General features: G+C 67.7%; 97 protein-coding genes, 5 tRNA genes, 2 pseudogenes and 1 riboswitch (2 of these 105 running past the window's edge). Of the genes and pseudogenes, 72 read left to right on the forward strand and 32 right to left on the reverse strand.

What is annotated here, in order from left to right:
* The 5 genes from INQ43_RS02270 to INQ43_RS02290 all read left to right on the forward strand — a co-directional run.
* Window positions 1-385, forward strand: the 3' portion of a protein-coding gene (locus tag INQ43_RS02270) for a YceI family protein (protein WP_194036994.1). The gene continues 194 nt to the left of window position 1, outside the view; the window shows 385 of its 579 coding nt (coding positions 195-579); its start codon lies beyond the left edge, outside the window; the stop codon is at window positions 383-385.
* Window positions 386-554: 169 nt separating this feature from the next.
* The gene (locus INQ43_RS02275; protein ID WP_255518470.1) at window positions 555-1,154 is read left to right on the forward strand and encodes a pirin family protein; all 600 of its coding nucleotides are present in this window, start codon (window positions 555-557) and stop codon (window positions 1,152-1,154) included.
* 45 nt (window positions 1,155-1,199) lie between these two features.
* Window positions 1,200-1,397, forward strand: a complete 198-nt coding sequence (locus tag INQ43_RS02280; RefSeq protein WP_193985766.1) for a zinc-finger domain-containing protein — start codon at window positions 1,200-1,202, stop codon at window positions 1,395-1,397.
* A 9-nt stretch (window positions 1,398-1,406) separates the two neighbouring features.
* A complete protein-coding gene (locus INQ43_RS02285) occupies window positions 1,407-2,531 on the forward strand; it encodes a glycosyltransferase (protein WP_194036996.1) in 1,125 nt (374 codons plus the stop codon).
* Window positions 2,506-3,924: an O-antigen ligase gene (locus tag INQ43_RS02290; protein WP_228062593.1), complete on the forward strand. Its 1,419-nt coding sequence runs from the start codon at window positions 2,506-2,508 to the stop codon at window positions 3,922-3,924. Before INQ43_RS02285 ends, INQ43_RS02290 begins: the two co-directional genes overlap by 26 nt.
* Here the strand turns inward: INQ43_RS02290 and lpxL are convergent, their stop codons facing one another.
* Window positions 3,925-4,884, reverse strand: coding sequence for an LpxL/LpxP family Kdo(2)-lipid IV(A) lauroyl/palmitoleoyl acyltransferase (gene lpxL, locus INQ43_RS02295; RefSeq protein ID WP_194036997.1), 960 nt, complete (start codon window positions 4,882-4,884; stop codon window positions 3,925-3,927).
* A gap of 95 nt (window positions 4,885-4,979) precedes the next feature.
* Here lpxL and waaA point away from each other — a divergent pair, with 95 nt between their 5' ends.
* Window positions 4,980-6,287, forward strand: a complete 1,308-nt coding sequence (gene waaA, locus INQ43_RS02300) for a lipid IV(A) 3-deoxy-D-manno-octulosonic acid transferase (protein WP_194034939.1) — start codon at window positions 4,980-4,982, stop codon at window positions 6,285-6,287.
* Here the strand turns inward: waaA and INQ43_RS02305 are convergent.
* From INQ43_RS02305 to INQ43_RS02315, 3 genes are all read right to left on the reverse strand, one after another.
* Window positions 6,284-7,714 carry a TolC family outer membrane protein gene (locus INQ43_RS02305; protein WP_194034940.1) on the reverse strand — a complete coding sequence of 477 codons (1,431 nt, stop codon included), beginning with the start codon at window positions 7,712-7,714 and terminating at the stop codon, window positions 6,284-6,286. The two genes, waaA and INQ43_RS02305, sit on opposite strands and share 4 nt — an antisense overlap.
* Before the next feature lie 15 nt (window positions 7,715-7,729).
* Window positions 7,730-8,386, reverse strand: a complete 657-nt coding sequence (locus tag INQ43_RS02310; RefSeq protein WP_194036998.1) for a protein-L-isoaspartate O-methyltransferase — start codon at window positions 8,384-8,386, stop codon at window positions 7,730-7,732.
* 111 nt (window positions 8,387-8,497) lie between these two features.
* A complete protein-coding gene (locus INQ43_RS02315; RefSeq protein ID WP_194034942.1) occupies window positions 8,498-9,220 on the reverse strand; it encodes a TetR/AcrR family transcriptional regulator in 723 nt (240 codons plus the stop codon).
* Window positions 9,221-9,338: 118 nt separating this feature from the next.
* Here INQ43_RS02315 and INQ43_RS02320 point away from each other — a divergent pair, with 118 nt between their 5' ends.
* Genes INQ43_RS02320 through INQ43_RS02330 form a run of 3 tightly spaced genes read left to right on the forward strand, consistent with a single transcriptional unit; the run spans window position 9,339 to window position 15,275 of the window.
* Window positions 9,339-10,421, forward strand: coding sequence for an efflux RND transporter periplasmic adaptor subunit (locus INQ43_RS02320; protein ID WP_228062594.1), 1,083 nt, complete (start codon window positions 9,339-9,341; stop codon window positions 10,419-10,421).
* A 2-nt stretch (window positions 10,422-10,423) separates the two neighbouring features.
* Window positions 10,424-13,615: an efflux RND transporter permease subunit gene (locus INQ43_RS02325; protein ID WP_194037000.1), complete on the forward strand. Its 3,192-nt coding sequence runs from the start codon at window positions 10,424-10,426 to the stop codon at window positions 13,613-13,615.
* A 25-nt stretch (window positions 13,616-13,640) separates the two neighbouring features.
* Window positions 13,641-15,275, forward strand: coding sequence for an NAD+ synthase (locus INQ43_RS02330; protein ID WP_194037001.1), 1,635 nt, complete (start codon window positions 13,641-13,643; stop codon window positions 15,273-15,275).
* 81 nt (window positions 15,276-15,356) lie between these two features.
* On the opposite strand, the gene INQ43_RS02335 is transcribed toward INQ43_RS02330, so the two are convergent.
* Window positions 15,357-15,860, reverse strand: a complete 504-nt coding sequence (locus INQ43_RS02335; RefSeq protein WP_194034946.1) for a nuclear transport factor 2 family protein — start codon at window positions 15,858-15,860, stop codon at window positions 15,357-15,359.
* 56 nt (window positions 15,861-15,916) lie between these two features.
* Window positions 15,917-16,957, reverse strand: a complete 1,041-nt coding sequence (locus tag INQ43_RS02340) for a serine hydrolase domain-containing protein (protein WP_194037002.1) — start codon at window positions 16,955-16,957, stop codon at window positions 15,917-15,919.
* 590 nt (window positions 16,958-17,547) lie between these two features.
* Here INQ43_RS02340 and frmR point away from each other — a divergent pair.
* Genes frmR through fghA form a run of 3 tightly spaced genes read left to right on the forward strand, consistent with a single transcriptional unit; the run spans window position 17,548 to window position 19,825 of the window.
* Entirely contained in the window at window positions 17,548-17,823 is a 276-nt protein-coding gene (gene frmR, locus INQ43_RS02345) for a formaldehyde-responsive transcriptional repressor FrmR (protein WP_194037003.1), read from the forward strand.
* A gap of 13 nt (window positions 17,824-17,836) precedes the next feature.
* Complete coding sequence (locus INQ43_RS02350) at window positions 17,837-18,946, forward strand: S-(hydroxymethyl)glutathione dehydrogenase/class III alcohol dehydrogenase (RefSeq protein WP_194037004.1); 1,110 nt, start codon at window positions 17,837-17,839, stop codon at window positions 18,944-18,946.
* A gap of 48 nt (window positions 18,947-18,994) precedes the next feature.
* Complete coding sequence (fghA, locus tag INQ43_RS02355) at window positions 18,995-19,825, forward strand: S-formylglutathione hydrolase (protein ID WP_194037005.1); 831 nt, start codon at window positions 18,995-18,997, stop codon at window positions 19,823-19,825.
* Window positions 19,826-19,883: 58 nt separating this feature from the next.
* Here fghA and INQ43_RS02360 read toward each other — a convergent pair whose 3' ends face one another.
* Window positions 19,884-20,579 carry an ATP-binding protein gene (locus INQ43_RS02360; RefSeq protein ID WP_194037006.1) on the reverse strand — a complete coding sequence of 232 codons (696 nt, stop codon included), beginning with the start codon at window positions 20,577-20,579 and terminating at the stop codon, window positions 19,884-19,886.
* Between the two features lie 7 nt (window positions 20,580-20,586).
* On the reverse strand, window positions 20,587-20,931 hold the full coding sequence (locus INQ43_RS02365; RefSeq protein ID WP_194037007.1) for a hypothetical protein: 345 nt from the start codon (window positions 20,929-20,931) through the stop codon (window positions 20,587-20,589).
* A 185-nt stretch (window positions 20,932-21,116) separates the two neighbouring features.
* On the opposite strand from INQ43_RS02365, the gene INQ43_RS02370 reads away from it, so the two are divergent.
* Window positions 21,117-22,976 (forward strand): DUF885 domain-containing protein, encoded by a 1,860-nt coding sequence (locus INQ43_RS02370; protein ID WP_194037008.1) that lies wholly within the window; start codon window positions 21,117-21,119, stop codon window positions 22,974-22,976.
* Window positions 22,977-23,243: 267 nt separating this feature from the next.
* Here INQ43_RS02370 and INQ43_RS02375 read toward each other — a convergent pair whose 3' ends face one another.
* The gene (locus INQ43_RS02375) at window positions 23,244-24,530 is read right to left on the reverse strand and encodes an amidohydrolase family protein (RefSeq protein WP_194037534.1); all 1,287 of its coding nucleotides are present in this window, start codon (window positions 24,528-24,530) and stop codon (window positions 23,244-23,246) included.
* An 11-nt stretch (window positions 24,531-24,541) separates the two neighbouring features.
* Window positions 24,542-25,960 carry an amidohydrolase gene (locus tag INQ43_RS02380; protein WP_194037009.1) on the reverse strand — a complete coding sequence of 473 codons (1,419 nt, stop codon included), beginning with the start codon at window positions 25,958-25,960 and terminating at the stop codon, window positions 24,542-24,544.
* A 181-nt stretch (window positions 25,961-26,141) separates the two neighbouring features.
* Between INQ43_RS02380 and INQ43_RS02385 the strand changes: the two genes are divergently transcribed.
* Window positions 26,142-26,684, forward strand: a complete 543-nt coding sequence (locus tag INQ43_RS02385) for a DUF924 family protein (protein WP_194037010.1) — start codon at window positions 26,142-26,144, stop codon at window positions 26,682-26,684.
* A gap of 21 nt (window positions 26,685-26,705) precedes the next feature.
* Here the strand turns inward: INQ43_RS02385 and grxD are convergent, their stop codons facing one another.
* Window positions 26,706-27,635, reverse strand: coding sequence for a Grx4 family monothiol glutaredoxin (gene grxD / locus INQ43_RS02390; RefSeq protein WP_194037011.1), 930 nt, complete (start codon window positions 27,633-27,635; stop codon window positions 26,706-26,708).
* A gap of 90 nt (window positions 27,636-27,725) precedes the next feature.
* On the opposite strand from grxD, the pseudogene INQ43_RS02395 reads away from it, so the two are divergent.
* Window positions 27,726-28,475: pseudogene (locus INQ43_RS02395) on the forward strand (polysaccharide deacetylase family protein); the annotation flags it as partial.
* A 196-nt stretch (window positions 28,476-28,671) separates the two neighbouring features.
* Here INQ43_RS02395 and INQ43_RS02400 read toward each other — a convergent pair.
* Window positions 28,672-29,517 (reverse strand): outer membrane protein assembly factor BamD, encoded by an 846-nt coding sequence (locus tag INQ43_RS02400; RefSeq protein ID WP_194037013.1) that lies wholly within the window; start codon window positions 29,515-29,517, stop codon window positions 28,672-28,674.
* An 80-nt stretch (window positions 29,518-29,597) separates the two neighbouring features.
* Here INQ43_RS02400 and rluD point away from each other — a divergent pair, with 80 nt between their 5' ends.
* From rluD to clpB, 3 genes and pseudogenes are all read left to right on the forward strand, one after another.
* Window positions 29,598-30,572 carry a 23S rRNA pseudouridine(1911/1915/1917) synthase RluD gene (gene rluD / locus INQ43_RS02405; RefSeq protein ID WP_194037014.1) on the forward strand — a complete coding sequence of 325 codons (975 nt, stop codon included), beginning with the start codon at window positions 29,598-29,600 and terminating at the stop codon, window positions 30,570-30,572.
* Window positions 30,573-31,391, forward strand: a pseudogene (gene pgeF, locus INQ43_RS02410) (peptidoglycan editing factor PgeF); the annotation flags it as partial.
* A 486-nt stretch (window positions 31,392-31,877) separates the two neighbouring features.
* Window positions 31,878-34,463, forward strand: coding sequence for an ATP-dependent chaperone ClpB (gene clpB, locus INQ43_RS02420; protein ID WP_194037015.1), 2,586 nt, complete (start codon window positions 31,878-31,880; stop codon window positions 34,461-34,463).
* A 120-nt stretch (window positions 34,464-34,583) separates the two neighbouring features.
* Here clpB and INQ43_RS02425 read toward each other — a convergent pair whose 3' ends face one another.
* The gene (locus INQ43_RS02425; protein WP_194034962.1) at window positions 34,584-36,992 is read right to left on the reverse strand and encodes a TonB-dependent receptor; all 2,409 of its coding nucleotides are present in this window, start codon (window positions 36,990-36,992) and stop codon (window positions 34,584-34,586) included.
* 149 nt (window positions 36,993-37,141) lie between these two features.
* Window positions 37,142-38,845 (reverse strand): YbaL family putative K(+) efflux transporter, encoded by a 1,704-nt coding sequence (gene ybaL / locus INQ43_RS02430; RefSeq protein ID WP_194037016.1) that lies wholly within the window; start codon window positions 38,843-38,845, stop codon window positions 37,142-37,144.
* Between the two features lie 170 nt (window positions 38,846-39,015).
* Between ybaL and INQ43_RS02435 the strand changes: the two genes are divergently transcribed.
* Entirely contained in the window at window positions 39,016-40,893 is a 1,878-nt protein-coding gene (locus tag INQ43_RS02435) for an ATP-binding cassette domain-containing protein (protein WP_194034964.1), read from the forward strand.
* Window positions 40,894-41,007: 114 nt separating this feature from the next.
* Here the strand turns inward: INQ43_RS02435 and xerD are convergent, their stop codons facing one another.
* On the reverse strand, window positions 41,008-41,982 hold the full coding sequence (xerD, locus tag INQ43_RS02440; protein ID WP_194034965.1) for a site-specific tyrosine recombinase XerD: 975 nt from the start codon (window positions 41,980-41,982) through the stop codon (window positions 41,008-41,010).
* Window positions 41,983-42,116: 134 nt separating this feature from the next.
* On the opposite strand from xerD, the gene INQ43_RS02445 reads away from it, so the two are divergent.
* The gene (locus INQ43_RS02445) at window positions 42,117-42,542 is read left to right on the forward strand and encodes an RDD family protein (protein ID WP_194034966.1); all 426 of its coding nucleotides are present in this window, start codon (window positions 42,117-42,119) and stop codon (window positions 42,540-42,542) included.
* 7 nt (window positions 42,543-42,549) lie between these two features.
* Here INQ43_RS02445 and lptG read toward each other — a convergent pair whose 3' ends face one another.
* Window positions 42,550-43,662 (reverse strand): LPS export ABC transporter permease LptG, encoded by a 1,113-nt coding sequence (gene lptG, locus INQ43_RS02450; RefSeq protein WP_194034967.1) that lies wholly within the window; start codon window positions 43,660-43,662, stop codon window positions 42,550-42,552.
* A complete protein-coding gene (gene lptF, locus INQ43_RS02455; RefSeq protein ID WP_194034968.1) occupies window positions 43,659-44,759 on the reverse strand; it encodes an LPS export ABC transporter permease LptF in 1,101 nt (366 codons plus the stop codon). Before lptF ends, lptG begins: the two co-directional genes overlap by 4 nt.
* 182 nt (window positions 44,760-44,941) lie before the next feature.
* Here lptF and INQ43_RS02460 point away from each other — a divergent pair, with 182 nt between their 5' ends.
* Genes INQ43_RS02460 through INQ43_RS02470 form a run of 3 tightly spaced genes read left to right on the forward strand, consistent with a single transcriptional unit; the run spans window position 44,942 to window position 49,797 of the window.
* Window positions 44,942-46,444 (forward strand): leucyl aminopeptidase, encoded by a 1,503-nt coding sequence (locus tag INQ43_RS02460; protein ID WP_194034969.1) that lies wholly within the window; start codon window positions 44,942-44,944, stop codon window positions 46,442-46,444.
* A gap of 9 nt (window positions 46,445-46,453) precedes the next feature.
* A complete protein-coding gene (locus INQ43_RS02465; protein WP_194034970.1) occupies window positions 46,454-46,885 on the forward strand; it encodes a DNA polymerase III subunit chi in 432 nt (143 codons plus the stop codon).
* 53 nt (window positions 46,886-46,938) lie between these two features.
* Window positions 46,939-49,797, forward strand: a complete 2,859-nt coding sequence (locus INQ43_RS02470) for a valine--tRNA ligase (RefSeq protein WP_194034971.1) — start codon at window positions 46,939-46,941, stop codon at window positions 49,795-49,797.
* Between the two features lie 96 nt (window positions 49,798-49,893).
* Here INQ43_RS02470 and rimI read toward each other — a convergent pair whose 3' ends face one another.
* The 3 genes from rimI to pssA are packed head-to-tail and all read right to left on the reverse strand — an operon-like array spanning window position 49,894 to window position 51,735.
* Window positions 49,894-50,370, reverse strand: a complete 477-nt coding sequence (gene rimI / locus INQ43_RS02475) for a ribosomal protein S18-alanine N-acetyltransferase (RefSeq protein ID WP_194034972.1) — start codon at window positions 50,368-50,370, stop codon at window positions 49,894-49,896.
* 4 nt (window positions 50,371-50,374) lie between these two features.
* Window positions 50,375-50,953, reverse strand: a complete 579-nt coding sequence (locus INQ43_RS02480) for a hypothetical protein (RefSeq protein ID WP_194034973.1) — start codon at window positions 50,951-50,953, stop codon at window positions 50,375-50,377.
* Window positions 50,950-51,735 (reverse strand): CDP-diacylglycerol--serine O-phosphatidyltransferase, encoded by a 786-nt coding sequence (gene pssA, locus INQ43_RS02485; RefSeq protein ID WP_194034974.1) that lies wholly within the window; start codon window positions 51,733-51,735, stop codon window positions 50,950-50,952. Before pssA ends, INQ43_RS02480 begins: the two co-directional genes overlap by 4 nt.
* Before the next feature lie 85 nt (window positions 51,736-51,820).
* On the opposite strand from pssA, the gene INQ43_RS02490 reads away from it, so the two are divergent.
* The 4 genes from INQ43_RS02490 to INQ43_RS02505 all read left to right on the forward strand — a co-directional run bounded on the left by INQ43_RS02490 (window position 51,821) and on the right by INQ43_RS02505 (window position 57,926).
* Window positions 51,821-52,234 (forward strand): DUF4124 domain-containing protein, encoded by a 414-nt coding sequence (locus INQ43_RS02490; RefSeq protein ID WP_194037017.1) that lies wholly within the window; start codon window positions 51,821-51,823, stop codon window positions 52,232-52,234.
* 97 nt (window positions 52,235-52,331) lie between these two features.
* Complete coding sequence (purL, locus tag INQ43_RS02495; protein WP_194037018.1) at window positions 52,332-56,321, forward strand: phosphoribosylformylglycinamidine synthase; 3,990 nt, start codon at window positions 52,332-52,334, stop codon at window positions 56,319-56,321.
* A 234-nt stretch (window positions 56,322-56,555) separates the two neighbouring features.
* Window positions 56,556-57,149 (forward strand): hypothetical protein, encoded by a 594-nt coding sequence (locus INQ43_RS02500; RefSeq protein ID WP_194037019.1) that lies wholly within the window; start codon window positions 56,556-56,558, stop codon window positions 57,147-57,149.
* 210 nt (window positions 57,150-57,359) lie between these two features.
* Window positions 57,360-57,926 carry an ECF-type sigma factor gene (locus INQ43_RS02505; RefSeq protein WP_228062595.1) on the forward strand — a complete coding sequence of 189 codons (567 nt, stop codon included), beginning with the start codon at window positions 57,360-57,362 and terminating at the stop codon, window positions 57,924-57,926.
* A gap of 54 nt (window positions 57,927-57,980) precedes the next feature.
* Here the strand turns inward: INQ43_RS02505 and INQ43_RS02510 are convergent, their stop codons facing one another.
* The gene (locus INQ43_RS02510; RefSeq protein WP_228062596.1) at window positions 57,981-60,380 is read right to left on the reverse strand and encodes a serine/threonine-protein kinase; all 2,400 of its coding nucleotides are present in this window, start codon (window positions 60,378-60,380) and stop codon (window positions 57,981-57,983) included.
* A gap of 186 nt (window positions 60,381-60,566) precedes the next feature.
* On the opposite strand from INQ43_RS02510, the gene gspE reads away from it, so the two are divergent.
* The 12 genes from gspE (at window position 60,567) to INQ43_RS02570 (ending at window position 72,435) form a co-directional block, all read left to right on the forward strand.
* The gene (gene gspE, locus INQ43_RS02515) at window positions 60,567-62,279 is read left to right on the forward strand and encodes a type II secretion system ATPase GspE (RefSeq protein ID WP_194037535.1); all 1,713 of its coding nucleotides are present in this window, start codon (window positions 60,567-60,569) and stop codon (window positions 62,277-62,279) included.
* 4 nt (window positions 62,280-62,283) lie between these two features.
* Complete coding sequence (locus INQ43_RS02520; protein WP_194037021.1) at window positions 62,284-63,501, forward strand: type II secretion system F family protein; 1,218 nt, start codon at window positions 62,284-62,286, stop codon at window positions 63,499-63,501.
* Window positions 63,502-63,563: 62 nt separating this feature from the next.
* Entirely contained in the window at window positions 63,564-63,998 is a 435-nt protein-coding gene (gspG, locus tag INQ43_RS02525) for a type II secretion system major pseudopilin GspG (protein WP_194037022.1), read from the forward strand.
* Window positions 63,999-64,024: 26 nt separating this feature from the next.
* Window positions 64,025-64,510 (forward strand): GspH/FimT family pseudopilin, encoded by a 486-nt coding sequence (locus INQ43_RS02530; RefSeq protein WP_194037023.1) that lies wholly within the window; start codon window positions 64,025-64,027, stop codon window positions 64,508-64,510.
* Window positions 64,510-64,938 (forward strand): prepilin-type N-terminal cleavage/methylation domain-containing protein, encoded by a 429-nt coding sequence (locus tag INQ43_RS02535; RefSeq protein WP_194037024.1) that lies wholly within the window; start codon window positions 64,510-64,512, stop codon window positions 64,936-64,938. Before INQ43_RS02530 ends, INQ43_RS02535 begins: the two co-directional genes overlap by 1 nt.
* A gap of 38 nt (window positions 64,939-64,976) precedes the next feature.
* Window positions 64,977-65,672, forward strand: a complete 696-nt coding sequence (locus INQ43_RS02540; RefSeq protein ID WP_228062597.1) for a prepilin-type N-terminal cleavage/methylation domain-containing protein — start codon at window positions 64,977-64,979, stop codon at window positions 65,670-65,672.
* Between the two features lie 74 nt (window positions 65,673-65,746).
* Window positions 65,747-66,589 (forward strand): type II secretion system protein GspK, encoded by an 843-nt coding sequence (locus INQ43_RS02545; protein WP_194037537.1) that lies wholly within the window; start codon window positions 65,747-65,749, stop codon window positions 66,587-66,589.
* The gene (locus tag INQ43_RS02550) at window positions 66,586-67,764 is read left to right on the forward strand and encodes a PilN domain-containing protein (protein WP_194037025.1); all 1,179 of its coding nucleotides are present in this window, start codon (window positions 66,586-66,588) and stop codon (window positions 67,762-67,764) included. The genes INQ43_RS02545 and INQ43_RS02550 overlap by 4 nt, the downstream gene beginning before the upstream one ends.
* Window positions 67,739-68,383 (forward strand): type II secretion system protein GspM, encoded by a 645-nt coding sequence (gspM, locus tag INQ43_RS02555; RefSeq protein WP_194037026.1) that lies wholly within the window; start codon window positions 67,739-67,741, stop codon window positions 68,381-68,383. Before INQ43_RS02550 ends, gspM begins: the two co-directional genes overlap by 26 nt.
* The gene (locus INQ43_RS02560; RefSeq protein ID WP_194037027.1) at window positions 68,373-69,158 is read left to right on the forward strand and encodes a general secretion pathway protein GspN; all 786 of its coding nucleotides are present in this window, start codon (window positions 68,373-68,375) and stop codon (window positions 69,156-69,158) included. The genes gspM and INQ43_RS02560 overlap by 11 nt, the downstream gene beginning before the upstream one ends.
* Window positions 69,159-69,188: 30 nt before the next feature.
* A complete protein-coding gene (gene gspD / locus INQ43_RS02565) occupies window positions 69,189-71,444 on the forward strand; it encodes a type II secretion system secretin GspD (RefSeq protein ID WP_194037028.1) in 2,256 nt (751 codons plus the stop codon).
* A gap of 94 nt (window positions 71,445-71,538) precedes the next feature.
* Window positions 71,539-72,435 carry a glycosyltransferase family 2 protein gene (locus INQ43_RS02570; RefSeq protein WP_194037538.1) on the forward strand — a complete coding sequence of 299 codons (897 nt, stop codon included), beginning with the start codon at window positions 71,539-71,541 and terminating at the stop codon, window positions 72,433-72,435.
* Window positions 72,436-72,438: 3 nt separating this feature from the next.
* Here the strand turns inward: INQ43_RS02570 and pyrF are convergent, their stop codons facing one another.
* Window positions 72,439-73,266: an orotidine-5'-phosphate decarboxylase gene (gene pyrF / locus INQ43_RS02575; RefSeq protein WP_194037029.1), complete on the reverse strand. Its 828-nt coding sequence runs from the start codon at window positions 73,264-73,266 to the stop codon at window positions 72,439-72,441.
* Between the two features lie 85 nt (window positions 73,267-73,351).
* Window positions 73,352-75,019, reverse strand: a complete 1,668-nt coding sequence (gene ettA / locus INQ43_RS02580) for an energy-dependent translational throttle protein EttA (RefSeq protein ID WP_194034989.1) — start codon at window positions 75,017-75,019, stop codon at window positions 73,352-73,354.
* Between the two features lie 187 nt (window positions 75,020-75,206).
* Here ettA and glyA point away from each other — a divergent pair, with 187 nt between their 5' ends.
* The 3 genes from glyA to ribD are packed head-to-tail and all read left to right on the forward strand — an operon-like array spanning window position 75,207 to window position 78,141.
* Window positions 75,207-76,460 (forward strand): serine hydroxymethyltransferase, encoded by a 1,254-nt coding sequence (gene glyA, locus INQ43_RS02585; protein ID WP_194037030.1) that lies wholly within the window; start codon window positions 75,207-75,209, stop codon window positions 76,458-76,460.
* 3 nt (window positions 76,461-76,463) lie between these two features.
* Window positions 76,464-76,988 carry a transcriptional regulator NrdR gene (gene nrdR / locus INQ43_RS02590; RefSeq protein ID WP_194034991.1) on the forward strand — a complete coding sequence of 175 codons (525 nt, stop codon included), beginning with the start codon at window positions 76,464-76,466 and terminating at the stop codon, window positions 76,986-76,988.
* A 40-nt stretch (window positions 76,989-77,028) separates the two neighbouring features.
* Window positions 77,029-78,141 (forward strand): bifunctional diaminohydroxyphosphoribosylaminopyrimidine deaminase/5-amino-6-(5-phosphoribosylamino)uracil reductase RibD, encoded by a 1,113-nt coding sequence (gene ribD / locus INQ43_RS02595; protein ID WP_228062598.1) that lies wholly within the window; start codon window positions 77,029-77,031, stop codon window positions 78,139-78,141.
* On the opposite strand, the gene INQ43_RS02600 is transcribed toward ribD, so the two are convergent.
* Entirely contained in the window at window positions 78,138-79,556 is a 1,419-nt protein-coding gene (locus tag INQ43_RS02600; protein ID WP_194037032.1) for a dihydrolipoyl dehydrogenase, read from the reverse strand. The two genes, ribD and INQ43_RS02600, sit on opposite strands and share 4 nt — an antisense overlap.
* Window positions 79,557-79,734: 178 nt before the next feature.
* On the opposite strand from INQ43_RS02600, the gene INQ43_RS02605 reads away from it, so the two are divergent.
* The 6 genes from INQ43_RS02605 to thiL all read left to right on the forward strand — a co-directional run bounded on the left by INQ43_RS02605 (window position 79,735) and on the right by thiL (window position 84,357).
* The gene (locus INQ43_RS02605) at window positions 79,735-80,115 is read left to right on the forward strand and encodes a TraR/DksA C4-type zinc finger protein (RefSeq protein ID WP_194037033.1); all 381 of its coding nucleotides are present in this window, start codon (window positions 79,735-79,737) and stop codon (window positions 80,113-80,115) included.
* Between the two features lie 105 nt (window positions 80,116-80,220).
* Window positions 80,221-80,402: riboswitch (FMN riboswitch) on the forward strand.
* Window positions 80,403-80,541: 139 nt separating this feature from the next.
* Window positions 80,542-81,156, forward strand: coding sequence for a riboflavin synthase (locus tag INQ43_RS02610; protein ID WP_194037034.1), 615 nt, complete (start codon window positions 80,542-80,544; stop codon window positions 81,154-81,156).
* On the forward strand, window positions 81,153-82,268 hold the full coding sequence (ribB, locus tag INQ43_RS02615; protein ID WP_194037035.1) for a 3,4-dihydroxy-2-butanone-4-phosphate synthase: 1,116 nt from the start codon (window positions 81,153-81,155) through the stop codon (window positions 82,266-82,268). The genes INQ43_RS02610 and ribB overlap by 4 nt, the downstream gene beginning before the upstream one ends.
* Before the next feature lie 69 nt (window positions 82,269-82,337).
* Complete coding sequence (ribH, locus tag INQ43_RS02620; RefSeq protein WP_194034997.1) at window positions 82,338-82,805, forward strand: 6,7-dimethyl-8-ribityllumazine synthase; 468 nt, start codon at window positions 82,338-82,340, stop codon at window positions 82,803-82,805.
* The gene (gene nusB, locus INQ43_RS02625; RefSeq protein ID WP_193985894.1) at window positions 82,802-83,263 is read left to right on the forward strand and encodes a transcription antitermination factor NusB; all 462 of its coding nucleotides are present in this window, start codon (window positions 82,802-82,804) and stop codon (window positions 83,261-83,263) included. Before ribH ends, nusB begins: the two co-directional genes overlap by 4 nt.
* Window positions 83,264-83,331: 68 nt before the next feature.
* The gene (gene thiL, locus INQ43_RS02630; RefSeq protein WP_194037036.1) at window positions 83,332-84,357 is read left to right on the forward strand and encodes a thiamine-phosphate kinase; all 1,026 of its coding nucleotides are present in this window, start codon (window positions 83,332-83,334) and stop codon (window positions 84,355-84,357) included.
* A 33-nt stretch (window positions 84,358-84,390) separates the two neighbouring features.
* Here thiL and INQ43_RS02635 read toward each other — a convergent pair whose 3' ends face one another.
* The 3 genes from INQ43_RS02635 to yedA form a co-directional block, all read right to left on the reverse strand.
* The gene (locus tag INQ43_RS02635) at window positions 84,391-84,876 is read right to left on the reverse strand and encodes an asparaginase domain-containing protein (protein ID WP_193985896.1); all 486 of its coding nucleotides are present in this window, start codon (window positions 84,874-84,876) and stop codon (window positions 84,391-84,393) included.
* 128 nt (window positions 84,877-85,004) lie between these two features.
* Window positions 85,005-86,231, reverse strand: coding sequence for an MFS transporter (locus INQ43_RS02640; protein ID WP_194037539.1), 1,227 nt, complete (start codon window positions 86,229-86,231; stop codon window positions 85,005-85,007).
* A 99-nt stretch (window positions 86,232-86,330) separates the two neighbouring features.
* On the reverse strand, window positions 86,331-87,257 hold the full coding sequence (yedA, locus tag INQ43_RS02645) for a drug/metabolite exporter YedA (protein WP_194037037.1): 927 nt from the start codon (window positions 87,255-87,257) through the stop codon (window positions 86,331-86,333).
* 215 nt (window positions 87,258-87,472) lie between these two features.
* Here yedA and INQ43_RS02650 point away from each other — a divergent pair, with 215 nt between their 5' ends.
* Together INQ43_RS02650 and INQ43_RS02655 are read left to right on the forward strand one after the other, a co-directional pair.
* On the forward strand, window positions 87,473-88,516 hold the full coding sequence (locus tag INQ43_RS02650) for an NADP-dependent oxidoreductase (RefSeq protein WP_194037038.1): 1,044 nt from the start codon (window positions 87,473-87,475) through the stop codon (window positions 88,514-88,516).
* A 106-nt stretch (window positions 88,517-88,622) separates the two neighbouring features.
* The gene (locus INQ43_RS02655) at window positions 88,623-90,227 is read left to right on the forward strand and encodes a M20/M25/M40 family metallo-hydrolase (protein ID WP_194037039.1); all 1,605 of its coding nucleotides are present in this window, start codon (window positions 88,623-88,625) and stop codon (window positions 90,225-90,227) included.
* 46 nt (window positions 90,228-90,273) lie between these two features.
* Here INQ43_RS02655 and INQ43_RS02660 read toward each other — a convergent pair whose 3' ends face one another.
* Both INQ43_RS02660 and wrbA read right to left on the reverse strand, forming a co-directional pair.
* Window positions 90,274-90,642, reverse strand: a complete 369-nt coding sequence (locus INQ43_RS02660) for a DUF2069 domain-containing protein (protein WP_228062599.1) — start codon at window positions 90,640-90,642, stop codon at window positions 90,274-90,276.
* A complete protein-coding gene (gene wrbA / locus INQ43_RS02665) occupies window positions 90,639-91,229 on the reverse strand; it encodes an NAD(P)H:quinone oxidoreductase (RefSeq protein ID WP_194037040.1) in 591 nt (196 codons plus the stop codon). Before wrbA ends, INQ43_RS02660 begins: the two co-directional genes overlap by 4 nt.
* A gap of 102 nt (window positions 91,230-91,331) precedes the next feature.
* Between wrbA and INQ43_RS02670 the strand changes: the two genes are divergently transcribed.
* Window positions 91,332-92,600, forward strand: coding sequence for a YihY family inner membrane protein (locus tag INQ43_RS02670; protein ID WP_194035003.1), 1,269 nt, complete (start codon window positions 91,332-91,334; stop codon window positions 92,598-92,600).
* A complete protein-coding gene (locus tag INQ43_RS02675; protein ID WP_194037041.1) occupies window positions 92,600-93,235 on the forward strand; it encodes a TlpA disulfide reductase family protein in 636 nt (211 codons plus the stop codon). The genes INQ43_RS02670 and INQ43_RS02675 overlap by 1 nt, the downstream gene beginning before the upstream one ends.
* Before the next feature lie 9 nt (window positions 93,236-93,244).
* Here INQ43_RS02675 and INQ43_RS02680 read toward each other — a convergent pair whose 3' ends face one another.
* From INQ43_RS02680 to hemA, 3 genes are all read right to left on the reverse strand, one after another.
* The gene (locus tag INQ43_RS02680; RefSeq protein WP_194037042.1) at window positions 93,245-94,951 is read right to left on the reverse strand and encodes a tetratricopeptide repeat protein; all 1,707 of its coding nucleotides are present in this window, start codon (window positions 94,949-94,951) and stop codon (window positions 93,245-93,247) included.
* Window positions 94,952-94,956: 5 nt separating this feature from the next.
* Window positions 94,957-96,042 (reverse strand): peptide chain release factor 1, encoded by a 1,086-nt coding sequence (gene prfA, locus INQ43_RS02685; protein ID WP_194037043.1) that lies wholly within the window; start codon window positions 96,040-96,042, stop codon window positions 94,957-94,959.
* A gap of 136 nt (window positions 96,043-96,178) precedes the next feature.
* Complete coding sequence (hemA, locus tag INQ43_RS02690; protein ID WP_194037540.1) at window positions 96,179-97,489, reverse strand: glutamyl-tRNA reductase; 1,311 nt, start codon at window positions 97,487-97,489, stop codon at window positions 96,179-96,181.
* Window positions 97,490-97,614: 125 nt separating this feature from the next.
* Here hemA and INQ43_RS02695 point away from each other — a divergent pair, with 125 nt between their 5' ends.
* The 20 genes from INQ43_RS02695 to rpoB form a co-directional block, all read left to right on the forward strand.
* On the forward strand, window positions 97,615-99,297 hold the full coding sequence (locus INQ43_RS02695; RefSeq protein ID WP_194037044.1) for a tetratricopeptide repeat protein: 1,683 nt from the start codon (window positions 97,615-97,617) through the stop codon (window positions 99,295-99,297).
* Window positions 99,294-99,950: a lipoprotein insertase outer membrane protein LolB gene (gene lolB, locus INQ43_RS02700; RefSeq protein WP_194037045.1), complete on the forward strand. Its 657-nt coding sequence runs from the start codon at window positions 99,294-99,296 to the stop codon at window positions 99,948-99,950. Before INQ43_RS02695 ends, lolB begins: the two co-directional genes overlap by 4 nt.
* Entirely contained in the window at window positions 99,947-100,864 is a 918-nt protein-coding gene (gene ispE / locus INQ43_RS02705; protein ID WP_194037046.1) for a 4-(cytidine 5'-diphospho)-2-C-methyl-D-erythritol kinase, read from the forward strand. Before lolB ends, ispE begins: the two co-directional genes overlap by 4 nt.
* Window positions 100,842-100,918, forward strand: a tRNA-Gln gene (locus tag INQ43_RS02710). The genes ispE and INQ43_RS02710 overlap by 23 nt, the downstream gene beginning before the upstream one ends.
* A gap of 42 nt (window positions 100,919-100,960) precedes the next feature.
* A complete protein-coding gene (locus INQ43_RS02715; RefSeq protein ID WP_043959583.1) occupies window positions 100,961-101,926 on the forward strand; it encodes a ribose-phosphate diphosphokinase in 966 nt (321 codons plus the stop codon).
* 95 nt (window positions 101,927-102,021) lie between these two features.
* The gene (locus INQ43_RS02720) at window positions 102,022-102,696 is read left to right on the forward strand and encodes a 50S ribosomal protein L25/general stress protein Ctc (protein ID WP_194035010.1); all 675 of its coding nucleotides are present in this window, start codon (window positions 102,022-102,024) and stop codon (window positions 102,694-102,696) included.
* Window positions 102,697-102,759: 63 nt separating this feature from the next.
* The gene (gene pth / locus INQ43_RS02725; RefSeq protein WP_194037047.1) at window positions 102,760-103,341 is read left to right on the forward strand and encodes an aminoacyl-tRNA hydrolase; all 582 of its coding nucleotides are present in this window, start codon (window positions 102,760-102,762) and stop codon (window positions 103,339-103,341) included.
* Window positions 103,342-103,403: 62 nt separating this feature from the next.
* The gene (ychF, locus tag INQ43_RS02730; protein WP_194035012.1) at window positions 103,404-104,495 is read left to right on the forward strand and encodes a redox-regulated ATPase YchF; all 1,092 of its coding nucleotides are present in this window, start codon (window positions 103,404-103,406) and stop codon (window positions 104,493-104,495) included.
* Window positions 104,496-104,596: 101 nt separating this feature from the next.
* Window positions 104,597-104,682 (forward strand) — tRNA-Tyr (locus INQ43_RS02735).
* Window positions 104,683-104,773: 91 nt separating this feature from the next.
* Window positions 104,774-104,847, forward strand: a tRNA-Gly gene (locus INQ43_RS02740).
* Window positions 104,848-104,897: 50 nt separating this feature from the next.
* Window positions 104,898-104,973, forward strand: a tRNA-Thr gene (locus INQ43_RS02745).
* Window positions 104,964-106,208, forward strand: coding sequence for an elongation factor Tu (gene tuf, locus INQ43_RS02750; RefSeq protein ID WP_160291557.1), 1,245 nt, complete (start codon window positions 104,964-104,966; stop codon window positions 106,206-106,208). Before INQ43_RS02745 ends, tuf begins: the two co-directional genes overlap by 10 nt.
* Window positions 106,209-106,311: 103 nt before the next feature.
* Window positions 106,312-106,387: transfer RNA gene (locus tag INQ43_RS02755), tRNA-Trp, on the forward strand.
* A 15-nt stretch (window positions 106,388-106,402) separates the two neighbouring features.
* Entirely contained in the window at window positions 106,403-106,768 is a 366-nt protein-coding gene (gene secE, locus INQ43_RS02760) for a preprotein translocase subunit SecE (protein WP_043959584.1), read from the forward strand.
* Window positions 106,769-106,781: 13 nt separating this feature from the next.
* Complete coding sequence (gene nusG / locus INQ43_RS02765) at window positions 106,782-107,384, forward strand: transcription termination/antitermination protein NusG (RefSeq protein WP_228062600.1); 603 nt, start codon at window positions 106,782-106,784, stop codon at window positions 107,382-107,384.
* A 100-nt stretch (window positions 107,385-107,484) separates the two neighbouring features.
* Window positions 107,485-107,913, forward strand: a complete 429-nt coding sequence (gene rplK / locus INQ43_RS02770; protein WP_194035013.1) for a 50S ribosomal protein L11 — start codon at window positions 107,485-107,487, stop codon at window positions 107,911-107,913.
* A gap of 3 nt (window positions 107,914-107,916) precedes the next feature.
* A complete protein-coding gene (gene rplA, locus INQ43_RS02775; protein WP_043959531.1) occupies window positions 107,917-108,615 on the forward strand; it encodes a 50S ribosomal protein L1 in 699 nt (232 codons plus the stop codon).
* Between the two features lie 384 nt (window positions 108,616-108,999).
* The gene (gene rplJ, locus INQ43_RS02780) at window positions 109,000-109,524 is read left to right on the forward strand and encodes a 50S ribosomal protein L10 (protein WP_043959532.1); all 525 of its coding nucleotides are present in this window, start codon (window positions 109,000-109,002) and stop codon (window positions 109,522-109,524) included.
* An 85-nt stretch (window positions 109,525-109,609) separates the two neighbouring features.
* The gene (rplL, locus tag INQ43_RS02785) at window positions 109,610-109,984 is read left to right on the forward strand and encodes a 50S ribosomal protein L7/L12 (RefSeq protein ID WP_043959533.1); all 375 of its coding nucleotides are present in this window, start codon (window positions 109,610-109,612) and stop codon (window positions 109,982-109,984) included.
* A 297-nt stretch (window positions 109,985-110,281) separates the two neighbouring features.
* Window positions 110,282-114,232: the 5' portion of a DNA-directed RNA polymerase subunit beta gene (gene rpoB, locus INQ43_RS02790; protein ID WP_194037048.1), read on the forward strand. Its footprint extends 219 nt past the window's final position; only the first 3,951 of its 4,170 coding nucleotides appear in the window; it begins with the start codon at window positions 110,282-110,284; its stop codon lies off the right edge, out of view.

The following is a 114,232-nucleotide window of genomic DNA, read 5'->3' on the forward strand; positions in this document are numbered from 1 at the left end:
CGCCTCCAGCGTCGAAGTGGCCCTGCCGCTGTCCGGTCTCAACAGCTTTACCGCGAAGTTTGACGAGCATCTGCGAGGCCCGGATTTCTTCAACGTCGCCACCTATCCACTCGCAACCTTCAAAAGCACCGCCGTGGAGTCCGCCGGCGAAGGCAAGCTGAAGGTCACCGGTGAGCTGACGATCAAGGACAACTCGCACCCGGTGGTGCTGGACGTGACGCTCAACAAGGTGGGCGAGAACATGGGCAAGCGGCCGACGATCGGTTTTGATGCCCACACCACGATCAAGCGCAGCGACTTTGGTGTCGGCATGTACGCGCCAGGCGTCAGCGACGAGGTGGACATCCGCATCACCACCGAGGCGTCGTCCGAAAAAGCCGGGTAGGGATACCGGGTAGGAGCGCGGCGCTGGAATATGAGGCAGGAGCACAACGCGGGAGCATGCGGTGATCCTTGAGCGACCCTCCGCGTCCCGTGGCTCCGGCCCGTCTTCGACAGACGGGCGGGAGCGCCGGCACGCGTTTTCCGGCGGGGTTTTCTACGACCCGCGATGGATGGGATTCGGTGTGCTGCGGGTGCTCAACGAGGACCGTCTCGCGCCCGGTGCGGGGTTTGCGCCGTGCCGCCGCGCCAACATGGAAGTGTTTACCTACGTGCTCTCCGGCGCGCTGGCGCATCGCGACAGCAGCGGAGCGGAACGGGTGATCCGCGCAGGCGATCTGCTCTGGCTGGGTACCGGCCACGGAATGCAGTACCACCACTTCAACGCATCCGACGCGGAGCCGCTGCACATCCTGCAGGCGTGGCTTCAGCCCGACCGGGTCAATGCCGAGCCCGCTTCGGGCATCCGGAAGGCCGCGCCGGGGCACGGCTGGGAGCTGCTGGCATCGCCGGATGGGGAAGACGACAGCATCGCGATCCGTCAGGACGCGCGTCTTTGCCACCTGCGAGTCGCGCCCGGCGCTGCGGAGGTCCGCTCGCTGGAGCCGTCGCGACGCTACTGGCTGCACGTCGCCACTGGTGCGGCGATTGTCAATGGGCGTGATCTGTTTGCCGGCGACGCGCTGGGCTTCACTGGCGAGTCCGGACGCCTCGAGCTGGCCGGGGCGGGCGCCACCCCGGCCGGGCTGCTTTGGTTCGACCTGCCCGCTTGAGGCAGCTGGTAAACTGGCTGTCTTGTACCGTCCGTGATCGCCGCCATGACCGCAGTCCATGACCATCCCACCCAGGCCAACGCCGAGCGACGCTACACCGTGACGCGCGCCGACCTGCCGTTGAGCTGCCCGACACCGTCGATGGCGCTGTGGAACTCTCATCCACGCGTGTACCTGTCGATCGAGGAAGACCTGGAGAGCACCTGCTTCTACTGCGGCGCGCACTTCGTCCTGCAGGACTGAACCAAGGCGATGCGCCCGATCACGGTGGTCCAGCTGCTGCCGGCGCTGGAATCGGGTGGGGTGGAACGCTCAACGCTCGAGATCGCCGAGGCCCTCGTGTCGGCCGGCCATCGTGCCATCGTCGTATCCGCTGGCGGCCGCCTGCTGCCGCAACTGCTCGCCCTTGGCGGCGAGCACGTGACGCTGGATATCGGACGCAAGTCGCCACTGACGCTTTCGCGCGTACTGCCGCTGCGCCGGTTGCTGCAACGCGGTGATATCAACATCGTCCACGTGCGTTCGCGCCTGCCCGCCTGGATCGCGCGCTTCGCTCTGGCCGGGATCAACCCCGCGCGTCGCCCGCGCCTCGTCTCGACCGTGCATGGCCTCAACTCGCCGTCGCGCTACAGCGCGGTGATGGTCGGCGGGGAACGGGTGATCTGCGTGTCGCAAAGTGTCCGCGATTACGTCATGGCCCATTACCCGGAGAGCGACGCCAGGCGCCTGCGCGTTATTCCCCGCGGGATCGACCCGTCCGCCTTCCCGTCTGCGCCGCTGCCCGACCCCGCCGCGCGGGCGTGGGCCGAGGCGCAGCATCCGGCGCTGGCTGGCGATGGCCCGCTCCTGCTGCTGCCGGGAAGGGGGACTCGACTGAAGGGCCACGCCGACGCTGTCGAGCTTCTGGTGGGGCTGCGCGCCGACGGCCGCGACGCGAGGCTCTGGCTGCCCGGCGCGCGCGAGCCCGGGCGTGAGGCCTACATCGCGGAACTGGAAGCCATGGCAGCGAAGCGCGGGGTCGGCGATGCGATCGCGTTCACCGCACCGACCGATGCGATCGCCCGTGCCTACGCGGCCAGCGATCTCGTGCTCCAGCTCTCGCGCAAGCCTGAAGCGTTCGGTCGCACCGTGATCGAGGCCCTGTCGGTGGGTCGTCCCGTGCTTGGTTGGGCTCACGGCGGGGTCGGTGAGTTGCTGTCCCGGCTGCAACCGCAGGCAGCGGTACCCCCGTTCGACGTGTCGCTGCTGCACGAGCGGGCGCTCGCGCTGCTGGACCGCGGGTCGACAACAGCCGGTACGATGCCCGATCTGTCCGACTTCACCCTGCATGCGATGCAACAAGCGACGCTGGATGTCTATGCCGAACTCATCAACTGACCGGTCCGCCGGCATCGCCGCCGAGCGCGGCGCGCCGGCCGGATCCAAGCAGGGAGTACCCGCGCCCGCCGGACCCGCGCTGGCCGGGCGGGCGATCCAGGGCTGGCGCTGGGCGCCGGCGTGGATCCTGGCCTACGTCGCGCTGTGGCCCGCGCCGGGTTATGCCGAGGCGATCCTGGTGCTGGGTGCGTTGGTGGCGATCGCCAAACTGGTCAGCTCGCGGTTCCGCGGCGGGGTAAGCCTGCTCAGTGGCGAGGCCTGGGCGCTGACCAGCGTGCTGTTTTTTGCCTACTGGTTGCCGCAACTGGTGTCGGCGTTCGACTCCATCGATCCGGGGCGGGCGCTGCGCGAAGCCGCGGTCGACCTGCGCTATCTGCCCTTCCTCTGGCTGGCGGCCGCGGCGGTGGCCAACGAGCGCGGGCGTCGCACGACGTTTGGTGGCCTGGCGATCATCATCGCCGTCTGGACCGTGGATGCGCTGGTGCAGGCAGGCATTGGCACCAGCCCGCTGTTCTTCGGCATCGACTCGATCAAGCAGGCGATCAGCGGTCACGCGATGTGCAGCGTGAGCGAGGTGGCCGCGGTGGACCGCCTCAGCGGGGTGTTCGGTCCGTGCAACCTGAAGCTGGGCATCGTGCTCGCCAGCCTGTCCCCGTTCGCGCTGTACGCGGCGGCCAAGCGCGCGCATGCGGTCGGCTGGCTGCTTGCGGCGGCGGCCGTCGGCGTGGTGGTGATGCTGGCCGGTTCGCGGGCCTCGTGGATCACCTACCTGCTGGTGCTGGTGTTGTCGGGCTGGCGGCTGCTGGGATGGAAGAAGCTGCTCGCCGTGTTCGCCGCCGGGGCGATCCTGCTGGGCGTGCTGGGCGTTGTGTCCAGCGATGTGCGCCAGCGTCTGGAGCGCACCACGCATGTCTTCGCGGTCAGTGAGGAAGGGGTCGACCGCGCGCTCTCCGGTCGTACCCGGATCTGGGGCGCTGCGCTGTGCATGGTCCGCGAGCATCCCTTCAACGGTGTCGGCGCGCGCGGCTTCCGCGAGGCGTTCCCGGCCTGCGATCCGCAAAGCGACCAGCAGGCCGAGTGGGGCGAGGGGCCGGCCTTCCACGCCCACCAGATCGTCCTGGAAATCCTCAGTGAAACGGGCTTCTTCGGCCTGCTGATGTGGCTGGCCGGCGCAGCCCTGGCGTGGCGCGCGTGGCGTTTCGCCGATGCGCAGGCGCGCGAGCGGGCGCGTCCGGCGATGCTGGCGCTGGTGGTGACCGTGTTCCCGTTGAACACCCATCTGGCGTTCTATTCGACGTTCTGGGGTGGCCTGACGCTGTTGCTCGCGGCGCTCTACGCCGGCAGCCTGCTGGCCGTGCGCAGCCTCCCGGATACCACCACCGGCACGGAGTGACTAGCGCGGCGGGTAGGGCGAACTGGCGCCCGGCGGCCGGCGTTTGAAGCGCCGGTGGATCCACAGGTACTGGCTGGGCGCCTCGCGCACCATCGCCTCGATTGCCGCGTTGACACGGGTGCTGTCGGCGACCGCGTCGCTGGAGGGGAAGTCCGCCAGCTCGGCACCCAGTCGCAGCACATAGTCGGCGCCTTCGCGGCGGTGGAAGAAGGGCACCACCGCGCAGCCGGTCATTCGGGCGAACTGGTGGGTGGCGGTTATGGTGGCGGCCGGCACGCCGAAGAATGGCGCGAAGACCGTGTCCTTGCCACGCATGTCCTGGTCGGGCGCATACCAGAGCAGCCCGCCCTGCTTGAGGTGGCGCATGGCGGGCCGCAGCTCGGCATTGGCGAACATCGCGCTGGCGTGGCCCAGGCGACCGCGCTTGACCGCCCACTCCATCACCGCACCGCGGTGGCGCCGGTACATGCCGGCCAATGGCAGGTGGTCGCACATCAGCCGGCCGCAGATCTCCAGGGTCATGAAATGACCCGACACCAGCAGCACGCCGCGACCGCTGGCGCGGATCGCCTCGACCGCCTCCAGACCTTCGATGCGCGCTGTTCGCCGCATAGGCTCGACGGATCCCCACCAGGCGCGCGCGAACTCGAACAGGCCGATGCCCAGGTCACGGAAATGGTTCCGCAGCAGACTTTCTCGTTCCGCCTCCTCCATCGCGGGAAAGCACAGTTCCAGGTTGGTCTGCGCAGCGCGCCGGCGATCGCCCGCAAAACGCAACGCGAGCGCGCCGACTCCGGCGCCCAGCGCGCGCTGCAAGCCCCACGGCAAGCGCGCGGCGAGCAAGAGCACGCCCAGCCCGAGCCACGCCGGCCAATGCCGCGGGCTGAGCGGCGCCGGGCCGGGAGAGGTCGGGCTTGCGACGCTGCGATCACGGTCGCGCAGAGGAGGTTTTGCAGCCATGCGGTGGATTCTACCGGGGGCGGACGATGCGAGCCGCCCGCCACGGCAACGCCCGTGCGACCCGGTGCGCGCGGGCGTTACAGTATCCTCGGCCGATGCGAACAGACCTGATCGAGCGCCTCCTGCGCGGCCTGTATTCAACCGTGTTGTACCTGCTGGTGCCGCTGACGATTTACCACCTGATCTGGCGTGGCTTTCGCCAGCCCAGCTACTTCCAGCGCTGGAACGAACGCTACGCCCGATATGGCGATTCTCCCCACACCAGCACCCTGTGGCTGCACGCCGTGTCGGTGGGCGAGGTCAACGCCGCCGTGCCACTGGTGAATGCGCTCCGCCGGGGCCGCCCGGACCTGCACCTGCTGGTCACCACGATCACACCCACCGGCTCGGAACGCGTGCGCGCGCTGTGGGGGCATGACGTGGAGCATGTCTACCTGCCGTACGACCTGCCCGGCGCAGTGGCGCGGTTCCTGCGCCACTACCGGCCGCGCGCGGGGCTGATCATGGAAACCGAGCTGTGGCCGAACCTGCTGTTCGGGTGCCGCGACCATGGGGTGCCGGCTTTCATCCTCAACGCGCGCCTCTCGGAGCGCTCGCTACGGGGTTACCGTGTGCTGGCGCCGCTGGTGTCGCGGGCGCTGCGCACGGTGAACACGGTGGCGGCGCAATCGATGGCCGATGCGATGCGCTTCGTGCAGCTCGGCGCGCGCTCCGCGCAGGTGGTCGACGTGGGCAACCTGAAATACGACGTGATGGTGCCCGATGGGCTGGAGAAATTCGCCGCGGAGTGCCGGGCGCACTGCGGTCGCCGACCGGTGTGGATCGCCGCCAGCACGCATGAGGACGAGGAGGCCGCGGTGATCTCCATCCACCGCCGGCTGCGCGAACGCTATCCGGACCTGTTGCTGTTGTGGGCGCCGCGCCACCCCGAACGCTTCCGGGTCGTCGCCGATCATTCGCGCGCATCCGGGTGGCAGGTGTCGACGCGATCACGCGCCCAGTGGCCCTCCGCCGGGGATGCCGTGTTCGTCATCGATACCCTGGGCGAACTGCTGCATTTCTACGCCTGTGCGGACGTTGCCTTCGTCGGCGGCAGCCTGCAGGACGTCGGCGGGCACAACCTGCTGGAGCCGGCGGCGGCGGGCACCGCCATCGTCACCGGTCCGCACCTGCACAACTTTGCCGAGATCTCGCGCCAGCTCGACGAGGCCGGCGCGCTGCTGATCGGCGCCGACCCTATGGGCGTGGGCGGCGCGCTGGAGGAACTGCTGGGCGATCCAGCAAAACGCCGGAAGATGACCGCGGCCGGACAGATGCTGGTGGAGTCAGGTCGTGGCGCGCTGGCCCAGACCCTGGTGCTGCTGGCTCCGGCCTTGGCAGCAGAAAAGCAGGAAGCAGCCTAGCGCTGGATCGGCGAGGTCACATCGGCCTCGGCGTTCACCGTCAACAGACGGTTGATGTTCTGCACGTCTTCGATATCCAGGGTGCCGGCGGCTTCCTCCAGCACGAGGCGCTGCTGCAGGTGGTTGTAGCGGGCCAGGGCGAATTCCTGCTGGGCGGTGAACAGGTTGCGCTGGTTCACGAGCACGTCCAGCACCGTTCGGGTGCCGACTTCCAGGCCGACCTGGGAGGCGTCGTAGGCGGCCTGGGCGGAGACCAGCGCCAGTCGCCGCGCTTCCACTTCGCTGACACCGGCAACCAGGGTCTGGTAGGCGTTGCGTGTGTTGCGTTCCAGCGCGCGCCGCTGCTGCTCGAGCTGGTCGCTGGCGACGTCACGCTGGGCGATGGCCTGGCGCACGCGTGACTGGGTCGCGCCGCCGGAGAAGATCGGCACCGATAGGGTGACGCCGACCTGCGGACCGCGGCTTTCGTTGTCGATCGGTCGGGTCGCCGAGCCTGGCAAGCCGGTCGCGCTGAAGGTGTTTTCACCCCAGGTCTTGCCGTCCGAGTAGCCGCCGCCCAGGTAGAGCGTTGGCCAATGGCCGGAGCGCGCGGTACCGACGTCGGCCTCGGCGGACTGGACCTGGAGCTGTTTGGCCCGCAACGCGGGGTTGTTTTCCATCGCGGTCTGGACCCAGCTGTCAGCGCCTTCGGCGACCGGCAGCTCGGGCTGGAAGTCCTGCGGCAGACCCTGCAGGTTGCGCACCGGAACGCCGGTGATCTCGGTCAGCGCCTGATAGGCGTCGGCCACGGCGTTGCGGGCGACGATGGTGTTGGCACGCGCGCTGTCGAACTGGGCACGCGCCTCGTGCACATCGGTGATCGGAGCCAGGCCGACCTCGAGGCGCTTGGACGCGAAGTCGAACTGCTTCTGCAGCGCCTGCTCGGCGGCTTCGGCAGCGGCCAGGGTTTCCAGCTGCACCAGTACGTTGAAGTAGGTCGCCGAGGTGCGCGTGATCAGGCTCTTGCCCGCGGCGTCGACCTGGAAGTCGCTGGCCCGCGCCAGGGCCCTCTGGCTGTCGAGCATGGTGAAGCGGGCGCGGTCGAAGATCATCTGGTTGATGTTGACGCCGAGGCGCCGGGTCGAGGTTTCGGTCTCTATATCGCCGCTGAAGCTGATCGGCTGACCGGTCACCGGGTCGAACTGGTTCTGCGTCGCGGGGCCCTCGCTGCGGCTGCGCTGGTACGACGCGGTCCCGTCGATCTGCGGCAGCATCGCCGCCCGTGCCTGCACTGCGCCCTCGCGGGTTGCCAGCCGTCCCGATTCGGCCGCGGCGAACTGCGGATCGCCGGCACGCGCCAGCTCGTAGGTCTGGAGCAGGTCTTCGGCCGCAACGGTGGCCGGCGCAAGCGCGACGACGAGGGCGAGTACGAGGGGGCGGGTGATCATGCGGAGTCCTTGCGATCAGAATTCGAAAGCGGGTACGGGTGCCGCACCGGCCAGATAGGGAATATCGGTCTCAAACAACGACTCGATACGCGATCCGTTGACGTCAACATGCACCACGACAGCTTCCATCACCGGCGGGCGGCCGCGCACGACGAGCATGCGTCCGCCAGGCTTGAGCCATTCCAGGAACGACATCGGGATGGTGTCCACGGCGCCGGTCACGCAGACCGCGTCGAACTGGCGGGCGGGACGGTAGGAGAACGCATCCGCGTGGACCACTTCGACGTTGGCGATCGCGCGTGCCGTCAGGTTGGCCAGTCCCAGGCCAGCGAGCTCGGCATGCTTCTCGATGCTGACCACGTCGCGCGCCAGGCGCGACAGGCAGGCGGTGAGGTAGCCGCTGCCGGTGCCGATCTCCAGCACGTCCTCATCGGGCTGCAGCAGCAGCGACTGCAGGATGCGGCCCTGGATGACGGGCTTGAGCATCACCTGACCCTGCGGCAATGGCAGGTTGGTATCGGCATAGGCCAGGTTGCGGTGCGCGGCCGGGACGAACGGCTCGCGCGGCATGGTTGCCAGCACGTCCAGTACGCGTGCATCCAGCACGTTCCATGGACGGATCTGCTGCTCGACCATCAAGTCCCTGGCCGCTGCGTAGTCAATCATGCTCATTGGATCGAATCCCGGGCTATACGTGTCAACCGCTTATTGTACCGGCGCCGCAGCCACAGCATCACTTCCGCGCGCCGGTAGGCGGAGTGCCGGAAGTCACCGCGACCAAGGTCACGTAGTCACTGCGGGCGGGTCGGCGACCCCGTAGGCACGCAGGAACATGTCGACCGCCGAGCCCAGGTGGGCGGGGACATCGTCCTCGGCGAGGCCGTCCAGGCCGAGCAGCAGCCGGGCATGGGCGTCGCCCTTGAGCAGCGCCAGCAATTGGCTGGCAGCACGGGAAAGCCCTGCCTCGTCGATGGGGTCCAGTCGCAACTCGCCGTCTTCGGCCCGGCGCTGCAGCAGCGAGGTCAATTCCTGGTTGATGCGTCCGGGGCCCGCGTCCCAGAACGTGCCGACGACCGGAGAGCCGGCGAGCTGGGGCGTCGAAAGCATGCGCAGGGCGGCAATGGCTTCGGGACTGCTGGCCATCGCGTGGAATGCGCGGGCGATCTGCAGCAGCCGCTCGCGCAGCTCGACGCGGGAGGAACGCTCGAACAGAGCGTGTGGCACCTGCTGCTCGCAATAGGACGCCACCGCGGCGGAAAACAGCTTTTCCTTGTCGCCGAAGTGGCTGTAGACCGTGAGTTTGGAGACGGTCGCGACGGCTGCGATCTGATCCATGCTCACGCCCTCGAAACCGTGCTGCAGGAACAGTGTGCGTGCCGCCTCCAGGATGGCAGCGCGCTTGGCCGGGTCCTTCGGGCGTCCGGGACCGACAGGACTGGACGGTTTTGACGTGTGCGGCGAGGCAGGTCCGGAGCCACTGTCGCCGCGTGAGCGCAAGTCGTTCATGGCCTAATACTAGACTGGGGAGTTTTATATTTATACAGTGCGTGCCACTCCAGCCTTCCGTTCCAGGAATCGATCCGACATGTGCAGACGTATCCGAACCGGTCGTTTCGCGTCCGTCATGACCAATGCCGCCGTCGCACTGCTGGTGCTGCTTGTCGCCGCTTGCGGTCGGGGCGATGTGGAACCCCAGCAAAAGCCACCCGTGCTGGTGGTGCTGCCAGGTGCGGGAGCCGCGACGGAGATGTCGCTGACCGGGGAGATACGCGCGCATGAGGAAAGTCCGCTGTCCTTCCGGATCGGCGGCAACATGCTCGAGCGGCGGGTCGAGGTCGGTGACCACGTCAGCGAGGGCGACGTGCTGGCGACGCTGGATCCCGATGACCAGCAGGCCCAGGCGAGTGCTGCGCGGGCCAAACTGGCTGCGCTGGAGGCAGACCTCAAAAGGGCGCGCGCCGACCAGGCCCGCTACGCGCAACTGGTCAAGGACCAGTTGATCAGCCGCTCCAACATGGATGCGCAGAATGCCGCCGCCGAAGCGGCGCAGGGGCAGGTCAATGCGGCCCGCGCCGAGCTGCGCATGGCCAGCAACCAGGCCGGCTACAGCAAGCTGGTCGCGCCGGCCGACGGTGTGATCGCCAGCCGCCAGGCCGAGGCGGGGCAGGTCGTTGCCGCCGGACAGCCGGTCTTCACGCTGGCTGCGGACGGCGCGCGCGAGATCGTCTTTGCGGTGGCCGAGAACGCCAAGGATGAGGTACAGCCCGGCAAGGCGGTGCAGGTCGAGGTCTGGTCGCAGCCGGGCAAGCGCTGGCCGGGCACCGTGCGCGAAGTGTCGCCGTCGGCCGATCCCGCGTCGCGGACGTTCGCGGCCAGGGCCACCGTGGACGCACCCGAAGGCGCGCTGCAACTGGGCCAGAGCGCGCGGGTGGTGATCCCCACCAACGCCGCGGGCGGCGCGACGTTCAGCGTTCCGCTCACTGCGTTGCAGCGTCAGGGCGATGGCGTGGCGGTGTTCGTGGTCGATCGCGCCAGCTCCACCCTGAAGCTGCAGCCGGTGTCCATCGGTGCGTATGGCAACGACAGCGTGCCCGTGCTCGATGGCCTGGAAAAGGATGACTGGGTGGTCGCCGCCGGCGGTCACCTGCTGCGCGAGGGTCAGGAAGTGGCGCCGGTGGACCGCGACAACCGGCCACTGGGCAACTGACCGTGACGCGGTTCAATCTTTCCGCGTGGGCCCTGCGCCACCGCAGCCTGGTGGTCTACATGATGCTGGTGGTGGCGATCGCCGGCACCTTCTCCTACCTCAAGCTGGGCCGCAGCGAGGATCCGGCGTTCACCTTCAAGGTGATGGTGGTCCACACCGTGTGGCCGGGCGCGACCGCCGAACAGGTCGGCCGGCAGGTCACCGAGCGCATCGAGCGCAAGTTGATGGAGACCGGCGAGTACGAATTCATCCGCTCCTACTCACGCGCCGGCGAGTCGCAGGTGATCTTCGCTGCGCGCGACGCGATGCCGTCCTCGCAGGTGCCCGAACTGTTCTACCAGGTGCGCAAGAAGATCAGCGACCTGCGCCCGGAGCTGCCGGCCGACATCGTCGGTCCGTTCTTCAATGACGAGTTTGGCGACACGTTCGGCAACATCTATGCGCTGACCGGCGCCGGCTTTGATTACGCGGTGATGAAGGACTACGCCGACCGCATCCAGCTGGCCCTGCAGAAGGTGCCCGACGTCGGCAAGATCGAGTTGTTCGGGGTCCAGGACGAGAAGATCTGGATCGAGCTTTCCAACACCAAGCTGGCCACGCTGGGCGTGTCGGCGGCGGCGGTGCAGGACGCGCTGCAGCAGCAGAACGCCGTCGTTCCGGGTGGATTCTTCGAGACCGCCAGCAGCCGCGTGCCGGTCCGGGTCAGTGGCCAGTTCGAGTCGGTCGAGCAGATCCGCCAGTTCCCGATCCGTGTGGGCGATCGCAGCTTCCAGCTCGGCGACGTGGCCACGGTGGAGCGTGGCTTCTCCGATCCGGCGCAGCCGGGCATGCGCTTCATGGGTCAGGATGCGATCGGGATCGGCGTGGCGATGCGCGATGGCGGCGACATCCTCGCGCTCGGAAAGACGTTGGAAACCGAGTTCGAGCAACTGCAGAAAACCCTCCCGGTGGGCATGGCGCTGCACAAGGTGTCCGACCAGCCCGCGGCGGTCAAGGAATCGGTCGGCGAGTTCGTCCGCGTCCTGGCCGAGGCGGTCGGCATCGTGCTGCTGGTCAGCTTCCTTTCGCTGGGGTTCCGCACCGGGCTGGTCGTCGCGCTCTCGATCCCTCTCGTGTTGGCGATGACCTTCACGGTGATGGAGATCTTCGGCGTCGGCCTGCACAAGATCTCGCTGGGCGCGCTCGTGCTGGCGCTCGGGCTGATGGTCGATGACGCGATCATTGCCGTGGAAATGATGGCGATCAAGATGGAGCAGGGCTTCGATCGCCTGAAGGCGGCGGCGTTTGCGTGGGAGTCGACCGCGTTCCCGATGTTGACCGGCACCTTCATCACCGCGGCCGGCTTCCTGCCGATCGCGACCGCGGCGTCGAGCACCGGCGAATACACGCGCTCGCTGTTCGAGGTGGTGACCATCGCTCTGCTGGTGTCGTGGGTCGCGGCGGTGGTGTTCGTGCCGTTCCTGGGCGACAAGCTGCTTCCGCGCATCGAGCGCGGCGCGCACGGCCATCCGGCCCCGCCCAAGCCCGGCTCGCTGGCGGCGCGCTGGCAGGCCCGGCGCCAGGCCTGGGCGGACCGGCATCCGGCATTCGCCGACGTGCTCGCCCCGCTGCCGCAGGATGCCGAACAACCGCACGATCCCTACGCGACGCGCTTCTACCAGCGCTTCCGCAGCTGGGTGGTGTGGTGCGTGCGCCATCGCTGGCTGGTGATCGTGGTCACCATTGCCGCGTTCGCGCTGTCGCTGCTGATGTTCCGCTTCGTGCCGCAGCAGTTCTTCCCGGAGTCGGTGCGCCCCGAGCTGATGGTCGACATGGAGCTGGCCGAGGGCAGTTCGCTGCGCGCGACCCGCGCCCAGGCCGAGCGGCTGGAAGCGATGCTGGCCGAGCGCGACGACCTGACCAACTACACCGCCTACATCGGTACCGGTTCGCCGCGTTTCTACCTGCCGCTGGACCAGCAACTGCCGTCGGCCAACTTCGCCCAGTTCGTGCTGATGCCCGAGAGCCTGGAGGCCCGCGAGGCGCTGCGCAGCTGGATGATCGACGAGATCGTGCCGCTGTTCCCCGACCTGCAGCTGCGCGTGACCCGGCTGGAGAACGGCCCACCGGTCGGCTATCCGGTGCAGTTCCGCGTCTCCGGCGAGCACATCGACCAGGTGCGCCGGATCGCCTACGCCGTGCGCGACGAGATCCGCAACAACCCGCACGTGGCCAACGTCAACCTGGACTGGGACGAGCCGGGCAAGGTCGTGCGCCTGCAGATCGACCAGGCACGGGCGCGCGCGCTGGGCATCACCTCGGCGCAGCTGTCGCAGGTGCTCAGCGGCTCGCTGTCGGGCATCCAGGTCAGCACCTACCGCGAGGGCAACCAGCTGATCGGCATGGTCCTGCGCGGCGGCGAGGATGAGCCGATCGCGCTGGATCAACTCTCCACCCTGATGGTCCCCACCGCCAGCGGCCAGAGCGTGCCGCTGGCCCAGGTCGCCACCCTGGAGTACGGCTTCGAGGAAGGCATCATCTGGCACCGCGACCGCAAGCCGACCATGACCGTGCGCGCCGACATCTACGACGGCACCCAGCCGGCGTCGGTAATGGCGCAGATCTCGCCGACCCTGGACGGGATCCGCGGAGAACTGCCCTACGGCTACTCGGTGGACGTGGGTGGCAGCGTGGAGGACTCGGCCCGCGGCCAGGACTCGATCGCCGCGGGCGTGCCGCTGTTCCTGTTCGTCGTGTTCACCCTCCTGATGGTTCAGCTGCGCAGCTTCTCGCGCAGTTTCATGGTCCTGCTGACCGCGCCGCTGGGGATGATCGGCGTGACCCTGTTCCTGCTGGTGTTCCGGGTCCCATTCGGGTTCGTGGCGATGCTGGGCACCATCGCCCTGTCCGGCATGATCATGCGTAACGCGGTGATCCTGGTCGACCAGATCGAGCAGGACCGGCGCGACGGCCACGAGACCTGGGATGCGATCGTCGAGGCGACGGTGCGCCGTTTCAGGCCGATCGTGCTGACCGCGCTGGCCGCGATCCTGGCGATGATCCCGCTCTCGCGCAGTGCCTTCTTCGGGCCGATGGCGGTGGCGATCATGGGTGGACTCCTGGTGGCCACCGTGCTGACACTGCTGTTCCTGCCCGCGCTGTATGCGGCCTGGTTCCGGGTCAAGGTGCCCGAGTCTGGAACAATGCGACGGTGACCGACCCCTCTGACGGACGAATCCCATGACCCAGTCCCTACGCATCGCAATGGCCCAGTTCGACTTCGCCGTCGGCGCGGTGGATGACAATGCCGACCTGATCGTTGAGCTGATCGAGCAGGCGCGTGACGATCACGGCGCCGACCTGGTGCTGTTCCCGGAGCTCGCGGTATCGGGCTATCCGCCCCAGGACCTGCTCATGCGGCCGGGGTTCCTGCGCGCCTGCGAGAACGCAATGGAACAGATCGCCGCGGCTGCCACCGGGATCACCGTCGTTGTCGGCTGGCCGGAGTCGGCCGGATCGGTGGTCTACAACGCCGCCAGCGTGTTGCGCGAGGGCCGGATCGAGCAGACCTATCGCAAGCGCAAGCTGCCCAACCACGCCGGCTTTGACGAGCGGCGCTATTTCGTTGTCGATCCCGACGGCGGCGACTGCGTGTTCGAGGCCAACGGGGTCAAGCTGGGCCTGCTGGTCGGCGAGGACATGCTGTTTCACGAGCCGTTCGCCTCAACGGTCGGGGCCGGTGCGCAGCTGGTGTTGTCGATCAATGCCTCGCCGTTCGAGCACGACCAGCACGGCCGGCGTGACCAGTTGCTGGAAGATGCGGCGCGCGCCAGCGGCGTGCCGATCGCCTACGTCAACTGCGTGGGCGGCCAGGATTCGGTGGTGTTCGACGGTGCCTGCCTGGTCGCCGATGGCGATGGCTGCGTGCATCCGGCGGCGTCCGCCTTCACCGAGCAGTGGCTGGTGGTGGATTTCGAGCCAACCAGCAAGCGGTTCCACCCAGTGCTGTGGCAGCAGGACGGCGACGAAAGCCGCGACGCCCTGGCCTGGCGCGCCGTGGTCACCGCGACGCGCGACTATTACCGCAAGAACGGTTTCCAGAAGGCCTGGGTCGGCCTGTCCGGTGGCCTCGACTCGGCGGTTGTGCTGGCAATCGCGGTGGACGCGCTGGGCGCCGACAACGTCACTGCGGTGCGCATGCCCTCGCGCTACACCGTCAGCCTGTCCAACGACCTGGCCGCCGAGCAGTGTGAGGAGCAGGGCGTCGAGCTGCTGAGCGTGCCGATCGAGAAGCCGTTCCAGGGCTACCTGGACGCGCTGGAGGACGTGTTCGAAGGCCAGGCGGTGGATACCACCGAGGAGAACCTGCAGTCGCGGATCCGCGGCGCGATCCTGATGGCGCTGAGCAACAAGTTCGGCGGCCTGGTGCTGACCACGGGCAACAAGAGCGAGTACGCGGTCGGCTATTCGACCATCTACGGCGACATGGCCGGCGGCTTCGCCCCGATCAAGGATCTCTACAAGAGCGAGGTGTTCGAGCTCGCGCGCTGGCGCAACACGGTGGGCGATCCGGTGGTGCCGGTCGGCGTGATCGAACGCCCGCCCTCGGCCGAACTGCGTGCCGACCAGAAGGATGAGGATTCGCTACCACCCTACGACGTGCTCGACGCGATCCTGCGCCGCTACATCGACCAGGAGCAGTCACGCGACGAGGTCGTGCGCGCTGGTTTCGACGTGGCCACCGTCGACCGCGTGCTGCATCTGATCCGGATCAGCGAGTGGAAGCGCCACCAGGCCGCACCGGGTCCGAAACTGTCGCGCAGGGCGTTTGGCGGCGAGCGGCGGTATCCGATCAGTAACGGGTTTCGCGAGTAGGGGGGGCGCGGACAGAACGCTAACTTAGACGGTGCAGTGAGGTTTGCGGGACGGTGAAACCAACCGGCTTACGAGTGACGATCAGTTGTTTGGTCTGTGCCCAAAGCTCAGTGATCTAGTGATTTGCCACCGGCCATCTTTCTCTTGCCACACCAGAAGGAAGTCTGCCTTCCCTTCGCACTTGCCATTATCACTCTGGCAAAAACGGTGCGTGCCCTTCGCGATTGCGCCGAAGTCCTTCACGGGGAAAACCTCGAGCGTTCCCGGAATCAGTTCGCGTCTATAGTGGCTGCAGGCATATTTTTCCGTGTTCGCGATCATCTCGTCGCGCGTCCAGGTCACGCCGCCGGTGTCATGGTAGAACTCAACGTCAGGAGCAAAGTAGGAGGCGTGAAGCTTCAGCTGCTTGGGGTCACTGCAATGATTGAAAGCATCGAACATGGCTTTGTCCAGGCCGGTAACCTTGGTGAAGAGCGTGTCCTTGGAGCTGTTTGTTTCCTGCTGTCCGGATCCAGCGAACGCAGATGAAATCCCCAGGGTGAATGAGGCCAGATAGATCAGCAGAATCGATGACTGACGCTTCATGAATTTTCCCTTGACTGTGTTTTTGTGGATTAAGTACGTGCGTATCTGTCGCTGATCTAGTTTGCCGCCATCGCGCGAAGCAGGTCGACGTACTCGGGGTTGGCCCCAATCTGGGCGAGTATTGGCAAGACCACGCGATATCCCTCGTCGCTGTTGGTTAGGATCACCGTGCCCTTGCGGTTGTTCGCATCCCAGTAAGCCAGTGCAAAAGCACCGTCGTCGGCGCCTGTGTGCATGAAATAGCGTTGGCCATTGAGCACAAGCAGTTCCCAGCCCAGCGCGAAGCCTGCTTTTTCAGGACAAAGCTCTGACGGAATGTTCTTGCAGGTTTCTTCCCGGCGATCCGCTTGAATCATTCCACGTTCAGCGGCAATAGCCGAGCTCAATCCCTGATCATCCATCAGAGAGATCATGAATCTGGCGTAGTCCCGTGCAGTGGTATACAAGTCATCTGATGCAAGCGCGCGCTGCCTGATCGTTGGCAATTGCCACTTGCCGTCCGCGTCCCTGCCTTGCGCAATCGCTCGTGCGTCACTCGACTGTAGGGTGTAAGAGGTGGCTGACATGCCAATGGTCTTGAATACAAGCCGCTTTGCTTGCGCTTCCAAGCCAGCGCCAGTGCGCTTCCCAATGAATGCCGCGAGATATTCATACCCTTCCCCTGAATACCCGGGTGCCATGCCTGGGTCGCCCTCGAACTTCAGACCTTCGACGGGATCGCGCCAGTTCGGAAACCCTGTTTGATGGCTCAACGAGAGTCGAGGCGTCAGCAAGGTGGCTCTGGGATCATCGGCAATGTCCGGATCCACCCAGTACTGCGCCATCGACTCATCCAGGGTGAACCTTCCCTCTGAGATCAAGCGAAGCGTAACCTCGGCGGTAATTGGTTTGGTCAGCGAAGCGACGTTGTAGCGAGTATCAGGCGTGGCCGGCTGCCCCGGAGCCTGCAACCCGGCCGCCTGCAGAGCGACAATCCGATTTCCCTCAATCTGAGCTACGGAAACACTCGCGACGCCGGCATCTACAAGTATGGCCGGAAGTTCGGTCGCAAGCGCTTGATCGATGTTGGAGAGATAAGTTCTCTCTTGTGCTGTCACGGGAGGTTGATGCGCACTGCAAGCACTTATTCCAATCAACAGGAGACATAGCAATTGAAATCTTGAATTAGGCATTGGTCACCCTCGAGGAGCCTGATAGGTAACATCACCATCCGCGTTCTCAGAGCGAACCGCTGACAAGGCGAAAGTGAGCTCCAACACCGTGTTATCAGTAATAAGAGAATGGGTGGGTCGTGCCTGCAAGGTCGCAAGTTGCCGGACTCGTTGCAAGGCTTGTGCGACGAAACAGGAAATGGCGCGACGAAAGCAATGGAAAGACGCCTTTGTCGAATTTACGGTTGCCGATGATCGACCCATCTTCGCTACGGTTGACCCAGCACGGCTGATTTTGCGCTTCGCGAAAGATGACGCATAGGTGCTCGCATCAGCGCATAGACGCAAGAGATTGCCGACATGCGCTATGCACGTCGAAACGTATGGCTTGGTGGAGTATTCCGGTTCATCTGGGGTCATTCTCTCTGTCGATGCCACGCGGGGCAATCACACGGCGCTGGTGGCGGTGGCAAATCCCCGTACTGCCTCGGGCCGGGTGAGTGTATACTCTCCCCCAGTATCCGAGACGCCACGTCATGCCGCACTCCCCCGAAGAAAAGAAACGTGTCCTGGCCAGGGTCCGCCGCGCGCGGGGACAGTTGGAAGCCCTGGAGCGTGCGCTGGAGGCGGGGGCGGACTGTGGGCCGGTACTGCAGCAGATCGCCGCGATCCGCGGCGCGGTCAACGGCGTAATGTCGCAGGTGCTGGAAAGCCATCTGCGCGGGGAGCTGGGAAGCCCTGCTGAGGATCCTTCACGCCGCCAGGCGGGCATCGACGATGCCGTGGCGCTGGTGCGCGCTTACCTGAAATGATTTGGAGAACGCCATGAAATCACGTGCCGCCGTCGCTTTCGAAGCCGGAAAGCCCCTGCAGATCGTCGAGATCGATGTCGAGCCGCCGCGCAAGGGCGAGGTCCTGGTCAAGATCACCCACACCGCGCTGTGCCACACCGACGCGTTCACCCTGTCGGGCGATGACCCCGAGGGCGTGTTTCCGGCCGTGCTCGGGCATGAGGGCGCGGGCATCGTGGTCGAGGTCGGCGAGGGCGTGACCAGCGTGAAGCCCGGCGATCACGTGATTCCCCTCTACACCGCCGAGTGCGGCGAGTGCCTGTTCTGCAAGAGCGGCAAGACCAACCTGTGCGTCGCGGTGCGTGCGACCCAGGGCAAGGGCGTGATGCCCGACGGCACCACGCGCTTCTCCTACAACGGCGAGCCGATCTACCACTACATGGGCTGCTCGACCTTCAGCGAGTACACCGTCGTCGCCGAGGTCTCGCTGGCCAAGGTCAACCCCGACGCCAACCCCGAACACGTCTGCCTGCTCGGCTGCGGGGTCACCACCGGCATCGGCGCGGTCCACAACACCGCTAAGGTGGCCGAAGGCGACAGCGTGGCGGTCTTCGGCCTGGGCGCGATCGGGCTGGCGGTCATCCAGGGCGCGGTGCAGGCCAAGGCCGGGCGGATCATCGCCATCGACACCAATGCCGAGAAGTTCGAGCTGGCCCGGCAGATGGGCGCGACCGACTGCGTGAACCCCAGGGACCACGACAAGCCGATCCAGGAAGTCATCGTCGAGATGACGCGCTGGGGCGTGGACCACAGCTTCGAGTGCATCGGCAACGTCGACGTGATGCGCGCCGCACTGGAATGCGCGCATCGTGGCTGGGGCCAGTCGGTGATCATCGGCGTTGCCGGTGCGGGCAAGGAGATCAGCACGCGGCCGTTCCAGCTGGTGACCGGGCGCAAGTGGATGGGCACCGCGTTTGGCGGCGTCAAGGGCCGGACCCAGCTGCCGGGCATGGTCGAGGACGCGATGCGCGGGGATATCCAGCTGGCGCCGTTCGTGACCCACACCCTGCCGCTGGAGCGGATCAACGAGGCGTTCGAACTGATGCACGCCGGCGAGTCGATCCGCACCGTGATCCACTACTGATGGCGCGACGATCCAACACCCGCGCGCTCCGTTGATACGAGGTAACTCATGAAACAGGTTGAACAGCACGCCAGCTTTGGCGGCAGCCAGGAAGTCTGGCAGCACGCGTCCAGCACGCTGGGCGTGGACATGGACTTTGCGGTCTATCTGCCGCCTCAGGCGAAGCAGGGGCCGTGCCCGGTCCTGTACTGGTTGTCGGGCCTGACCTGCAACGAGCAGAACTTCATCACCAAGGCCGGCGCGCAGGGCTACGCGGCCAAGCACGGCGTGATCCTGGTGGCGCCCGACAGCAGCCCGCGCGGCGAAGGCGTCGCCGATGACGAGGCATACGACCTCGGCCAGGGCGCGGGTTTCTACCTCAACGCGACCCGCGAGCCGTGGGCGAAGCACTACCGGATGTACGACTACATCACCCAGGAGCTGCCGGCGCTGGTGGATGCGCATTTCCCGACCACCACCGCGCGCGGCATCAGCGGGCACTCGATGGGCGGCCACGGCGCGCTGGTGATCGCGCTGCGCAACCCGGGCATGTTCCGCAGCGTGTCGGCGTTCTCGCCGGTGGTTGCGCCCAGCCAGGTGCCTTGGGGCGAGAAGGCCTTCGGTGCCTACCTCGGTGACGATCGCGACGAGTGGAAGCAGTGGGATGCCACCGCGCTGGTCGCCAATGCCAGCGAGCGCCTGCCGCTGCTGGTCGACCAGGGCGATGCCGACAACTTCCTTGAGGAGCAGTTGCGCCCGCACCTTCTGCAGCAGGCCTGCGAGGCGGCCGGCCACCCGCTGACCCTGCGCATGCAGCCGGGCTATGACCACAGCTACTACTTCATCGCCAGCTTCATCGGCGAGCACATGGCCCACCACGCCAAGGCGATGAAGGGCTGATTACGGGGGATGTCCGCGCGGGGTGAGCTGACGGCACTCCGCGCGCGGCTCGGTTGGTTCAGGACGACGCGGTCGTCTGATCCGCGAGCCGAAACTCGGTAAACGCGAAACGCCCGTCGCGCAGCACGGTGTCCCCCCGCTGCAGCTGAAGCGGCCGCCGGAACATCGGGCCATCTTCGACCAGCGTGTGGAACTCGCCGTTCTCACCGCAGGGATCTGCGCCAGCGGGAAGGTCCGCCAGCAGCGCCGTATCGAACAGGCGGCCGGCGAAGCGCGCATCCAGTTGCTGCGTATCCACGCAGCACAGGTGGGTGCGCAGGCCACCGTCCAGCATCTCGCGCGCCAGCGCGGTGGTATCGCTGCCGAACAACGGCGTGAGAATGCGCCATACGTGGCGGGCGCACATCGCCTCGCGCCAATCGCGAACGTCTGCCAGCAGCAGGTCGCCGAACGCGACCGTGTCCATGCCCGGCCAGCGATCGCTCGCCTGACGCAGACTGGCGGCGAAGGTGGCCTCGTAGGTGTCGTTGTCCGAGCCGTGCGGGATCACCGACTCCAGCAGCGGCAGGCCGACGGCGTCCGCCTGCGCCCGCAGGACGGCGCGACGGATGCCGTGCATGGCGACCCGCTGGAAGTCGCCGTTGAGGGTGGTCAGCAGGCCGACCACTTCGACGTCGTCACGGCCGCGCAGGCGGTGCAGGGTCCAGGCGGCGTCCTTGCCGCCGCTCCACGCGAGCAGGATCCGGCGCGACATCGGTCGCTCAGGCGGACTTGACGTCGCGCAGTTCCCACGCGCTGCCGGCCAGCAGCCGCAGGCGCTGCTTCAGCACCGCGCCGGGGATGCTGGAGGTCACCACCAGGTCGATATGCAGGTCGTCCTGCGCACCTTCCACCGTCGCATCCGGGTCGGTCGCGGCGAGGGAACGGTCCACCTCGTCGGGTTCGTCCTGCTTGCGACGCCAGCGCTCGAACAGGCCGTCGCCGCGCAACGCGGCCTGCAGTTCGGCGGCGAAGCCCTCGCCAGTCTGGGCGGTGAAGGACAGATCCGGGTCGGCGCCACGCGCGCGCGCGCCGTCGGGGAGGGTGATGTAGTAGCGGGTAGCCATGCGTAAAAATCCTTTTTTTCTGAATGCCCCAGCTTAGGGTGCCGGCGATCGGATAGGGGTGAAGCCAATCCTTGTTGCGCGAGCTGACAAGCGCGCAGGTCTTTTGGCACTGCGCATACCCACCTTCCCATCCGGCATCATCGGGACACCGGGAGCGCCGCTCCCATTCCGTCCCTGGAGTGCCCATGCGTCGCATCCTCGCAGTATCCGCGTTGTCCCTTGCCCTGTGTGTCGCCTGCTCGCCCGGCGTCACCACCAAAGCCGCGGCGCCGACCGCCGCGTCCGTCCAGGCCCCCAGCGAGGACGCGCGCCTCAACGCGTGGTTCGAGCGCAAGTACGAGGAGCAGCTGCAGTTCAGTCCGATCCAGATGACCTTCCTGGGCCGCAAGGACCGCTATTCCGAGATCGACGACCTGTCGCGCGCGGCGGGCGACCGCCAACTGGCATGGCAGATCGCCGCACTGGAGGAGATGCAGTCGAACTTTGATTACGACGCCCTCGGCGACGATGCCCAGCTCTCGTGGGACCTGTTCAAGTACCAGGTCGAGCAGTCAAAGGCCGGCCACCGGTTTGTCGATCACCAGTATCCGTTCGAGCAGATGGGCGGCATGCAATCGCAGCTGCCGACCTTCCTGATCAACTTCCACAAGGTGGAGGACGAATCGGATTACCTTGCCTATATCGCCCGCCTTCGCGAGGTGCCGCGGGCGTTCGGGCAGCTGATGGAGCAGGTGAAAATTTCGGCGAAGAAGGGCATCCGGCCGCCACGTTTCGCCCACGAGGGCGTGCTCGAGCAGGGTGGCAAGGTGGTCACCGGCGCCCCGTTTACTGACGGCGCCGACAGCGCGCTGTGGGCCGACGCGCAGGCCAAGGCCGATGGGCTGGTGAAGGCCGGCAAGATCGACGCGGCACGTGCGGCCGAGTTGAAGGCGCAGGCCCGCGCCGCGCTGGTGGAAGCGGTGCAGCCGGCCTACGCCGAAATGCTCGCCTGGTTCAAGGCCGACCTCCCGAACGCCAAGGCCAATCCCTCCGGCGTCGGCACCACCCATCCCGATGGCAAGGCCTATTACGCCCAGCGCCTGCAGGCATCGACCACGACCGACCTCACCCCCGATGAAGTGCACCAGATCGGACTGGACGAAGTGGCGCGGATCCGCGGCGAGATGGAGGCACTGAAAGAGCGCGTCGGGTTCAAGGGCGACCTGCAGGCGTTCTTCCACTTCATGCGCACCGACCCGCAGTTCAAGTATCCCAACACCGATGCGGGGCGCCAGGCGTACATCGATGACGCCAGCAAGGCGATCGCCACCATCAAGCAGCAGTTGCCCAACTACTTCGGCCTGCTGCCCAAGGCGGACATCGTGGTCAAGCGGGTGGAAGCGTTCCGCGAGGTGGATGGCGCCGCGCAACACTACTACCCCAGCACCCCGGACGGCAGCCGCCCCGGCGTGTACTACGCGCACCTGTCGGACATGAACGCGATGCCGAAGACCGAGCTGGAGGTCATCGCCTACCACGAGGGACTGCCGGGCCACCACATGCAGATCGCCATCGCGCAGGAACTGGAAGGCGTACCGGAATTCCGCAAGCAGGCCGGGTTCACCGCCTACGCCGAGGGCTGGGGCCTGTACGCCGAGTGGCTCGCGCGCGAGATGCCGGGCACCTACACCGACCCGTACTCCGAGTACGGCCGCCTGACCTCGGAGATGTGGCGGGCGATCCGGCTGGTGGTCGACACCGGCATGCATGCCAAGGGCTGGACCCAGCAGCAGGCGGTGGCGTATTTCGCCGAGAACAGCTCGATCCCGACCGAGGCGATCGAGGCCGAAGTGCGCCGTTACATCACCTGGCCCGGCCAGGCGACGGCCTACAAGATCGGCATGATCAAGATTCAGCAGCTGCGCGCGAAGGCCGAAGCCGAACTGGGCGGTGATTTCGACATCCGCCGTTTCCACGACGCGATTCTTGGCGGCGGCGCGATGCCGCTGACCCTGCTGGAGCGGCGTATCGACCAGTGGATCGTGGACGAGAAAAAGGCGGGCTGAGGTCGGGGCGGACCCTGCCGACCTTCGTGGCGAATGTCCCCCGGCCTCCGCCTGCGGCGGAGGCCTCCTCCTTTATTTCGCCCCGAAGGCCGGCAAGTCCCGCCCCTACGCTGTGGGTTCGGAGCCGCCGGATTTACCTTCCGCAACAGCCGCCACTATTTAACGTCGGGGATGCATGCCCTTGGGTGTGAAGTAAAGGAGGAGGCACCGGTTTGACCGGTGCCGGGGGACATTCGCACCCAAGGGTATGCGTCCTCGGCGCTTCTACTAACGCACTGCCGCTGGATACGCCGGCGGCAAACCGCCGCGCTCAGCCGGAACATCCGGCTGCAGATACCGATCCCGCAGATCCGTCTGCCGGCTGCGCATCCGGATCGGCTTGCCGTCGAACCAGACCTGGGCGGCCACCGCGTTCACTTCCAGAGGGTCGCCGCTCCACAGCACCATGTCGGCACGCTTTCCAACGGCGATGCTGCCGAGAGTGTCAGCGACGCCGAAGACCTTCGCTGGCACCGACGTCAGACCGGCCACGCCAAGGTCCCAGGGCAGGCCGTGGGCCACGGCATTGCCGGCCGCCTGGCGGATCTTGCGCGCGTTGTGGGATCCGTCGTCGCTCTGACTGAAGCCCACCGTCACTCCGGCTGCTGCCAGCCGGGCGGCATTTTCCGGCGTCGCGCCGATCTGGTCGAAGCTCGACGGCAAGGTGTCCAGCGGATTGACGAACACCGCCACGTCCGCCGCTGCCAGCTGGGGTGCCAGCTTCCACGCCTCCGCACCGCCGAGGATGGCGATCCTGACCTTGTGTTTCGCCGCCCAGCGCAACAACTGGCGGATGTCGGCGGCGCGGTCAACTGCGACCACGACGCGGCCGCCGTCGTCGAGATACGTCGCCAGTGACTTGCGCCCTGCGGGCGTCAACAACGCTGCCTTGGCGTCCGCCGGAATCCGGCCGCGCACCTCGTCCACCAACTGGTCCAGGATCATCCACTGCGCCGCGCGCGACTGTCCGCTCAGCCCCGCAGAGTCTGCCCCGATATCGACAAACAACGCCTTCGGCCCGATCGGGTCCGCGCTGCCGTCAAGGCGGAACACACCGCCCTGGCCGCCGATGATCGAGCCTTCACTGTCGCTGCCCGCGCCCAGCAGGGTCCAGCCGATGCCCTCGATGCGGGCGACCGGGATCAGCAGCGAGTCGGGATTGTAGGCGAGGGTGACGTCAAACTCCGGTCGCACCGGCATCCCCGCCGCGCCCAGGCCGAGCCGGCTGTCCACGGTGGAGCGCTCGCCGGAGACCTCCTCGATGCCGATGCCAGTGATGCCGCCGAACAGGGCCGGCGTCAGGCGGCGCTCGTTCGCGTCCACGACCCGCACGCCGGCCGGCGCGGTCAGCGCCGCACCGATCTGGCGGATAACGCCGCCGCTGACGAGTACGTCGGTGTTGGTCAGGGACGCCGGGCTCGTCCCGGTGTGCACGGTGGCGTTGCGAATCAGCAACTCCTGCGCGGTGGCAGGAATCGCGCACAGTGCCAGCACGGCCGCGGCCAGCGACGTCATTGCGAGGCGCTTCACAGGGCGCCTCCGGTGGTGGCGGGCTGGCCGAGCATGAAGTCCGAGGTCGCCCGCCGCGAAGGATCGTTGAGGTCATGCACGCGTGCGCCGTCGACGTAGACCTGCTCGGCCTTGGCGTACACGCTGAAGGGATTGCCGCTCCAGAGCACCACGTCGGCCATTTTCCCCGTTTCCAGCGTGCCGGTCTGATCGGCGATGCCCATCGACTTGGCCGGATTGGCGGTCAGCCAGAGGATCGCCCGCTCCGGTGCGATCTCGATGCCGGCCAGTTGCGCGTGCGCCATCACCTTGGCGGCCTCCTGGTTGAGGCGCTGGATGTCGTCGGCGGAATCGCTGTGCAGGATCGCGCAGCTGCCCGGCTGGCGGTCCACCAGCGCGATGTTTTCCTGGATGCCATCGAATGCCTCCAGCTTGAAGCCCCACCAGTCCGACCACAGCGCGGCGCAAGTGCCGGAGCGGGCCAGCTTGTCGGCGATCTTGTAGGCCTCCACGCCGTGGTGGAAGGCGGCGATGCGGAAGCCGAATTCGTCGGCCAGGTCGAGCATCGTCGTCATCTCGTCGGCGCGGTAGCAGTGGATGTGCACGCGGATGTCGCCGTTGATCGCACCGGCGAGGGTTTCCAGCTTCAGGTCCTGCTTGCCGGCGCTTTCGGCCTCGTCCTGCCTGCCCCAGCGGCTTTTTTTGCGGGCCGAATCGTTGCCGCCGCCGTTCTTTTTCAGGTACTCGGCGGCCTCGATGAACGCGGCTCGATAGCCGGCGACGTTGCCCATGCGCGTCGCCGGGCCGCCCTTCTCGCCATAGACGCGCTTGGGGTTCTCGCCGCAGGCCATTTTCAGCCCCCACGGCGCGCCGGGAAACTTCATCGCCTGGTAGCTGACCGCGGCCACGTTCTTGAGCGTCACCCCGCGACCGCCGATCAGGTTCGCCGAGCCCGGGAGGATCTGCAGCGAGGTGATGCCGCCGGCGCGGGCGGCGTTGAAACCCGGATCCTGGGGCCAGACCGAATGCTCGGCCCACACTGCCGCGGTCACCGGCGCGGTCATCTCGTTGCCGTCGCTGTGCGCGCGCACGCCAGGACTCGGGTAGACGCCCAGGTGCGAGTGCACATCGATGATGCCCGGAGTCACCCACTTGCCGCGCCCATCGACGACGGTCGTGTTGGCGGGTACAGACAGGTTTACGCCGACTCCGGCGATTCGGCCGTCCACCATCAGCACGTCGGCGCCCTCCATCCGCTCGCCGGTGCCGGTGAGCACGGTCGCACCCTGCAGCAGCACGGCCGGCGAGGCAATCACCTGGTAGGTGCTCGGATAGGGATCGGGCAGCGAGGAGGGGCGCGCGTCGGCGGTCGACGCTGCGGCGCCGAGTGCCAGCGCGAGCGCGGCCGCGAGCAGCGCGGAATATGGTCGTAGCATTGGATTTCCCCGTTGGGTCGCGGCGGCGATTGCGCCAGCGTTGCCATGCATTCACCGTAGCCGCGGACCGCAGCGGTGCCAAGAGTGACGTTGGTCATGCAGCCAGCCCGGTCGGCTGTTCACCGCGCCGTAGACGCAGCTCCTGCTACCTTCGACGCCTTTCCTGATGAAGAGGTGCCCGATGGACACGACGGCCGCAGCGGTCCTTGAATTCTGGCGTGAGGCCGGCCCCGACATGTGGTTCGGGGGCGGCGAAGCCTTCGACCGACGGGTGCGCGAGCAGCTGGGGGAAGCGCACATGGCCGCCTCGCGCGGCGAGTTGCACGAGTGGATGGAGTCGGCGGAAAGCGCCATGGCGCTGGTCCTGCTGCTGGACCAGGTCCCGCGCCACATCTTCCGCGGCAGCGCGCACGCCTACGCCACCGACCCTCTGGCCTGCGAGGTCGCCACGCGGGCGGTCGGGCACGGCTTCGACACCCAGATCGATCCCGAGCTGCGACGCTTCTTCTATCTGCCCTTCACCCACAGCGAGGACCCGATGCAGCAGCAGCGGTCCGTCGAACTGCACCGTACGATGCCAGGCGAGGAGCCCGACAAGTGGGCCCTGCACCATCAGGCGATCATCGAGCGTTTCGGGCGGTTCCCGCACCGCAACGCGCTGTTTGGACGTGCCACCACGCCGACCGAACAGGCGTGGCTGGACGAAGGCGGCTTCAGCGGCTGAAGCCGCCGCGAGTGCGCCGGCTCAGTATGTCGGTACCGAAGGATCGACCTTAGCGCTCCACTCGGCGATGCCGCCGGCGACGTTGTACAGACGCTTGAAGCCGAGCGCGCGGAAGTCTTCGGCGATCTGGGCGCTGCGCACGCCGGTGTGGCAGATGAACGCCAGTCCGGTGTCCCTGGGCAGGTCTTCCAGTTCCGCGCGACCGTTGCCGTCGAGCGTCTTGAAGGGAACCTTGACCGAGGCCACCGCACGTTCCTCGGCCGGGCGCGTATCCACCAGCACGACGTCGCCGTCGACCACCTTGGCGGCCGCCTCGGTCACTTCCAGCACGCTTACCTTGGGTGGTGCGTTGGGGTTGTCGATCACCAAGCCGCGGCCACGCTCGTCCTCGACCCAGTCGATCGACAGGCCGCGCGCGCGCTGGGCGCTGGCGACGTCGAACTGCACGCGCAGGCCTTCGGCCTCGCTGGTGATGGCGTTGTCATCGACCGGCGCCAGCTGCAGGCGGGCGTTGAAGCGCGGGTCGATCTCGACCTGCAACGCGTATCCCTTGCCGGCGTTGCCCACGGCTTCGCCGAGCATTTTCGCTGCTGCCGGGGTAATGGTGATATCCGGCGGCGTGCGGTCCGGAGCCGGCACGCCCAGCGCCGTGTAGAGCTCGCCGGAGCGGGCAATCTGCTCGATGATGTCGCTGCCGCCGACCAGCTCCTTGTCGATGTAGAGCTGCGGGATCGTCGGCCATTCGCCGTAGACCTTGATGCCTTCGCGGATCTCGGGATCCGAGAGCACGTCCACGTGCTGGTACTTCACCCCGGTCGCGCCCAGCAGTCCGACCGCCTTGGCCGAGAACCCACACTGGGGCGCCGCCGGCTCGCCCTTCATGAACAGGACGACGCGGTTGGTGGTGAGCAGTTCTTCGATGCGCGAGCGCAGTGCGGGATCAAGTGACATGACAAGGCTTCCGTAAGATGCGGACGGATTACGTCCCGGGTAGGCCGGCCAGTGTAACGAGGCGTGGCTGACGCTGGCATGATCCAGATCATGGCGATCCCCGTAGCCCACCGTGTTCCCCGTCGTCCGCATGCGTGGTGGATGATCCTGCTCGCTTCCCAGCTGGTGGTGGCGGCCGCCTGGTGGCGCTGGGGCTGGCCGGTCGGCCTGCCGGCGATGCTGGCCACCCATGTGCCGTTCCTGTGGGGCACGCTGAAGCCCGATTCGCGGCTGTTCAGCCCGGTCCTGACTCGCCTGCCGACCGAGGAGCGCGTGGTATGGCTGACCATTGATGACGGTCCATCGGATGACACCGTGGCGGTGCTGGACCTGTTGGATGCGCATGCCGCCAAGGCGACGTTCTTCCTGGTGGGCGAGCGTGCGCGTGAACGACCCGAGCTGGTGCGCGAGATCGTGAGGCGCGGGCACGGGATCGGCAACCACAGCCACAGCCACCCGCAGTCGGTGTTCTGGGCGCTGGGCCCGGCGCGGATGCGCGAGCAGATCGGTCTTGCGCAGGCCGAGCTGACGGCGATCGCCGGCGTCGCGCCGCGCTGGTTCCGTGCCGTGGTCGGCATGGCCAATCCGTTCGTGGCGAGTGCCTTGCGCGAGCACGGCCTCGCCCGCGTCGCCTGGAGCGCACGAGGCTTCGACGCGGTCGCCGCGGATCCGCAGGTGGTGGTCGCGCGTATCGAGCGCGACCTGGCGCCGGGCGCGATCGTATTGATGCACGAGGGGGCCCGGCATGGGCGCAACGTGGAAACGCTGCGACTGCTACTGCAGCTGCTGGAGAAGCAAGGGTTCCGAGCAGTGCTGCCGGTAGCGGACGCGCGGGACGGCCCGGCTGGATCCAGAAACTCCACCGATCCGGACGCGGCACGACTTGATTGGCGACCTTCGCCGCATCCGCGCGAGGCGAATCCCGTCCACGGCAAAACGCCGCCCGGAGGCGGCGTTTCCTGATGTAGCGGATGTTTTGCGAACGCGGGGGTGCCGCTCAGTAATCCAGCGCCGACTTCTCGCGTGCAAACGGGTTGAGCTTGCGCCAGTCACCCGGGTACTTCGGCCAGTTGCCGGCCAGGTACGGATGCCCCGGATCGGCCTTCTGCAGGCGTGCGCGGGTGTCCGCGGCCAGGGTCTCATTGCCCAGGCCCGTGTACGCAGCGGCGAGGGCGGCGATCGCGTCGTTCTGGTACTTGCTGTCGGGGTAGGTCTCCAGCAGGTAGGTCGCACGTTCCACCGCCGCGACATAGGCCGTGCGGCGCAGGTTGTACAGCGAGACTTCCAGCTCATGCCGGGCGAAGGTGTTCTGCAGCTCGGCCATGCGCTCGCGCGCGTCGGCGGCGTAGCGGCTGTTGGGATAGCGCTCCACGACGATGGAGAAGTCGTTGTAGGCCTGGTGCGGCGTGGCCAGGTCGCGGCGGCTGGGATCGAGCTTCCAGACCTTCTGCAGGAATACGGTGTCGCGGCTGGAGTTCACCAGCCCGCGCAGGTAGTACAGGTAGGCGATGTTGCGGTGCGTCGGGTAGGTACGGATGAAGCGGTCGATGCTGCTGATCGCTTCCTCGTGATTGCCGGCCTTGTACTGCGCGTAGGCGGTCTCGATCAGCGCCTGCTCGGTGTAGGCACCGTACGGGTACTGGGCGACCAGGCCCTTGAAGTTGGCGGCACCGGCGGACCAGTTGCCCCGCTTCATCGCGGCGTGGCCCTTCTCGTACAGCTCCTCCACCGGCGCGGCCTCCGGAGTGGTGTCTTTCTTCTTGAACATGGAGCAGCCGGGGCCGATGAAAGCGAGGATCAGCAGCAGCGACAGCACGCGGAGGGGGGCATAACGATGGGTCATGGTCGATATCACGGGCGCCGGGGGCACGAAGCGCCGATAATAGCAGTCCCGCGCCGTGTGCCCTTAACCGTGTCTTGCCAATGAGCCAACCCGAGATCGCCCTCCAGGCCACCGTGCCCGTCGCCGCCGCGGGCCGCCGCTTCGATGCCGTGGTGGCGGAGCTGTTCCCGGCATATTCGCGCTCCCGGCTCTCGACCTGGATCAAGTCGGGTGAGGTGCTGCTGGACGGCAATTCCGTGCGCCCGCGCGATCTCGTGCACGGCGGCGAACTGGTCAGCCTGAACGTGACGCCGGACGTGCAGACGCGCTCGGAGCCGGAGGACATTCCGCTGGACGTCCTGTTCGAGGACGAGCACGTGATCGTGATCGACAAGCCCGCCGGCCTGGTGGTGCACCCGGGCGCCGGCAATCCGGACGGGACGCTGGTCAACGCGCTGCTGTATCGCCAGCCCGACCTGAACGCCCTGCCGCGCGCGGGCATCGTCCATCGCCTCGACAAGGACACCTCCGGGGTGATGGTGGTCGCGCGCACGCTGGTGGCCCACACCGCGCTGGTCGAGCAACTGTCATCGCGCGAGGTCCATCGCCAGTACCTGGCCGTGGTGTCGGGCGCGCTGGTGTCGGGCGGCACCGCCAAGGCGCCGATTGACCGCCACCCGCGTGACCGCATCCGCATGGCGGTGCGCGAGGACGGTCGCGACGCGATCACCCATTTCCGCCTGCGCGAGCGCTTCCGCGCGCACACCCTGCTGGAGTGCCGGTTGGAGACGGGCCGTACCCATCAGATCCGCGTGCACATGGCGCACCTCAAGCATCCGATCATCGGCGATCCGTTGTACGGCGGGTCCTTGAAACTGCCGCGTGGCGCGAATGAGGCGCTGGTGACCGCGCTCAAGGGGTTCAGGCGTCAGGCCCTGCACGCCGAGACGCTCGAGTTCGTGCATCCGGTGACCGGCGAGCCGGTGCGCTGCAGCGCGCCGATGCCGGCGGACATGCAGGCCCTGGTGACCGCACTGCGCGACGACACCGCCGAGGCGCTCGAGCGAGCGCGCTGAGTGGGCGCCTCACCGCTCCTGCCCGCTGACTGGCCCGCGCCGCGCGGGGTGCACGGGCTCACCACGCTGCGTTATGGCGCGGGTGTGTCGGTGGCGCCGTTCGAGCGGTTCAACCTGGGCAACCGCTATGCCGCCGATGGCGACGATCCCGCGGCGGTGGATGCCAACCGGGCGGCGCTGGTCGGCGTCGCGGGGCTGCCCTCGGCTCCGGTGTGGTTGCGGCAGGTGCATGGGACGGGAGTGTTTCGTGCAGTAGAGCGTAGTGGCGCTTCAACGGCGTCCACCGGCACCGACTCGTTGAGCGGTCGCGCTCAGGTTGAAGCATCCAACGAGCCGGAAGCCGACGCGGCGGTGACGTCCGTGCCCGGCACGGTGCTGGCAATCCTTACCGCCGATTGCCTGCCCGTGCTGTTCTGCGCCGATGACGGCAGCGAAGTCGGCGCCGCCCACGCCGGCTGGCGGGGCCTGGTCGGCGGCGTGCTCGAAGCCACCGTGAACGCGATGGCGACGTCGCCGGAGCGCCTGATCGCCTGGCTGGGACCGGCCGCCGGTCCGCAGCACTACGAGGTCGGTGCCGAGGTCCGCGATGCGTTTGTCTCGCGCGACCGCTGGGCGGACAACTCCTTCATCGCCACCCGTCCCGGGCACTGGAATGTCGACCTGTACGCGCTGGCGCGGCGCCGCCTGACGGGCGCGGGGCTTGTGGCGGATCGCATCTTTGGCGGCGGTTTGTGCACTATCGCCGACCCGGCGCGCTTCTATTCGCACCGCCGCGACCAGCGCACCGGGCGAATGGCGTCACTCGTCTGGCTCCAGCCCGATTCCTGGACCCGGCGGAAAGCAGACGGGCCCGAATCGAGCCGCTACTTGCCGTCGAACGCGTCAAGCCCGAGGCGCATCCAGCGTTTCGCCACTTCATCGCGATCCACCAGCACGTCCCAAAGGGTGTCCTCGCTGAGGATGCTGTACTCGCCGTGGCACTCGAGCGACACGTTGTTGGCGTGGTCCTCGCGCCACTGCGGGCTCTGGTAGTACGCCTGCAGTTCGTGCAGCAGGGCCTGCGCCTCAAGCCACTGCTTCTGCGCCTCTTCCTGTTGCCGGTGCAGTTGGCGCCAGCGCTCGTACTTCCGCTGCATTGCCTGGGGATCGTATTGGGGCATGTCGAGTTCTCTTTTTTGGGGATCATGCCGCAACGGCGATGACCGGCACGCAAACAAGCCGGCGGGATCTTGAACTGGCGGCCTTAAACCTCATGTCTTGGGTATCGCGACCCCGCGCGGTCGCCCTGAATCTCGAGGAAACGACATGCGGATGGACAAGCTCACATCACGCTTCCAGCAGGCGCTTGCGGACGCGCAATCGATGGCGGTCGGGCGCGACCACAGCGTCATTGAACCGGTGCACCTGCTGACGGCGCTGGTCGACCAGAAGGACGGCAGCACGCGCCCGTTGCTGTCGCAGGCCGGCGTCAACGTCCCATTGCTGCGTGAGCGCCTCGGTGAGGCCTTGCAGAATCTCCCGACCGTTTCGGGCCAGGCGGGCAACGTCAGTGTCGGCAACGATCTTTCCCGCCTGCTCAACCTGGCCGACAAGTACGCCCAGCAGCGCGGGGACGGTTTCATTGCCACCGAACTGTTCGTGCTGGCCGCGCTGGAGGATGGTGGAGAGACTGGCCGCGCGCTGAAGGCCGCCGGCGCGGACAAGTCCCGCCTGGAGGCGGCGATCGACAGGATTCGTGGAGGTGAGGCCGTGCAGTCGGAAAACGCCGAGGACCAGCGCCAGGCGCTGGAGAAATACACCGTCGACCTGACCGCGCTGGCCGAGGCGGGCAAGCTCGACCCGGTGATCGGTCGCGACGAGGAAATCCGCCGCACGATCCAGGTGCTGCAGCGCCGGACCAAGAACAATCCGGTGCTGATCGGCGAGCCCGGCGTGGGCAAGACCGCGATCGCCGAAGGCCTGGCCCAGCGCATCATCAACAACGAGGTGCCCGAAGGGCTGCGCGGACGTCGCCTGCTGTCGCTGGACATGGGCTCGCTGATTGCCGGGGCGAAGTTCCGCGGCGAATTCGAGGAGCGCCTCAAGGGCGTGCTCAGCGATCTGGCCAAGAGCGAAGGCCAGGTGATCCTGTTCATCGACGAGCTGCACACCGTGGTCGGCGCCGGCAAGGCCGAAGGCTCGATGGACGCCGGCAACATGCTCAAGCCGGCCTTGGCACGTGGCGAGCTGCATGCCATTGGCGCGACCACGCTGGACGAGTACCGCCAGTACATTGAAAAAGATGCCGCGCTGGAACGCCGCTTCCAGAAGGTGCTGGTCGGCGAGCCCAGCGTGGAGGACACCATTGCGATCCTGCGCGGTCTGAAGGAGCGCTACGCGGTCCACCACGGCGTGGAGATCACCGATCCGGCAATCGTCGCCGCCGCCACCCTGAGCCACCGCTACATCGCCGACCGCCAGTTGCCCGACAAGGCCATCGACCTGATGGACGAGGCGGCCAGCCGGATCCGCATGGAGATCGACTCCAAGCCCGAGGAGCTGGACCGCAAGGAGCGCCGCCTGATCCAGCTGAAGATCCAGCGCGAGGCGCTGAAGAAGGAGAAGGACGAGGCGAGCAAGCAGCGCCTGGCCGACCTGCAGGACGAGATCGCCGTGCTCGAGCGCGAGTTCAACGACCTGGAGGAGGTCTGGAAGGCCGAGAAGGCCACCTTGCAGGGCGCGACGAAGATCAAGGAGAAGATCGAGGCCGCCAAGCTGGAGCTGGAGGCCGCCCAGCGCGCGCAGGACTACGGTCGCATGAGCGAGATCCAGTATGGCCGCCTGCCGGAGCTGGAAAAGCAGGCGCAGGCCGCGCACGAGGCCGAGACCAAGGGTTTCACCCTGCTGCAGGACAAGGTCACCGACGAGGAAATCGCCGAGGTCGTCAGCCGCTGGACCGGCATTCCCGTCTCGAAAATGCTCGAGGGCGAGCGCGAGAAGCTGCTGCAGATGGAAGAGCTGCTGCACAAACGCGTCATCGGCCAGGACGAGGCGATCAAGGTCGTCTCCGATTCGGTGCGGCGCTCGCGCGCCGGGCTGTCCGACCCCAACCGCCCCAGCGGCTCGTTCCTGTTCCTCGGACCCACCGGCGTGGGCAAGACCGAGCTGTGCAAGGCGCTGGCGGAGTTCCTGTTTGACAGCACCGAGGCGATGATCCGCATCGACATGAGCGAGTTCATGGAGAAGCACGCGGTCAGCCGGCTGGTCGGTGCGCCCCCGGGGTACGTCGGTTACGAGGAGGGCGGTTACCTGACCGAGGCGGTGCGCCGCCGGCCCTACAGCGTGATCCTGCTCGACGAGGTGGAAAAGGCGCATCCGGACGTGTTCAACATCCTGCTGCAGGTCCTGGACGATGGCCGCCTGACCGACGGCCAGGGCCGCACGGTCGACTTCCGCAACACGGTGATCGTGATGACCTCCAACCTGGGCAGCCAGATGATCCAAGAGATGGATGGTGATGACTCACCCGAGAGCTACACCCAGATGAAGGCCGCGGTGATGGGCGTGGTGCAGAGCCACTTCCGCCCGGAGTTCATCAACCGGCTGGACGACATCGTGGTGTTCCATTCGCTGGACAAGCAGCAGATCCGCGAGATCGCCAAGGTCCAGCTACATGGCCTGGACAAGCGTCTGGCAGAACGCGGCCTGGCCCTGGAGTTGTCAGACAGTGCGTTGGCCCTGCTGGCCGATGTCGGCTTTGACCCGGTGTACGGGGCGCGGCCGCTGAAGCGCGCAATCCAGCAGCAACTGGAGAACCCGCTGGCGAGCAGGATCCTGTCGGGCGAGTTCATCAGCGGCGAGACCATCCACGTCGATGCCGAGCGCGGGCATCTGGTGTTCAAGAAGGGCTGAGCGGGGCATGGACTGAAGGCTCCACGCTGTTCTGACCGCTGGCCAAAATAAAAAGAGCCCCGCATGTGCGGGGCTCTTTCATTGCAGGCGCTGGTGTGCACCTATATCCAGCGACGTTGCTTACCACTTATAGGCGATGCGTCCGTAGACAAATGCGCCGTTGAAGCCGCTCGGCGATTGACTGCTGTACGGGAACTGGTTGTGGTTGGCGTTGGGTGCGATCGTGCGGTCGGGATACTCGTTGAGCAGGTTGTCCGCACCCACCGTCAGCGCCCAGCCCTGGCTGGGCTTGAAGCTGGCCGAGGCGTCCACCGTCCAGATGGCGCCGTAGGTCTGGTCGTAGTCCGGGTTGCCCGTCTCGCCGACGCGGGTGGTGAACTCGCCATAGCGCGTCGCACCCAGGACGAAGTCCCAGCGATCGAGGTTCCAGGCTCCACTGAGCGTGGTCTTGTTGCGCGGGAATCCTTCCTCGATCCGGCCCTGCTCGTCGCGACCGACGCGGTAGAAGTCGGCGTCCAGTGCGGTCAGCACCGGCGGATTGGGCGCCACGCGGGTGACCTCGGTCTTGTTGTAGTTGTAGCCGGCGGTGAGGGTAAGCGTGCCGCTTTCCAGCGGAACGCCGTAACTGCCGATCACGTCGACGCCGCGGGTGCGGGTATCGATGGCGTTGTTGAAGTAGCGCGCCGCGGTCACCCCGTTGATCCCGAGGCTGGCCAGCAGTGCCTGCGCGGCAGCATTCGACCCCAGCGGGAGGTTGGACGAGAGCACGATGCGGTCGTCGATTTCAATCTGGTAGGCGTCGACGGTGAGGTACAGCTGATCGATCGGCTGCAGGACCAGCCCCAGGCTGTAGGACAGCGAGGTCTCGGCCTGCAGCGGCTCCGCGCCGAGGGCACGCGCCGCGGCGCTGTTGGCGGGGAAGGTTCCGGAATCGAAGAAACGATCGAGCGCGCCGCTGTAGTTGGAGGTCACCACCTGGTAGTGCTGTTGGGACAGCGACGGCGCACGGAATCCGCTCGCGACGGTGCCCCGCAATGCCACTGCGTCGGTGAATTCATAGCGGGCCGAGAGCTTGCCCGACGTCTCGCTGCCGAAGTCGCTGTAGTCCTCGTAGCGCCCCGCAATGCCTGCGGAGAATTTGTCGGTGAAGTCCGCCTCCAGGCCGATGTAGGCCGCATAGCTGTCGCGGTCGAAATGGCCGGAGTTCTGCGGCGTGAAGCCCTGGAAGCCCTGCGCGCCGCCATTGGCGTAGGAGTTGGGTTCGCCCGGGGACTGGTTCCACTTCTCGCGGCGGTATTCGGCGCCAAACGAGAGCGTCGCCGGGTATTGCATTCCCCAATCCAGGGTCTTGGTGACATCGGCGTTCACCAGGTTCTGGGTGTATTCCAGCGCCCCGTCATAGAAGCTGGTCGGGCTGGCGGATCCGAGGCTGTAGTTGAGCGTGTTGCGGGTCTGGAAGTCGATGTGGTTGTAGCCGTAGTTGTAGCTCACGTCCCACATCCAGCCGCTGTCGTTGCTGCCCTTCAGGCCGGCTACCAGCGATCGGTCCTGCGACAGCATCGCGATTTCGGGCACGTAACCGGCGTCGTAGAACTGCGAGATCAGCGCGCCCTGGCCGCTGTGGTTGCGTGAGCGGTGAAACGCGTATGACGTGATGTCCCGATTGCTGGCCGCCGCAGTCGCGTAGGCGCTGATGTTGTCGCTGAAATCGAAGCCGGCGTTGGCCGAGACCGCGCGCGAGTCGACCTGCGGATCGCCGTACATGTAGCCCACTTCACCCAGGCCGGGATTGTTGCCCTGGTTGGGCAGCGCCGACGGCGAGTAGGGCTGGAAAGGACCGGCGCGATTGGTTGGATCCTGTTGTCCGAGCTGCCCTGCGACGTGGACGAAGCCGCGGTCTTCGGCAAAGCGCGCGCCGGTGTCGCCGGAGAGCTGGAACTGCGAGCCGTCGCCCGCGGAGTAGCGACCGAAGTCGACGGCCAGTCCGCCGCCGCCCTCGCTGCCCTTGAGCACGATATTGACCACACCGGCGATGGCATCCGAACCATACTGGGCGGAGGCGCCGTCGCGCAGTACCTCGACCCGCGCGATCGCCGCGACCGGAATGGCGTTGAGATCCACCGCCGAGGAACCGCGGCCGATGCTGCCGTTGACGTTGAGCAGGGCGGATACGTGGCGGCGCTTGCCATTGACCAGCACCAGCACCTGGTCGGGCGAGAGGCCGCGCAACTGCGCCGGACGGATCGCGCTGGTGCCGTCGGTCACCGCCGGACGCGGGAAGTTCAGCGAGGGCAGGGCGCGCGCGAGCGCCGTCGCCAGCTCGGTGGTGCCGGTGGCCTGCAGGATCTCGGGGGTGATGATGTCGATCGGCGACTGCGACTCGGCGACCGTGCGGTCAGTGACCCGGGTGCCGGTGACGATGATCTGGTCAAGGGTTGTAGGGTTTCTGGGAGCTGGCGCGGACTGCGCGAAGGCGACCGGAGCAGCGATGGCCAGTGCGATGGCGAGGGGGAGGCGGCGTGGCGTCATGGGGGAGTTTTCCGGAATTCGCCGTAGCGACGGCGTCCTCCCTATTAACGCAATTTTAGCGCTTGGGTCAAACGGCCCCGATGGAATGCCGGGTGAACACGCGTGCAACGACGGGCTGCCCGCAGGATGAACGGGCAACCGCCCGTTTCTCAGTCGCTTGCGACGCGAGGGAGATGGTTTGCACCGCGGTAGGTGGGCGTGGCCATCACCATCTCCGCCAGGCTGTGGGCGAGCTCGCGCTCGGCCAGCACCACCCCGTCCGCGCCGTGGGCAAGCAGGTGTTGCACCTCGCCATCGCTGTGCGCGCGCGCCAGCAGGGTCAGCGAGGGGTTGATCGCGCGCAGCTTGGCCATGGTCTCGCCGGCCTCCAGCGGTTGCGGAATGGCGAGGATCGCGATGGTCGCGTTTTCCGGATGTGCCTCGGCCAGTACCAGGTCGGCGGCGGCGTTGCCACGGATTGCCGGAATGCCCATCGCATGCGCGCGGTCGACGTGATGGCCGCTGTCGTCGATTACCAGCACTGGCACGCCTTTCTCACGCAGCAGCTTGACCAGCTCGCGGCCGACGCGGCCGAAACCGATCACGATCGCGTGGTTGTCCAGCTCCAGTGCGGGGCCGGCGGTGGGTGCCGGCACTCCCTGCTCGGCTCCGCGCTGCTCGTTGCGCGCCTGCCAGCGATCCACCAGCACGAAAATCAGCGGGTTGAGCATGATCGTGATCAGCGCCCCGGCCAGCACCAGATCCTGCGCCTCGTCGTTCATGATCCCCAGCGCCACGCCCAAGCCGGCGATGATGAAGGCGAACTCGCCGATCTGCGCCAGGCTGGCGGAAATGGTCAGCGCAGTGATGTTGGGATAGCCGAATGCGCGCACGATGACGTACGCCGCCGCGGATTTGCCGAACAGGATGATAAGCACCGTGGCCAGCACATGCAGCGGCTGTTCCACCAGAATCCGCGGGTCGAACAACATGCCCACCGAGACGAAGAACAGCACGGCGAACGCGTCGCGCAGCGGCAGCGAGTCGCTGGCCGCCTTGTGGCTGAACTCCGACTCGTTGAGCAGCAGCCCGGCGAAGAACGCGCCCAGCGCAAACGACACCCCGAACAGTTCCGCCGAGCCGTAGGCCACGCCCAGCGCGATGGATAATACCGCCAGCGTGAACAGCTCACGCGAGCCCGTTCCCGCCGTACGCTCCAGCACCCACGGAATCACCCGGCGCCCGACCACCAGCATCACCGCGACGAAGGCCGACACCTGCATCACCGTCAGCACCATCGACACCACGATCGACCCGAAGGTGTGGACCTCGCCGCCCGGGCTGGGATTGGTGATCTCGCCCAGCACCGGCATCAGCACCAGCGCGACCACGCAAAGGAGATCCTCGACAATCAGCCAGCCCACCGCGATGCGGCCGCGGTTGGTGTCCAGCAGGCGGCGGTCCTCCATCGCCCGCAGCAGTACGACGGTACTGGCGGTGGCCAGCGAGAAACCGAACACCAGCCCGTGCACGGTCGACCAGCCCATCCACGAGGCCAGTCCCCAGCCGAGCAGCGTGGCGACCGTGGTCTGCGCCAGCGCGCCCGGGATGGCGATCCACTTCACGGCCATCAGGTCCTTGATCGAGAAGTGCAGCCCGACCCCGAACATCAGCAGCATCACGCCGATCTCGGCCAGCTGCGCGGCCAGGTCCTGGTCGCCGACGAAGCCGGGGGTGAACGGCCCGGCCACGATGCCGGCGGCTAGGTAGCCGACCAGCGGCGAAAGACGCAAGCGGTTGGCGAGCGCGCCGAAGACGAACGCCAGCAGCAAGCCCACGGCAATGATGTTGATCAGGTCGGTTTCGTGGGGCATGGGCGGCCAGTGCGCGTTCGGGAGTCGATCATGTCGGTGCGACTGTGCACCCGCAAGCGCGAAGGTCGCGTGCGACGGCCGGCTATCGGGGTCTGAACGAACGCACGCCCGGCCCTTTGAGTACAACACGGCCGGCCGCTGCGCCAAGGCTGCCCACGTACAATGCCCCGATGATTGCCTTCAAAGATTTCGCCCTCCGCCGCGGCGAGCGCCTGCTGTTGTCCAAAGTCGACCTGGTCCTGCAGGCCGGCTGGCGGGTGGGCGTGATTGGCCGCAACGGCACCGGAAAATCCTCGCTGTTCGCCGCCATGCAGGGCGAGCTGGAGGCCGATCGCGGCGATCTGGACATTCCCGGACGGGTGCGCGTCGCCAGCGTCGCCCAGGAGACGCCTTCGCTGCCGGATGCGGCGATCGACTTCGTCCTCTCCGGCGACGCGCCGGTGCATGCGGCGATCCAGGCCGAAGCCAACGCCTTCGCCAGCGAGGACTGGGAGGCCGTCGCCGAGGCGCACCACCTCCTCGAGGAACTCAATGGCTACGACGCCAGCGCGCGCGCCGGCAAGCTGCTGCACGGGTTGGGCTTTGCCGCGGAGGCCCACTCACGGGCGGTAAGCACCTTCTCCGGCGGCTGGCGCGTGCGGCTCAACTTGGCCCGCGCGCTGATGACGCCAAGCGACCTGTTGCTGCTGGACGAGCCGACCAACCATCTGGACCTGGACGCGGTGCTGTGGCTGGAGCAGTGGCTGCTGCACTACCCCGGCACGCTGCTGCTGATCAGCCATGACCGCGAGTTCCTCGACGAGGTCACCAGCCACACACTGCACCTGCACGACGGCAGCGCGCGCCTCTACACGGGCAACTACACGGCCTTCGAGCGCCAGCGCGCCGAGCATCTGCGGCTGCAGCAGATCACCCACGAGAAGACCCAGGCCGAGCGCGCCCACCTGCAGAGCTTCGTCGACCGCTTCAGCGCCAGCGCCGCGAAGGCCAAGCAAGCGCAGTCGCGGGTCAAGCGCCTGGCCAAGATGGCCGGCACCGAGGCGGTGCGTATCGAGCGCGCATTCCGCATCGAATTTCCCGCCCCCGCCAAGCTGCCCTACGCCCTGCTGCGGATCACCCATGCCGATTGCGGTTACAGCACGGATGCGGGTCCGGCGACAATCCTGCACGACATCGGCTTCATCCTGGAGGCCGGCGACCGGATCGCACTGCTGGGCCCCAACGGCGCCGGCAAGTCGACCCTGGTCAAGACCCTGGTCGGCGAGCTGCCTCTGCTGGCCGGCGAGCGCAGCGGCCATCCGGACCTGCGCATCGGCTACTTCGCCCAGCACACCGTCGAATCCCTGCGCGCCGGTACCAGCGCCATCGACCACCTGGCCGACATCGCGCCAGGCGTGTCCACCCAGCAGCTGCGCGATTTCCTGGGCAAGTGGAATTTCCCCGGCGATCGCGCCTTCGAGTCGGTGGACACCTTCTCCGGCGGCGAGCGCGCGCGGCTGGCGCTGGCGCTGATCGCGTGGCGGCAGCCCAACGTGCTGCTGCTGGATGAGCCGACCAACCATCTGGACCTCGACATGCGCGAGGCCCTGGCGGAAGCGCTGGCGGTATTTGAAGGCGCGATCGTGCTGGTCAGCCACGATCGCCACCTGATCGGCCTGGTCTGCGACACGTTCTGGCGCGTGGCCGACGGCACCGCGCAGGAATTCGATGGCGACCTGGACGCGTACGCGGTCTGGCTGCGCTCGCGCGACAGTTCCAATGACGGCAAGGCGCGCGAAAAGAAGGGTGTCGTCGCACCTGAGGTGACGTCCGCGCCTGCTGCCGCCCCGGGAAAGCCGCGTCGCGGCAAAGCCAACGCCCACAAGCTGGCGCGGGCGGAGGAACGGGTCGGCGAGCTCGAAGCGCGCCTGGCGAAACTGGAGTCCCGTCTCGCCGACCCGTCGGTGTACGCCGACGGCGGCGCGCAGGCGGTCGAACTGGGGCGTGAGCAGGCGCAGCTGCAGGGCGAGCTGGATGCCGCGGAAGCCGAGCTGCTCGAGCTCTACTAGGAAGACGCGGCCTGAGTCCCGGCGCTCGTGCGAGCATTGCGGACGTAACCGTATCGCGGACGGCGCCCGTCCGGGCCTGGTACCGCCGCACAGTCGGTAGCCGCGGCCCTGCGCTCAGCCTCGCGGATGGTGGTTGGCGTGCAGTTGCTTGAGTTTCTCGCGCGCCACCAGGGTGTAGATCTGGGTCGTTGAGAGCGAGCTGTGGCCCAGCAGCATCTGCAGGGTGCGCAGGTCAGCGCCGTGGTTGAGCAGGTGGGTGGCGAAGCTGTGGCGCAGGCCGTGCGGGCTGATCTTTTGCGGATCAATGCCGGCACCGGTGGCGTAGCGCTTGACCAGCTGCCACAGCTGCTGCCGCGACAGCGCCTCGGCGTAGCCGTCGATGAAGACCGCATCGCGGACCGCGCGGCCGGCCAGGCGCGGACGTGCCTGGGCGAAATAACGCTCGACCCAGTACCGGGCCTCATCGCCCAGCGGCACCAGACGGTCGCGATTGCCCTTGCCTGTGACCCGCAGCACGCCCTGACGAAGGTTGATTGCGCCCATCGACAGGTCCGTCAGTTCGCTCGCGCGCAGCCCGCAGGCGTACATGAGTTCCAGCATCGCCCGGTCGCGCAGGCCGAGGTCGGTGCTGTCATCGGGCGCGGCCAGCAGAGCCTCGACCTGGCTCTCGCTGAGCGCCTTGGGCAGCAGGCGCGGCAGGCGCGGCGGTTCCAGCAGCGCAGTGGGGTCGTCGCGGCGTGCGCCGCGGCGGACCTGCCAGGCATGGAAGGCGCGCAGGCTCGACAGCAGGCGCGCGGTGCTGCGCGGCGAGTAGCGCTGGCGACTGCGCCATTGCAGGTAGTCGTAGAGCGCGGCGGGGTCGGTGCCGGCCAGCCCCCCGGCGCCGCCGTTGCGCCAGCGCGCGAACCCCTGCAGGTCCCGGCGGTAGCTGGCCAAGGTCGGTTTGGCGAGGCCGTTTTCGGCCCAGATCGCCTCCAGGAACGACTCGATCAGCAACGCATCGGCATCGGCCAGCGGCGGCTGCGCCATGGCCACCTGCCGGCGCTCGGCAGGCGTGGTCGGCGTGGGGGGAAGTGACGGGTCGCTCATGCAGGCAGCTTAGCGGAGCGGTCCGCGGCGGCGTGGCCTAGAATTCCGGGGCTTTCCGAGAATTGATGCCTCCCGATGCAATGCCGATGAATCCCACGTCCGCGCCTTCTACCCGCTCCCCGCGGCGTTCACAAATGCAGGCCTCCTCGCCGTTGCTGGGCTGGCGACTGCTCGCGCTGGTGTACGACTTCTTCCCGGCGCTGGGGCTGTGGCTGCTGGTCGCGGCGATGTTTGTCGCCGCCCACCACGATGCGATCACCGGCGGCCTGCTCGGCGCGCTGGAATTCATCGCGCTGTGGCTGGTCACTGCCGGTTACGCCATGGCCAGTTGGCGCTTCGGTGGCCAGACGCTGGGCATGCGCCCGTGGCGCCTGCAGGTGGTCGGCGCGGATGGAGACGTGCCGTCGTGGCGCGCGTTGCTTGGCCGCTACGCGGTCGGCAATCTCTCGCTGCTGCTGGGCGGGCTGGGGTTCTGGTGGGCGTTGTGGGACCGCGACGGGCTGACCTGGCACGACCGCGCCAGCGGCACCCGGATGCGGCGTCTGCCAAAGGCGGACTGAGAAGCGCTCAGCCCGAGCGCTTGCGGAACAGCAACATCGACACGCCGACCATGATCACCGTGGGCAAGGCGTACGCAACGCGGAAGTCGAACTTGAACGCGCTGGCCATCTTCACGAACTGGGTCTGCAGCAACCAGAACCCGAGTGCGAAAACGATGCCGATGAACAGCCGTTTGCCCAGCCCGCCGCTGCGCAGGCTGCCGAAGGCGAACGGGATCGCCGCCAGGCACAGTGCCAAGACGTTGAGCGGATAGAACCAGCGGCCCCAGTAATGCTCCTCGTAGTCGCTGGCGTCCAGACCGTTGCGCTGGCGGTAGGCGACCGATTCGTGCAGTTCGCGGGCGGTCAGATAGCGCGGCCGATCGATGTCGGCGCTCAGCGCGGTGGCGTCCAGCTGCGAGTCCCAGCGCTCCTCGGCGACCTGGGTGCGCGTCACCGAGTCGGCGTCAAAGGTGGTCCGGGTGACCTCGCGCAGCAGCCAGCCGCCGGGGCGATGCTCGGCGATCTTGGCGACCGCCAGCGACTGCAGCCGGCCGTCGTCCTCGAACTCGTACAGGCGCACGTCGTTCAGCTCCAGCCAGCGGTCATCGCCGTCGCTGCGCTCCTCGCCGCCCTCGGCATTGAGGATGATCGCGCCCTCGCGGGCCCACACGCCGGAGTAGCGCGCGACGATCAGGTTGTTGGACCGCGACGAGGCCTTGAGGATGTCCGCGTTGCGCTGGCCCAGCGGCGCCAGCGTCTCGCCATTGATGACCATCAACACGGTCAGCAGGGCCAGCGCGATCATCACCGCCAGGGTCATGCGCCGGCGGGAAAGCCCGATGGCCCGCAGCGCAGTGAGCTCCGAGGTGGCCGCCAGCTGCCCCAGCGCCATCAGGGCACCGATCACGGCCGCGGTCGGAAACAGCGTGTAGGCGTGGCGCGGGACGGTGTAGAGCACGTAGGTCAGCGCCTGGACGACGCCGTAACCGCCTTCGCCGACATTGCCGAACTCGCTGACCATCGACAGCATCATGTCCAGGCCCAGCAGCACCGCCCAGGTCAGCATCACCGTCGTCAGCACGGTGCGTGCGAGGTACAGGTCGTGGATCTTCGGAAAGCTCATCGCACGGCCCCTCATGGCGCTGCGCCCTTGCGCAGGCGCAGGCGCGGAATGGCGATCGCGCCGTCCTTGACGTACATCCACACCCCCACCGCCAGCAGCGGGAGCACCAGCCACCACAGCCCGAGCGCGGGGGGAATACGGCCGCTGGCCAGCCAGCCCTGGCCGACCTGCATCAGGTTCATGCCGATCAGGTAGGCGAAGAAGCCCATCATCGCGCCGCCGAACCGGGCCTGGCGCGGCGTGCTGCGCGCCAGCGGCACCGCCAGCAAGGCGAACGCCAGCGTCAGCAATGGCGGCGCCAGGCGTCCATGCAACTGGGCGATGGACGCCCGGCGCGGATCACCCAGCAACTCCAGCGTGGGCATCGTTCGCGGGTCATTCGGGTCGTAGCGCTCCTTGCCGGCCGGCAGGCGCACGTCGTTGCTGGCGTAGCGCATCAGGCGGTAGTCCTTGCCCCCATCCACCGGTCCCTCGACCTGGAAGCCGTTGTCCAGGGTGAGGTAGCGCTCACCGTCGTCCTCCACGCTCAGCGAGCCGGTGTTGGCGGTGGTGACGTCCAGCCGGCCCTCGTTCTGGCGGTAGATGAAGATGCGCTGGAAGCGGGTTCCATCACCGGACATCGAGCCGACATAGACCACACCGCCGCCGCCGGGAATCTCGGTGAAGCTGCCGGGCGACAGGCCGGAGATGACCAGGTTGCGGTTGGCTTCGTTGATCATCTGCCGCGACACGCGCTCGGCCTTGGGGCCCAGCCACAGCGAGCACAGCGCCACGATCACCACCACCGGCAGCACCAGCGCCATGACCGGGCGCAACAGGCGGACCGGACCGACGCCCATCGCGTGGATGACCGGCATTTCCGAGTCGCGGTAGAGCCGGCCGATGCCGAGCATCATCCCCAGCATCAGTGCCAATGGAAGGATCAGCGGCAGCCAGCTCAGCAGCACCAGGCCCAGCTGGCTGAGCATCAGCCCCGCCGGCAACCGCCCGGAGGCGATGTCCTTGAGCACATCGGTGATCACGCCGCCGACGCTGACGACGAGCAACACCACCAGCGTGGCGAAGGTGGATTGGGCGAGTTCGCTCAGCAGGTAACGGTCGAGCTTGAGCATCGGAGGCCTTGGACGTGTGCGCCACGCGGCGCTTTTTTAATAAGACAGGGGCTTGCTTTAGACTTGCAGGTTCGTTCGCTCGCTTCCAGCCTGGTCGAACCGGCCGGTATTGTCGCCCGGATCGGCGCTTTCCGCCGCCGCGACCGCGCGAACGCCTCCTCCCACTTCCCGGAATCTGCTGCATGGCCCTCGAATTCGACCTGAATCATGATGAGCTCGCCACCGTAAAGGCGGACTGCATCGTCGTCGGCGCTTACGCCGACAAGACCCTGAACGCCGCCGGCTCCGCGCTTGACAGCGCGACCAATGGCCGCCTGAAATCCCTCGTGGAGCGCGGCGACGCGAGCGGCAAGATCGGCAAGACCGCGATCGTCCACGACCTCGACGGCGTGACCGCGGCCCGAGTACTGATCGTCGGCCTGGGCGATGCCGACAAACTGGACGCCGCGCAGTACATCAAGGCCGTCGACGCCGCCGCGCGTGCGCTGAAGACCGGTCCGGTCGAGCATGCGGTCTTCGCGATCGCCGATGCGCGGATCAAGGGCCGCGATGGCGCCTGGGCCGTGCGTCAAGCCGCGATTGCCGCCGACCACGCCTGCTACACCTATACCGCCACCCTGGGCGAGAAGAACAAGGCCAAGGCCGGCGAGCCGGGCCTGCGCCGGGTCTCGGTCAGCGTGCCCTCGGGCATGGGCGATGCCTCCAAGGCGTTGGAGCAGGGCGCCTCGATCGCCGCCGGCGTCGCGTTTGCGCGCGAGCTGGGCAACCTGCCGCCCAACGTGTGCAACCCGGCGTACCTGGCCGACCAGGCGGTCGAGTTCGCCGGCCGCTCCGGCGACACCTCCTGCGAGGTGCTCGAAGACACGGACATGGAGAAGCTCGGCATGGGCTCGCTGCTCGCCGTCGCCCGCGGCTCGGCCAACCGCCCACGCCTGATCGCGATGAAGTACAACGGCGCCGGCGACGACAGCAAGCCCTACGTGCTGGTCGGCAAGGGTCTGACCTTCGACACCGGCGGCATCAACCTCAAGGTCCAGGGCGGCATCGAGGAGATGAAGTTCGACATGTGCGGCGGCGCCAGCGTGATGGGCACCTTCGTCGCCGTGGTCGGCATGAAGCTGAAGATCAACCTGGTGGCGATCGTGGCCGCCGTGGAGAACATGCCCGACGCCGACGCCTACCGTCCTTCGGACGTGCTGACCAGCATGTCGGGCACGACCATCGAGGTCGGCAACACCGACGCCGAGGGTCGCCTGGTGCTGTGCGATGCGCTGACCTGGTCGAAGAAATTCGAGCCGGTCGCGCTGGTCGACGTCGCCACCCTGACCGGGGCGTGCATGGTCGCGCTGGGCAAATATGCCAGCGGGCTGATGACCAAGACCGACGATCTGGCCGAGGAGTTGCTGGCGGCCGGCGAGAAGACCTACGACCGCGCCTGGCGCCTGCCGCTGTGGGACGAGTACCAGACGATGCTGGAGTCCAGCTTCGCCGACGTCTACAACATCGGCGGCCGCTGGGGCGGCGCGATCACCGCCGGCTGCTTCCTGTCGCGGTTCACCGAGGACCAGCGCTGGGCGCACCTGGACATCGCCGGCAGCGGCAGTGAGGAAGGCAAGCGCGGCATGTCCACCGGTCGCCCGGTCGGCCTGCTCAGCCAGTGGCTGATCGACCGCGCCGCGCAGTAAGCACCGACCGTGCGTGCCGATTTCTACCTGATCCAGAAGCCGCGGTTCCGCGAGGAGCCGCTGCTGCTGGTCTGCGAGCTGGCCCGCAAGGCCCAGCAGGCGGGGCAGGCGTGCATCGTGCTCGCGCGCGATGCCGCCCAGGCCGAGAAGCTCGACGACCTGCTGTGGTCCTTCGATCCGGACGCCTTCATCCCGCACCAGATCGTCGATCCGGACATGGAGGAGGGCGACGATGAGGAAATCGAGGTCCTCATCGCCGCGCCCGAGCACGACGTGGCCCTGCGTCCGCTGGTGATCAACCTGCGCGACGCGGCGGTGGATGGCGCGTTCGAGCGCGTGCTGGAGGTGGTGCCCGCCGACGATTCCGCGCGCGGCCCGCTGCGCCAGCGCTGGGTCCAGTACAAGGACCGCGGTTTCACCCTCAACAAGCACGACATGTAGCCGACGGCGCCCGGTCCACGGGTGCCTGTGTTCCCTTTTCCGCGACGATCCCGATGACCGACACCCTGGCCTCCAGCTACGACCCGACCCAGTTCGAAACCCGGCTGTACGAGCAGTGGGAGGCCAGCGGCGTGTTCAAGCCGAGCGGTCAGGGCGAGCCGTACAGCATCCTGCTGCCGCCGCCCAACGTCACCGGCACCCTGCACATGGGCCACGCCTTCCAGCACACCCTGCAGGACGCGCTGGTGCGCTACCACCGCATGCGCGGCTTCGACACCTTGTGGCAGGTCGGCAGCGACCACGCCGGCATCGCCACCGAGATGGTGGTGGCACGCAACCTGGGCGCGGAAGGCAAGGGCGAGACCCGCGACTCGCTCGGCCGGGACGGCTTCATCGACAAGGTCTGGCAGTGGAAACAGCAGTCCGGCGACACCATCGAGCGGCAGATGCGCCGCATCGGGGCCTCCGGCGACTGGTCGCGCAGCGTGTTCACCATGGATCCGATGGCAGCCGAGGCGGTCATCGAGGCCTTCGTGAAGCTGCACGAGCAAGGCCTGGTCTATCGGGGTCAAAGACTGGTCAACTGGGATCCGGTGCTGAAGACCGCGATCTCCGACCTGGAGGTCCTCAGCGAGGAGGAAGACGGTTTCCTGTGGTCGATCCGCTACCCGCTGGCCGACGGCGCCAGCTACGAACACGTCGAGCAAGACGCCGACGGCAACGAGACCCTGCGCGAGACGCGCGACTACCTGGTCGTTGCCACCACGCGCCCCGAGACCATGCTGGGCGACACCGCGGCGATGGTGCACCCGGACGACGCCCGCTATGCCGGCCTGGTCGGCAAGGACGTGGCCCTGCCGCTGACCGGGCGCGAGATCCCGGTGATCGCCGATGACTATGTCGACCGCGAGTTCGGCACCGGCGTGGTCAAGGTCACTCCGGCGCACGACTTCAACGACTACGCGGTCGGCCAGCGTCACGGCCTGCCGCTGATCAACATCTTCACCCCCGACGCGGCGACCAATGACGACGTTCCCGAGCCGTACCGCGGCCTGGACCGTTACGGGGCGCGCAAGGTCGTACTCGCCGATCTGGAGGCCCAGGGCCTGCTGGTGGAGACCAAACCGCACAAGCTGCAGGTGCCGCGCGGCGACCGTACCGGCCAGGTCATCGAGCCGTACCTGACCGACCAGTGGTTCGTGAAAATGGACACCCTGGCTCAGCGCGGCCTGGAGCTGGTCCAGGGCGTGGATGGCCAGCCGGGCGCAGTGAAGTTCGTGCCGCCCAACTGGATCAACACCTACCGCCACTGGATGGAGAACATCCAGGACTGGTGCATCAGCCGCCAGCTCTGGTGGGGCCACCGCATTCCCGCCTGGTACGGTGATGACGGGCGCATCTTCGTCGGCCGCGACGAGTCCGAAGCGCGTGCGTTGGCCGACGCGGCCGGCTACACCGGTGCGCTGCGCCAGGACGAGGACGTTCTGGAGACCTGGTTCTCCTCGTCGCTGTGGCCGTTCAGCACCATGGGCTGGCCGAATGCGCAGCGCATGGAGGAGCGCGGCTTCGAGCGTTTCGTGCCGTCCTCCGCGCTGGTCACCGGCTTCGACATCATCTTCTTCTGGGTCGCCCGGATGATCATGATGACCGACCACTTCACCGGCCAGGTGCCGTTCAAGGACGTCTACATCACCGGCCTGATCCGTGATGCGCACGGCCAGAAGATGTCCAAGTCCAAGGGCAACATCATCGATCCGCTGGACCTGATCGATGGCATCTCCGCCGATGACCTGGTCGCCAAGCGCACCACCGGCCTGATGCGGCCCACCGATGCCCCCAGGATCGAGAAGGCGACCCGCCGCGAGTTCCCGGAGGGTATTCCGGCGTTCGGCGCCGACGCGCTGCGCTTCACCATCGCCGCGCTGGCCACCCACGGTCGCGACATCCGCTTCGACATGGGCCGCGCCGAGGGCTACAAGAATTTCTGCAACAAGCTCTGGAACGCCACCCGGTTCGTGCTGATGAACACCGAGGGCGCAAGCTTCAGCGGCGTGCCGCAGCCGCAGACCGATGCCGGGCGCTGGATCCTGTCGCGGCTGGACCAGGCGGCCGCGCTGGCCGAAAAGCATTTCGCCGCCTACCGCTTCGACCTGCTGGCGCAGACCCTGTACGAGTTTGCCTGGAACGATTTCTGCGACTGGTTCGTCGAACTGGCCAAGCCGGCCCTGCACGGCGAGGACAGCGAGGCCGCCCGCAACACGCGCCACGTACTGCTGTACGTGCTGGAGCGGCTGCTGTGCCTGCTGCACCCGCTCATCCCGTTTGTCAGCGAGGAGCTGTGGCAGTCGGTGGCGCCGCGTCTGGGCATCGACGGCACCACGATCATGCTGCAGCCGTATCCACAGGCCGGCGACATCAGCGTCGACGACGCCGAGCGCGCAACCGCCGACGTGGAGTGGCTCAAGGCGATGGTGTCCGCGGTCCGGCGGGTGCGCAGCGAGCTCAACGTGGCGCCTTCCAAGCAGGTCACCCTGCTGCTGGCAGGCGCCTCCGACCGCGAGCGCGAGCGTACCGCCCGCTTCCATGGCTCGCTGTCGTTCCTGAACCGGCTGGAGCGCATCGAGTTCATCGATGACGTCGCCAACGCGCCGGCCGCGGCAACCGCGGTGGTCGGCGAACTCAAGCTGCTGGTCCCGCTGGAAGGGCTGGTCGACCTGGACGCGGAGCGTGCGCGGCTCGACAAGGAACTGAAAAAGGTCGAGGTCGAGATCGGCAAGTGCAAGGGCAAGCTGGCCAGCGAGACCTTCGTCAACAACGCGCCGCCGGCGGTGGTCGAGCAGGAGCGCAAGCGCCTGGGAGACTGGAACTCGCAGCGTGAGGCCTTGGCGGCGCAGCGAACCCGGCTGGGATAAGCTCCGCGGCGAGCGCTGGCAGGGTCCCCGTTTCGCAGGTTTCGCTTTTAGCCTTCGCCTTCGCACGGGCGCGGCTGGCCGTGCAGAAGACGCCGATCAGTCGTCGTTGAACAGTTCCAGTGCCATCACCAGGGCATCCTCGCGGCCCTTGCGCGCCGGGTAATATCGCGGCCGGCGGCCGATCTCGTTGAAACCCTCGTCGTGGTACAGCGCAATCGCGTGTGGATTGCTCGGCCGCACCTCCAGGAAGATGCGTTGTACGCGACGCGCCCGCGCGATCTGCAGCAGCACGTGCAGCAGTGCGCGGCCGTGGCCTTGGCCCTGCAGCTCGGGGGCGATGCAGATGTTGAGGATGTGCGCCTCGCCGGCGGCGATGCTGAGCAGGAAGTAGCCGACGATGGCGCCGTCGCGTTCGACCACCCGGGCCGGGTAGTCCGAGGCCAGGCAGTCACGGAAGATGCCCTGGGTCCACGGAAATTCGTAGGCGCGCACTTCCAGCGCGTGCACCGCAGCCAGGTCCTCCGGGCGCATCGGCCGGTGGGGCAGTGGTTGCAGGGACGGTTCGGCAGCCATGCGCTCACCCGTTGCGGTTGCGGCGCGCCTTGCGCATCTGCTGCCACAACGAGCGCTTGGTCGCAGGTTCGGCGCGCAGGCGGACCAGGTCGATCCGCCAGGCCTGCGCTGCGACCTCGAACACAGGTGCCTCCATGCCGCTGGCGCGGAGGATCGCCAGCACGAGTGGGTCGTCGCTGGGCAGCAGCGTCGGGCGCGCTGCGCGCCGCGCGCCGCGGGCGGCTTCCAGCGCGGCTTTCTTCGCAGCCGCATCCGTGCGCGAGGCTCCGGCTGCCGGAGCACCGGCAGCCACTTCAGACGTCTCGCCCGGTTCCATGAGCGGTGTTGCTGGGGCCGGGCGCGAAGAGTGCTCCGGCCTGGTGTCCGCCCGGTCGCGAAGTGCATTGGGTGGCGTTCTGGCCGTCGGTTTCCCTCTGCTGGATTGCTGCGCCACTTCGCCCCCCGCTGCGCTGGACGCAGCGGCGAGCTTCTTCTCATCCAGCGTCGCTGGCTGCGCCTGCAGCGAAGGATCACCGGCCAGCAGTAAAACCGGATGCCCGAGTGCGTGCAGCCATTCGTGTTGCTGGAACGTCCACAGGCTCATGGCGTCGTCGCTTCCACCGGCGTTCGGCGCGCGCGCCGGTAGATGGCGTGTACCGGGCCCGACATCGCGTACAGCGCGATGATCGCGAGCAGCACCCGCGGCGGATCAATGGCGATGGCCGCCACCACCGCGACCACCACCAGCACGGAAAGGAACGGCAGGCGGTCGTGCTTGGGTCCGCCACCCTTGAAGCTGAAGTAGCGGATCGGACTGACCATCAGCAACGCCGCGACGACGGTGGCGAACACGGCCAGATAGCGCAGTTCGACCCCCGAGTAGCCCATCGCGAAACAGGTCCAGACGAAGCTTGCGAGCAGACCGGCGGCAGCCGGGCTGGCCAGGCCGATGAACCAGCGCTTGTCGACCTGGCCGACCTGGGAGTTGAACCGCGCCAGCCGCAGCGCTGCGCAGGCGGCATACAGGAACGCCGCCACCCAGCCGATCTTGCGCGCGGTGACGCCGTCCAGCGACATGGAGGCCAGCGACCAGTGATACATCACCAGCGCCGGGGCCAGGCCGAAGCTGATCAGGTCGGCCAGTGAGTCGTATTGCACGCCGAATTCGCTCTGGGTGTTGGTCAGACGCGCCACCCGGCCGTCCAGCCCATCGAGGATGGCGGCGACGAAAATCGCGATGCAGGCATTGTCGAAATGCCCCTGGGTCGCGGAGATGATGGCGTAAAAGCCGGCAAACAGGCCGCCCGTGGTGAACAGGTTGGGCAACAGGTAGATACCGCGGGGGCGCTGGCGTGGCGGGGGGGTAATCGGTTGCGTAGGTTCCATTTCAGCAGTCTAGCGCTTGCTTGCGTTGCGGCGGGATGCTGCAATCATGGCAATGCCATCCCCCAACACCGCAATGGAAGCTCTCATGACCGGTCTGCCTGCTCTGCCTGTACGCCGTCTCGCGGCCTGCCTGTGCCTCGCCTTCCTGATGGTGGCGTTGCCGCTCTCGGCCGGTGAGCTGTTCCAGTGGAAGGATGCCAGCGGGGTCACCCATTACTCCGATGCGCCGCCGCCCAGCGGCAAATACCAGAATCGGCGTATTACCGACGCGGGCGCCGGCACCGCCAGCGAGACGACCGCGCAGGCGCCGGTCGAGAACAGCCAGTGCACCACCGCGCGCGCCAACCTGGCGCTGCTTGAGGGCGACGGCCCGATCCAGATGCAGGGCAGTGATGGCAATGGCGATGGCACCGCCATGAACGCAGAACAGCGCGAAGCGCAGAAGCAACTGGCCCAGGCAGCGATCAACGCCTACTGCAACGGCGCTTCCGACCAGTAACAAGCTCCCACAGGCCTCGCCCGAGCTTCGCCCGGCCGCGCGCGCCTGCACGGGCTGACTTACAATGGTCGGCCCGTCGACCTGTGGTTTTCCGCACATGATCGTGCTCGAGGGCGCCTCCGCCCTGTCTGCGTTCCGACGCGAACGTCTCCAAGCCCGGCTGCAGAGCCACCACCCCGACGTGCGCCTGCTGGGCGCCTGGCCGGTGTACTGGGTCAAGCCCGACCGGGGCGCACGGGTGGATGGCCCGGTGCTGGGCCGGATCCTGCAGGCCGGGCCGGAGTTTGCATCCCGCCAGGACGGCGCGGTCTCGCGTTTCGTCACGCCGCGGCTGGGCACCCTGTCGCCGTGGGCGAGCAAGGCGACCGAGCTGGTTCGTGATGCCGGGCTGCCGGTGTATCGCGTCGAGCACGGCACCCGCTTCGACCTGGCCGGCTGGCCGGAGGATCCCGCGGTCTGCGAGCGGCTCGCCGCCGAGCTGCACGACCCGATGACCCAGTCGCTGCTGTCCTCGCGTGAGGCGGCGCTGGCGCTGTTCGAGGTTCCGCAGCAGGTCGCGCTGGAACGGATCGAGCTGGATGGGCTGGAGGCGGCCAACAGCCGTCTCGGCCTGGCCCTGGCCGATGACGAGATCGCCTACCTGCGCGAGCGTTATGCGGAGCTGGGCCGCGCGCCATCCGACGTCGAGCTGATGATGTTCGCCCAGGCGAACTCGGAGCACTGCCGGCACAAGATCTTCAACGCCAGTTGGACGATCGATGGCATCGACCAGCCGATCTCGCTGTTCGGGATGATCAAGCACACCCACGCGACCACGCCGCAGCACACCCTGTCGGCGTACAGCGACAACGCGGCCGTGGTGGCGGGCTACCCCAGCCAGCGCTTCCGGCCCGATCCCGTCAGTGCCGGTTACCGCCTCGAGGCGGAGGTGGATTCCGCGTTTTGCATCAAGGTCGAGACCCACAACCACCCCACGGCGATCTCGCCCTTTGCCGGCGCCGCCACCGGGGCCGGCGGCGAGATCCGCGACGAGGGAGCCACCGGCCGTGGCGGCAAGCCCAAGGCCGGCCTGTGCGGCTTCACCGTCTCGCACCTGCGCATCCCGACCTTGCCGCAGCCCTGGGAAGGCGAGCGCGCACTCAACCCGCGTATGGCCAGTGCGCTGGAGATCATGCTCGACGGCCCGCTGGGCGCGGCGGCGTTCAACAACGAATTCGGCCGCGCGAACCTGACCGGCTACTTCCGCAGCTTCGAACTGGCCGATGCGGCCAGCGACGCGACGACGCTGACGCGCGCCTACGACAAGCCCATCATGCTCGCCGGCGGCCTGGGCGCGATGGACCGCATCCAGGTCGAGAAGCTCGGCCTCAAGCCCGGGCATGCGGTGGTGGTACTGGGCGGGCCGTCGATGCTGATCGGCCTTGGCGGCGGTGCCGCCAGTTCGGTGGCCTCCGGCGACAGCGACGAGGCAGTGGACTTTGCCAGCGTCCAGCGCGACAATCCGGAGATGGAACGGCGCTGCCAGGAAGTCATCGACAGCTGCGTGGCGCTCGGCGCGGACAACCCGATCGACACGGCACACGATGTCGGCGCCGGTGGCCTCTCCAACGCGATCCCCGAGCTGCTGCACGACTCCCGCCTGGGCGGAGTCATCGACCTGGCCAAGGTGCCCAGCGACGACCCGTCCCTGTCGCCGATGCAGCTGTGGTGCAACGAATCCCAGGAGCGCTACGTGCTTGGCATTGCTGCCGACCGCGTTGCCGAGTTTGCGGCGATCTGCGAGCGCGAGCGCTGTCCGTTCGCCGTGGTCGGCCATGCGACCGCCAATGAGCGGCTGGTGGTGGGCTACGGGGTGACGGTGGACACCATCTACGGCGCGGACGGCGCCACGGCCCCTGCGGATGCCCGGGTTGCGGCGGACGCTGTCGTCCACCCGATCGACCTGCCGATGGACGTGCTGTTCGGCAAGGCGCCCAAGATGCATCGCGACACCCGTCGCCCCGCCGCGCCGGCCTGGCCATCGCTGGCCTGGGACGGCCTGGACCTGCGCGACGCCGCCCTGCGCGTGCTCGCCCACCCGGTGGTTGCGGCCAAGCAGTTCCTGATCACCATCGGCGACCGGAGCGTCGGCGGCCTGACCGCGCGCGACCAGATGGTCGGTCCGTGGCAGGTGCCGGTGGCCGATTGCGCGATCACGTTTGCCGGTTTCAGCGGCTTTGCCGGTGAGGCCATGGCGATCGGCGAGCGCACCCCGCTGGCATTGCTGGACGCCGCGGCGTCCGCGCGCATGGCCGTTGGCGAGGCGATCACCAACCTGTGCGCGGCGCCGGTGGAATCGCTGGAGCGGATCAAGCTGTCCGCCAACTGGATGGCCGCCGCCGGTCACGACGGCGAAGACGCCCTGCTGTTCGATGCGGTCAAGGCGGTGGGCATGGAGCTGTGCCCGCAGATCGAGTTGAGCATTCCGGTCGGCAAGGACTCGCTCTCAATGCAGGCGCAATGGGACGTGGACGGTACGTCGCACAAGTCCGTATCGCCGGTATCGCTGGTGGTCAGCGCGTTTGCGCCGGTCACCGACGTGCGCCGCCAGCTGACGCCGCTGCTGAGCTCCGGGCAGGACTCCGAGCTCTGGCTCATCGGTCTGGGCGCAGGCAAGCAGCGCATGGGCGGCTCGGTGCTGGCGCAGGTCCATCCGCACGCCACGGCCGGCGGCAGCGCGCTGCCGGCGTTTGCCGGGCAGTCGTCCGAGGACGGCCGCCGGACCTCGGGCGTGCCGGACCTGGACGATCCCGAGCGCCTGCGCGCTTTCTTCGAACTGATCCGCGACGCTCGCGCCGCCGGCCTGCTGCAGGCCTACCACGACCGTTCCGACGGCGGTGCGTTCGCCACCCTGTGCGAGATGGCGTTCTGCTCGCATACCGGCCTGGACATCAACCTGGACGGCTGGGGCGAGGACGCGTTCCGGACGCTGTTCAACGAGGAACTGGGCGCGGTCGTGCAGGTCAACGCGGACGACCGCGTCGAGTTCGCCGACCTGCTGGCCCGCCACGGGCTGGTCGATTGCGCCCAGCGCATCGCGCGGCCAAGCACCGCGGCGGGCATCCGCGTGCACGGCGGCGGCGAGCTGCTGGCGCAGTGGGCCTGGGACGAACTATTCGATGCATGGTGGTCGACCACCCACGCGATGCAGAAGCTGCGCGACAACCCCGAGTGCGCCGACCAGGAACGCGCGGCAATGCGCGATTTCAACGCGCCCGGCCTGTCACCGAAGCTGTCCTTCGATCCGGCCGAGGATGTGGCCAGCGCCTTCGTCCACGTCCAGCGCAGGCCGCGGGTCGCGATCCTGCGCGAGCAGGGTGTCAACGGCCAGATCGAGATGGCCGCGGCGTTCGACCGCGCCGGTTTCGAGGCCGTCGATGTGCACATGAGCGACCTGATCAGCGGCCGGCTCGCGCTGGACGGATTCAAGGGTCTCGCCGCCGGTGGCGGTTTCAGCTACGGCGACGTGCTCGGTGCGGGCCGTGGATGGGCCACCTCGATCCTGGAGCACGCGGCCTTGCATGACGGTTTTTCCGCGTTCTTCCAGCGCGAGGACACGTTCACCCTGGGAATCTGCAACGGCTGCCAGATGCTGAGCCAGTTGGGCTCGATCATCCCGGGAGCGGGCCACTGGCCGCGGTTCCTGCGCAACCGCAGCGAGCAGTTCGAGGCCCGCCTCAGCCTGCTGGAAATCGCCGACTCGCCGTCGATCTTCATGGCCGGCATGGCCGGCTCGCGGATTCCCGTGGTGGTCTCGCACGGCGAAGGCCGCGCGGCGTTCGCCGATCCGGCCGACCAGACGGCGGCGCACCCGGTTGCGCGCTATGTCGCCGCGGGTGGACAGCCGGCGGTGGATTATCCGGCCAACCCGAACGGCTCGACCGATGCGATCGCCGCGGTGACCAGTACCGATGGCCGGGCGACGATCCTGATGCCGCATCCCGAGCGCACCCTGCGCACCGCCAACCTGAGTTGGGCCCCCTCGGAGTGGAGCGAGGATTCGCCGTGGCTGCGGATGTTCCGCAACGCGCGCGCGTTCACCGGCTGAGTTTCCAGGACGGGGCGGGCACTCCGCCCCGCCCCGTCTTTTTTCCGCGCTTTTGCCCGATTGTCCGGAGCGGCTCCCCGACGACGTACACCCCTACAAGCAACGGCCACTCACCGGCCAGGGTTGCGCGGAGGCATTTCGATGGGGGTCGTGATGCAGGCGTTGGGAAAAGGAGGCCGCCGCGGCCCCAGGTTTGGCGCCGGGGTCGCCAACGCGCACGCAGTTGTGGGCGTGATGGCCCTGGTGCTGGCGGCACTGGCCGGCTGCGCGGCCGATCACGGCGCTGCAGTTCCCGAAGCCGCGCTGCTGCAGCCCGCAGATGACCTGCGCAGCGCACCCTGCACGGTGGTGACAAGGGATATGGTGTCTGCCGCTTTCTCCATCGATCCCGCGCTGATCGAGCAGTCCTCGATGTCGTCGCTGTGCGTCTATCGCTGGGAGGGCGGGGACGAACTGCTGGATGTCACGGTCCACGTCACTGCCGTGGAACCGGATGAGCGGCACGCGCGGGCGGCGTTCGAGGACGCGACGTCGGGCCGGGGCACGGGGTCATCGTCCCGGGACGTCGGGCCCTTCGAGGATGTGGATGACGTCGGCGACCAGGCCCGGTTCGACACCGTCAACAGCGACCTGCACGTCCTCAATGACCGGGTCTATTTCACCCTCAACGCCTATTTCGGCCCGGCGATGGAGCTGGCGACATCGCCCGGGGAGCCGGCTAACGCCATCGACGCGCGCACGCAATGGTGGCAGGCCACGCTGCCGCAGCGCCGTCATGGGACGCAGACGCTGGCATCGGTCTGGATGGACGAGGACAGGCGCCGCTGAACCGTCCCGGGCCACCGCGTGGCCGCCGCTGACGCGCGCGGTTCCTCCCTCCCGAGCCCACCCTTGGGCCGCGTGCGCCACCGCGGTGTATCCTCCGGCCCAAGGGAAGGCGACACAGGTATCTGTCGCGCATTTGCGAGGAGGGACTCCGGGATGGAGAAGGGGAGCGGACCGGGTCGACCCGGAACGGACGATGAGCTTGAGCCGGACATGGCCGGTGCGGGCGCCGCCGAACTGGCGCCGCTGTTGTATCCGGACCTGCGCCGGGCGGCGCGGGGCATACGTGCCCGCTCGTCGGGCAGCGCGCTGCAGACGACCGCCTTGATCCATGAGGCCTACCTGAAGATGGCCAGCGTCGGGCCGTGGAAGTCGCATCGGCACTTCCTGGCATCTGCCGCGGTAGCAATGCGCCACGTAATGGTCGATGAGGCGCGATCCCGATTGCGACTGTGCCGGGGGGAGGGCCGGACCCCCATCTCACTGGATGATCCCGACAACTACACGCAGGCGCAGCAAGCGCTGATGGTCACCGAGTCGGAAACGCGCGTAGTGGTGGGCGATGCGGTCGAGCAGCTGGCGGCGATCGAGCCGCGCATGGCCAGGGTGGTCGAGTGCCGGTATTTCGCGGGCTACACCGAAGTGGAAACCGCCGACATCCTCGGCGTCACCGAGCGCACCGTGCGCCGGGACTGGATCAAGGCGCGCGCGTGGCTGCAAAAGGAATTGGGAGACTACCGCGGCGTAACCGATCCCGCGGACGAGGGCGCGACGTCCTGAGCCGATGGAGGCGGTTGCGGCAAGAGGCGTGTGCAGCGAGCTTCGTGTCCGCGCTCATTCGCGCCATTGCTGCTGGAGCGCGTCCAGCTGCGCCAGGTGGGCGGCACCGGCCGGGCCCATCGCCTGCAAGCGTTCCCGCGCCAGCTTGAGAGCGGCGGTCGCCCGCTCGGCGCTTCCCTCGCCGTGCTCGACCCGTGCGCGGGAGATCTCGAGCATCGCCGCGAACGGATGCTCCGTGCCGAAGGTCTCCATGATCGAGGGTCCCAGGCTGTCGAGCTTGGCGCGTGCCTCCGCGATCTCGCCGCGCCCGACCATCGCATCGACCAGCCCCAGGCCCGCGGCCAGCGCGATCGTCCCGGTCTCGCCGCCCGCATGCTCGCGTCCCATCGCAATCGCTTCGCGCAGCAGAGGGACGGCCTCGTCGTGGCGACCCAACTGGACGAGTGTCTTGCCCAGGTTGTTCATCAGGGCTGCCAGCGCACCGGACGGCCCGTAGAGCTTGCGACGCAACTCCAGCGCGCGGTAGAAGATTTCCGCAGCCTCTTCGCGGCGGCCCGATTGCACGGCGGCACTGGCCCAGTTGTTCAGCGTATTGAGTGCGTCGGAACTGTTTTCCTGGCCGAGCGTCTGCCAGATGGCGTGTGCGTGCTTCAACTGGACGATCGCGTCGTCCAGCCGTCCCAGCTGGTAATACGCCAGACCGAGGTTGTTGATCAGCACCGCGGTGTCACGGTGCTGCAGGCCCGACAGTTCGACGCGTTCAGGGAGCGCCTCCTCCAACGTGCGCAGGGCAAGCTCGGCATCCCCCTGTGCCCTTTCGATCTGCGATTGCAGCAGACGGCTGTCCAGCAACTCCGCGCGGAACCTGTCGGGTCCGGCCTTCCAGAACGTCTGCGCCTGGTCGAGCAGGTCGCGCGCCTGGGCGGTCTGGCTCTCGCGGAAGCTGACCTGCGCCAGATCGTGCATCGCCATCGCGCGCACGTGCTCGGCGACACCGGCATCGTCTCGCAGCAGGCGTACCAGCAGCGGGCGTGCCCCGGTGTAGTCGTTGATCTGGAAGTACAGCTCGGCCAGGGCCAAAGCGACGTCCGCGTAACTTTCCGGATCGTCGGCGAACTCCTCGTGGACGCGCTCGGCGGCGCGATCGAGCACCGACTTGGCGGTGACTTCCTCATGCTCCTGGGTGCCGCTGGCGGAGCGGAACATCAGCGTCAGGTACTGGCGCACGGCGTTGTTGCGCACCGCTTCGCGGCGCGCGTGGTCGCGCTCGATGGTGGCCTGGCGGCCCTGCCACGCGACCCCCACGAGACCCAGCGCGAGACTGGCGAACACGGCCGCGGCCAGCGCGTAGGCGACGCGGTGGCGGCGGATCCGGCAGCCCATCCGGTAGCGGAGCGTCTGGTTCCTCGCGGCCACCGGGTGCTGCGCCAGATGTGCTCGCAGGTCCGAGGCCAGCTCGTCCACCGTGCGGTAGCGCTGCGCCGGATCGACCTGCAGCGCTTTCAGCACGATCGCATCCAGATCGCCGCGCAGCGATTTGCGCAGCGCGCCGTCGACCCGGGTGCTCGGCGCTTGTGGCGCCGGCAGGGAGAGCCGTTCAAGGGCGCGGATCTGCGGCGCGCCGGTCAGCTGCCAGGGGCGTTCGCCGGTCAGCAGCTCATGGAGGATCACGCCCAGCGAGTAGACGTCGGTTGCAGTGGACACCGGAGCGCCGGTGAGTTGCTCGGGCGCGCAGTAATCGGGCGAGGCGTGGGCGGAGGGAGTGACCTCGCCATCGCGCTCGCGGGCCGGTGCCAGGTGCTTGGCGATGCCGAAATCCAGCAGCTTCAGCCGCCCCTCGGGCGTTACCAGCATGTTGCCCGGCTTGAGGTCGCGGTGGATGACCAGGTGCTGATGGGCGTGGCCGACCGCCTCGCAGGCCTGCAGGACCAGCGCCAGCTTGTCCGTCAGTCCCAGTCCCGCGACCCGTGTCAGGGGCACCCCTTCCACGTACTCCATTACCGCGAAAGGGACACCCTTGAATTCGCCACCGTCGAGCAGATGGGCGATGCCGGGATGCTCCAGCCCCGCGAGGATCTGGCGTTCGGCGACGAAGCCGGCGCGGTCCTCCGCCGACTCCATTCGCATCAACAGCTTGAGTGCGGCGCGCTGGTCAAAGTCCTCGCCAAAGCGGTGGGCCATGTAGACCTCGCCCATGCCGCCACGACCGAGCAGCTCGTCGATCTCCCAGCGCCCGACGCGGGTTCCCGGCGCCAGCAGCGCGGGCAGGGGCGCGCGCAACGCGTCAGCGTCGACGGTGTGGGTGTCCGCGTCGTGCAGCAGCGCCTCCACCTGGGCGCGGATTTCCGCATCGGGTTCCAACTCCCCCAGTTCGCTGGCACGGGCTTCCGGTGCCAGTTCGACAACCAGGTCGAACAGCTCCCACACGCGTTGCATCCGCTTTGCGTCCTGCATCGAACCCTTCCCCGTTTCCCTGATGGGGGTACGCATAGCGGTGCCGGTCCCCGGACCTGCGTTCCGCTCTCCCCCGAGTGGTTCCGATCATAGCCAAAGGCGGCGCCCGGCCGCAGTCCGCAGCCGCGTGCAGCTGATAAAGTCGAGCGTTCGAGGCGTCAGGGAACCCACGTGGAAACTGCTGGAATCATTGCCCGGGTTGATGACCTGGACCGCGGGGTCGATGCCCCACTGGTCGATTCGCTGCTTGCCAAGGGACGGCTGAAGGATGTCGATCTTGTGCGCGCGCGACGGCTGCACGCGGAGACCGGTGGCAGCCTGCTGGCGCTGCTGGCCCGGCTGGGCCTGGTCTCCGAGCGCGACCACGCCGAGACCGTGGCCGAGGTCCTGCAGTTGCCCCTGGTCAGTGCCAGGGACGTGCCCGAGCTACCGCCCGAGGGTGTCGCGCTGACCACCAAGTTCATGAAGCAGTTCGCGATCTGCCCGGTGGCGGAAACCGCGGACGCGGTCGAGGTGCTCGCGGCCGACCCGCAGGATCCCTACACCCTGGACGCCGTGCGCCTGGCGACCGGCCGGGAGGTGCGCGCCAGCGTGGCCCTGCGCTCGGAGATCGATGAGCTGATCGAGCGCTGGCATGGCCAGGGCCGCAGCGCGATGGGCACCATCATCGAGACCGCCGAGGGCGAGAGCGGCGGTGACCTGGACGACGTGGAGCACCTGCGCGACCTCGCCTCCGAGGCGCCGGTGATTCGGCTGGTGAACCTGGTGATCCAGCGCGCGGTGGAGCTGCGTGCCTCGGACATCCACATCGAGCCGTTCGAGAACCGGCTCAAGGTGCGCTACCGCGTCGATGGGGTGCTGATCGATGGCGAGAGCCCGCCGGTCAACCTGACCGCGGCGGTGATCAGCCGCATCAAGATCATGGCCAAGCTCAACATTGCCGAGCGACGGCTGCCGCAGGACGGGCGGATCATGCTGCGCGTGCAGGGCAAGGAACTCGACCTGCGCGTGAGTACCGTGCCGACCGCGCACGGTGAATCGGTGGTGATGCGCCTGCTGGACCGCGAATCGGTGGTGCTGGATTTCCACCGGCTGGGCTTCACAGATGAATTCCTGCCGCAGTTCGAACACGTGTTGCAGCAGCCGCACGGGATCCTGCTGGTGACCGGGCCGACCGGCTCGGGCAAGACCACCACGCTGTACACCGCGCTGAGCAAACTCAACACGCCCGACGTGAAGATCATCACCGTCGAGGACCCGGTCGAGTACCAGATCGAAGGCATCAACCAGATCCAGGCCAAGCCGCAGATCGGTCTGGACTTCTCGCACGCGTTGCGCTCGATCGTGCGCCAGGATCCGGACATCATCATGATCGGCGAGATGCGTGACCTGGAAACCGCGCGCATCGCGATCCAGTCCGCACTGACCGGCCATCTGGTGCTGAGCACGCTGCACACCAACAACGCCGCCGGCGGCATCACCCGCCTGCTGGACATGGGGGTGGAGGACTACCTGCTGACCTCCACCATCAACGGCATCCTCGCCCAACGCCTGGTGCGGCGGCTGGAGCCGACCCACGCCGAGCGCGTCCCCGCCACGGCTGAGGAGATCGAGCGCTTCGAGCTACGCCGCTACCAGCCCGAGGGCGAGATCCTGCTGTACCGCCCCAAGCCGTCCGCACTGGCGCCGACCGGGTATCAGGGACGCACGACGATCATGGAATTCATGGTCATCAACGATGCCCTGCGCAGCGCGGTGATGCGCCATGCCGGCATGGGCGAGATCGAGCGCATTGCCCGCGACGGCGGCATGCGCACGATGTACGAGGACGGCATCCTCAAGGCACTGGCGGGAATGACCACGATCGAGGAAGTCCTGCGGGTCACCGAGGACGCCTGAGCCGATGGCAATCTACAGCTACAAGGCGATCAACGCGCGCGGCGAGATGCTCGACGGCCAGATGGAGGCCGCCAGCGGCACCGAGGTCGCGGCGCGCCTGCAGGAGCAGGACCATCTGCCGGTGGAGGCACGCCTGGCCAGTGAAGGCAGCGGCCTGCCGGCGTGGCGGACGCTGTTCAAGCCGCGTCCGTTTGCCGGCGAGCGCCTGGTCCAGTTCACCCAGCAACTGGCGACCCTGCTTGGCGCCGGCCAGCCGCTGGACCGCGCGCTGACGATCCTGCTGGAGCTGCCAGAAGACGAGACCGCGCGGCGGGTGGTCAGCGACGTGCGTGACGCGGTGCGCGGCGGCGCGTCGCTGTCGACCGCGCTGGAACGCCAGCACGGCACGTTTTCGCGGCTGTACGTCAACATGGTGCGCGCCGGCGAGGCGGGCGGCAGCATGCACGAGACGCTGTCGCGCCTGGCCGACTACCTGGAGCGCTCGCGGGCGATGCAGTCGCGGGTCATCAACGCGTTGATCTACCCGGCGATCCTGCTGGTGATGGTCGGACTCAGTCTGCTGTTCCTGCTCGGCTACGTGGTGCCCCAGTTCGCCCAGATGTACGAGAGCCTGGACGCGCCGCTGCCGGGCTTCACCAAGATCGTGCTTGGGGTCGGCCTGTTCGTGCGCGACTGGTGGATCATGCTGGTGGTGATTCCGGCAGTGGCGTTGCTGGTGTTTGATCGCAAGCGCCGGGATCCGGCATTCCGCGCGAAGCTGGACGGCTGGCTGCTGCGCCGGCGTTTCTTCGGCGACCTGGTCGCCAAGGTCGAGACCGCGCGGCTGGCCCGTACGCTGGGTACGCTGGTGCGCAACGGGGTGCCCTTGATGGCCGCGCTGGGGATCGGCCAGAAGGTGCTGGGCAATCGCGTGCTGGCCGCGGATGTCGCGACTGCCAGCGACGAGGTCAAGAATGGCGTTGCCCTGTCCACTGCGCTCGCGCGTGGCAAGCGATTCCCGCGCCTGGCGCTGCAGATGATCCAGGTCGGCGAGGAATCCGGCGCGCTGGATACCATGCTGGTCAAGACCGCCGAGACCTTCGAGCACCAGACCTCGGTCGCCCTGGACCGCATGCTCGCGGCGCTGGTGCCAATTGTTACCGTCGTCCTGGCTGGACTGGTCGGGGTGGTGGTGATGGCGGTGCTGACGCCGCTGTACGACCTCACCAGTTCGATCGGATGACGCGCGCACCTCCGATGGCCGGCTCACCGGCAAGCACTCTTTCCCCCAAAGGACCTTCAACAATGCGCAACAAACGTTCCCTGACCCGTTCCCCCGCCGCCGCCTCGCAGGGCGGCATGAGCCTGATCGAGATCATCATCGTGATCGTGCTGATCGGCGCGGTGCTCACCTTCGTCGGCTCGCGCGTGCTCGGCGGCGCGGACCGCGCCAAGGCGAACTTGGCCAAATCCCAGGTGATGACGCTCGGGCAAAAGGTCGAGGCGTTCCAGATGGACACCGGCCGGCTGCCGACCACGCTGGATGAGCTGGTGACCGCGCCCGGCAACGCCGCCGGCTGGCTGGGACCGTACGCCAAACCGGCCGAGCTGAACGACCCGTGGGGCCATCCGGTGGAATACCGGACGCCCGGTGAAGCCGGTCCGTTCGATCTGGTCGTGCTGGGCAAGGACGGCAAGGTCGGCGGCACCAGCGTCGACAGCGACATCCACTACGACTGACCTTGCGCGCGCTCCTGCCAGCGGACATGCGCATCGGGGGGGGCGCGGGACCATCGTCGAGCCGGCGCCAGCGGGGCATTTCGCTGCTGGAGATGCTGCTGGTGATCGGCCTGATCGCCGGCGCCAGCCTGCTGGCAGCTGCGGCCTTCAGCGGCGGCATGAAAGGCACCCAGCTGCGCGCCGCGGTGAAGGAGGTCGCCTCGCAGTTGCGGTTCACCCGTACCCACGCGATCGCGGCCGGTGAGCCGCAGCGCTTCGTGATCGATCCGGCCGCGCGAACCTGGCAGGCGCCCAAGGGCCGCGCCGGCACCATTCCGGCCGCGATCAATGTGCGCTTCATCGGTGCCCGCCAGATCCAGCCCGCCGAGGGGCAGGGCGCGGTGATGTTCTTCGCCGACGGCGCCGCCACCGGCGGCCGGGTGCAGCTCAGCCGGGATGGCGCGGTGTGGGACATCGACGTGGCCTGGCTGACCGGGCAGGTCAGCGTGAAACGGGCCGGGAGCGCGGATTGATGCGGTCGGCCAGAACTCAGCGCGGATACACCCTGATCGAGGTGATCGTCGCCTTCGCGTTGTTGGCGCTGGGCCTGACCCTGCTGCTGGGGACCCTGTCCGGCGCCACCCGGCAGGTGCGCTGGTCGGCGGATGCGGGACGCGCGGCGCTGCACGCGCAGTCGCTGCTGGACACGGTCGGCATCACCGAACCGCTGCAGCCCGGGCGACGCGATGGCGATTTCGAGGACGGGCGCTACCGCTGGACCCTGTCGATCGCGCCCTGGCAGGACCCGGCATTGGCCAACCTGCCGCAGTCCCCGGCAGACCAGCGCTTGCTCGAGCTGGATATGGCCGTGCAGTGGGGCGCGGCTGGCCCGGGCGAGCAGTTGCAGGTGCGCAGTTTGCGGCTGGCCCCGCCCGATGCCGCTGTGGGCGGTGTCCAGTGAGGCGTTCTGTGGAAACAGGAGAAGGGGTGCGCGGGCGATTGGCTATCGCAGGCCGTTGCGACGGCATCATTCGTGGGGGACCGGCGAGGGCGAGGGGGCGCGGCTTCACCCTGGTCGAGGTGATGCTGGCGACGGTCCTGCTCGCCGCCGGGCTGGCACTGGCGTTTGCGACGCTGGCCGCGGCCAATCAGACCGCGACCCGCGGCGAGGCGCTGGCCGAGCGCAGCGAGCGCCTGCGCGCGGTGGAGGGGTTCCTGCGCAGGCGCATCAGCGCGGCGCGGCCGGTGGCCTTCCACACCGGCCAGGCCAATGAGCGTCCGCAGCGCTTCCTCGGCGAGGCCGAACGGATGCGCTTCGTCGCCGACCTGCCCGATTACCTGGGCCGCGGTGGCCCCTATTCGCATGATTTCCAGGTCGAGCGCAGCGAAGGCTTCTATCGGATCGTGCTCGCGCTGGACATCGTGTCGGCGGGGGAAACGGTGGAGGACCCACGTGGCCGTGCCCCTGACATCCTGGTGGACGGACTGCGCTCAGCCCGCTTCCGCTATCGCGGAATCAATCCGGAAACCGGCGAGCTGGACGCGTGGACCGACCGCTGGGCCGCGGTCGACCGCTTGCCGGTACTGGTCGAGGCCAGCCTCACCGATGCCGATGGCAGCCACTGGCCGACGCTGGTGGTGGCGATCCCGCAGGCTCTGGGTGTCGGCTCCGGCCATGCAGGCAGCGGCTGGTGAAGCCGGTCGCCCGCCATCCGCATCCATCCTCGCGACGCCGCAGCAGTGGCGCCGCCTTGCTGCTGGTGCTGTGGATGATCGTCCTGCTCACCGCGCTGGTGGGCGCATTCGCGATGACGGCCCGGGTGGAGCACCTGCAGGGCCAGGTCCTGGCCCGCGGCATGAACGCCCAGGCCGCCGCGCGCGCCGGGCTGGAGTACGCGCTGCATCGTCTGGCCCAGCCCGATCCGCGGGTGCAGTGGCAGCCCGACTGCCGCCCCTATGAGTGGGAATACCACGGTGCGCAGGTGCAGGTGCGGATCATTGCCGAAGGTGGCAAGGTCGACCTCAACCAGAGTGATGCGACGCTGCTGGCCGGACTGCTGCGGGCACTGGGCAGCGATCCGGGCGAGGCGACGCGCCTGGCCGGGGCAATCATCGACTGGCGCGACCCCGATTCGCTCAGCCAGCCCGCGGGCGGCGCGGAGGACGCCGACTACGCCGCCGCCGGCCGCGCCTACGGCGCCAAGGACGCCCAGTTTGAAAGCATTGCCGAACTGGAACAGGTGTTGGGCTTCACCCCCGCGCTGTATGCGAAGATCGCCCCGCACGTAACGGTCCACAGCCGTTCGCCGCGCCCCGACCGCGCGTTCGCGACCGCTCCGGTCCTGGATGCCATGGGGATGGACGGCGAGCGGATCGTCGCCGGTCGCGGCGTCGTCGATCCCGCGACCGGACTGCCGCTGGTCGGGGGAGGCGCGTTGCCCTCTCTGGGCGGCGGTCCGGCAGCGGGCGGAACGTATAGTATCGACAGCCGCGCGCAGCTGGCAGACGGCCGCCAGTCACTGTTACGCGCCGTCGTGCAGACCAATGCCCCCACGGGTCTGGGCGCGGCCTACACCACGTTGCATTGGGAAGAGGGAGCTTCGCCACGATGAGCCAGCCGGGTTCCACCTTCGGCGACCGCCTGGGGCGCATGGGAATGCGCGCGGTGCCGGGCGTGGGCGGCTATCTGGTGTGGTGGTTCCGGTCGCTGGCCGCCTGGTTGCCGCCGGCGTTGCGCCAGGCCCTGGGATTCGGCCGCGGTCGCGTACTGCTCCAGGTCGACGCGGACGAAATGCAGCTGCGCCGGCAACGCGATGACGCGCTGATCGACATGGCGCGGGTCCCTTTGCCGCCGCTGGTCGCCCGCTCCCATGCCGATGGCGATGCGCTGGGGTCCTTGCTGGGGCCACGCCTGGCCGAGCTTCCGCGCTGGCTGATGCTGCCCGCCGCCAGCAGCCTGACACGGCGCATGAGTCTTCCCGGCAGTGCCCTGGAGCGCTTGCGCGACGTCGTCGGTTTCGAGATCGACCGGCAGACACCGTTCACCGCCGATGCCGTCGCCTTCGATGCGAGCGTGCGTGGGCGCCGGGAAGGTGACGGGCAGCTCGATGTGGAGCTGGTGGTGGTCCCGCGGCAGCTGTTGGAGGATCAGCGCACGGCGCTGGGCCCACTCGCGTCCGAGCTGGCCGGGATCGACGTGGCCGGCGCGGACGGTGCGCCCCTCGGGGTCAACCTGCTGGCACCGGCGGATCGCCGGCAACGACGGGATCCGGCGGCCACCTGGAACATCGTGCTCGCAGTCGTTGCATTGCTCGCGGTGCTGGCATTGATGTGGCAACTGCTGGAGAACCGCCGCAGTGCCGCGGAGGCGCTCGAGCAGACCATCGCCAGCCAGGCGGAGTCGGGTCGGCGCGCCGCTGTGCAACGCCAGCAACTGGGCGCCTTGCTGGAGGGGCAGGTTTTCCTGGACCGGCTGCGGGCGGAACGCGCGCCGGCCACCGAGATCCTCGATGAACTCAGCCGCCGCCTGCCCGACTCCACCTACCTGGAAAAACTCTCCATCAACGGCGACCAGCTGATGCTGATCGGACTGAGCACGAAGGCGGCTGCGCTGATTGGCGAGCTGCAGGGTGCCGACCAGTGGCGCTCGCCGGCCCTCGCCGGTGCGCTGCAACCCGACCCCGAGAGCGGTCGCGACCGCTTCACCCTGACCGCCCACCTTGCCTCTGCCGCGGCAACCACGGCTCCCGCGGAGGCCGCCGATGCGCCTGCCCAATCCGGTCGCTGAAGCGCCAACGCGGCGCGACCGGTGGCTGGCGGCGGGCCTGCTGCTGCTGGTACTGGCGTTCGCGTACGGCGTACTGGTACATCCGTGGTGGACCGTGCCGATGCGCGAGGCTGACGCGCGGATCGAGTCCCTGCAGCAACGCGAGCTGCGTCTGCGGATGCAGTTGCAGCAGGCGCCCCAGGTGGCCGAGCGCCTGCACCAGCTCAGGCAACAGCAGGAGGGCGTGCCGGGCTTCCTGCCCGAGGCGAATCCGGAACTGGCCACGGCAAGCCTGATCCAGCGCCTGGAAACGGTCGTTGCCGAGGCGAGCCCGGGCAACCGCAGTTGCGCCATCACCAACCGCTCGCCGCTGGACTCCGACAACCGCCAATCCTATCGCCGGGTGGTCGCCCAGGTCCGCCTGCGCTGCGGCACGCCCGAGTTGAGCCGGGTGCTGTACCTGTTGGAAAGCGGCAGCCCGCGACTGTTCGTGGACAACCTCAACATCCTGACCCAGGCGGCCTACCTGAGTTCCCGCGAGGCGACGGGTGGCGGTGGACTGGATGTGTCCTTCGATCTGCAAGGCTATCTGTTGCCGCTCGAGGCGCCACCGCCTGCCGGAGTGACCGATGCGCGTTGACGATCCGGGTCCCCGCACGTGGTTGTTGGCGGGCGTTGCCGGCTGGGCGCTGCTGGCCTGGTTGCTCGCCGTGGCCGGGATGGGCGGGCGGGTCACCATGCTCGCCGACGATCCGGACATGCTGATAGCGCTGCCACAGATCGTCAGCGCGCAGCCCGCGCTCGGTCCGCCTGGGCAGTACCAGGCCATTGCCGATCGGCCCCTGTTTGCCAGTGACCGCAGTCCCCATCCTTTCTTCCTGGAAGGCGGCGACGAGGAGACTCCCAGCGAAGAGTTCGACTATGTGCTTACCAGTGTCCTGATCACCCCGGCCACCCGACTGGCGATCGTCCGCCGGCGGGAAGGCGGGGACCCGGTGCGAGTGAAGCTGGATGAACCGCTTGCGCAGTCGGGGTGGCGGCTGGTGGAACTGATGCCACGCGGCGCGGTGTTTGACGGACCCCAGGGGCGGCGCAACCTGGATCTGGCGGTGTTCGACGGCCACGGCGGTGAACACACCAGCGCTGCGCTGGAGGCGGGACACGCGCCAGCGCCGGCCGATCCCCGCGCGGCACGGGCACCGGAGGAAGCGCAAGGCGCGCCGCCAGCCCCGAGGCCGCGGCTGGAACGTCGACCTGATCCAGCAAGCCTGGGCGGCGACGCGCTCCCGGCGCAACAGGACGCCGACTCCGCAGAGCCCGCCAACAAGGCAGCCGAGCCAGCGCAGGCCCAGATGGATTCGATCCGCCAACGGATTGAAGCCCGCCGCGCGGCACTGCGCAAAGACGAAATGTAGCCACCTGACGATCCAATTAGAGTGCACGCAATGAAGCAACACGCCATCGAACCCTTCTTCGCGACGTCGCGCCCGCGCCTCCCAGTCACGGCGCGGGTAAGCCTGCGTGTGGTCGTTGCCTCCCTGGTGGTGATGGCGCTGCTGGCCGGTTGTGCCAGCGGTCCGGTGCCCAGCATCCGCCGCGATGCGGTGCCGCGCACCGCCGATCAGGCAACCCGGCCGGGCGCCGACGGCGTGCAGACGCATGCGCTGGGCAGCGTGTCGAACGTGGAGCCCGACCGGGGCGGACCCCGCCCGCAGATCCGGCGTGGCACCGGACGCTTCATCGACACCACGATCGCCAATTCACGTCCCCCGGGGCTGCCGGCCACCACGGGCGAGGCGACCTTCAACTTCGAGGGCGAATCGCTGCATGGCGTGGTCAAGGCCATCCTGGGCGACATGCTGGGGCAGAACTACGTCATCGCCCCGGGCGTGCAGGGCACCGTCACCCTCGCAACCCCCAAACCGGTCAGTGCCGCCGAGGCGATCAACCTGCTCGACCAGGTGCTGGGTTGGAACAACGCGCGCATGATCTACAGCGGTGGGCGCTACAACGTCGTCGCCGCGGACCAGCCGCTCGCCGGCACGGTGGCACCGCGCGCCGGCGGCGCTGCCAGCGCGCGCGGTTTCGAACTGCGTACCGTGCCGCTGCGCTACGTCTCCGCCGAGGAGATGAAGAAGATCCTCGAGCCCTACGCACGGCCCAACGCGATCGTCGACACGGATGCCTCCCGCAACGTGATCACCGTCGGCGGCACCCGCGCCGAGCTGCAGAACTACCTCCGCACGATCGAGCTCTTCGACGTCGACTGGCTGGCGGGCATGTCGGTGGGCGTCTACCCGCTGCAGTCGGGCAAGGCCGTGCGCGTGGTGGAGGACCTGGAGAAGGTGTTCGGCCAGGAAAGCAAGTCACCCGTGGCCGGGATGTTCCGGTTCATGCCGCTGGAGGGTACCAATGCGGTGATGGTGATCACCTCCCAGCCTGCCTACCTGGACGAGATCCAGCAATGGCTGGACCGCATCGATGGCGCAGGCGGTGCGGTGCAGCTGTACTCCTACCAGCTCAAGTACATCAAGGCGCGTGACCTCGCCGACCGCCTGGCGGAAGTCTTCGGCGGCTCGTCCGGTGGGGGTGACAGCGGCGGCGGCGATCGCGGCCCGAGCCTGATGCCTGGCCTGGATTCCGCCGAAATCACCTCCGGCGAAGACGGCTCCAGCATGGGCTTTGGCGACAAGGGTGGCAGCAGCGGTGGCAGCGGGGGCGCAAGCCTGTCCCTGGGGAGCACCCGCAGCGGCAACGCCAGCGTGTCGCTGGAGATCGGCGGCGACAAGGTCGGCGTCTCGGCGGTGGAGGAGACCAACGCCCTGCTGGTGCGTTCCACCCCGCAGGCCTGGCAGTCGATCCGCGACGTGATCGGCCAGCTGGACGTGATGCCGATGCAGGTCCACATCGAAGCCCAGGTGGTCGAAGTGCAGCTGTCGGGCGAGCTGGAGTACGGCGTCAACTGGTTCTTCGAGAACGCGGTCACTGACAACGACCTGCCCAGCGCGCTCGGTCGCACCACCTGGAGCACGCTGGCGGGCAGCGTCGGCGATGCAAAGGGAACAGCCGGCGGCCTGGCATGGACGTTCCTGGGCCGCAACGCGGCGGCGGTGATCAAGGCCCTGGATTCGGTGACCGACGTCAACATGCTGCAGACCCCGTCGGTGGTGGTGCGCAACAACGCCGAGGCGACCTTCAACGTGGGCAGCCGCATCCCGGTGTCCTCGGTGACGGTCAATCCCGGCCTCGGCAACGACACCAGCTACAGCCAGGTCCAGTATCTGGACACGGGCGTGATCCTGACGGTGCGCCCGCGCATCACCAAGGACGGCATGGTGTTCCTGGACATCGTGCAGGAGGTCAGCGCGCCAGGCGGGGAGCCGGACCGGTTCGGCAACGTGCGCATCGACACCCGAAAGCTGAAGACCGAGGCCGCGATCCAGAGCGGCGACACGGTGATGCTGGCCGGCCTGATCCGCGACAGCGCGGCGCGTGGTTCCCGTGGTTTCCCCGGACTGAACCGGATTCCGGTGCTGGGCGGGCTATTCGGTACCCAGAGCTCGGTAACGCGGCGCGAGGAGACCATCGTCCTGCTGACGCCCAAGATAATCCGCGACCCCAACGAGGCGCGCGAGCTGACCGACGAGTACGGCCGCCGCTTCCGCGCGCTGCAGCCCCTGCGGGCGCCGGCACGGCCGTGATGCCCGCGCCGGCTGGCCCGGTTGCCGGTGCCACCGGCTGCGACGCTGCCAGGCGCCCCGTACCTCGCCGCGCATGGCTGAGGACTCGACGCTGATGGACGCCGACATCGGCGTGGTAGTGGTCAGCTACCAGAGCCTGGCCACCATCGATGACTGCCTGGCGCGGTTGCGCGACGCCGTCGGCGTGGCGGCGATCCGGGTGGTCGACAACGACTCCACCGACGGCACGGTGGCAGTGATCCAGCGCCACGCCGTGGCCGATCCACGCGTCCAGTTCATCGCCAACCCCGACAACGCCGGCTTCGCGGTGGCCTGCAACCAGGGCGCCGCGGCAATCGCCGCGCAGGCGCCGTCGTGTCGCTGGCTGGCCTTCGTCAATCCCGATGCACTGGTGGAAGTCGACACCCTGTCGCGCCTGCGTCAGCTTGCGCTGCAACGCCGTGCCGCCGGTGTCGACGTCCTGCTGGGCGTCGATCTGGTCGACGAGGCCGGAACGCGTGACCCCGCCGCCCGCCGCCGCGCCCCCGATTTCCTTGCGATGCTCGGTGGGTTCGCGGCCGGGCTGCGCGGACGCCGGCCCGGGTCGCGCGCCGCGTTGGCGCTCCAGCCCGACGACGGGGCCGAGTTGCAGCCGGTGGAAGCGATTTCCGGCGCCCTGATGTTCCTCGCGCGGGCGCGCTTCGAGCGCATTGGCGGCTTCGACGAGGCCTATCGCCTGCACGCGGAGGATCTGGACCTGTGCCGCCGGCTGGCCGCCGATGGCGTCGAGCTCGCGGTCGCGAACCGGGTGCGGGTCGTGCACGTGCGCGGGGTTTCCAGCCGCTCCAACCCCTGGTTCGTGGAATGGCACAAGCACCGCGGGCTGTGGCGCTACTTCCGCAAGTTCGAGGCCGCCCAGCGTGGCGTAGGCGTGCGCGCGCTGGTGTTTGCCCTCATCTGGGCCCGGTTTCCGTTCGCGGTGGTCCGGGCGATGCTGCGCAGCCGGACCTGAGCCTCAGCGGTAGCGGTTGATCTGCTCGCGCAGCGTGCGCGCCGCGGCGGCCGCGGCATCGGCGAAGTCTTCCCCGCTCGAGGCGTACAGCACGGCGCGCGAGGAGCTGACCACCAGCCCGCTGCCGTCGTCGGTTCGTGCGTTGCTGACCACCGCCTCCACGTCGCCGCCCTGCGCGCCGACCCCTGGCACCAGGAAGGGCATGTCGCCGACGATCGCGCGCACCTCACGCAGTTGGCCCGGCCACGTCGCGCCCACCACCAGCATGCAGTTGCCGTGCCCGTTCCAGTCGCGCGAGATCATCTCGGCAACACACTGGTACAGCGGCCGGGTGCTGCCATCGTCGTTTGCGACCGGCAGGTCCTGCAGATCGCGCGCGCCCGGATTGGAGGTGCGGCACAGGATCACCACGCCGCGGTCGGCGCGGTCCAGGAACGGCTGCACCGAGTCCCGGCCAAGATAGGGGTTGGCGGTCACCGCATCGGCGCGATAGCGGTCGAACGCTTCGGTCGCGTAATGCTGCGCGGTGCTCCCGATGTCGCCGCGCTTGGAATCCAGGATCACCGGGATTCCCGGGTGGCGCTCGTGGACGTGGTCGATCACCCGTTGCAGCGCGTCTTCGGCACCCAGCGCGGCAAAGTGGGCGATCTGCGGCTTGAACGCGCAGACGTGCTCGGCGGTCGCGTCGACGATGTCGCGGCAGAAATGGAACACCGCATCGGGGTCATCGGCGAAGCGCGCCGGGAACCTGGACGGCTCCGGATCCAGCCCGACACAGACCAGTGAATCGGCCGCCGTCCAGCGCTGCCGCAGTGCCTGCATGAAGCCCATCGTCCTCTCCTGGTGTCGGTGCGCGCACGCCCACCCGCGCGGTGGGCATGCGGGTGCGTGCTTTCGTGCGCTTACTTCTGCGCGCTTACTTCAGCGCCTTGAAACGCAGGCGCTTGGGCTGCGCGCCTTCCTCGCCGAGGCGACGCTTCTTGTCTTCCTCGTATTCGCGGTAGTTGCCCTGGAAGTACTCCACATGCGAGTCACCCTCGAAGGCGAGGATGTGGGTCGCGATGCGGTCCAGGAACCAGCGGTCATGGCTGATCACCACCGCGCAGCCGGGGAACTCCAGCAATGCGTCTTCCAGCGCGCGCAAGGTCTCCACGTCCAGGTCGTTGGATGGTTCGTCCAGCAGCAGCACGTTGCCGCCCTGCAGCAGGGTCTTGGCCAGGTGCAGGCGGCCACGCTCACCGCCCGACAGGGTGCCGACCAGCTTCTGCTGGTCCTGGCCCTTGAAGTTGAAGCGGCCCAGGTAGGCGCGCGACTGGATCTCGGTGCCGTTGATATTGAGGATGTCGGCGCCGCCGGAGATTTCCTGGAACACGTTGTGGTTGCCTTCCAGGGTGTCGCGGCTCTGGTCGACATAGGCGATGTTGGTCGACGGGCCCTTGATGATCTCGCCGCTGTCAGGGGTCTCCTGGCCGGTGATCATCTTGAACAGGGTCGACTTGCCGGCGCCGTTGGGGCCGATGATGCCGACGATCGCGCCGGGCGGAATGATGAAGCTCAGGTCGTCGATCAGCAGGCGGTCACCAAAGGACTTGGAGACGTTCTTGAACTCGATCACCGAGCTGCCCAGGCGCTCGCCGGGCGGAATGAAGATCTCGTTGGTCTCGTTGCGCTTCTGGTACTCAACCGAGTTGAGTTCCTCGAAGCGCGCCAGTCGCGCCTTGCCCTTGGTGCGGCCGCCCTTGGCGTTGCTGCGCACCCATTCCAGCTCCTTGGCCAGAGCCTTCTGGCGGGCCTTCTCACCGGACTCTTCCTGCTTCAGGCGCTCGCCCTTCTGCTCCAGCCACGCGGTGTAGTTGCCCTTCCAGGGAATGCCCCGGCCCCGGTCCAGCTCGAGGATCCACTCGGCCGCGTTCTCGAGGAAGTAACGGTCATGGGTGACGGCCACGACAGTGCCGGTGTAGCGGGCCAGGAACTGCTCCAGCCATTCGACCGACTCGGCGTCCAGGTGGTTGGTGGGCTCGTCCAGCAGCAGCATGTCGGGCTTCTGCAGCAGCAACTGGCACAGCGCCACGCGGCGCTTCTCGCCACCCGACAGCTTGCCCACGATCGCCTCCCACGGTGGCAGGCGCAGCGCGTCGGCGGCCACTTCCAGCTGGTGCTCCAGCGTGTGCGCATCGCCGGCGGCGAGGATTGCCTCCAGGCGCTGCTGCTCGGCGGCGAGCTTGTCGAAGTCGGCGTCTTCCTCGGCGTAGGCCTCGTACACCCGGTCCAGCGCGGCCTGCGCATTGATCACCTCACCCAGGCCTTCCTCGACCGCCTGGCGCACGGTGTGCTCGGGGTTCAGCTGCGGCTCCTGGGCGAGGTAGCCGACCTTGATGCCCTTGGCCGCGCGCGCCTCGCCGCTGAAGTCCTGGTCGACGCCGGCCATGATCTTGAGCACGGTCGACTTGCCCGAACCGTTCAGGCCGAGCAGGCCGATCTTGGCGCCGGGGAAGAAGGACAGGGAGATGTCCTTGATGATCTCGCGCTTGGGCGGAACGGTCTTGCTGACCCCGTTCATGGTGTAGATGTATTGCGCTGACATGGGATGCTCCGCAGGCAGGCGGCCGTGCCGGATAACGGGCAAGGCGATGGAAAAGGATTAGCCGGCCATTATCGCGCATCTACAGGTGTTTTGCAGGGTCGGCAATCCCTGCCGGTCAGCTTCGCCCGTCGCGTGCGGCGGAGGCTAAACTGGGCGACTTCCTCCCTCATCCGCTCCTGGAGTGACCATGTTCCCGCGCGACGCAAGCATCGAAGGTTTTGACCCCGAACTCGCCCAGGCCATCGCCGACGAGAACCGCCGCCAGGAAGACCACGTCGAGCTGATCGCCAGCGAGAACTACGCCAGCCCGCGGGTGATGGAAGCGCAGGGCAGCCAGCTGACCAACAAGTACGCCGAGGGCTACCCCGGCAAGCGCTATTACGGCGGCTGCGAGTTTGTCGACATCGCCGAGCAACTGGCGATCGACCGGCTGAAGGAACTGTTTGGCGCCGACTACGCCAACGTGCAGCCTCACTCGGGTTCACAGGCCAACCAGGCGGTGTATTTCTCGCTGCTGCAGCCCGGTGATACGGTGCTGGGCATGAGCCTGGCCCACGGTGGCCACCTCACCCACGGGGCCAAGGTCAACATCAGCGGCAAGCTGTTCAACATCGTCCAGTACGGCGTCGATGACGCGGGAATGATCGATTACGACGAGATGGAGCGGCTGGCCCTTGAGCACAAGCCGAAGATGCTGATCGGCGGTTTCAGTGCCTACTCGCAGGTGGTGGACTGGGCGCGGATGCGCGCGATCGCCGACAAGGTGGGCGCGATCTTCTTCGTCGACATGGCCCACGTGGCCGGACTGATCGCCGCCGGCGTGTACCCCAACCCGCTGCCGCACGCGCACGTGGTGACCTCGACGACCCACAAGACCCTGCGCGGCCCGCGCGGCGGAATCATCCTGGCCAAGAACCCGAGCGAGGACCTGGTCAAGAAGCTGCAGAGCATCGTCTTCCCCGGCCTGCAGGGCGGCCCGCTGATGCACGTCATCGCGGCCAAGGCGGTGGCCTTCAAGGAAGCGCTGGAGCCGGAGTTCAAGGCCTACCAGCAACAGGTGGTCAAGAACGCCCAGGCGATGGCGGAAACCATCATCCACCGCGGCTACAAGATCGTCTCCGGCGGCACGAAGAACCACCTGATGCTGATCGACATGATCGGCAAGGGCATCACCGGCAAGGACGCGGAGGCGGCGCTGGGCAAGGCCCACATCACCGTCAACAAGAACGCGGTGCCCAACGACCCGGCCAAGCCGTTCGTGACCTCGGGCCTGCGCATCGGCACCCCGGCGGTGACCACCCGCGGCTACCGCGAGCCGGACTGCGTCGCCCTGGCCAACTGGATCTGCGACGTGCTCGACAACCCCAACGACGAGCAGGTCATAGCCGCGGTGCGTGAAAACGTCACCAGGCAGTGCGCCCAGTTCCCGGTCTACGGCTGAGCTTTGCACTGTCTTTTCTGCCAGCACGTCGATACCCGCGTCATCGACTCGCGGGTGTCCGATGACGGCGCGACGATCCGCCGCCGTCGCGTCTGCGAGGCCTGCGGTGAGCGGTTTTCGACGCTGGAGACGATCGAGCTGAAGTTGCCGGTGATCATCAAGTCCGATGGCCGGCGCGAGGCGTTCGATGCCCGCAAGCTGCGCGCCGGGTTCGACCGCGCCCTGCAGAAGCGGCCGGTGGCCGAGGAGCAGATCGAGGCGGCGGTGCGCGCGGTGGTGCACCAGCTGCGCCGCACCACCGAGCGTGAGCTGTCCTCGATCCGCGTCGGCGAGTTCGTCATGGGCGAGCTGCGCAAGCTCGACCACGTGGGCTACGTGCGCTTCGCCTCGGTGTACCGGGCGTTCCAGGACGTGGCCGATTTCCGCGACGAACTCGACCGGCTGGAGAGCGACAACTCCGGCGACGAGCAACTGCCGCTGCTGGGCGGCGCTGACGAGCCGCTGCCGTCCGCCACGCGTAAACGTTGAGCCGGACCACGGTCGCACCCCTTAACTGCAGGAACCTGCGTTGATGCCCGAGTTCACCGCCACCGACCACCTGATGATGACGCGCGCGCTGCGCCTGGCCGAGCGCGGCGCCTACACCACCCGGCCCAACCCGATGGTCGGCTGCGTCATCGTCAAGGGCGACGAAGTGGTCGGCGAGGGCTGGCACCAGCGCGCCGGCGAAGGCCATGCCGAGGTGCTGGCCCTGCAGGAGGCCGGCAAGCGGGCCAAGGGTGCGACCGTGTACGTGACGCTGGAGCCGTGCGCGCATACCGGCAGTACCGGCCCCTGCGCGGATGCCTTGATCGCCGCCGGTGTGTCGCGCGTGGTCGCGGCGATGCGCGACCCGTTTCCGCAGGTCGACGGTGCGGGCTTCGAGCGCTTGCGCGAGGCCGGCATCGAGGTCGCGGAAGGCCTGATGGAAGACCAGGCGCGCGCGCTCAACCGCGGCTACCTGTCGCGGCTGGGCCGGGGCCGGCCGTGGGTCCGGGTCAAGCTCGCGGCGAGCATGGACGGGCGCAGCGCGCTGGCCAACGGCGAATCGAAATGGATCAGCGGTCCGGCCTCACGCAACGACGTGCAGCACTGGCGCGCGCGCGCCGGGGCGATCCTCACCGGCGCCGGCACGGTGCTGGCCGATGACCCGTCGCTGACGGTGCGGCTGGACGAGGACATCGCGTTCGTGCCGCCCCTGCGCGTGGTGCTGGATCCCGGCCTGGCGACCATCGCGCGCGGCAAGGTGCGCGAGGGCGATGCACCGACGCTGTACATCCACGCTCCCGACACCAAGCTCGCCCGCGGCATCAGCGCGCAGCTGGCGGTGGTGCCGGTGAAAGCGGGCCGCTTTGATCTGGCGGCGGTGCTCAAGCTGCTCGCCGATCGCGGCATCAACGAGGTGATGGTCGAAGCGGGCGCCACGCTGGCGGCCGCCTTCCTGGACGCCGGACTGGCCGATGAGGTCCTGCTGTACGTCGCGCCGGTCCTGCTGGGCTCGAACGCGCGACCGCTGTTCGACGGCCTCAACGTCGACCACATGGACCAGGTGATGCGCATGGAGACGGTCGAGACCCGGCTGCTGGGTGAGGACATCCGGGTGCTGCTGCGTCCGCGCCCGTCAGGGGCGCGTCCAGGCTAGCCCAGCGCCCAGTCGATCGTCGGGCGGCACAGCGGCAGGTCGGGTTGCTCGCGGCGCTTGCTCAAGGCGCGGCGGGCCGACTGCAGGGCGGTGCGCAGGCCTTCCTCCACCGTCGGGTGGTAGAAGGGCAGGTGCAGCATCGTATCAACGGTCATCTCCTGCTGGATCGCCCAGGCGAGCAGGTGCAGCAGGTGCTCGGCATCGGGTGCGACCGCCTCCGCTCCGAGGATCCGGGCGTTGCCGGCGTCGACGTAGATGTGCAGCACTCCGGCGTTGCGCCCGGCCATCACCGCGCGGCCCTGGCGGCTGTAGTCGATCTTGCCGACCACGACGCCGGACTCCGGCAACTCGCTGTAGGACAGGCCGGCCTGGCCGGCACCGGGCTCGGTAAAAACGATGCCCAGCGGTGCGCGACGCATCAGGCAATCGGCTTCGGGATGCAGCGCGTGGTAAGCGGCGATGCGTCCCTCATCGGCAGCCTCGTGCAGCAGCGGGCGCTGTCCGCTCACATCGCCGGCGATGTAGATCGGCAGGTCGCCCACCTGCAAGGTTTTGGGGTTGAAGGCCGGCATGCCGCGCTCGTCGAGTTCGACGCCGAGGGTGTCCAGGCCGAGACCCTCGATGTTGGGTTGCCGGCCGATTGCCGCGAGCACCCAGTCCACGACGACGCTCCGTTTGCCATCGTCGATCACCGCCCCATCCCCGTCAGCGCGCACCGACACCTCCACGTCGGTGCTGATCGACATCTGTTCGCCGAGCGCGGCCAGCAGGCTGGCGTTGACCTCGGGATCCTTCAGCCCCGCGATCTGGCTGCCCTTGGTGAACCCGTGGACCTCGCACCCCAACTGCGCGAATGCCTGCGCCAGCTCGACGCCGATCGGGCCGAGCCCGACCACGCCCAGGCGCTGACCGGGCGACACCAGTTCAAACACCTCGTCGGAAGTGACCAGCCTGTCGCCGATGGCGCGCCATGCCTCGGGCACGATCGGGCGGGTGCCGGTGGCGATGATCACGGTGTCGGCGTGGATCGTTTCGCCGTTGACGTCCAGCGTGTGCGCATCGACGAAGCGCGCCTTCCCGCGGATGCTGCGATCGCCCAGGTCCTGCGCGATCTGGATCGAGCCGGCAGTGAACCGGTCTCGCAACCTGCGCACGTGCTCCATAACGGCTCGCAGATCGGGCTTCAGCGCTTCGGTGCCGTCGATTCCGACCGTGCCCAGCCAGTCCTTCCGCGCGTAGGCGTGGGCGACCTCGATCAGCGCTTTGGACGGCATGCAGCCGACCCGCGCGCAGGTGGTGCCATAGGCGCCGTGATTGATCAGCAGCACGTCATCGGTGTAGCGCTGGGCCTCCTTGAGCGCTGTCAGGCCGGCAGTACCGGCGCCGAGGATCGCGATGCGGACGCGTCGTGTCATGGATGGAACTCCCTTGAGCAATTGGCCCGCCAGTATGACCGTGAGCGGATCGCGCCACAGATTGACGTCACGGGAACACGGCGCTGGCTACCCTCACGGGAGTCGATCGCCCGCAGCGATTGAAATCGCCATCCACCAAGTCGCGTTTCCGGACGTGCAGGGCCAAGGAGCCGAACCCATGACGAGTCTGAGCAGTACCCAGCGCGAGCACCTCGCAAAAATGATGGACGAGCGTGAGCCGGTGCTGCGCGAGGAAATCCGCGCCGGACTCAGGCGCATGCGCGTGGAGGGCTACGACGAGTTGCTGTCTGGCACCTCCGACGCCGGCGATGAGTCGTTGGCCTCGCTGGTGACCGACATCAACAACGCCGACACCAAGCGTGACGCGGTGGAGCTGCAGGACATCTTCGCGGCCCGCGCGCGCATGGCTGACGGCACCTACGGGATCTGCATCGACTGCGACGTGGCGATCCCGTACGAGCGTCTGGAGGCCTATCCGACGGCCAAGCGGTGCCTTGCGTGCCAGCAGGTCCACGAAGCCAAGCGGGCGCAGCGCTGACAAGCTGAGCGTCACCCCGCGGGTTGCACCGTTCCAACCCGCGCGGCGTCCCGGCGCTCTCCCACTGCTAGAATCCAACCGTCCTCGCATCCGCGAGGGCACACGTAACGTCTTCAGGGCGGGGTGCGATTCCCCACCGGCGGTAGGTCGCCGGCAGCCGGTCACCATGACCGATCGCCACGACAAGCCCGCGAGCGCTCCGGTACCGGCCAAGCCGATGCCGGGGGTCAGCAGATCCGGTCCGATTCCGGAGCCGACGGTCACAGTCCGGATGAAAGAAGACGGCTGCGCATGGCACTGTGCCGTGCGCATGCCATGCCTTGTGGCGTTTTTCGCAGACCTTCTACGCGGGAAACGATCCATGTCCAGAGCTGCCTATTTCCTTCGCCGTCCCTGTTCCTGCGTTGTGCAGCGGGAGGCGCGCTGATGTTTACCGGCATCATTGAAGGCGTCGGCCGCATCGCGGCGCGCGAGGCCGTCGGCGGTGACGCCCGGCTCACCATCGAGGTCGGCTCGCTGGCGTTCGACGCGGTGGCGCTGGGCGAGAGCATCGCCGTCAACGGCACCTGCCTGACCGTGGTCGAGTTTGACGCCGACTCCTTCCAGGCCGACGCATCCACCGAAACGCTCGCCCTGACCACCCTGGGCCGACTGGCCGTGGGCGCGCCAGTCAACTTGGAGCGTGCGATGCGTCCGACCGACCGCCTCGGCGGCCACATGGTCAGCGGCCACGTCGACGGCGTCGGCGCGGTCGCGGCGATCACCGACGATGGCCGCGCCCAGCGCTGGCGGTTCACCGCGCCGATGGATCTGATGCGCTACATCGCCCGCAAGGGCTCGATCTGCGTGGACGGGGTCAGCCTGACGGTGAACGAGGTCGATGCGAGCGGTTTCGCGGTCGCGCTGGTGCCGCACACGGTCTCCCACACCGCCTTTGCCGCCACCCACGTGGGTGACGCGGTCAACCTGGAAATCGATCTGGTGGCGCGCTATGTCGAGCGCCTGCTGGGCCATGCCGACGCCAACGGAGCCACGTCATGAGTTTCGCCCCCATTCCCGAACTGCTGGAAGAAATCCGCGCCGGCCGCATGGTCGTGATCGTCGATGACGAGGGCCGCGAGAACGAAGGCGACCTGATCATGGCCGCCGAGCTGGTCAGGCCGACCGACATCAACTTCATGGTCACCCATGCGCGCGGACTGGTTTGCCTGTCGCTGACGCGCGAGCGCTGCCGCCAGCTGGGCCTGCCGCCGATGGTCCGCGACAACACCTCCCAGCACCACACCAACTTCACCGTCAGCATCGAGGCCGCCGAAGGTGTCACCACCGGCATCTCGGCCTACGACCGCGCACACACGGTGCGTACCGCGGTGCGGCCGGACGCCTCGGCCAGCGACCTCAACCAGCCCGGCCACATCTTCCCGTTGCAGGCGCAGCCCGGCGGCGTGCTCAGCCGCGCCGGCCACACCGAGGCGGCCGCCGACCTGGCGATGATGGCGGGCATGGAGCCGGCCGGGGTGCTGGTGGAGATCCTCAACGCCGACGGCACCATGGCCCGCCGCCCGGAGCTGGAGGTGTTCGCCGCCGAGCACGGCCTGAAGATCGGCTCCATCGAGGACCTGATCCGCTACCGGCTGGAAACCGAGCACACCGTGGAGCGCGTCGATTCGCGCACGATCCAGACCGAGCACGGCCCGTTCCAGCTGATGAGCTACCGCGACCGGCTGAGCCATGGCCTGCATTTCGCCCTGACCCTGGGCGAGGCGGATCCGACGGTGCCCACGCTGGTGCGCGTGCAGGTGCAAAATCCGCTCGCAGACGGACTGCGCTGGCGGCGTGCGGACTTCGGTCCGGCCGTCGGCGACGTGCTTGCCGCGATCGCCGCGGCGGGTCGCGGCGCGCTGGTGCTGCTGGAGGATCGCGCCGACACCGACGCCTTGCTCGCGCGCATCCGCCATGCCGCCGACCAGGCGCCGCCGCCGGCCAGCGAAGGCGAGACGCTGCACGAGTGGCGCCGCAACGGCGCCGGCAGCCAGATCCTCGCCGACCTGGGGCTGGGCCGGCTGCGGGTGATGGGCACGCCGCGCAAGCAGGTCGGCCTGGCTGGCTTCGGCCTGGAGGTGGTCGAGTACGTCGACGCCGGGCCGCGCTAACCCGGCCCGCGCTAAACTGTCCGGTCGCGCAGCAGCGCGATGCCGCTCCCCTACAAGGCGTTCGTTCCCATGTCCCATATCGAAGGCGACCTGCGCAGCCCCGACGGCGCGCGTTTCGCGATCATCGCCAGCCGCTGGAATCCCCGCATCACCGACAGCCTGGTCGAGGCGGCGCGCGCGGCGTTTGCCGAGCACGGCGTCACCGAGGACGCCGTCGACGTGGTGCGGGTGCCCGGCGCGTGGGAGATCCCGGTCACTGCGCGGCAGCTCGCCACCGCCGGCAAACATGCGGCGATCGTGGCCTTGGGCTGCGTGGTGCGCGGCGACACACGCCACTACGAGCAGGTCGCCGATGGCTGCTCGGATGGCCTGATGCGCGTCGCGCTGGATACCGGGGTGCCGGTCTGCAACGGCGTGCTGGCGGTCGAACGCCATGAGGATGCGCAGGCACGCGCCGGCGGCAACCACGGCAACAAGGGCGAGGAAGTGGCAATGGCAGCGCTGGAAATGAGCAACCTGATGGAGCGCCTGGCATGAACCAGCGTCGTCGTCCCGGTGGCATCGATCCGATCGGCCGTTCACGCGCGCGCCGGCGTGCGCTGCAGGCGCTCTACGCGTGGCAGATGTCGGGTTCCCGCGCCAACGAGATCGTCAGCCAGTTCGCCCATGAACAGGCCCGTGAGGTCGCCGACCTGGCGTACTTCGAGGACCTCGTGCATGGCGTGGCCAAGCACCGCGCGGAGCTCGACGACAGCCTGGCGCCTTTCCTGGACCGGGAGATTGGCCTGGTCGATGCCATCGAACTGGCCGTGCTCCGGATCGCGGCCTACGAGCTGCAACACCGCCCCGACGTGCCCTACCGCGTGGTCATCAACGAGGCGATCGAGTCGGTCAAGCGCTTCGGCGCCGAGCACGGCCACACCTACGTCAATGGCGTGCTCGACCATGCCGCCGCGCAGTGGCGTGCGGTGGAAGTCGGCGCGTCCCGGCGCTGAGACGCGAACGCACCGGCGCCGGGGCCGGGGGCCGGTGCGACCCGTTCGCAGTCGAGGGAGGAGGGCGCATGGCCGAGTTCGACCTGATTGAGCGGATCCGCTCGCGCGCGCCTTCCCGCGCGGACATCGTGCTGGGCGTCGGCGATGACGCGGCGGTGGTGCGGGTGCCGCCGGATCGCGAGCTGGTCATCTGTACCGACACCCTGAATGCCGGCGTGCATTTTCCGCTGGACACCGCGCCGTTCGATATCGGCTGGAAGGCATTGGCGGTAAACCTCTCCGATCTCGCCGCCATGGGCGCGCAGCCCGCCTGGTGCACGCTGTCACTGTCGATGCCCGGCGATGATCCAGCCTGGCTGGACAGCTTCCTGGACGGTTTCCTGGCGCTTGCCGGGCAACACGGCATCGCGCTGATTGGCGGCGACACGACCCGCGGACCGTTGTCGATCGGCGTGACGGCGCATGGGTTGGTGGAGCCGGGCCGCGCCCTGCAGCGTGGGGGCGCGCAGATGGGGGACGACATCTGGGTCAGCGGCACCCTCGGCGATGCTGCGGCCGCGCTTTGGCTGATGGGTAACGCCGGTGTAGGTGCAACTGCAGACGGTCGCAGGAACCCCAAACCCGCGCTGGCTGCGCCGCCGACGCAGCGTGCCCACTCCGGGCATGGTGAAACACTGCGCGAGCGTCTCGACCGGCCGCAGCCGCGCGTGACCGTCGGCCTGGGCCTCGTCGGGATCGCCCACGCAGCGATCGATATCTCCGATGGGCTCTGGTCCGACCTGGGCCACGTGTGCACGGCAAGCGGACTGGGCGCACTGGTCGAGGTGGACGCGCTGCCTGCTTCGGCCAGCCTTTCACAGGGATTTGCCGCAGAAGACCGGCGCACGCTGCAGGCGTCTGGCGGAGACGACTACGAGCTGTGTTTCACTGCCCCCCCGAGTTCGCGCGCGCAGGTGGAGGCGCTGGAGCTGCAGAGCGGTACCGCGCTGACCCGCATCGGCCGCATGGTCGCAGGCACCCAGGTGGCCGGCGTCGACGCCGAGGATGCTCCTTGGGTGCCCGAACGCACGGGTTGGGTGCATTTCTCCGACTGAGGCGGCGCGGCCGATGCGCCCTCGCTCAAACGCTCAGAGCGGCTCGAACCGGTTGGCGTCGACGTTCTTGCGCACGTGCGCGGGATCCCAGATGCGGCCGTTCATGGCGATGTGCACGCCCCCGGGCAGCGACTGCACCGCGCCCACGGCAGTGCCGATATTGAACACCGCATCGGAGCCGTGAAAGCGCGCCGGGTTGAGGGCGCCGGTCAACACAATCGTCTTGCCCTCGATGCCGGCCAGGACCTTGGCCGTTTCCACCATCGAATCGGTGCCGTGGGTCACCAGCACGTGGCGGAGGTCCTGCGCGGCGATGGTCGCGCGGATCAGCTCGCGGTCGCCGTCGTCCAGGTGCAGGGAATCCTTGCGCAGGATCGGAATGACCCGATAGCGGAAAGCCACGCCCAGCTCCTCCAGGATGCGGCCGATCTGCGGCTCGCCGATCTGGTAGTCCGACTTGTCATCGAAGTAGATCTTGTCGATGGTGCCGCCGGTGGTGACGATGCAGAGCTGGTCCATGGAACATCCGGGCTGGAGGTGACCGCCGATTATAGGCGTGGCCCACGCACGTGGCTTTCGTCCGGCGTGATGCCGCGCGACCGCAGGCCACATTCCGCGGTCCGGATCAGGCAATCAGGATCGGGCAATCAGGCCTCGGCCTGCTCGCTGTCGGTTTCCGGCAGCAGTTCCAGCGCTGATGGGGTCGTTCGCAGCATGGCGTGGAACTGGGCCGGATCCTCGCGGTCGCGCTGGCGCACAAGGCGGCGTCCCCCCACCACCACCGCCAGCAACAACAACGTCACGGCAAAGAAGCCGGGCAGCGCCTGCGGTCCCAGTCGGGCCATCAGCGTGCCGGCAACCGCGGGGCCAATCGCCGAGCCGATGCCATTGAGCAGCAGCAGGCTGCTGCAACCGGCCAGCACATGTTCGTTGGGCAGGTAATCCAGCAGATGGGCGACGCTGACGGGATAGACGGCGAACAGCAGCCCGCCGAATCCGAAGAACAGGCTCAAAAGGAGCCAGCGGTTGGCGCCCCCGCTCATCATGATCAATCCCGCCAGCACCGCGGCCAGGGTGCAGATCAGGACCAGCGCCGTGCGGCGGTCGCCACGGTCGGAAAGCCGTCCGATCGGCAATTGCAGCAGTGCGCCGCCCAGAATGGTGACGCTGACCAGCGCGGACACGCCTGCCAGGTCCATGCCGATGCCCGTGGCATACACCGCGGCCATGCCCCAGAACGCGCCCAGCGCCAGCCCGCCCAACAGCGCGCCGGCGCTTGCCGCCGGGGCCAGGCGGTACAACTGCGGGAGTTGCAGGTGCACGCTGGCCGGCGTGTCGGGCTGCACCATGCGGCTGGCCGTCACCGGTAGCGCTGCCAGGCAGATCAGGATCGCCACCAGGCTGAAGGGCACGAACAGCAGCGGCGAGAACAGGCCCAGCAGCCATTGCCCTGCCGCCAGCCCGAACAGGTTGATCGCCATGTAGGTCGCGAAGATGCGGCTGCGCTGCTCAGGTGCAGCGGATGCGTTGAGCCAGCTCTCGATCACCGTGTAGAGGCCGACCAGCGCGACCCCGCTGAGCAAACGCAGGACCGCCCAGGTCCACGGTTCCACCACGATGGGGTGCAGCAGCACCACGATGGCGCACAGGCACGCGTAGAACGCGAATGAGCGGATATGACCGATGCGCCGGATCAGTTTGGGCGCGGCGAAGGTGCCAAGGAAGAAGCCGCCGAAGTACGCCGACATGATCAGGCCGACGACCTGATCGTCCCAGCCCTCCAGCCCGCCGCGCACGGCGACCAGGGTGCTCAGCAGCCCGCTTCCGGCCAGCAGCAGGGCAACGCCGATAAGCAGGGACAGCAGGGGCCGTATGGCGGAAATCAAGACGCTGGCACAACCCGACCGCGGAAGGCCGTCCACGCTAGCACAGGGATTCGCAGCGCTCCGTTCCCTCGTGCCGGCGCGTTCCGCTCAGGCCCGTCGGCGTTGCCGGGCCAGGGTGATGACCGCCACGCCCACGAGGATGATCGCCATGCCGGCAAGATCGAACGGTCCCACCGTCTCGCCCACCAGCAGCACGCCAAGCAGGACCGCCACCGGCGGATTGACGTAGGCGTAACTGGTCGCCACCGCCGGCCGCGCATGCTTGAGTACATACAGATAGGCGCTGAAGGCGAGGATCGACCCGAACACCGCCAGATAGGCCAGGGCCAGGGTGGCCTTCAGGCTGGGGTGGGCAGGCAGGGTCTCGCCGCTGACGAAGCCGACCGCCAGCAGGGCGACGCTGGCGCACAGCATCTGCGCCGCGGTGTTCATCGGTCCGGCCGGCATGTCCTGGCGCCGGCTCCACACCGACCCGAATGCCCAGCACGCCGCGGCGGTCAGCAGGGCAAGGGCGCCAATGGCCTCGCCCGACAGCCCGCTACCGGTGTTGAGCACGACAACGCCGGTGAAGCCGACCAGCAGACCGACCGCTTCCCGGCGCGTCGGCCACTGTCCGTAGATGGTCCCGAACGCCGCCGCAAACAGCGGCATGCTGGAGACCGCGACTGCCGCGATCCCCGAGCTGACCCGCTCTTCGGCAAAGCAGACCAGGCCGTTGCCGAAGCCGAGCAGCAGCACGCCGGTAATCGCCGCGTTCCGCCACTGCAGCGGCGTGGGCAACGCGTGCCCGCGCCAGCGCAGGAATCCGAACAGGAGCACGCCGGCGGCGGTGAAGCGCAGTCCCGCCAGCAGGAACGGCGGATAGCTCTCCAGCGCGTAGCGGATCCCCAGATAGGTGGATCCCCAGACCACGTACAGGGTCAGCAGCGCGAGCGGTATCAATACCTTGGGCTCCAGCACGCCTGCGGGCAGGGCAGGCGACGCCGGCGCTTTGGTGACAGGGGGTGTGGGCATGGAAGCAGGTCGTCAGGAGGACGCGCATTATCCGCTCCCGGGGCGGGCCGGCACGAGTGCCACAAGCCATTCCCCCCGTCCGCACGCGGTCCCGGCCGGCGTCGTCAGGTCGAATGAACACACCAGGCGCTAACGTTGGGGCTTGCCGTTTTCCGGCTGCCCGCGTTGAGCGTTCGCCGCGCGCGAAAGTCGGCTGGATCCCAAAGGAGTACCCCATGAGCACCCCCACCATCAACCGCCAGGTCACCCTGGCCTCGCGCCCGGTCGGCGCGCCCGTCGCCGCCAATTTCAAGACCGTTGAGACCCCGATCCCCACGCCGGGAGAGGGCCAGGTCCTGCTGCGCAACATCTATCTGTCGCTGGATCCTTACATGCGTGGGCGCATGAGCGATGGCCCGTCGTATGCCGCCCCGGTCGGGATCGGCGAGGTCATGGGCGCCGGCACCGTGGCGCGGGTGCAGCAGTCCAACCATCCCGACTATGCCGCCGGCGACCTGGTGCTGGCACAGGGCGGCTGGCAGGAATACGCGCTGGTGGACGCCAAAGCCGTCAATCGGCTGGATCCGGACATGCAGCAGCCCTCGCTCGCACTGGGGGTGCTCGGCATGCCCGGCTTCACGGCCTACATGGGCCTGCTCGACATCGGCCAGCCAAAGGCCGGCGAGACCGTAGTCGTGGCTGCCGCCAGCGGTGCGGTCGGCTCGGTCGTGGGCCAGATCGCCAAGCTCAAGGGCTGCCGTATCGTCGGCATCGCCGGTGGGCCCGAAAAGTGCCGTTATGTGATCGAAGAGCTGGGTTTTGATGACTGCATCGACCACCGCGCGGATGATTTTCCGCAGTTGCTCAAGGCCGCCTGCAGCGACGGCATCGACGTCTATTACGAGAACGTCGGCGGAGCGGTGTTCGATGCGGTCCTGCCGCTGCTGAACGCCAAGGCGCGTATTCCGCTGTGCGGCCTGATCGCGCACTACAACGACACCGAGTTGCCGCCCGGGCCGGACCGCCTCGGCCTGCTGACCCGCACCCTGCTCAGCAAGCGCATCAGGATGCAGGGCTTCATCATCTTTGACGACTACGGCGACCGCTACGGCGAGTTCCTCGCCGAGATGGGCGAGTGGGTCCGCCACGGCAAGATCAAGTATCGCGAGGACATCGTCGACGGTCTCGAAAATGCCCCCAAGGCCTTCATCGGCATGCTGGAAGGCGACAACTTCGGCAAGCTGGTTGTGCGCATCGCGCCGGACACCGCGTCGGGTTGAGCCATTCGCCAAGCGCCGCTGCGCGTGCATGACTATTGGCCGGCGAAGACCCGCCGGCCGCTCCCTAGACTCGGGTCCTCGATATCGATCCGCGCAAGGGGATGAAGTGATCAAGCGTTGCTTGTTGGTGCTGTGCCTGGGGATGAGCGGTGTCGCCATTGCCCAGGAGCCGGTCGACCTGGACATGGTCGGCAAGATCCGTCAGGAGGCGTTCCATCGCTCGCAGGTGATGGCGACCTTCAGCCACCTGACCGAGTCGATCGGGCCGCGCCTGACCAACTCCCCGCAGATGGCGGAGGCGAATGCCTGGACCCGCAGCCAGCTCACCGACTGGGGCCTGGCCAACGTCCACGACGAAGCGTTCGACGATTTCGGCCGCGGCTGGGAGTTCAGCGACGCCAGCGTGCAGATGCTCAGCCCGCGCGTCGCGCCCCTGCACGCCCTGCCCAAGGCATGGACGCCGGGCACCAACGGTCCGGTCGAAGGCGAGGTGATGCTCGTCACCATCAAGAAGACCGAAGACCTGGAGAAGTACAAGGGCAAGCTGAAAGGCAAGATCCTGCTGCTGAGCGAGGCGCGCGAGTACAAGCCCGGCGAGAAGCCGACGTTCCACCGCCACGACGATGCGGGCCTGGGCGAGCTGCAGGCGTTCGAGATCCCCAGGGACAAGGGCCGGGACAAGGAAGACAGCCGCGCCGAGCGGGTCAGGAAATACACCGAGCGGGTGGCGCTGACCAAGGCGACCAACGAGTTTTTCGTCGCTGAAGGGGTGCTGGCCACGCTGAGCATCAGCGGCTGGGACAACGGCATCATCCGCGTCGGCGGCGGTGGTTCGCGCAAGGCGGACGAGTCGGTCGGCGTGCCCGAGCTGGCGATGGTGGCCGAGCACTACAACCCGCTGGTGCGCGCGGTCGAGGCAGACCGCCCGGTCAAGCTGCGGATCAACGTCGCCGCACGCTTTACCGACGAGACCGACCAGCCCGGCCACAACACCATCGCCGAGATTCCCGGCCGTGGCCGCAAGGCGGGTGAGATCGTCATGCTCGGCGCGCACATGGACTCCTGGCACACCGGTACCGGCGCGGCCGACAACGCCGCCGGCGTGGCGGTGATGATGGAGGCGATGCGCATCCTCAAGGCCGTGGGCGCCCAACCGGACCGCACCATCCGCATCGGCCTGTGGAGCGGCGAGGAGCAGGGGCTGATCGGCTCACGCGCCTATGTCGAGCGTCATCTGGCGTCCTATCCGGAGCCTACCGACCCCGAGCAGAAGGCCCTGCCGGGCTCGCTGCGTGACCCGACCGGTCCGCTGCAGAAGAAGCGCGACTACGGGCGCTTCTCCGCCTACTTCAACATGGACAACGGCTCGGGCCGCTTCCGCGGCATTTACGCGCAGGAGAACCTCGCCGCGGTGCCGATCTTCGAGGCCTGGCTGGCCCCGTTCCATGATGTCGGCGCGACCACCGTGTCCACGCGCAATACCGGCAGCACCGACCACATCGCGTTCGACGCCGTGGGGCTGCCCGGCTTCCAGTTCATCCAGGACCGGCTGGACTACTTCAGCAACGTCCACCACAGCCACCTGGACACCTGGGACCACATCCAGCCCGAGGACCTGAAGCAGGCTGCCGCGATCGTGGCGTCGTTTGCCTGGCACGCGGCGACGCGCGACGAACCGCTGCCGCGCAAACCATTGCTGGAAAACGACTGACTGAAACGCCTGGGCCGGGACCCGCATCCACCGCGGGTCCCGTCGCTCAGCCGCGCTTGCGGCCGCCGAAGCGACCCCTCAGCCCGGGCAGGTTGGCGGCAAAGATGATCACCAGCGCCAGCGCGGTTTCCAGCAGCGCGTAGCCCAGCTCAGGCGGCCGGGTCCAGGCAACCATGATCCCGTGGCTGAACCACGCCAGCGCCAGCACCGAACCCCAGTAGCCGGCCGTGCGTGCGCCAGCAAGTTTTGCCACGCCCAGCAGCAGCGGCGGGGCGACGAATACCAGCAGCGCCACGACGTCGCGGGTCGGCCAATCGGCTGCCGGCCAGAACCACACGCAGAACAGGGCGCCCAGCGCGATCAGGGCGGCGGCCAGCGTCCAGTCCGTGGGCGTCCGCGCGGCCGGCTCGCTCACGCCAGCTTCCTGGCGAACATCGCCATGCGCCGGCCCAGCGCGCGGGCGAGATGCGCCTCGTCCTCACTCGGTCGCGGGTCATCCTCCGCGCCGCCCACGTGACTGGCGCCATACGGCGTGCCGCCGGTGCGCGTCGTGCTCAGGCGCGGCTCGGTGAACGGGATGCCGACGATCACGCAGCCGTGGTGCAGCAGCGGCACCATCATCGTCAGCAGGGTCGACTCCTGGCCGCCGTGCATCGTCGATGAGGAGGTGAAAACCGCCGCCGGCTTGCCCACCAGCAAGCCGCTGGCCCACTGCGCGCCCAGCCTATCGAACCAGTGCTTCATCGGCGCGGCCATGTTGCCGAACCGGGTCGGGCTGCCAACCACGAGACCGGCGCACTCTTCCAGGTCGCGCGCCTCCACGTAGGGCGCACCGTCGTCGGGCACCGGCGGCGCAGCGGTAGTGGTAACCGCGGCCACGGGCGGCACGCAGCGCAGGCGCGCGTTCATGCCGTCCACCTCGCCGATGCCACGGGCGATCTGGCGGGCGAGCTGCGCCACTGCGCTGTTGCGGCTGTAGTACAGCACCAGGATGTCGGCCATCGTGTTGTCGGATCCCCGAAGTGGAAGCCGCCAAGGATAGAGGATGCGGCCGACGCGGCTGCTGCCACCGAGATCCGGCCCGCGTGGGTTAACCTCCACACGATGGAGCCACTGGACTCGATCAACCAATGGGGTGAACGCATACGGGACCGGGCGAGGGTGCGCGCGTTCCTGCGTTTCCTCGGCCGGCGCGTGCTCGACGACAACCTCTTCCAGGCCGCCGGCGCGCTGTCATACACGACCGTGTTCGCCCTGGTGCCGTTGTCGATGGTGGTGTTCGGTGTACTGTCGGCGTTTCCGGTATTCGCCGATTGGACCGAGCGCCTGAGCGACTACGTGTTCTCCAACTTCGTGCCCTCCGCGGCGCGCTCGGTGGAGGAGTACCTGCTGCAGTTCTCCGGCAACTCCGGGCAGTTGACCAGCGCCGGCATCGTGGTCCTGGTGGTGTCGCTGCTGATCACCCTCAACGGCGTGGAAACCGCGTTCAACCGGATCTGGCGGGTCAAGGCCGCGCGACCGCAGTTCAGCCGGTTCCTGGTTTATTGGACCGTGTTGACACTGGGCGCGATCCTGGCCGCCGCGAGCCTGGCGATGTCGGCGCGGATCTTTGCCCTTGCCGTGTTCGAAACCAGCGCGGGGCATGTGCTGCAAAGCATGATGCTGCGGTTTGCGCCGATGTCGCTGGAGCTGCTGGCGTTCGCGGCGATCTACCGCGTTGTGCCGCACCGCACGGTGCAGTGGCGTCACGCACTGGCTGGCGGCCTGCTGGCGACCTGCGCGTTCGAGCTGGTCCGCTGGGGGCTAGGCGTGTACCTCGGCACCTTCACCAGTTACTCGCGCATCTACGGGACGCTGGCCTTCGTGCCGATCTTCATGATGTGGATCTTCCTCAGCTGGGTGGCAGTGCTGATGGGTGCCTCCCTGGCGTCCTCGATGGCGGCCTTCCGCTACCAGCCGGTGGCCATGCGCCTGCCCGAGGGCTACGAGATGTACGGGCTCCTGCGCCTGTTGGGACGGTTCAACGAGGCGCGCGAGCACGGCCGCGGCCTGCACATCGACGACATCCTCACCATGGAGCCGATCATGACCGACGCCCTGGCCCAGGAAATGCTCGAGCAACTGCGCGAGATCAACGTCGTCCACCGCGCCGAGGACGGCCAGTGGCTGCTGTCGCGGGATCTGGACGCGCTTTCCCTGGGCGAGCTCTACGAGGCCTGCCAGCTGCGCATTCCCATCGCCGAGGCACGCATACCGTGCAGCGACGACCCGCTCGGCCACTCCGCCGTGGCCGCGCTGGACGAGCTGCGCCTGCCGCTGCGCGAGCTCCTGAAGCGCCGCGTTTCCAGCATCCAACCCGAGGAGAGTTCCTGATGCGTATCGCTGCTGCCGCCGCGGTGCTGGCCGTACTTTTGCTGGGCTGCCAGCCTGCCGATCGCGATGCGGAGGCGGATCGTGCGGGCGCGGCGCCGGTAGCCGGTGCCGGACAAGCCGATCCGACCGCCGCCCCGGCGATATCGCCCGACCTTGCAGATTCGGGTGCTCCGGGAGAGTCGGGCAAAGCCCTGCGTCCAACGCTGGTGGTCAGCACTCTGGACGGAAGCGAATACGACCTCGCCGCGCACCGCGGCAATTGGGTTCTGGTGAACTTCTGGGCGACCTGGTGCAACCCGTGCCTGAAGGAGATGCCGGAGCTGTCGGCCCTGGCGGCGATGCGCGAGGACATCGAGGTGGTCGGTCTGGCCTACGAGGCCATCCAGCCGGCCGAGATGAAAGCCTTCCTGCTCAAGCACCCGGTGACCTACCCGATCGCGATCCTCGACACCGCCAATCCGCCGGCGGATTTCGACGAACCGCGCGGGCTGCCGATGACCTGGCTGATCGCGCCCGACGGGCGGGTCGAACGCAAGATGATGGGCCCGGTTACCGCCGCGGAAATCGAGGAGATGATTGCGGCGTCAAGTGCCGGTTCCGCCGGGACCGCTCCCGATGGTGCCGGGGCTGGCTGAGCGGACTCCCTAACCCGCGCCGTGCTGCTCCGCCATTGCCAGCACGGCAGCAACGAAGTCGTCCGCGAACCCGTCCATATCGAACAGGCCGGCCGTGCCGCGTCGCTGCGCCAACTCGCTGCGCAACGCCTGCAGCAAAGCCGGATCGCGGCCCAGCTCGATCGCGCGCTGGATGAATTCCTCATCGCTGGCGACATTCATCCGCGGCATCCCCAGATGGTGATTGAGGCTGCCGGCGACGCGGGCGGCGAAGGTCTGGCCGGGCCGGGTCAGCACCGGGCAACCGGCCCACAGCGCGTCCGAGGCGGTGGTGTGGGCGTTGTAGGGGTTGGTGTCCAGGAACAGATCGGCGTGCTGGAGCCGCGCCAGGTAGCGATCGTGTGGCTGTTTGGGCATAAACACCAGGCGTGACGGCTCCACGCCCGCCGCCGCGGCGGCGTCGCGCAGCCGGTCATCAGCGCGACCCGGGCCGGACAGCAGCCACAGCACGCTGCCGGGCACGCCGGCCAGCACCGCCAACGCGCGCTGCATGCTCGCTGGATTCAGTTTGTAGCTGTTGTTGAAGCAGCACAACACGACGCCCTTTCCGGGTTCCGGCAGCCCGCATTCCGCTCGCTCCGGCGGCGCCGCCAGCACCCGGCTGGTATCGGAGGGCTGGAAACAGCGCGGCAGGTAGTGCACCCGTTCGCTGAACCCTTGCGCCAGCGAGGGCGGCAGGACAAAGCGATCGGCGAGGACGACGTCGATCCACGGTGCGCCGGACGTTCCCGGATAGGCGAGCCAGTTGACCTGCAGCGGCGCCGGGCGCATCGCCAGCACTTCCGGCCGCCCGCCGCCGCCCCAGCCGCGCAGGTCGAACAGCACATCGATGCCCGCAGCGCGGATTGCCGCGGCCACCATCGCGTGGCTCCGGCCGGCGACGTCGTGCAGCCCGGTCGCCGCCTGCAGGCGCCGCCGGATCGGACTGCCGTCGTCCGCGTTCAACGCAAACAGGTGCACGTCCATGGACCGCTGCGAAACCAGCGCCTCGAACAGCGCCACGGTCAGCAAACCGGTCGGATGGGAGCCGTACCCATTGGACAGGAAGCCCACCCGCAGCGGCCGTTCGCCATCTTCAGCGCGCGGCGCCGGTGGCGGCAGCGGTCGGACGGCGCGCGCAATACCGGCGGCGCGCAGCCGGGCGCAGGCAAGCTGCTCCGCCGCGGTGCTGTCCTCGCTGAGGAATGCGAACGGCTCCACGGCCGCCTGGCCGCGGCGGACCGCCTCGCGCACCTGCGATGACAGGGCGTCCAGGTCGCGCCAGTCGCACAGCTTGCGCCGCCACGCCAGCAGGTAGGCGGCCAGTTGCGGCTCCTGCGGCGCGAGCCGGTGCGCCCGCGCGTACTGGTCGGCCGCCTGCTCAGGCTGGCCGATGTCTTCCAGCACGTGGGCCAGCCAGACGGCGATGCCGGGATGGCCGGGCGCGCGGTCGGCGGCGGTGCCCAGGCTTTCGGCGGCATCCTGATGCCGGCCCTGCATCCACTGCGCCCGGCCGAGGCGGGCGAGCGCCTCGGGATGCCCGGGCAGCAGCGCCAGCGCGCTCCGGCTGGCCGCCTCGCCGGCAGCCGCATCGCCGGCGTCCAGTTCGGCCTCGGCCAGCAGGATCCAGGCCAGCGGGCTGCCCGGCTCACGCGTCACCGCCAGGCGGGCTTCACTGCGCGGGTCGACCGGCCGCACGGCCGTCAGCTGCCCTTGGTCAGGCGCGCGAGCTCATCGGCCTGGTGTTCCTGCTGCAGCCGCTCGACGAGCGCGTCCAGATCACCGGTGAGCACGTTGGGCAGGTCGTACAGGGTCAGGCCTTCGACCCGGTGGTCGGTGATGCGCCCCTGCGAGTAGTTGTAGGTGCGGATGCGCTGGCTGCGATCGCCGCTGCCGACCTGCAGCTTGCGGTCCTCGGCGATGGCCGCCGCCGCCTTGTTCGCCTGCTCCTCGGCCAGGGTCGCGCGCAGGCGCTTCATCGCCGTGTCGCGGTTGGCGTGCTGGCTGCGCTCGGTCTGGCTCTCCACCACGATGCCGCTGGGCAGGTGGGTGATGCGGATGGCCGAATCCGTCTTGTTGACGTGCTGGCCCCCGGCGCCGGAGGAACGGAAGGTGTCCACGCGCAGGTCGGCTGGGTTGATCTCGATCGGCTCGCCTTCCGTCTCCACCGCGATGATGGCGACGGTAGCCGCCGAAGTGTGCACGCGGCCCTGGGATTCGGTCTCCGGCACGCGCTGCACACGGTGAGTGCCGGACTCGAACTTCAGTTTGGAGTACGCGCCGCGCCCCTCGACGCGCGCGATCAGCTCCTTGTAGCCGCCGTGCTCGCCTTCGTTGGCCGACTCCACCTCGACCCGCCAGCCCTGGCGCTCGGCGTAGCGCGAATACATGCGGAACAGGTCGCCGGCGAAGATCGCCGCCTCGTCGCCGCCGGTGCCGGCGCGGACCTCCAGGTACAGGTCGCCCTCGTCGCGTGGATCGCGCGGGACCAGGTGGGCGAGCAGTTCGATGTCCAGCTGGCGCAGGCGCTCGCTGGCCGCGGTGATTTCCTCCTCGGCCAGCTCGGCCAGCTCCGGGTCACCGCGCATCGCCAGCGCTGTCTCCAGGTCGGCCTGGGCAGCGGCCTCGTCGGCCAGCGCGGTCGCCACCGGCCCCAGCTGCGAGAACTCGCGCGACAGCTGGCGGAAGCGCTGGTTGTCGCCGATGACGTCCGGGTCGGCGAGCAGGCGCTCCAGTTCTTCCCGGCGTTCGGCGAGGGCTTCGAGCTTGCGGCGCAGGCTGGGGGTCATCGGTCGTTCTCGGGTCCAGGCGGGTGGGTTGGGAAAAGGGGCGAAGCGGGGAGGAGAAGCGGGCGGGCGGCAACGGGGCCTGCGCCGATGGGTCCGTACGGTGGGCGACCGGCGGTCCGTGCAAGCATGCCGTCAGCTACTTGCGGCGCTCGCGTATCGCCTTCCGCTCGGCCGCTTCAGGCTCCGCGGCCGGCATCAGGATCGGGCTGCCGGCGGCGGGAAAGAGTTTGTCGGCCGCCCGCGCCAGTTCGGCATTGCCGGTGATCGCCGCCTCGCGCAGCGCAATCGTCGGCGCATGCAGCAGCCGGTTGGTCAGGGTGTGGGCGAGGAATTCGAGTACGGCGTCGGGATCCTCGCCGTTGGCCAGTTGCTGGCGGGCCTTGGCCAGCGCATCCAGTTTGGCCGCATCGCCATGCGCGCGCAGCTGCTTCAGCGGCGCGGTACGGCTGCGGGCCAACAGAGTTTCCATGAAGCGCGCCACCTGGACCTCCACGATCGCCTCGGCCTCTGCCGCGGCCTCCTGGCGGCTGCGGCGGTTGTCCTCGATCGAGCGCTCCAGATCGTCCACCGTGTACAGGTACACGTCGCGCAGGGTGGCGACCTCCGGGTCGATGTCGCGCGGCACCGCGAGGTCCAGCAACAGCATCGGCCGATGGCGCCGCTGGGACAGCGCGGTGGCCACCTGGTCGCGACGCAGCACGGCGCCCCGGGCGGCGGTGGCCGACAGCACAATGTCGGCCTCACCGAGATGGCGGTCGATCTCGTCCAGCGGCACCGCGACCCCGCCATGCCGGCTGGCCAGTTCCTGCGCGTGGGCGAGGGTGCGATTGGCAACCAGCAGGCGCTTGACGCGTGCCTGGACCAGATGCCGCGCGGCCAGCTCGACCGTGTCGCCGGCGCCGATCAGCAGCACGGTGGAGTCCTCGATCCGGGCGAAGGACTCCTGCGCCAGCCGCACCGCCGCCGAGGCGACCGAGACCGGATTGGCCCCGATGCGGGTGTCGGTGCGGGCGCGCTTGGCGGTGGTGAAGGTGTGCTGGAACAGGCTGTCGAGCTGGCTGCCCAGGCTGCCGACCGCGCGCGCGGTGGCCCAGGCGTCCTTGACCTGGCCAAGGATCTGCGGCTCGCCCAGCACCAGCGAATCCAGTCCGGTCGCGACCCGGAAAAGGTGGCGGACCGCGCCGGCGTCGGCGTGCCGGTAGAGGTAGGCCTGCAGATCGTCCATCCCGGCCGGATGACGCGCCAGCCAGTTCGCCACCGCGTGCCCGCCATCGTCCACGACGGTGTAGATCTCGGTGCGGTTGCAGGTCGACAGCAGCGCGGCTTCGCGCACCCCGCCCAGCGCGCGCAGCGAATCCAGGGCGGCCGGAATCGTCTCGCTGGAAAACGCCACGCGCTCGCGCAGGCTCACCGGCGCGGTCTGGTGGTTTATCCCGAGCACGAACAGGTTGGAGGTTGGACTGGTCACCGGACTCTTGCGGATTGGACTGCTGGTTCAGGCGCTTGCGATAAGCTGCGGGCTGCTGAAGGCCCATATTCTACCGGCCTCCCGATTCCCATGGATTCATCTTGATGCAAGCACCGCTGCGCCTATTCATGTCCGCCGTCTTGCTTCTGCTGGCAAGCGTATCGCCGGCCAGCGCCGCGCCAGCGGCGAAAGCGCCCGCGGCCGATCCCGTGATCGAGACGCTCGAGCCCTTGATGGCCGCCGAGTTCGCCTTGCAGTCCGGGCGGCTGGAAGAGGCATCGCGCTGGTACCTGCAGGCTGCGCTGGCCGCCGACGACGAGGCGTTGACCGAACGGGCGACGCGGATTGCGCTCCTGTCGCGCGATGATGAGAGCGCAGCGCGCCTGTTGGAGCTGTGGCGCAGCCAGGGCGGCACGAGCGTCAACTTCCTCGGCGCGGAGGCCAGCCTTGCCTTGCGCCGCGGCGAGGAGCGCAAGGCGCAGCGTTTTCTCATCCGCTTGCTCGGCATGCCCGATGACGAGGGATGGCGACAGGTCCTGGGGGTGATGATCGCCGGCGCACGCGATCCGGCGCAGTCGGCGCGCGTGCTGGAAGCGCTGGTGCGCGGTGGCAGCATCCCGCCGAAGCTGCAGGCCTGGCTGGCGTTTGGCGGACTGGCCCAGCGCCTTGAGCAGCCGGAACTCGCCGAACGGATCGTCGCCGAGGTGCTGAAGCGTTTTCCCGGTGAGCCGCGGGTCGCCCTGCTGAGGGTGAGCCAGTTGCGCGAAGCCCGTCGCGTGGACGAAGCGCGTGAGGTACTGGCCACGATTGCCGAGCGCGCAAGCGACGACGACGAGCTGCGCCTGGCGATCGCCTACGAGTACGACACGCTGGGCGACCTCGCTGCGGCCGAGGCCACCCTGGCGCGCGGTGAGCAGGACGACCAGACCTACGGACTGCGCGCCTCGCTGTTGGCCCGGGCCAAGGACAATGCCTCCCTGCTGGCCCTGTATGAGGAGTTGCGCGCGAGCGGGCAGGTGCCCGATCCGCGCCGGCGGCTGCTGCTGGGCCAGGTGGCGGAGTTCCTGAAGCGCTACGACGAAGCACTGGGCTGGTACCAGGGCGTTCCCGGCGGAGAACAGCGTTTGCCGGCGATGCTGCGCAGCGCCAACGTGCTGCACGAGCTGGATCGCGCCGACGAGGCGTTCGCGCAGTTGCATGAAATGCAGGCGGACGCCTCGACCAGCGACACCGCGCGCCGCGATGCCTATCTGCTGGAAGCCTCGCTGCACGAGCGCGATGAGGACGCCGCAGCGGAAAAGGACGCCTTCTCACGCGGCCTGGCAGCGTTTCCCGACGATCTGGAAATCCTCTACGCCCGCGCCCTGAGCTGGGAGCGCGGCGATGACATCCCCCGCGCCGAGGCCGACCTGCGCCGGATCCTGGTCATCGATCCCGAATCGGTGGCCGCGTTGAACGCCCTGGGCTACACGCTTGCCGATCGAACCGACCGCTACCAGGAAGCCTTGGAGCTGATCAACCGCGCCCGTGCCGCAGAGCCCGACAACGCCGCTATTACCGACAGTTACGGCTGGGTGCTCTACCGGTTGGGTCGTAACGAGGAGGCGCTTGTTGCGCTCCGCCAGGCCTTCGCGTTGCAGAAGGACGCCGAGATCGCCGCACACCTGGCTGAAGTGCTGTGGACGCTCGGCCGCCGTGACGAGGCGCGCAAGTACGTGCAAGAAGCCAAGCGCATCGACCCGGACAACCGCGCCCTGAAGCGGGTCTTGGAAATGACCGCACCATGAGGTCCTTCGTTGCAATACCCGCCGTCGCGCTGGGCCTGCTGCTGGTTGGCTGCGCAGGCGCGCCGCTGCGACCGGCGATTTCAGCGGCCGATGTCGCCGCCGCCGAAGCGTCCCAGGTTCAGCGCGAAAGCGCGCTGGCCCGCACTCCGGACTGGTCAATGGCCGGGCGCGTCGCGGTTTCCAATGCAGGCAAGGGCGGCAGCGGCCGCATCGAGTGGCGCCAGGACGGCCCGCGTTACCTGATCACCCTAAGCGCGCCGGTCACCCGGCAGGGTTGGCAGCTGTCCGGCGATGCCGACGCGTCCCGCCTGGAAGGGCTTGAGGGCGGTCCACGTTCCGGTCCGGATGCCCGGCTGCTGTTGCTGGTCGCTACTGGCTGGGACATTCCCGTGGTGGCACTGGGCGACTGGGTCCGCGGCGCACGCGCCCCGGCACTGGCGCCGGCACGCATCGAGTACGGCACCGACGGACTGCCACGGCGGATCGATCAGGACGGCTGGACGATAGAATACCGCTGGGCACCCGACGCGGCGGTGGACGGCGAGACAGCGCTTCCCATCCGGGTGGACGCGATACGGGGCGAAGCCCGGGTCAAGCTGATCGTGGACGAATGGCACGCAGAAACCCCGCCCGGCGCGACCAGGGTGCAATGACTGCTCCCTCATCCGGACCCGAAGCGGCCGCCGAACGCTGGAGCGAGTGGCCCGCACCGGCCAAGCTGAACCTGTTCCTGCGCATTCCGGGGCGGCGCGCGGACGGCTACCACCTGCTGCAGACCGTCTTCCGCCTGCTCGACTGGGGCGATACCGTGCGCCTGCGCGTACGGAGAGACGCCCGGGTGGTTCGCCACGGCAGCCCGCTCGCCGGTCTGGCCGACGCCGACGACCTGACCGTGCGCGCAGCCACGTTGTTGCAGTCGGTATCCGGATCCCCGTTGGGCGCGGACATCGCGATCGACAAACGCATCCCCGTGGGCGGCGGTTTTGGCGGCGGATCATCGGATGCGGCCACGGTCCTGGTCGCGCTGGACGCGATGTGGGGCACCCGGCTGGGCGAGGACCGGCTGGCGGCGTTGGCTCTGCGTCTGGGAGCCGACGTGCCGGTGTTCGTGCGTGGGCGCAATGCGTGGGCCGAGGGCATCGGCGAGCAATTGACGCCAATCGATTTGCCGCCGGCGTGGTACCTGCTGGTCAACCCGGGCGTGCACGTCGCTACCGCCGAGCTGTTCCAGTCAGCCGAATTGACGCGCGATGCGCAGCCCGCGACAATAGCGGACTTCGTTTCGGGCAAACCGCTCGGGAACGCGTTCGAGCCGGTATTGCGCGGCCGCGAACCGGCCGTAGATGCCGTGTTTGCTGCCCTGTCGCAGGTCGGCACGCCGCACCTGACCGGTTCGGGCAGCGGGTGTTTCGTCGAATTCGCCAGCCGCGAAGCCGCCGAATCCGCGCTGTCTGCGCTGCCACCGGGCCTGGATGCCTGGTTGGCTGCAGGCCTGGATCACTCGCCCTTGCACGGTATTGCGGGCAGGACGGGACCAGTTACACAGGGGCGTCGCCAAGAGGCCTAAGGCACCAGGTTTTGATCCTGGCATTCGTAGGTTCGAATCCTACCGCCCCTGCCAATTTTGAAGCCTGTGGGCCCCGCGCCCTGAGCGATGTCCAACATGAAAGTCCAAGGTGACCGCAGTCTGCTGATCTTTTCCGGCAACGCCAATCCGGTGCTGGCCCGGGCGGTGTGCAAGGAACTGGGCGTGCGACCGGGCAAGGCGCTGGTGAGCACGTTCTCCGATGGCGAGGTCCAGGTCGAGATCGAGGAGAACGTGCGCCAGCAGGACGTGTTCGTGATCCAGCCGACCTGCGCGCCGAGCGCCGAGAACCTGGTCGAGCTGCTGGTCCTGATCGACGCGCTCAAGCGCGCCTCGGTCAGCAGCGTCACCGCCGTGGTGCCGTACTTCGGCTACGCCCGCCAGGATCGACGCCCGCGCTCCTCGCGCGTGCCGATCACCGCCAAGGTTGCCGCCAAGATGTTCTCCGCGGTGGACTGCGACCGCGTGCTCACCATCGACCTGCATGCCGACCAGATCCAGGGCTTCTTCGACATGCCGGTCGACAACGTCTACGCCTCGCCGCTGCTGCTGGCCGACATCTGGCGTGCGCACGGCACCGACAACATGGTCGTGGTCAGCCCGGACGTGGGCGGCGTGGTGCGCGCCCGGGCGATCGCCAAGCGGCTGGATGATGCGGACCTGGCGATCATCGACAAGCGCCGGCCCAAGGCCAACGTGTCCACCGTGATGAACATCATCGGCGACGTGGACGGCAAGACCTGCGTGCTGGTCGATGACATCGTCGATACCGCGGGCACCCTGTGCGCCGCCGCTGCAGCCTTGAAGGCGCGTGGCGCGACCAAGGTCGTTGCCTACTGCACCCACGCGGTGCTGTCGGGCGCGGCGATCAGCAACATCCGCAATTCCGAGCTCGACGAGCTGGTGGTCACCGACACCATTCCGCTGACCGAGGCTGCGCGCGAGTGCGGCCGGGTGCGTCAGCTCAGCGTCGCCGAGCTGCTGGCCGAGACGATCCGCCGGATCGCCTTTGGCGAGTCGGTCAGCTCGCTCTACGTAGACTGAGCGACCCCGTCTTTTACGGCTCACCTGGTCGCGGGTGAGTCTTTCCCGGTCGCCGCGAGGTGGCCACACCTGCAACACAAGCGAGTAAACAAGCAATGTCCGATCAAACCATCAAGGCCTCTGGCCGCAGTGTCGAGGGGAAGGGTGCGAGCCGCCGCCTGCGTCACGCGGGCAAGATTCCGGCCATCATCTACGGCGGCGACGCCGCTCCGCAGCCCGTCGTTCTGGATCAGGAAAAGATCTGGGTCGCCAGCCAGAACGAGTGGTTCTACTCGACCATCCTGGACCTGGACGTCGACGGAAAGGTCGAAAGCGTGCTGCTGCGTGACATGCAGCGCCACCCGTTCAAGCAGATCATCATGCATCTGGATTTCATGCGGGTGAACCAGAAGGAAGTGCTGCGCACCCAGGTGCAGCTGCACTTCATCAACGAGGACATCTCGCCGGCTGGCAAGAACGCCGATGTGATCATCATGAAGGAGCTGAACCACGTCGACGTCAGCTGCCTGCCCAAGGATCTGCCCGAGAACATCGAGGTCGACCTGTCCAAGCTGGAGCTGGGCGACACCATCCACCTCTCGCAGATCCCGCTGCCCGAGGGCGTCGAGATCCCGAGCCTGGCGCTGGGCGAGGAGTACGACACCGCCGTGGTCGTGGCGCGCAAGGGTCGCGTGGAAATCGAGCCGGAGCCGGAAGTCGAAGACGACGTCGATGCCGCCGATGTACCGGCCACCAAGGTCGATTCGGACGAGAAGAAGGACGACGAGTAAGCCTGCAACTCGCTGGGGCAACCGCCATCGCGGAAGCCCCGGCTTGCAGCTTGCTCGCCTGCCATGGCCGGTTTGCGCCTGATCGTTGGACTGGGGAATCCCGGTCCTGAATACCTCCGGACCCGGCACAATGCCGGGTTCTGGTTTGTGGACGCCCTGGCGGAAAGCCTGGGCGGCCGCTTCAGTATGGAATCAAAACTGTTCGGACAGGCCGCAAAGGTCGAGATCGCGGGCCAGCCGGTATGGCTGCTCAAGCCGGCGACCTTCATGAACCTGTCCGGCAAGTCGGTCACAGCGGCGCTCAATTTCTGGAAGATCGAGCCCGAGCAGGCATTGCTCGCGCACGATGAGCTCGACCTCCCGCCGGGTACCGCCCGCCTGAAGTTCGATGGCGGCCACGGGGGCCAGAACGGACTTCGCGACACCATGCGCCTGCTCGCCCACGGTCGGTTCCACCGGCTGCGCGTCGGCATCGGCCATCCCGGGCACAAGGACCAGGTCACCCCGTGGGTGCTGGGCCGTCCCGGTGCGGACGACGAGGCCATGATCCTGCGCGCCATTGGCGATGCCATCGACGTGCTGCCGCTGGCGGTTGCCGGCGATTTCAGCGAGGCGATGAAGCGCCTGCACACCCCGCGGGACTGATTCGTTTCCAGCACTGCCACACCACCGGTTCCACCCCTCATATTGAAAGCGAGTACAGCGTCATGGGCATCAAATGCGGCATCGTCGGCCTTCCCAACGTAGGCAAGTCGACCCTCTTCAATGCCCTGACCAAGGCCGGCATCGCCGCCGCCAATTTTCCCTTCTGCACGATTGAGCCCAACGTCGGCGTCGTGCCGGTGCCCGACCCGCGCCTGAACGCTCTGGCGGCGATCGTCAAGCCGCAGAAGTGCCTGCCCACCGCGGTTGAGTTCGTCGACATCGCCGGACTGGTCGCCGGCGCGGCCAGTGGCGAGGGCCTGGGCAACAAGTTCCTCGCCCACATCCGCGAAGTTGACGCGATCACCCACGTGGTGCGCTGCTTCGAGAACGACGACATCATCCACGTCAACAACCGCATCGATCCGCTGTCGGACATCGACACCATCGATACCGAGCTGGCCCTGGCCGATCTGGATTCGGTCGAGAAGGCGCTGCAGCGCGCCGAGCGCTCCGCCAAGACCGGCGACAAGGACGCGAAGATCCGCGTCGACGTGCTCACCCGCGTGCGCGACGGCCTGGATGCCGGCAAGCCGGCCCGGGCACTGGACCTGTCCGAGGACGACCGCCTGGCGCTGCGCGACCTGTTCCTGCTGACCCTGAAGCCGGTGCTGTACATCGCCAACGTGCTGGAGGACGGCTTCGAGGACAATCCGCATCTGGATGCGGTGCGTGCCCGGGCCGAAGCCGAAGGCGCCGAGGTCGTCCCGGTCTCGGCAGCGATTGAGGAGGAGCTCAGCCAGCTCGACGATGAAGACCGCGACGCATTCCTGGCCGACATGGGCCTGGACGAGCCGGGCCTCAACCGCGTCATCCGCGCCGCCTACAAGCTCCTTGGGCTGCAGACCTACTTCACCGCCGGGGTCAAGGAAGTACGCGCCTGGACCGTTAAGGGCGGGGCGACCGCACCACAGGCCGCCGCGGTCATCCATACCGACTTCGAGAAGGGCTTCATCCGCGCCGAGACCATCGGCTACGACGACTTCATCAAGTACCAGGGCGAGGCGGGGGCGCGCGAAGCCGGGCGCATGCGCCTGGAGGGCAAGGAGTACAAGGTCCAGGAAGGCGACGTGTTGCATTTCCGCTTCAACGTGTAGACTCCGCCGCGGCGCGAGGCCGCATTTTCCGCGGCCAGGGCAAATAACTTTCCCCCGTCGTTGACAAGCGCGCAAAAGCCCCCCAGAATTGCGGGCTCTTTGGAGGGATACCCAAGCGGCCAACGGGGGCAGACTGTAAATCTGCTGGCTTACGCCTTCGGTGGTTCGAATCCACCTCCCTCCACCAGCTTCGCGCCCGTCGCGTGCTGGTAGACGCAAAGCAGCAAACCGATAGACTGACCATCCGTCGGCGCAGTACCCAAGCAGGATTGTCCGGCGCGGGAGTAGTTCAATGGTAGAACCTCAGCCTTCCAAGCTGATGGTGCGGGTTCGATCCCCGTCTCCCGCTCCATTGATGCCGCGACGTTTTGTACCTGCTGAAATGGTCTGTTTGAAAATTTCGCTCACGTAGCTCAGTCGGTAGAGCACCTCCTTGGTAAGGAGGAGGTCACTGGTTCGATTCCAGTCGTGAGCACCACACCTACCATCCAGAACACCGTCCCACAGCGAGAAGCGACAATCATGGCCAAGGGTAAATTCGAGCGCACCAAGCCGCACGTGAACGTCGGCACGATCGGTCACGTTGACCACGGCAAGACCACGTTGACTGCAGCGCTGACCAAGGTTGGCGCGGAGCGTTTTGGTGGCGAGTTCAGCGCGTACGACGCGATTGACCGTGCCCCCGAAGAGAAGGCGCGCGGCATCACGATCTCGACCTCGCACGTCGAGTACGAGTCCCCGAACCGCCACTACGCGCACGTCGACTGCCCCGGGCACGCCGACTACGTGAAGAACATGATCACCGGTGCGGCGCAGATGGACGGCGCGATCCTGGTGTGCTCGGCCGCGGACGGCCCGATGCCGCAGACCCGCGAGCACATCCTGCTGGCCCGCCAGGTGGGCGTGCCCTACATCGTGTCCTACCTGAACAAGGCGGACATGGTGGACGACGCCGAGCTGCTGGAGCTGGTGGAGATGGAAGTGCGCGAGCTTCTGTCCAAGTACGACTTCCCCGGCGACGACACCCCGATCATCACCGGTTCGGCGCTGAAGGCGCTGGAAGGCGACCAGAGCGACATCGGCGTGCCCTCCATCATCAAGCTGGTCGATGCACTGGACAGCTGGATCCCGGAGCCCGAGCGCGACGTGGACAAGGCGTTCCTGATGCCGGTCGAGGACGTGTTCTCGATCTCCGGTCGCGGCACCGTGGTCACCGGTCGTATCGAGCGCGGCATCATCAAGGTGGGCGAGGAGATCGAGATCGTCGGCATCCGTCCGACCGTCAAGACCACCGTCACCGGTGTTGAGATGTTCCGCAAGCTGCTTGACCAGGGTCAGGCGGGTGATAACGCCGGTCTGCTGCTGCGCGGCACCAAGCGTGACGACGTCGAGCGCGGCCAGGTGCTGTGCAAGCCCGGCTCGATCAAGCCGCACACCGAGTTCGAAGGTGAGGTGTACATCCTGAGCAAGGACGAGGGCGGCCGTCACACGCCGTTCTTCAAGGGCTACCGTCCGCAGTTCTACTTCCGCACCACCGACGTCACCGGCGCCTGCGAGCTGCCCGAGGGCGTGGAGATGGTGATGCCGGGCGACAACGTGAAGATGGTGGTCACCCTGATCAACCCGATCGCGATGGACGAAGGCTTGCGTTTTGCGATCCGCGAAGGTGGCCGCACCGTCGGCGCCGGCGTGGTGTCCAAGATCATCAAGTAATTACCAGCGCCCGGGCCACCCTGCAACGGGTGGCCTGTTGGCGTAACAGGAAGAATTGGCAAGGCGGCTTCAGCCGCCGTTGCCTTTTCCGGAACCAGTCAATACGCCAGTAGCTCAATTGGCAGAGCAGCGGTCTCCAAAACCGCAGGTTGGGGGTTCGAGTCCCTCCTGGCGTGCCACAAGCGGAAGGTCGATTGAACACCAAGGCTGAACAAAGCACGGGCGACATCCTGAAATACGTGGCCGCGGTGCTGCTGGTGGCCGCTGGCGTATTCGGCTTCTACTGGTTCGACCAGTGGCCGGGCGGCATCCGTGCCCTGCTGGTGGTGGGCGGCCTGGTGCTCGGCGCGGCGGTCTTCATGGTCAGCCACAAGGGTGTGCAGACCCGCGAGTTCCTCTCCGAATCCCACTTCGAGTTGCGCAAGGTGGTCTGGCCCACGCGCCAGGAAGCAATGCGCACCACCTGGGTGGTGGTTTTGGCAGTCGTGATCCTGAGCCTGATCCTGGCCGGATTCGATGTCGTCATCCAGGCGGCGGTGAAGTGGCTGCTTGGACGTTGAGGAGATGACACAAGTGCAGAGTTCAGACAACAGTCCCACCGCGGAAAGTGGCGGAACCAACAAGCGCTGGTATGTCGTCCACGCCTATTCGGGTTACGAGAAGACGGTCGCGCAGGCGTTGCGTGACCGCATCGCCCGCGAAGAGATGGAAGACCGCTTCGGCGAGGTGCTGGTTCCCACGGAAGAAATCGTGGAAATGCGCGCCGGCCAGAAGCGCCGCTCCGAGCGCAAGTTCTTCCCCGGCTACGTGCTGGTGCAGATCGCCACCACCGATGAGGGCGGCATCCCGCGCATCGACAGCGAGTGCTGGCACCTGATCAAGGAAACCCCGAAGGTGATGGGTTTCATCGGCGGTACCGCTGCGCGACCGTTGCCAATCGCCGACCACGAGGCTGCGGCGATCCTGGACCGCGTCCAGGAAGGCGTCGAGAAGCCGCGTCCGAAGGTGCTGTTCGAGGCTGGACAGATGGTCCGCGTCGTCGATGGCCCGTTCAACGACTTCAATGGCGTGGTCGAGGAAATCAACTACGAGAAGAGCCGCCTGCGCGTGGCGGTGCTGATCTTCGGTCGGTCGACCCCGGTCGAGCTCGAATTCGGTCAGGTGGAAAAGGCCTGACCGATAACCCATCCGCCGGACGAGTGGTTCGCCCGGCATCAATCGCGAGGAGCCTGCCGTTGCAAGACGCGCAGGCGCTTGCACTCGCAGGAGTTGTGACATGGCAAAGAAAGTAGTTGGCTACATCAAACTGCAGGTCAAGGCCGGCCAGGCGAATCCGTCGCCGCCGGTGGGTCCTGCCCTCGGCCAGCGCGGCCTGAACATCATGGAGTTCTGCAAGGCATTCAATGCCGCGACCTCCAAGCTGGAGCCGGGCCTGCCCACGCCGGTGATCATCACCGCGTACTCGGACCGTACCTTCACCTTCGTCACCAAGAGCACGCCTGCCGCGGTGCTGCTGAAGAAGGCCGCCGGCGTCAGCCTGGGTTCCAACCGTCCCAACACCGACAAGGTCGGCAAGGTGACGCGCGCCCAGCTGGAAGAGATCGTCAAGGCCAAGGAAGCCGACCTCACGGCGGCGGACCTGGAAGCGGCGGTGCGTACGATTGCGGGTTCGGCCCGCAGCATGGGTTTGGCGGTGGAGGGTTAAGACATGGCGATGACCAAGCGCAAGAAAGCAATCAAGGCCGCCGTCGAGCCGGGCAAGTCCTACGCCTTCGACGACGCCATCAAGATCGTCAAGACCGCCACCAAGGCGAAGTTTGTCGAGTCCGTTGACGTGGCCGTGCGTCTCGGCGTGGACGCGCGCAAGTCCGACCAGCAGGTGCGTGGTTCGACCGTGCTGCCCGCCGGCACCGGCAAGAGCGTTCGGGTTGCGGTGTTCGCACCGGCAGGCGCCAAGGCCGATGAGGCCCTGGCTGCCGGCGCGGAAGCGGTCGGCATGGACGATCTGGCCGAGAAGATGCAGGCCGGCGACCTGAACTACGACGTCGTGATCGCCACCCCTGACGCGATGCGCGTGGTGGGCAAGCTTGGCCAGTTGCTCGGGCCGCGCGGCCTGATGCCGAACCCGAAGGTCGGCACCGTGTCCCCGAACCCGGGCGAGGCGGTCAAGAACGCCAAGGGCGGCCAGGTGCGTTACCGCACCGACAAGGCCGGCATCATCCACTGCACGATCGGCAAGGCCGACTTCGACGATGCCTCGCTGAAGGGCAACCTGGAAGCGCTGCTGGTGGACCTGATCAAGGCCAAGCCGGCCAGCGCCAAGGGCCACTACCTGCAGAAGATTTCGGTCAGCTCGACCATGGGTCCCGGCGTCGCCGTGGACCAGGGAACGCTGGCCCTGAAGTAATGAATCACGCACCGGCCGGAGCGCAAGCGCCCCGGCCGGTGTGGAACGTTTGAGGGCATCGCCCAGGCTCACGCCGACGCGATAGCTGTCAAAGACCGCAGGCGCGTCCAGCGCATGGTTGCGGCGGGCAGGGAGGCTCGCACTGGCACGGATACCGTCGCCGCCATGGACACCGGATGCTTAATCCAGGTACCAGCATCGCTCCTTCGGGAGTTGTTGCCGGCACCAGGCCTGCGTAGATGGTTGCCGACCCTCCAGAATCCTGGAAACGGCCACCACCCGGAGCATCGCTTGCGATGTTCCCGGCATCGGGCCAAACGATGCCGACCGAGTACCGCTCCCGTGCATGTTGCGCGGGGCGGAGTTGAAGTACGGAGGAGTGCAATGGCTCTTAATCTGACCCAGAAACAGGAAGTCGTTGCCGAACTGGCCGAGGTCGCCAGCAAGGCGCACTCGCTGGTCGCCGCGGATTACGTCGGTCTTACCGTCGGGCAACTGACGGAAATGCGCAAGAAGGCCCGCGAAGCCGGTGTGTACTTGAAGGTAGCCAAGAACACGCTGGTCTCGCGCGCAGTGGAGAACACCGATTACGCCATCGTCGCCGATGAGCTGACCGGTCCTTTGCTGTACGCCTTCTCGCAGGAAGATCCCGGCGCTGCGGGACGTCTGATGAAGGAGTTCGCCAAGGCGAACGACAAGCTGAAGCCACGCCTAGTGTCATTGGGCGGACAGTTGTACCCGGGCACCCATGTGGATGTCCTGGCGTCGCTGCCGACCCGTGATGAGGCGTTGTCGATGCTGCTCAGCGTCATGTCCCAGCCGGCCACCATGCTGGTGCGCCTGCTCAGCGAGCCCGCGTCGCAGGTCACCCGCGTTGTCAACGCGGCTGGCCAGACCAAGGCTGCCTGAGGCAGACAGTTCGGTTTACGGTTTTCCGCATAACGCTTTACGACAATCAAGTCGTTTCCAATCCAGATAAAACGAGGTTTTTACAATGTCCCTGTCCAACGAGCAGATCATCGAAGCGATCGCCGAAAAGTCCCTCATGGAAGTGATGGAGCTGGTGAAGTCGATGGAAGAGAAGTTCGGCGTCTCCGCCGCCGCTCCCGTCGCCGCTGCCGGCCCGGCCGCAGCCGCTGCTGCCCCGGCTGAAGAGCAGACCGAGTTCACCGTGACTCTGAAGGCCGCCGGTGAGAAGAAGGTCGAGGTCATCAAGGTCGTGCGTGCGATCACCGGTCTGGGCCTGAAGGAAGCCAAGGACCTGGTCGAAGGCGCGCCGAAGGATGTCAAGGAAGGCGTGACCAAGGACGAAGCCGAGAAGCTGAAGAAGGACCTTGAGACCGCCGGTGCGTCCGTCGAAGTCAAGTAATCCTTGATTGAGTCGCCGGTTTATACTGGAGGCGACCAGCCGGGGCTGGGGGCGAAAGCTCCCGGCCTTTGGCCGTTGTAGCGATATCTGATCAACGTACAAGCACGTTGCACCACGCAGTACCGAGTTGACAGCAGGAAGTAGCGGGAGAAGGCGTGCTGGTGCCGGCAATACCAGCGACTTCCCACTGGCAATTTTGCACCACCTTGATGCATCCCCCGATCTGCATCTCCCCCATCACGTTTTCCCCCGGGCCGCGGACGCGCGACCCGATGAACACCGAGGCGGTAGCTCACCATGACCACAGCTTCCACGACGAATTATTCGTTCACTGAAAAGAAGCGCATCCGCAAGGATTTCGGCAAGAGCCGGTCGATCCTCGAGGTGCCGTTCCTGCTTGCCATCCAGGTCGATTCGTATCGCCGGTTCCTGCAGGAAGACGTCGCACCCGCCAAGCGCGAGGAGCGCGGACTGCATGCCGCCCTGAAGTCGGTGTTCCCGATTTCCAGCTACAGCGGCAACGCGGCCCTGGAGTACGTTGATTACAAGCTCGGTGAGCCGGCCTTCGACGAGCGCGAGTGCCGCCAGCGCGGCATGAGCTACGGCGCCCCGCTGCGGGTCACCGTGCGCCTGGTCATCTACGACCGCGAGTCCTCGACCAAGGCCATCAAGTACGTGAAGGAGCAGGAGGTCTACATGGGCGAGATCCCGCTCATGACCGACAACGGCACCTTCATCGTCAATGGCACCGAACGCGTCATCGTCTCCCAGCTGCACCGCAGCCCGGGCGTGTTCTTCGACCACGACCGTGGCAAGACCCACAGCTCCGGCAAACTGCTCTACAGCGCGCGCATCATCCCGTACCGCGGCTCCTGGCTGGACTTCGAGTTCGACCCCAAGGATGCGCTGTTCACCCGTATCGATCGCCGCCGCAAACTGCCGGTGACCATCCTGCTGCGCGCGCTGGGCTACAACAACGAGGAAATGCTGGCCGAGTTCTTCGAGGTCAACACCTTCCACGTCGACCCCAAGGAAGGCGTGCACCTGGAGCTGGTGCCCGAGCGCCTGCGTGGCGAGACCCTGGACTTCGACCTGGCCGACGGTGACAAGGTCATCGTGGAAGCCGGGCGCCGCATCACCGCGCGCCACGTCAAGCAGCTCGAGGCCGCCGGCATCGATGCGCTGGCCGTGCCCGACGAGTACCTGATCGGCCGCACCCTGTCGCATGACGTCATCGACGAGAGCACCGGCGAGCTGATCGCCGCGGCCAACGACGAGATCACCGAAGAGCACCTGGAGCTGTTCCGCAAGGCCGGCATCGATGCGCTGGGCACGATCTGGACCAACGACCTGGATCGCGGCGCGTTCATCTCCAACACCCTGCGCATCGACCCGAGCAAGACCCAGCTGGAAGCGCTGGTCGAGATCTACCGCATGATGCGTCCCGGCGAGCCGCCGACCAAGGATGCCGCGCAGAACCTGTTCCACAACCTGTTCTTCACCTTCGACCGCTACGACCTGTCGGCTGTGGGCCGGATGAAGTTCAACCGCCGCATCGGCCACAAGGAAGTCACCGGCGCCTCGGTGCTCTACGACGAGCGCTACTTCTCCCAGCGCAAGGACGAGGAGTCCAAGAAGATCGCCGCCGAAGTGGGCGAGGGCTCCGACATCCTCGACGTGCTCAAGGTGCTGACCGAGATCCGCAACGGTCGCGGCATCGTCGATGACATCGACCACCTGGGCAACCGCCGCGTGCGTTCGGTCGGCGAGATGGCCGAGAACACCTTCCGCGTCGGCCTGGTCCGGGTGGAGCGTGCGGTCAAGGAGCGCCTGTCGATGGCCGAGGCCGATGGCCTGACCCCGCAGGACCTGATCAACGCCAAGCCGGTTGCGGCCGCGGTCAAGGAGTTCTTCGGCTCCTCGCAGCTGTCGCAGTTCATGGACCAGAACAACCCGCTCTCGGAGGTCACCCACAAGCGCCGCGTGTCGGCTCTTGGGCCGGGCGGCCTGACCCGCGAGCGCGCGGGCTTTGAAGTGCGCGACGTGCATCCGACCCACTACGGCCGCGTGTGCACCATCGAGACCCCGGAAGGCCCGAACATCGGCCTGATCAATTCGCTGGCGGTGTTTGCCCGAACCAACGAGTACGGCTTCCTGGAGACGCCGTACCGCAAGGTCGTGGACGGCAAGGTCACCGACGAGGTCGAGTACCTGTCGGCGATCGAGGAGAACGAGTACGTCATCGCCCAGGCCAACGCGCCGCAGGACGCCAAGGGCGTGCTCAGCGAGCTGTTCGTGGACTGCCGCTACCAGGGCGAGTCCATGTTGAAGCCGCCGAGCGAGGTGGACTTCATGGACGTCTCGCCGATGCAGACCGTCTCGGTCGCCGCCGCGCTGGTTCCGTTCCTGGAGCACGATGACGCCAACCGCGCGCTGATGGGCGCCAACATGCAGCGCCAGGCGGTACCGACGTTGCGTGCGCAGAAGCCGCTGGTGGGTACGGGCATCGAGCGCGCCGTGGCGCGTGACTCGGGCGTGACCGTGAACGCACTGCGCGGCGGCACCGTCGAGCAGATCGACGCGGCCCGCATCGTGGTCAAGGTCAACGAGGACGAGATCAGCAACGAGACCGACGCCGGCGTCGATATCTACAACCTGATCAAGTACACCCGTTCCAACCAGAACACCTGCATCAACCAGACCCCGCTGGTCAACGTGGGCGACGTGATCGCGCGCGGCGACGTGCTGGCCGACGGCCCCTCCACCGACATCGGCGAGCTGGCCCTGGGCCAGAACATGCTGATCGCGTTCATGCCGTGGCACGGCTACAACTTCGAGGATTCCATCCTGCTTTCCGAGCGGGTGGTCCAGGAGGATCGCTACACCACGATCCACATCGAAGAGCTGACCTGTGTCGCGCGTGACACCAAGCTGGGGCCGGAGGAGATTTCCGCCGACATCCCCAACGTTTCCGAGCAGGCCCTCAACCGCCTCGACGAGTCCGGCGTGGTCTACATCGGCGCCGAAGTGCGCGCCGGCGACATCCTGGTCGGCAAGGTCACGCCCAAGGGCGAGAGCCAGCTGACCCCGGAAGAGAAGCTGCTGCGGGCGATCTTCGGCGAGAAGGCGTCCGACGTGAAGGACAGCTCGCTGCGCGTGCCCCCGGGCATGGACGGCAACGTCATCGACGTGCAGGTCTTCACCCGCGACGGCATCGAGAAGGACGCCCGCGCCAGGCAGATCGAGGAGTCGGAAGTCCGCCGGGTCAAGAAAGACTTCGACGACCAGTTCCGCATCCTGGAGGCGGCGATCTACAGCCGCCTGCGCAGCCAGCTGATCGGCAAGGTCGCCAATGGCGGCGGCGGCGTGAAGAAGGGCGAGACCGTCACCAGCCTGGTGCTGGACGGCCTGTCGCGGAAGGACTGGTTCAGCCTGCGCATGAAGGACGACTCGGCGGTCGAGGCGATCGAGCGCGCGCAGAAGCAGCTGGACGTGCACGAGAAGGAATTCGAGCGCCGTTTTGCCGACAAGCGCGCCAAGATCACCCAGGGCGACGACCTTGCTCCGGGCGTGCTGAAGATGGTCAAGGTGTTCCTGGCGGTCAAGCGCCGCATCCAGCCGGGCGACAAGATGGCCGGCCGCCACGGCAACAAGGGTGTGGTATCGACCCTGGTGCCGGTGCAGGACATGCCTTACATGGCCAACGGCGAGACCGTCGACATCGTGCTCAACCCGCTGGGCGTGCCTAGCCGCATGAACATCGGCCAGGTGCTGGAAGTCCACCTGGGCTGGGCGGCGAAGGGACTGGGCGAGAAGATCCAGCGCATGCTGGAAGCCAAGGCCAAGGTCACCGAGCTGCGCAAGTTCCTCGACGAGATCTACAACCACGACACCAAGCTGCATGGCCAGCGCGTGGACCTGAAGCAGTTCAGCGACGATGAGCTGCTGGCCCTGGCGGGCAACCTCACCGACGGCGTGCCGATGGCAACGCCGGTGTTCGACGGTGCCGCCGAGTCGGAGATCAAGTCGATGCTCAAGCTGGCGGACCTGCCGGCGAGTGGCCAGACCACCCTGTATGACGGTCGCACCGGCGAGGCGTTTGATCGTGACATCACGGTTGGCTACATGCACATGCTGAAGCTGAACCACCTGGTTGACGACAAGATGCACGCCCGCTCCACCGGCCCGTACTCGCTCGTCACCCAGCAGCCGCTGGGCGGCAAGGCGCAGTTCGGCGGCCAGCGCTTC

This window comes from Lysobacter sp. H23M47 (assembly GCF_015209765.1).
GTDB lineage: Bacteria > Pseudomonadota > Gammaproteobacteria > Xanthomonadales > Xanthomonadaceae > Novilysobacter > Novilysobacter avium.

Bases quoted from the DNA above. Each gene is read 5' to 3' on its own strand.
- INQ43_RS02275 (WP_255518470.1), top strand. From the start codon at position 555: ATGGGATTCGGTGTGCTGCGGGTGCTCAACGAGGACCGTCTCGCGCCC.
- INQ43_RS02280 (WP_193985766.1), top strand. From the start codon at position 1,200: ATGACCGCAGTCCATGACCATCCCACCCAGGCCAACGCCGAGCGACGC.
- INQ43_RS02285 (WP_194036996.1), top strand. From the start codon at position 1,407: ATGCGCCCGATCACGGTGGTCCAGCTGCTGCCGGCGCTGGAATCGGGT.
- INQ43_RS02290 (WP_228062593.1), top strand. From the start codon at position 2,506: ATGTCTATGCCGAACTCATCAACTGACCGGTCCGCCGGCATCGCCGCC.
- lpxL (WP_194036997.1), bottom strand. From the start codon at position 4,884: ATGGCTGCAAAACCTCCTCTGCGCGACCGTGATCGCAGCGTCGCAAGC.
- waaA (WP_194034939.1), top strand. From the start codon at position 4,980: ATGCGAACAGACCTGATCGAGCGCCTCCTGCGCGGCCTGTATTCAACC.
- INQ43_RS02305 (WP_194034940.1), bottom strand. From the start codon at position 7,714: ATGATCACCCGCCCCCTCGTACTCGCCCTCGTCGTCGCGCTTGCGCCG.
- INQ43_RS02310 (WP_194036998.1), bottom strand. From the start codon at position 8,386: ATGAGCATGATTGACTACGCAGCGGCCAGGGACTTGATGGTCGAGCAG.
- INQ43_RS02315 (WP_194034942.1), bottom strand. From the start codon at position 9,220: ATGAACGACTTGCGCTCACGCGGCGACAGTGGCTCCGGACCTGCCTCG.
- INQ43_RS02320 (WP_228062594.1), top strand. From the start codon at position 9,339: ATGACCAATGCCGCCGTCGCACTGCTGGTGCTGCTTGTCGCCGCTTGC.
- INQ43_RS02330 (WP_194037001.1), top strand. From the start codon at position 13,641: ATGACCCAGTCCCTACGCATCGCAATGGCCCAGTTCGACTTCGCCGTC.
- INQ43_RS02335 (WP_194034946.1), bottom strand. From the start codon at position 15,860: ATGAAGCGTCAGTCATCGATTCTGCTGATCTATCTGGCCTCATTCACC.
- frmR (WP_194037003.1), top strand. From the start codon at position 17,548: ATGCCGCACTCCCCCGAAGAAAAGAAACGTGTCCTGGCCAGGGTCCGC.
- INQ43_RS02350 (WP_194037004.1), top strand. From the start codon at position 17,837: ATGAAATCACGTGCCGCCGTCGCTTTCGAAGCCGGAAAGCCCCTGCAG.
- fghA (WP_194037005.1), top strand. From the start codon at position 18,995: ATGAAACAGGTTGAACAGCACGCCAGCTTTGGCGGCAGCCAGGAAGTC.
- INQ43_RS02360 (WP_194037006.1), bottom strand. From the start codon at position 20,579: ATGTCGCGCCGGATCCTGCTCGCGTGGAGCGGCGGCAAGGACGCCGCC.
- INQ43_RS02365 (WP_194037007.1), bottom strand. From the start codon at position 20,931: ATGGCTACCCGCTACTACATCACCCTCCCCGACGGCGCGCGCGCGCGT.
- INQ43_RS02370 (WP_194037008.1), top strand. From the start codon at position 21,117: ATGCGTCGCATCCTCGCAGTATCCGCGTTGTCCCTTGCCCTGTGTGTC.
- INQ43_RS02375 (WP_194037534.1), bottom strand. From the start codon at position 24,530: ATGACGTCGCTGGCCGCGGCCGTGCTGGCACTGTGCGCGATTCCTGCC.
- INQ43_RS02380 (WP_194037009.1), bottom strand. From the start codon at position 25,960: ATGCTACGACCATATTCCGCGCTGCTCGCGGCCGCGCTCGCGCTGGCA.
- INQ43_RS02385 (WP_194037010.1), top strand. From the start codon at position 26,142: ATGGACACGACGGCCGCAGCGGTCCTTGAATTCTGGCGTGAGGCCGGC.
- grxD (WP_194037011.1), bottom strand. From the start codon at position 27,635: ATGTCACTTGATCCCGCACTGCGCTCGCGCATCGAAGAACTGCTCACC.
- INQ43_RS02400 (WP_194037013.1), bottom strand. From the start codon at position 29,517: ATGACCCATCGTTATGCCCCCCTCCGCGTGCTGTCGCTGCTGCTGATC.
- rluD (WP_194037014.1), top strand. From the start codon at position 29,598: ATGAGCCAACCCGAGATCGCCCTCCAGGCCACCGTGCCCGTCGCCGCC.
- clpB (WP_194037015.1), top strand. From the start codon at position 31,878: ATGCGGATGGACAAGCTCACATCACGCTTCCAGCAGGCGCTTGCGGAC.
- INQ43_RS02425 (WP_194034962.1), bottom strand. From the start codon at position 36,992: ATGACGCCACGCCGCCTCCCCCTCGCCATCGCACTGGCCATCGCTGCT.
- ybaL (WP_194037016.1), bottom strand. From the start codon at position 38,845: ATGCCCCACGAAACCGACCTGATCAACATCATTGCCGTGGGCTTGCTG.
- INQ43_RS02435 (WP_194034964.1), top strand. From the start codon at position 39,016: ATGATTGCCTTCAAAGATTTCGCCCTCCGCCGCGGCGAGCGCCTGCTG.
- xerD (WP_194034965.1), bottom strand. From the start codon at position 41,982: ATGAGCGACCCGTCACTTCCCCCCACGCCGACCACGCCTGCCGAGCGC.
- INQ43_RS02445 (WP_194034966.1), top strand. From the start codon at position 42,117: ATGCAGGCCTCCTCGCCGTTGCTGGGCTGGCGACTGCTCGCGCTGGTG.
- lptG (WP_194034967.1), bottom strand. From the start codon at position 43,662: ATGAGGGGCCGTGCGATGAGCTTTCCGAAGATCCACGACCTGTACCTC.
- lptF (WP_194034968.1), bottom strand. From the start codon at position 44,759: ATGCTCAAGCTCGACCGTTACCTGCTGAGCGAACTCGCCCAATCCACC.
- INQ43_RS02460 (WP_194034969.1), top strand. From the start codon at position 44,942: ATGGCCCTCGAATTCGACCTGAATCATGATGAGCTCGCCACCGTAAAG.
- INQ43_RS02470 (WP_194034971.1), top strand. From the start codon at position 46,939: ATGACCGACACCCTGGCCTCCAGCTACGACCCGACCCAGTTCGAAACC.
- rimI (WP_194034972.1), bottom strand. From the start codon at position 50,370: ATGGCTGCCGAACCGTCCCTGCAACCACTGCCCCACCGGCCGATGCGC.
- INQ43_RS02480 (WP_194034973.1), bottom strand. From the start codon at position 50,953: ATGAGCCTGTGGACGTTCCAGCAACACGAATGGCTGCACGCACTCGGG.
- pssA (WP_194034974.1), bottom strand. From the start codon at position 51,735: ATGGAACCTACGCAACCGATTACCCCCCCGCCACGCCAGCGCCCCCGC.
- INQ43_RS02490 (WP_194037017.1), top strand. From the start codon at position 51,821: ATGACCGGTCTGCCTGCTCTGCCTGTACGCCGTCTCGCGGCCTGCCTG.
- purL (WP_194037018.1), top strand. From the start codon at position 52,332: ATGATCGTGCTCGAGGGCGCCTCCGCCCTGTCTGCGTTCCGACGCGAA.
- INQ43_RS02500 (WP_194037019.1), top strand. From the start codon at position 56,556: ATGGCCCTGGTGCTGGCGGCACTGGCCGGCTGCGCGGCCGATCACGGC.
- INQ43_RS02505 (WP_228062595.1), top strand. From the start codon at position 57,360: ATGGCCGGTGCGGGCGCCGCCGAACTGGCGCCGCTGTTGTATCCGGAC.
- INQ43_RS02510 (WP_228062596.1), bottom strand. From the start codon at position 60,380: ATGCAGGACGCAAAGCGGATGCAACGCGTGTGGGAGCTGTTCGACCTG.
- INQ43_RS02520 (WP_194037021.1), top strand. From the start codon at position 62,284: ATGGCAATCTACAGCTACAAGGCGATCAACGCGCGCGGCGAGATGCTC.
- gspG (WP_194037022.1), top strand. From the start codon at position 63,564: ATGCGCAACAAACGTTCCCTGACCCGTTCCCCCGCCGCCGCCTCGCAG.
- INQ43_RS02530 (WP_194037023.1), top strand. From the start codon at position 64,025: ATGCGCATCGGGGGGGGCGCGGGACCATCGTCGAGCCGGCGCCAGCGG.
- INQ43_RS02535 (WP_194037024.1), top strand. From the start codon at position 64,510: ATGCGGTCGGCCAGAACTCAGCGCGGATACACCCTGATCGAGGTGATC.
- INQ43_RS02545 (WP_194037537.1), top strand. From the start codon at position 65,747: ATGATCGTCCTGCTCACCGCGCTGGTGGGCGCATTCGCGATGACGGCC.
- INQ43_RS02550 (WP_194037025.1), top strand. From the start codon at position 66,586: ATGAGCCAGCCGGGTTCCACCTTCGGCGACCGCCTGGGGCGCATGGGA.
- gspM (WP_194037026.1), top strand. From the start codon at position 67,739: ATGCGCCTGCCCAATCCGGTCGCTGAAGCGCCAACGCGGCGCGACCGG.
- INQ43_RS02560 (WP_194037027.1), top strand. From the start codon at position 68,373: ATGCGCGTTGACGATCCGGGTCCCCGCACGTGGTTGTTGGCGGGCGTT.
- gspD (WP_194037028.1), top strand. From the start codon at position 69,189: ATGAAGCAACACGCCATCGAACCCTTCTTCGCGACGTCGCGCCCGCGC.
- INQ43_RS02570 (WP_194037538.1), top strand. From the start codon at position 71,539: ATGGACGCCGACATCGGCGTGGTAGTGGTCAGCTACCAGAGCCTGGCC.
- pyrF (WP_194037029.1), bottom strand. From the start codon at position 73,266: ATGGGCTTCATGCAGGCACTGCGGCAGCGCTGGACGGCGGCCGATTCA.
- ettA (WP_194034989.1), bottom strand. From the start codon at position 75,019: ATGTCAGCGCAATACATCTACACCATGAACGGGGTCAGCAAGACCGTT.
- glyA (WP_194037030.1), top strand. From the start codon at position 75,207: ATGTTCCCGCGCGACGCAAGCATCGAAGGTTTTGACCCCGAACTCGCC.
- INQ43_RS02600 (WP_194037032.1), bottom strand. From the start codon at position 79,556: ATGACACGACGCGTCCGCATCGCGATCCTCGGCGCCGGTACTGCCGGC.
- INQ43_RS02605 (WP_194037033.1), top strand. From the start codon at position 79,735: ATGACGAGTCTGAGCAGTACCCAGCGCGAGCACCTCGCAAAAATGATG.
- INQ43_RS02610 (WP_194037034.1), top strand. From the start codon at position 80,542: ATGTTTACCGGCATCATTGAAGGCGTCGGCCGCATCGCGGCGCGCGAG.
- ribB (WP_194037035.1), top strand. From the start codon at position 81,153: ATGAGTTTCGCCCCCATTCCCGAACTGCTGGAAGAAATCCGCGCCGGC.
- ribH (WP_194034997.1), top strand. From the start codon at position 82,338: ATGTCCCATATCGAAGGCGACCTGCGCAGCCCCGACGGCGCGCGTTTC.
- nusB (WP_193985894.1), top strand. From the start codon at position 82,802: ATGAACCAGCGTCGTCGTCCCGGTGGCATCGATCCGATCGGCCGTTCA.
- thiL (WP_194037036.1), top strand. From the start codon at position 83,332: ATGGCCGAGTTCGACCTGATTGAGCGGATCCGCTCGCGCGCGCCTTCC.
- INQ43_RS02635 (WP_193985896.1), bottom strand. From the start codon at position 84,876: ATGGACCAGCTCTGCATCGTCACCACCGGCGGCACCATCGACAAGATC.
- yedA (WP_194037037.1), bottom strand. From the start codon at position 87,257: ATGCCCACACCCCCTGTCACCAAAGCGCCGGCGTCGCCTGCCCTGCCC.
- INQ43_RS02650 (WP_194037038.1), top strand. From the start codon at position 87,473: ATGAGCACCCCCACCATCAACCGCCAGGTCACCCTGGCCTCGCGCCCG.
- wrbA (WP_194037040.1), bottom strand. From the start codon at position 91,229: ATGGCCGACATCCTGGTGCTGTACTACAGCCGCAACAGCGCAGTGGCG.
- INQ43_RS02670 (WP_194035003.1), top strand. From the start codon at position 91,332: ATGGAGCCACTGGACTCGATCAACCAATGGGGTGAACGCATACGGGAC.
- INQ43_RS02675 (WP_194037041.1), top strand. From the start codon at position 92,600: ATGCGTATCGCTGCTGCCGCCGCGGTGCTGGCCGTACTTTTGCTGGGC.
- prfA (WP_194037043.1), bottom strand. From the start codon at position 96,042: ATGACCCCCAGCCTGCGCCGCAAGCTCGAAGCCCTCGCCGAACGCCGG.
- INQ43_RS02695 (WP_194037044.1), top strand. From the start codon at position 97,615: ATGCAAGCACCGCTGCGCCTATTCATGTCCGCCGTCTTGCTTCTGCTG.
- lolB (WP_194037045.1), top strand. From the start codon at position 99,294: ATGAGGTCCTTCGTTGCAATACCCGCCGTCGCGCTGGGCCTGCTGCTG.
- ispE (WP_194037046.1), top strand. From the start codon at position 99,947: ATGACTGCTCCCTCATCCGGACCCGAAGCGGCCGCCGAACGCTGGAGC.
- INQ43_RS02715 (WP_043959583.1), top strand. From the start codon at position 100,961: ATGAAAGTCCAAGGTGACCGCAGTCTGCTGATCTTTTCCGGCAACGCC.
- INQ43_RS02720 (WP_194035010.1), top strand. From the start codon at position 102,022: ATGTCCGATCAAACCATCAAGGCCTCTGGCCGCAGTGTCGAGGGGAAG.
- pth (WP_194037047.1), top strand. From the start codon at position 102,760: ATGGCCGGTTTGCGCCTGATCGTTGGACTGGGGAATCCCGGTCCTGAA.
- ychF (WP_194035012.1), top strand. From the start codon at position 103,404: ATGGGCATCAAATGCGGCATCGTCGGCCTTCCCAACGTAGGCAAGTCG.
- rplK (WP_194035013.1), top strand. From the start codon at position 107,485: ATGGCAAAGAAAGTAGTTGGCTACATCAAACTGCAGGTCAAGGCCGGC.
- rplA (WP_043959531.1), top strand. From the start codon at position 107,917: ATGGCGATGACCAAGCGCAAGAAAGCAATCAAGGCCGCCGTCGAGCCG.
- rplJ (WP_043959532.1), top strand. From the start codon at position 109,000: ATGGCTCTTAATCTGACCCAGAAACAGGAAGTCGTTGCCGAACTGGCC.
- rplL (WP_043959533.1), top strand. From the start codon at position 109,610: ATGTCCCTGTCCAACGAGCAGATCATCGAAGCGATCGCCGAAAAGTCC.